The following is a 115,343-nucleotide window of genomic DNA, read 5'->3' on the forward strand; positions in this document are numbered from 1 at the left end:
TGAGGGCTGATGGTGTTGCCAATCGACTTGGACATCTTGCGGCCCTGACCGTCAACGGTGAAACCGTGAGTCAGCACTTCTTTGTAAGGCGCCTTGCCCTTCATCGCGGTGGAAATCATCAACGATGACATGAACCATCCACGGTGTTGGTCAGAACCTTCCAAATACATATCCGCGCCGTGGCCTTGGAACTCAGGGCGAACGTCAACCACCGAAGCGTGAGTTGAACCCGAGTCAAACCATACGTCCAGCGTATCAGGGACTTTCACGTAATCGGCGGCTTCAGCGCCCAAGATATCTGCTGGCTCCAGATCCCACCACGCTTGAATGCCGTCTAGCTCTACGCGCTTGGCGACCTCTTCGATCAGTTCAACGCTGCGTGGATGCAGTTGCTCAGTGTCTTTGTGCACGAACAGCGACATCGGCACACCCCAAGTACGCTGGCGTGAGATACACCAGTCCGGGCGATTCGCTACCATGGTTTCGATACGCGCCTGGCCCCAATCAGGGATCCACTGAACGCCTTTGATCTCTTCCAGCGACTGCTGACGCAAGCCTTTTTGATCCATGCTGATGAACCACTGCGGCGTGGCGCGGAAGATGATCGGCGTTTTGTGTCGCCAGCAGCACGGATAGCTGTGCAACAGCTTCTCAACGTGCAGCAATGCGCCTTGCTCACGCAACAGCTCAACAATCAGATCGTTAGCCTTAAAGACAAACTTACCGTCCAGCGACGGATAGGTGCCCGGCAGATAGCAGCCATTCGGGCCAACCGGGTTGGCGATCTCCAGACCGTATTTCTGGCTGATAACGAAGTCGTCCGGGCCGTGGCCACCGGCGGTATGCACCGCCCCCGTACCCGCATCCAGCGTGACGTGGTCGCCCATGATCGCCGGCACGTCGAAGCCCATAAACGGATGTTGGAAGCGCAACAGTTCCAGATCGGCACCTTTGCAGTCACTCAACACTTGCCAACTGGTGATACCCGCGCGCTTCATGACGCTTTCCACCAACTCAGCCGCCAGGATCAGACACTGGCCATCTACCTGTACCAGTTGATAACTAAACTCCGGGTGTAGCGAGATAGCGCGGTTAGCCGGTAGAGTCCACGGCGTCGTGGTCCAGATCACCAATGAGATTGGGCCCTCAACGCTGCTAACGCCAAACTTGGCGACAACGGCAGCCGGATCGACCGCATGGAACGCGACGTCGATCGACGGAGAGGTTTTGTCGTAATATTCCACTTCCGCTTCCGCCAGCGAAGAACCACAGTCGGTGCACCAGTGAACCGGCTTCGCGCCTTTCAACAGGTGGCCGTTGCTGATGATTTTGCCCAGCGCACGGATGATGTTGGCTTCGGTTTTAAAGTCCATGGTCAGGTATGGGTGATCCCAATCCCCCAGCACGCCCAAGCGGATGAAGTCTTTTTTCTGACCTTCAACCTGTTCAGCGGCATATTCCCGGCACTTTTGACGGAACTCGGCCGCCGTAAGCTTTTCGCCCGGCTTGCCGTACAGCTGTTCGACTTTCAGTTCGATAGGCAGACCGTGGCAGTCCCAGCCCGGCACATACGGCGAATCGAAACCCGACATCCCTTTCGACTTGATAATAATGTCTTTAAGAATCTTGTTAACCGAGTGACCAATGTGAATGTTGCCGTTCGCATACGGAGGGCCGTCATGCAAAATGAAGGATTTTTTGCCCTTTTTGGCAGCACGAATAATCCCGTACAGATCCTGTTCATACCAACGTTGCAGCATGCCAGGTTCGCGCTTGGCGAGATCGCCGCGCATCGGGAACCCTGTTTCCGGCAAGTTCAGGGTGTTCTTATAGTCACTCATGAGATTCTCGTTTCCGTTTCGGCTAGATACCCGTCATATTCCAAGCGTCGTCATAGCTGGCCGCACACCCCAACCTCACTTGCTCACGCAGGTTGGTCTGGATGCACACGCTTACCGCCGTCATACGCTTAAATTATTCAGGTCGAGCAATTAAACCGGTGTCTTGAGCCCAAAAAACGTTCGGGCCGCCACCACATCATTGGCGATTTGCTGCTTCAGCGCATCGAGCGAAGCAAAACGCTGTTCATTGCGCAATTTTGCGCGGAGCACCACGTCAATATGGCGTCCATAAAGATCTATTGTCACATCCAACAGATGCACTTCGAGCTGCTGACGCACGCCAGCAACGGTTGGGCGAGTGCCGATATTGGCCACGCCCGGCAGCGGTTGCGGCCCCAGGCCATACACATCCACTGCATACACCCCTTTTACCGGGGCAACTAGGCGCTTAAGCGGCACGTTCGCCGTTGGGAAACCAATAGTGCGCCCCAACGCGTCGCCGTGTACTACACGCCCGGAAATACTGTACGGATGCCCGAGCAGCTTTTCTGCCAACGCCAAGTTATCATCACGCAGCGCATTGCGAATCGCGGTACTGCTGATGCGCTTATCCCCTTCACGGAAGGTCGGCGTACTGATGATCTCAAAACCGTATTCTTCGCCCGCCTGTTGCAACAGCGAAAAATCGCCCAGGCGACTGGCGCCAAAGCGAAAATCATCCCCGACCATCAAGAACTTCACCCCCAGCTTTTCCACCAGCAGTTCGGCAACAAATACCTGTGCGGTGTGGGCGGCAAAGCGAGGATCAAACTTGACGCACAGTAGATAGTCAACGCCGGCCTGAGCCAGATACTTGGCCTTGTCACGTAAACGCGTGAGCCGAGCTGGCGCTTTATCCGCTGCAAACAGTTCCAGCGGTTGCGGCTCAAAGATCATGACGACCACCGGCAACCCAAGACGTTTGCCTTTTTGTTTCAACTGCTCCAACAGCGCCTTATGACCACGGTGTACGCCGTCAAAATTGCCGATGGTGAGCACACAACCATGGTGGCGTGCCCGGATATTGTGAATGCCGCGAATTAGCTCCATAGCTGGCTCAAAACAGTGGAAATCGGCGGATTATACCTTGTACAGCGATTAAGGTTAACCCGCGATTGCATCCTTGGATAGAATAGTCACACCATACCGGAGTAAAGTCGCGGGAGAAATGCCTAAACCACAGTTTCTCTGACGTAAAAGCCCGGAGAAACACCCCGCCGCACTGGCTTACTGCCATAGTCTGGCAACGTAGGGTGAATTTTCTCGCGAAATACTGTATTCCCACGGCCGAAGCTGGTAAAATCCTGCGCCATCACAACGTAGCAAGTGCCGCCCGTACAAACGGCGCTTATTTGCACAAATCCATTGACAAACGAAGGCTAAAAGGGCATATTCCTCGGCCTTTGAATTGTCCTCAATAGAATATATTTGGGAGTTGGACCTTGGCTAATATCAAATCAGCTAAGAAACGCGCCGTACAGTCTGAGAAACGCCGCAAGCATAACGCTAGCCGTCGCTCAATGGTGCGTACCTTCATTAAGAAGGTTGACGCGGCTATCGCAGCTGGCGACAAAGAAGCAGCACAAAACGCATTCACCGTAATGCAACCACTTGTGGATCGCCAGGCTGCTAAAGGCCTGATCCACAAAAACAAAGCAGCGCGTCATAAGTCAAACTTGTCTGCGCGTATCAACGCAATGCAATAAGCATTATGTTGTCTGCTTGTTAAAAAAACCGGCCTTGGCCGGTTTTTTTACGTCTGCGACTTAGGCTCAGAACGCAAACAGGTTGGAGAAATCCTTATTGCATACCCGCTGTACCGCCGGATGTTGAATCATACGCTCGGCAAAAATAATGTAATACTCTTCCTGTACGCTATCGATACGCCCAATCTCAACCACGTCATCATCGTTATAGGTATCTTGTGCATACAAGGTTGGCGCAACAAAGATTGCATTGTGATACATGCCAAAAGCTTTCATCAACGCGGCATCGTCAAACTCCCCGAGAATTTCAACCTGAATACCTTGCGTATTAAACCAGTTAAGCAATTGACGCCCCAGCATGGAACGCCGCCCTGGGATCAACAGTTTTCGCTGTTCCAAACACGCTGGGAACGGTAGCTCAGGTGCAGGTTGGCGACAGAAAAAACTGATTCCGCATTCGCCCAACTTTAACGAGAACAACCCCTCCTGCTGACTGGAGTCGACCGGGCAATCCGAGATAATCATATCCAGCTTGTGCTGGCTCAGTTGCTCCAGCAACATTTCATGCGTCGATTCAAAACAGCGCAGGTGAATTTGTTCATGATCGACCACCGCCGTCTCTAGCACCTGGCTAACCAGACGTTTAGACAGCGCATCAGCGACGCCAACGTCAAACAACAGATTCGATTCTTTGCGGTAGTTGACGATATCCAGCATTTCCTGGCTGAGCATAAACATCTTGTCTGCATAGCGGAACACCAGTTGCCCTAGCTCAGAAGGCACCAATCCACGCCCCTGACGTTTGAACAATTTGCCGTCCAACCGCTCTTCCAACGCTTTAATCTGGCCGGTAATGGTTTGTGGCGTCAGAAAGAGCGCCTCTGCCGCGCCGACGACTGACCCCTCTTTGCAGACCTGCCAAAAGTAATAGAGATGATTAAAGTTGATGTGCGACATTCTCACGCGGTGTTCTCCATACGTTCCGCTGTAGCAAACTGTCTGCCGTATTACACGACAAACTCCCTTTTTAGGCTCGGCAACAAGCAATAATGCCTATCGCAAACAAAGCGGCCGAAGCTGCCAGTGTATTCCCGCAACGCCGGCCAACCTTTGTCATAAATAGCCCTGAAAGGGGATAACTATACGGGTTACCTTACCCGTGGCAACGTTAGACGCAACAGGCAATATCCCGCCAACGCCGCCGCCGTCGACCCCAGCAAAATCCCCAAACGGGAATAGGTACTAAGAGCCACCATCGTCTCACTGAAGGCCAAAGAGGCAATAAAGATCGACATGGTAAAACCGATACCACACAGAACCGAAACGGCAAACACATGTTTAAAGTTGATGCCTTCCGGTAGGCGAGCAATGCCCATTTTTACGGCAACCCAGCTAAAGGTAAAGATACCCAGTGGTTTACCAATAAACAAACCGGCGGCGATACCCATCGGCAACAGAGAGATTAACCCATTGATCGACACACCTTCCAAGGATACACCGGCATTAGCAAAAGCAAACAGCGGCAGGATCAGGAATGCGACCCACGGATGCATCTCATGCTCTAATGTCTCCGAAGGCGATGGGCCTTTCTTGGCGTTAAGCGGGATCATAAAGCCAACAATGACCCCAGCTAAGGTCGCATGTACACCTGACTTTAAGACTGCTACCCACAACACCAAACCGACAATCATATAAAGAGATGTTTTGCCAACGCCGCGCCAGTTTAAGAATGCCAGCACCGCAACGGCTGCTGCCGCTACACCTAACGCCGCCATTGACACTTCGTGCGTGTAGAACAAGGCAATAATCACGATCACGCCCAAATCATCAATGATGGCGAGGGCCAGTAAAAATACTTTCAAACTGGTTGGTACACGGTTGCCCAACAGCGCCATCACACCGAGGGCAAAAGCGATATCCGTTGCGGCCGGGATCGCCCAACCTTGACGCGTCACTTCATCCGCACCGTTAAACAACAGATAGACTGCGGCAGGTATCAACATACCGCCCAATGCGGCAACCGCCGGGAAGATCGCTTTATCACGCCCAGCCAACGAGCCCTGCATCAGCTCACGTTTCACTTCTAGCCCAACGACTAAGAAGAAAATAGCCATCAACCCATCATTGATCCATAGCAGCAACGGTTTATCAATTTCCAGCGCTGAAATTTTCACCATCACAGGTAAATCAAGGAACGCTTGATAAACGCCCTGCGCGGGGGTATTAGCCATCACCAATGCAATAATGGCCGCCACGATAAGAATCACACCGCCAGCCGCTTCCTGACGTAAAAATTGGCGAATAATATTAGTCACTCAGTTCACTCCCGATCGTAACGTCGCGCTTCAACTGCGCTTTCCAGACAATAGATTGAGTATAGTCTGCCTAACAATTCGAGAAAATAAGTTTATAAGTGCACTATAAATCGTTATTAACGAATAATTTCAATTTAAAATCACATTTTCATACAAGAACTAGCGAATCATTGAAAAAAAACCCCGGGTTTTAAACCGGGGCTACGTTACTGTTGGTAAACGGACAATGCCAATTAGCGCGTCAGATCGTCAAAGAACTTTTTCACGCCGTCGAAGAAGCTTTTAGAACGTGGGCTGTTCTTGTCACCAGACGGGCCACCCAGGCTCTCTTCCAGCTCTTTCAGCAACTGTTTCTGCTTCTCGTTCAGCTTGACTGGGGTTTCAACGACTACGCGGCACAGCAGATCGCCTTGGCTACCACCACGTACGGATTTAACCCCTCTGCCACGCATACGGAACAATTTGCCCGTTTGGGTTTCAGCCGGAATCTTCAAATTCACGCGGCCATCCAACGTAGGGACTTCGATCTCCCCTCCCAGCGCTGCCATGGCAAAGTTGATCGGCACTTCACAGTACAGGTTATTGCCTTCACGCTCAAAAATTGGGTGGGCTTTGACCTCAACCTGAACATACAGATCGCCAGCAGGTGCACCGTGCTCACCTGCTTCACCTTCACCGGCGAGACGAATGCGGTCACCGGTATCCACGCCAGCGGGGATTTTCACCGACAGCGTTTTAGATTTTTCTACCCGACCGTGGCCATGGCACTTGTTGCAAGGATCTTTGATAATCTTGCCGCGGCCATGACAGTGCGGACATGCCTGCTGAACGGTGAAGAAACCTTGGCGCATTTGCACCTGGCCCTGGCCGTGACAGGTTGGACACGTCACCGGCGAACTTCCGGCTTTCGCACCGCTACCGTGGCAGCTGTCGCACTCTTCCAGCGTTGGGATACGGATTTCTTTAGTCACGCCACGAACTGCCTCTTCGAGGGTCAGCTCCATGTTGTAACGCAGATCCGATCCACGGCTAGCACGCTGACGACGGCCGCCCCCAAAGATATCGCCAAATACATCACCAAAGATGTCGCTGAAATCGGCACCGCCGCCGCCGAAGCCACCGCCGCCACCCATGCCGCCCTGCTCAAACGCGGCGTGACCATATTGATCATACGCGGCGCGTTTTTGATCGTCGGTGAGGATCTCGTAGGCTTCTTTAACCTCTTTGAATTTGGTTTCGGCGTCTTGTTCCTGATTTCGGTCCGGATGGTACTTCATCGCCAGGCGTTTGTAGGCCTTTTTGATTTCACGCTCATCCGCCGATTTGGAGACGCCAAGAACCTCGTAATAGTCTCTCTTCGCCATTATTTTGCTAACCCTTAACATGCGTGCACGGGCGTAGAGTTGCCTCGACGCCCGTGCTGGTTTCCGGTAGTACCACGATGGGCGTTACCGTGCCCGCTTAAGGGCGATTATTTTTTGTCTTTAACTTCTTCGAACTCAGCGTCTACAACGTCATCTTCTTTCTTAGCGGCGTTGTCTGCCCCTGCGTCAGCACCTTGTGCTTGCGCTTGAGCCTGTGCCATTTCCAACAGCTTGCCAGAAACCTGCACCAATGCCTGGGTTTTCGCTTCGATGTCGGCTTTATCTTCACCTTTCACCGCCGCTTCCAGATCTGTCAACGCGCTTTCGATAGCCGTTTTGTCTTCCGCAGGCAATTGCTCACCCGCTTCTTCCAATTGCTTACGCGTACCGTGGATCAGATGATCCGCTTGGTTACGGGTTTGCACCAGTTCTTCGAACTTACGGTCTGCTTCAGCATTCACTTCAGCATCACGCACCATTTTCTGGATTTCTTCTTCATTCAGACCTGAAGACGCCTTAATGGTGATTTTCTGTTCACGACCGGTGTTTTTGTCTTTCGCCGACACGTGCAGGATACCGTCAGCATCGATATCGAAGGTGACTTCGATCTGCGCCATGCCGCGTGGAGCTGCCTGAATACCGTCCAGGTTAAACTGACCCAGCGACTTGTTATCAGACGAACGCTTACGCTCACCTTGCAGCACATGGATGGTTACGGCGGATTGGTTATCTTCCGCAGTAGAGAACACCTGGCTGTGTTTGGTTGGGATGGTAGTGTTTTTGGTGATCAACGGTGTCATCACGCTACCCATGGTTTCGATACCCAGTGACAGCGGGGTAACGTCCAGCAGTAGAACGTCTTTAACATCACCGGCCAACACGCCACCCTGAACGGCCGCGCCCACGGCTACCGCTTCGTCTGGGTTAACGTCTTTACGCGGTTCTTTACCGAAGAAATCCGCCACTTTTTTCTGAACCATTGGCATACGCGTCTGACCACCTACCAGGATAACGTCCTGGATATCGGAGACAGACAGACCTGCATCTTTCAGTGCCACTTTCAGTGGTTCAATCGAACGCGCAACCAAATCTTCAACCAGTGACTCAAGTTTCGCACGCGTTACTTTGATGTTCATGTGTTTTGGACCGGTCGCATCTGCCGTGATGTAAGGCAGGTTCACGTCGGTCTGCTGAGCAGAAGACAGCTCGATTTTCGCTTTCTCAGCGGCTTCTTTCAAACGCTGCATTGCCAGCGGATCGTTACGCAGGTCAATGCCTTGCTCTTTTTTGAACTCTTCAACCAGGTAGTTGATCAGGCGGCTGTCGAAGTCTTCACCACCCAAATGGGTGTCACCATTGGTAGCCAGAACTTCGAAGGTTTTTTCGCCGTCAACATCATCAATTTCGATGATAGAGATATCGAAAGTACCCCCACCGAGGTCATACACGGCGATGGTGCGGTTGCCGACTTCTTTGTCCAGGCCGTAAGCCAGTGCCGCAGCCGTTGGTTCGTTGATAATACGTTTTACTTCCAGACCCGCGATACGGCCAGCATCTTTAGTCGCCTGACGCTGCGCATCGTTGAAGTAAGCCGGTACAGTGATAACCGCTTCAGTTACCGGTTCACCCAAGTAATCTTCAGCCGTTTTCTTCATTTTTTTCAACACTTCAGCAGAAATCTGCGGAGGCGCCATTTTCTGGCCTTTAACTTCCAGCCATGCGTCACCGTTATCAGCGCCGATGATTTTGTACGGCATGATGTCTTTATCACGCTGTGCTTCTTCGTCTTGGAAGCGACGGCCAATCAGGCGCTTAATCGCAAACAGCGTATTCTGTGGGTTAGTGACAGCCTGACGCTTAGCCGGCTGGCCAACCAGAGTTTCACCATCCTGGGTATATGCGATGATAGAAGGAGTTGTGCGGTCGCCCTCGGCGTTTTCCAGCACGCGTGCCTTGTTGCCATCCATAATTGCTACACAAGAGTTGGTAGTACCCAGATCGATACCAATAATTTTGCCCATCTAAACGTCTCCACTAATAAATTCATGTTCGGTCAGGTTGCTAACCTATATGCGGGCGTTTTTTTGCTTTTCAACTGCCCGAATATTCACGCCTCAGCGCGGTTGACAACTGCGGTTGAGAATAAGATGGGGCCATCCATTCCAGCATCAAGGGGCAAGGCAAAAAAAATTTCTTTTTTATCGCTCATCCGAGCATTGTTTCCTGCTCTGCGGATCATTATGATGCCGCGCGCGCTGATGGAAGTTCGCTATTTTTCCGCCACTCAGGCCAATTATGTATTTAATACGCTATTTTCGTTAATTTTCTGTTATCGCAGAGGACATATGCACACCAACAAGTTGGCGAATCCCGGCCCCCTGGGACTGATGGGTTTTGGGATGACTACCGTCTTGCTAAACCTGCACAACGCAGGCTTTTTTCCACTGACTTCCGTCATCATTAGCATGGGCATTTTCTTCGGTGGGCTGGCACAGATTTTTGCAGGCATACTCGAATATAAGAAAGGCAATACCTTTGGTTTGACCGCTTTCACGTCTTACGGGAGCTTCTGGCTCACTCTGATCGGTATTTTGCTGCTGCCACGTCTGGGTTTGGCCGAACCGACCGATGCAACCTTCCTGGGTGTTTATCTGGCGTTATGGGGGATCTTCACGCTGTTTATGTTCTTCGGTACGTTGCGCGCCAACCGAGCATTACAGTTCGTCTTCGCCAGTCTGACACTATTATTTGCCCTACTGGCTATCGGTAATATCACCGGTAATCAAGCCATATTGGTCTTTGCCGGCTATGAAGGGATTATTTGCGGTGCCAGCGCCATTTATCTGGCCATGGCAGAGGTGATCAATGAGCAATTAGGCCGCAACGTGCTGCCGATTGGCGACGCGAAAACCGCCTGATATCGCCAACCGAATGACATGTATTAGCAAAAGCCCTGCACCAGACGCAGGGCTTTGTTTAGTTCAGAGAATTGACGCGCCGCGCTTTGCTTGCACTATCAAGATCGCGATGCAGGTAAATCCCCAGCACCAACCCGATCATCGACAGCGCTAATACGTAATAGGCAGGAGCCAGCGGCGTTAATTTCATCAGCAGGGTAATAAATATCGGCGTCAAACCGCCAAAAATAGCGTACGACACGTTGTATGAGAACGAAATCCCGCTAAACCGGACTTCCGCCGGAAACGCCCGCACCATGACATACGGTACTGCCCCCACGACGCCAACGCTGAACCCCACCAGCGCATAACCGACGAACAACATTTCCGGCTGCACGCCCACCGTCTGATAAAACCACCAACTGCACCCCGCTAGCAGTAAACTGCCAGCAATAAACGTTTTACTGGCGCCGAAACGATCGGCCGCCAATCCGGCCAGAATACAGCCGAAAATCAACATTACGGTGGCAAGGCTGTTGGCTTGCAAAGCCAGCGCGGGCGCAATACCAAACTGTTTTTGCAGATAGGTTGGCGTCATTAGGATCACCACCACAATGCCCGCCGACAACAGCCAAGTAAGCAGCATCGATACCGCAATCTCTTTTCGGTGGTTAACCACCACCGATTTCAACGGCAACTCTTCTGCCAACGCTTTCCGTGCCTGCATCTCGATAAAAATGGGAGTTTCCTGCAACCAACGGCGCAGATACATAGCGATCAGACCAAATATGCCCCCCAGCAAGAACGGGATACGCCAGCCACCGTCAGCAATATTTTGCGCACTGAGGGTCGTATTAATGAGCGTCGCCATCAGCGAACCCAGCAAAATGCCGACGGTCAACCCCGCCGTCAGCGTTCCGCAGGCAAAACCAATGTGTTTATGTGGCACATGCTCAGCAACAAAGACCCAGGCACCGGGCACCTCACCACCGATCGCCGCACCTTGCAACACGCGCATCAACAGCAATAGCAACGGGGCAGCAATACCAATACTGGCGTAGGTCGGCAGCAGCCCCATCCCCAGCGTGGGCAACGCCATGAGCAAAATGCTCAGGCTGAACATTTTCTTACGGCCAACCCGATCGCCAAAATGTGCCATGACGATGCCGCCCAACGGCCTGGCCAGATAGCCCGCGGCAAAAATGCCAAAGGTCTGCATCAAACGCAGCCACTCGGGCATATCCGGCGGGAAGAACAATTCCCCCATCACCGCCGCGAAGAACACAAAGATGATGAAGTCGTAAAACTCCAAGGCTCCACCCAGTGCCGCCAGCGTTAACGTTTTGTAGTCTTGCCGATTCAGTCGGCGATGATTATCGTGATGCATAAGGCTCCGTCAGAATAAGCGGGAAAATCGCACATGTCGGCAGAAACAATGTAAACGAGTTGTTACCATAACGGCAACCTATTGGCGCACCACGATATCTTTCCTTGTTCAAGCGCTAGCAACGTTAACGCTATGCCCTTGATAGGATTTATTGCGTGGTTTCGCGGCGCGCATTTTTAGGGCGGAAAGCGGCGACTACTGATTCATGCGTCTCCACATAAGGGCCTTCCAGCAATTGAATGCAGTACGGTACGCTGGCGAAAATACCATGCACCACCACACCGCCCTGCACATCCTTTACCCCTTCCAACGTTTCCTTAATCGATTTCGGCTGGCCCGGCAGGTTGATGATCAGCGCCTGCTTACGGATCACCCCCACCTGACGTGAAAGAATTGCCGTTGGCACATAGTGTAGGCTGATTTGGCGCATTTGCTCGCCGAACCCCGGCATCACGCGATCGGCGATGGCTAGCGTCGCGTCAGGCGTCACATCGCGCCGCGCCGGGCCGGTGCCGCCGGTGGTCAACACCAGATGACATCCCATTTCATCCACCAGTTCACATAACGTATGTTCGATCATTGTCTGTTCGTCCGGGATCAAACGCGTTTCCAGTTTAAACGGCGTCGCCAAGGCATCGCTGAGCCATTCTGATAGCGCCGGAATACCTTTGTCTTGATACACACCGCCTGACGCACGGTCAGAAATTGAAACCAAACCAATACGTAATGTGTCCATGCTTAACCTCTACTGCCTAATGGGGGTCAGACGGGTGTATTTCCCGTCCTGTTTCTATGCGCAGAGTATATACGGCGTCGGTTCCGTGACGGGAGTAGCAGACATAAAAAAAGGCGGCCTAAGCCACCTTTTTCACCTGAACTGCCAACGTTATAGCAGATCGGCGATCATTTTTTCCAACTTGCCTTGGTCTACGGCAAATTTGCGGATACCGTCCGTCAGTTTTTCAACCGCCATTGGATCCTGGTTATGCTGCCAGTAGAACTCAGGTTCAGTCAGCGACGCAGGGCGCGCTTTGACTTCACCGGTATATGACAGTTTGCGCTCCAATGCGCCTTCGCTTTCTGCCAGCTCTTTCAACAGTGCCGGCGCAATGGTCAAACGATCGCAACCGGCCAGTTCGATAATTTCACCAACGTTACGGAAGCTTGCGCCCATCACCACGGTGTCATAGCCATGTTGCTTATAGTACTGATAGATTTCAGTCACGGAAACCACGCCAGGATCTTCGTTCGGCGCGAACTCTTTCTTATCGCCATTGGCTTTGTACCAATCGAGGATACGGCCAACAAACGGAGAAATCAGGTAAACCCCGGCTTCGGCACAGGCACGCGCCTGTGCAAAGGAGAACAGCAGCGTCAGGTTACAGTTGATGCCTTCTTTCTCCAGACGCTCCGCAGCACGGATACCTTGCCAGGTTGACGCCAGTTTGATCAGGATACGATCGTTGCTGATGCCCGCTTCGTTATACAGTTTAATCAGACGCTTGGCTTTGGCCACGCTCGCTTCGGTGTCATAAGACAGACGCGCGTCCACTTCGGTGGAGATACGCCCCGGAACCAGTTTCAAAATTTCCAAACCAATGTTGACCGCCAGCTTGTCAGCGGCGTCGGCAATTTGCTGCTCGCGATCGCTGCTCTGCTCACGCGCCCAAGCAATAGCGTCGTCAATCAGTTTGCGGTATTCAGGAATTTGGGCTGCATTGAGTATCAGCGAAGGGTTGGTCGTCGCATCTTGCGGTTGATACAGCTTCATTGCAGCGATATCACCCGTATCCGCAACCACCGTAGTGAGCTGGCGTAGGGAAGTTAATTTATCGGTCATGTTGGCATTATCTCATCGTTTGTGCATGAACTTTTGGCATCGTTCAACCATGCCCTTGCTTGATAATAACATGCGTAAGGCCCGGCGCAAGGCTGGAAAGTCGCGCCTCCACGCCGCTTGATTTATCCGTGGACTCGCAACCGATTACGCTGATATGTTTCACCCTTTCTTCTGGGGTAAAAATACAATTACGTGCGTTGGGTTAAAAAAATTATGTTAAATTTTAGAAATTGCATGCAATCATAAGAAAAATCTGCGAAAAGTCTCAATTCGCTGAAGCAGGTCGATTTTTGGCTAAGCTCTTGTAAAACTAGATCAATATATTTTCACCCTGGGTGAACGCGGCGCGGTGCGCTTAAGACGCTAACAAGGAGGGGTCCGTGACGGATCTGATTAACTTCATTAACAATATCTTGTGGGGTTCGGTGCTGATTTATTTGCTGTTAGGCACCGGCATTTATTTTACCCTACGCACTCGTTTCATTCAGATACGCCATTTCGGCCATATGTTCTCAGTGCTTAAGAACAGCAACAAAAGCGACAGCGCTGGCATCTCCTCTTTTCAGGCCTTATGTACCACACTGGCGGCACGCGTCGGTACCGGCAACCTCACCGGCGTCGCCATTGCCTTAACCGCAGGCGGCCCTGGCGCTATCTTCTGGATGTGGATGGTTGCGTTTATCGGGATGGGCACCTCATTCATTGAAAGTACCTTGGCTCAGTTATACAAAACCAAAGACGATCAAGGTAACTATCGCGGCGGCCCGGCCTACTACATGGAAAAAGGTCTGGGAATGCGCTGGATGGGCGTCTTGTTTTCCATTTTCCTGATCATCGCTTTTGGCCTGGTGTTTAACGCCGTACAAGCCAACTCGATTGCCCAAGCCAGCGCTGTAGCGTTCGGCTTCGATCCCTTATTCGTGGGTATTGGTCTGGTGCTGTTGAGCGGTATTGTTATCTTCGGTGGTATCCGTTCTATCGCCCGTGTCGCAGAATTAGTGGTGCCGATTATGGCCGCCGCTTATCTGCTGTTAGCCTTCTGGGTCATTGCGCAACACATTGAGCAATTACCCTCTATTCTGTCGCTGATCGTCAAAAGCGCATTCGGCCTGCAAGAAGCCGCCGCCGGGGTGGTAGGCTATGGCGTTGCGCAAGCCATGACCCACGGCGTGCAGCGCGGATTGTTCTCCAACGAAGCCGGTATGGGTTCGGCACCGAATGCGGCGGCGTCCGCCTCGCCCTATCCGCCGCATCCCGCTTCGCAAGGCTATGTGCAAATGCTCGGCGTATTCATCGATACCATCGTTATCTGTAGCGCCACCGCAGCGATTATTCTCGCTTCTGGCGCACTGGATAACCCAACCGGCACCATCAGCGGTATCGAGCTGACTCAGCGTGCGCTCGCCAGCGCAGTGGGTAGCTGGGGGGCGACGTTCGTTGCCATTGCCATTTTCTTCTTTGCCTTTACTTCGATTATTGCCAACTATGCCTACGCCGAGAACAATTTAATCTTCCTTGAGCACAATCATCCCGCGCGCCTAACGATATTCCGCTGCATCGCGTTAGGCATGGTGATGTTTGGCGCACTGGCAGAATTGCCAATGGTGTGGAAAATGGCAGATACCGCGATGGCATTGATGGCAATTACCAACCTGACGGCCATTTTGCTGTTGTCACGTGTCGCCTTGAAGTTAGCATACGATTACAACTTCCAGCGTTCACAAGGTAAGTTGCCGACCTTTAACGCCAATGATTATCCAGAACTGAAATCCCAGTTAGAACCTGGCGTATGGGATAATCAGAAACCGCAATAACTCGTCCAAGGGCGCATGCAAAGTGCGCCCTATCAGACCGATTGCCCCTTTTCCCTCTGGTTTTTGCTACAGTATCCGCACATTGTTAAACAGGATGTGTCCATGCTCGTTATTATTTCACCTGCTAAAACTCTTGATTATGAAAGCCCGCTGGCGACACAACGCTTCACGCAACCTGAACTGTTGGATAACTCAGAACGGCTTATCGACATTTGCCGTGAATTGACGCCCGTACAAATCGCCAGCCTGATGAGCATCAGCGATAAACTCGCCGGGTTAAACGCCGCACGATTCAGCGAATGGCAGCCACACTTCACCCCTGAAAATGCACGACAAGCGCTGCTGGCCTTCAAGGGGGATGTGTATACCGGTCTCCAAGCGCAAGATTTTAGCGAGCAGGATTTCGACTTTGCGCAACAGCATCTACGCATGCTTTCCGGTTTGTACGGCGTATTGCGCCCGCTCGATTTAATGATGCCTTATCGTTTAGAAATGGGGATTAAGTTAGCGAATCCTCACGGCAAAGATCTGTATAGTTTCTGGGGCGAGAAAATCACTCAAACATTGAATGCCGCACTGGAGCAGCAAGGCGACAACGTGGTGGTTAACCTGGCTTCCGATGAATACTTTAAATCGGTCAAAACCGCTAAGCTGAATGCCAATCTGATTAAACCGGTATTTTTGGATGAGAAGAATGGCAAATATAAAGTTATCAGCTTCTACGCCAAAAAAGCACGCGGTTTGATGAGCCGTTTTATTATTAAGAATCGGTTAACCAGCACGGAGCAGTTGGCCGATTTTAATTTGGAAGGCTACGCCTTTGATGAAGCGGCATCCAAAGGCAATGAACTGGTGTTCAAGCGCCCAGAGGCGTCATAAGCCACTGAAAAACAGTGCGCCATCTAAAGATATGTTAAATGGCGAAAAGAGCGGGCAGCAATGTAGTCAGTGGTTTGAAGCCGTCAAATGACGGCTTCAGCCTGCTGACAAAGACTGTTAGTAGGAAAAGAGCGTCTTGCCGCCGGAGCGTCTTTCGGTGTACCAGGCCCGAGTATCTCGGGCTCAACGCTTTTTAGATAATCACGGCCGTTGGGGAATCAGGCCGGTAATGCCATTAAATATTGACGTAACGTTGGCCAATCGGCTCCCAGCGTCTGCGATAATAATGGCAGGTTAGCCCGCACTGCCAACGCATTCGGCAGCGCTAATTCTTGGCCTAAAATTTCCTCGACGCTTTCCTTAAATTTAGCCGGATGCGCGGTGCCCAGGAACAGGCCAAACTCCCCTTCTTTCAGTTGGTCACGCAATAGACGATACGCGATCGCCGCATGCGGTTCAGAAACATAGCCCAATGCTAACAGCGCTTTCATGGTGTCTTTGGTAGTCTCATCACTCACGGCACCGTAGCCTAAGTTTTTTAACTGCCAAATCTTGCGACGGAACAACTCTTCCACCCGAGGCCAGTTATTTGGTTGGCTGACGTCCATGGCGTTAGACAAGGTCGCAACCGTAGCATGGGGCTGCCACTGACCATTTACCAAGAAACGCGGTACGGTGTCGTTGGCGTTGGTGGCCGCAATAAAACGCTTAACCGGCAAGCCGAGCGATTTAGCCAGCAGGCCCGCGGTCAGATCGCCAAAGTTACCGCTTGGTACGGAAATCACCAATTGATTCCGCGCCTCCTGCGGCAGTTGAGCAACCGCTTCGAAGTAATAGCAGATCTGCGCCAACAGGCGGCTGATATTGATCGAGTTTGCAGAGTTCAGATGCAGTGCATCTTTCAATTCTTGATCGTCGAACGCCTGTTTGACCAACGCCTGACAAGCGTCAAAATCACCGTCAATCGCCACGGTGTGAATATTCCCCCCCAGCGTACAAAACAGTTTTTCTTGCAGCGGGCTGATCTTCCCTTGGGGATACAGAATAACTACGCGCACATTTTTCAGGCCGTAAAAGGCATGGGCCACCGCAGCACCGGTATCACCGGAAGTTGCGGTAAGAATAGTTACCGGCTGATCGCCAGCAACCTCCGCCAGCATTTGTGCCATAAAGCGGCCGCCGAAATCCTTGAACGCCAACGTTGGGCCGTGGAACAGTTCAAGGCAAGCAATATCACTCTCTACCTGCGCAACCGGCGCTGGAAACTCGAAGGCGGCTTTCACGCGCTTATATAGCGCTTCTTCGCCAATTTCATCCCCGATAAACGCAGACAAAATACGCGTACTGCGGGTAACAAAATCTTCCGCCAGCAGTTGATCGATCTCTGTCAGTTCGAACTCAGGTAGCTCCAGCGGGAAGAATAATCCTTGCTGCTTGCCCAAACCCTGTTTGATCGCCTGCGCAAAGCTGACCTGTTCGTTATGATCCTTAAGATTGTACAGTTTCATGCGTTATCCCAATAGTCGTGCGCCTGCGGTATCCAGACGGCAAATATGAACAAAACCTTCGTCGTTTTGCAGATAGTGATTGTTTAGCCAGTCGGCCATTCGCTGGGCTGTCTCGCCGTTATCACACACGGCAAATAGCGTCGGCCCAGAACCTGAAATACCGCACGCTAACGCTCCCATGTCCTGCGCTGCTTTACGCGCTTCGGCAAAGCCTGGCAGTAAACGCGTGCGATACGGTTCGGCAATCACATCCTGCATCAGCTTCGCCGCCAACCTTGGCTGCTGGGTATGGCAGGCATGAATAAACCCGGCCAGATAACGCCCGTGGCTGATACAGTCCTGACGACGATATTGTGCGGGCAGAATGGCGCGCGCTTCGGCGGTGGAGACTTTAATCCCCGGGTAAGCCATCACCCATAGCCACTCTTTAAAGCATGGCACTTCCTGGCTGATGAAGCCTTCTTCCTCTAGCATTAATTGCAAGCCACCCAGATAGCACGGTGCAACGTTGTCATAATGCACGCTGCCGGAAATACGCCCTTCCAATTCCCCCATCAGCGCCAGCAACTGCATCTCATTGAGTGGACGATCGCAAAACTCGTTCATCGCCATCAGACCCGCTACCACCGAACAGGCACTGGAACCCAAGCCGGAGCCAATCGGCATGTTTTTTTCCAACCGCATCGCCACCGGCACATCGCGGCCAATTTCCTGGCAGAAACGCTGCCAACATTGATAAACGATATTGTCTTTTGGGTCGTCCGGTAGCTTACTGACAAAACGCCCGGCATTTTCCAAACTGAACGACTCCGCCGCCTCAACGCTGACGCAATCGCCTAACAATGTTCCGTCGATCGGTGAAACGGCCGCGCCAAGCACGTCAAAGCCGACGCTGACGTTGCCAATTGACGCCGGTGCATACACCTTAACCATATTAAACTCCCAACTTCCATGACAGCGTGCGCAACAGATCGGCAAACACCCCAGCAGCCGTCACATCGTTGCCAGCACCATAGCCGCGCAACACCAGCGGCAAGGGTTGATAATAACGGCTGTGGAAAGCCAGCGCATTTTCACCGTTTTTTACTTTATATAATGGATCGTTGCCATCAACCGCATCAATACGAACCTGACAACGCCCCTCTTCAATGACACCAACATAGCGTAGCACTTTGCCCTGCTTCGTGGCGTCCGCCACCCGACGACCAAATGCGTCATCCAACGCCGGTAAACGCGCGAGGAAACTATCAACGTCACCGTCAGCATCAAAACTTGGCGGCAGCACCGATTCGACCTCAATGTCACTCAGCTCTAATTTGTAACCGGCTTCGCGCGCCAAAATCAACAATTTGCGTGCAACGTCCATGCCGGAGAGATCGTCACGCGGGTCCGGTTCCGTGTAACCGTTGGCCTTGGCTTGCAATGTCGCTTCAGACAGTGACATCCCTTCATCAAGCTTACCGAAAATAAAGGATAACGAACCGGAAAGAACGCCAGAAAAACGCGTCAGCTCATCACCCGCATTCAGCAAATTCTGCAGGTTTTCGATTACCGGCAGCCCCGCCCCCACGTTAGTGTCATAGAGAAACTTACGTCGAGAACCGGCTGCCGCACTGCGCAACTGCTGATAATAGTGCATCGACGACGTGTTGGCCTTTTTGTTCGGCGTTACAACATGGAAACCGTCGGCCAAGAAGTCGACGTATTGTTCCGCCACCGCCTGACTGGAGGTACAATCGACGATCACCGGATTCAACAGGTGGTACTCCTTCACCAAACGAATCAAACGCCCCAGGTTGAATGGCTCCTGTGCGCCCCCCAGCTCATCACGCCAACTATCGAGAGAGATGCCGTGTACGTTAGTCAGCATCGCGCGGGAATTGGCAATGCCACACACGCGCAGATCGATATGCTTTTGTTTCAACCACGGTTGTTGGCGGTAAATTTGCTCGATCAATGCGCCCCCCACGCCGCCGACACCGATCACAAACACTTCAATCACCTGATCGGTGTTAAACAACATTTGGTGGCACACGCGCACCCCCGTAGTGGCATCTTCATTGTTGACCACCACCGAAATTGAACGTTCGGAAGACCCTTGCGCAATCGCCACGATATTGATGTTGGCGCTGGCCAGCGCAGAGAAGAAGCGTGCGGAGATGCCGCGTAGCGTACGCATCCCATCACCCACGACCGAAATAATCGCCAGATTCTCCATCACGTCCAGCGGCTCCAGCAGGCCATCTTTCAGTTCTAAGTAAAACTCATCACCCAATGCGCGACGCGCTCGTTGCAGCTCAGTTTGCGGCACACAGAAGCTGATGCTGTATTCGGAAGAGGACTGGGTAATCAGCACTACCGAGATACCCGCGCGCGACATCACGGCAAACACCCGCGCCGCCATGCCGACCATGCCTTTCATGCCGGGGCCAGACACGTTGATCATCGCCATGTTATTCAAGTTGGTAATCCCTTTTACCGGCGTATCGTCATCCACACTTTCGCGGCCAATTAACGTCCCCGGCGCTTGTGGGTTCGAGGTGTTTTTAATCAGGCAAGGAATTTGGAACTGGGCGATAGGAATGATGGTGCGGGGATGCAAAACTTTAGCGCCGAAATAAGAAAGCTCCATTGCCTCCTGATACGACATGGATTTCAATAATCTGGCATCCGGGACGGTGCGGGGATCGCAGGTATAAACGCCATCAACATCAGTCCAGATTTCACAGCAATCTGCGCGTAAACACGCGGCTAACACCGCAGCGGAATAATCAGAGCCATTGCGGCCTAACACCACCAGCTCGCCTTTGTCATTCCCAGCGGTAAAGCCCGCCATCAACACGATATGATCGGACGGAATACCCGACGCCGCAATGCGCAACGTAGACTCGGCAATATCCACCGTGGATTCTAAGTAATGCCCCTGCGCCAGCAGTTTTTCCACCGGGTTGATCACCGTAACCGGGAAACCTTTCGCTTTAAACACGCCTTCCATGATGGCGATAGAGAGTTTTTCACCTCGGCAAATGATCGAAGCATTCACGCTATCCGGGCACTGCCCAAGCAGTGCAACACCATGAAGTACCTGTTTCAATTGCGCAAACTCATGGCTGACAAACGCCTTCAGGCGATCGTGTTCAAAACCCGGCAACGCCTGTGCCAAGCCACTTAACAGATCGGCAAAAATTCGTTCCGCGTCGCTCATATTTGGCTGAATATCAAGACCGGACACGGTTTTCTCGATCATCGCCACCAAATGGTTGGTAATTTTTGCGGGTGCAGACAACACCGTGGCTACCTGTCCCTGACATGCATTACTTTCCATGATATCGGCCACGCGCAGAAAACGTTCCGCATTCGCTACCGAGGTTCCACCAAATTTCAGCACTCGCATTTCTGTTATCTCCCGAATTTAAGCCGAAAAAAAAGCCCGCACTGGTTAGGTGCGGGCTTTTTTTTCTTGTTTCCTGTGCGCGTCAGCCCGCCCCGTTACCTGTGGTATCGGTGGTGGTAATAATTGTGGTATTCAGGCTGATGAATCGCATTCTGTCTGTCTCATTAGAATCTCTGTCCCTCTATTGGTTAAAGCAATCGGGATCTCAAGTCAAATTATTTCTTGCCGTTGCTTATTTATTATCCAATCATAGCATTAGCTAATAAAACAGACAAAAAGTAAAACAACAGCATAAAAACACAGGGAAATTGCGAAATCTCAGTGTATATCACTAACTAAATACCACCCAGCACCATCATCCCTTTGTCAGTTTTTTTTCAATGTCATGCAACAAAGTATGCAACATCACGGTATCGCGCTGTTGCAGCAAACCTAGCCGTTGGTGTACCCAATCACGTAATTTTTGATCGTCGTCCACATCCAGATTCTGCAATAAACGATCGGCACGCTGACGTAAGGCACGCAATTGTCCGCCGTCGGCCAACGGCTCTTGTGGTGACGCCACATTCATTAAAGCGGAAAGCTGGTAGCAGTACACCATGACTGCCTGGCCGAGATTCAGTGAGGGATAATCCGCCTGCATCGGCACACCGGTTAGCAGATCAGCCAGCGCTAACTCTTCGTTCGTCAAACCGGAATCTTCACGCCCGAACACTAACGCGGCCTGCTGTATCCATTGTTGACGCTCGCCAAGCTGGTTCTGCAACTCCTGCGGCGTACAGTAATAATGGAAACGAGCGCGGCTGCGCGCCGTCGTGGCAACGGTAAAATCAACGTCGACCAACGCCTGTTCCAGCGTAGGGAATATCTGAACCGCATCGAGGATCTCTCCTGCACCATGAGCTACCCAACGTGCCGCTGGCTGCAAATGTGCTTCGCTATCGACAATACGTAACGAACTGAACCCCATCGTTTTCATCGCCCGCGCCGCCGCGCCGACGTTCTCCGGGCGAGCCGGTGCCACTAAAATAATATGTAACTGCATTGGTACTCCATAACGACTAACGTATGCTTTGACTGTTCAGCAACGTCTGATTATATTTACAAATGTGCAACAAAAAAGAGAAGGCTTAATGAAAACCAGTTAAAATGGTTCATTAAGTGATTAAACCAAGCATAACCCTTGTTTTTAGAAAAATTATTTTTTAAACAATATTGATCAAGATGTTAACTGGTACTTATTCTCCATTCTGAAAAAATTGCCATACTTTAAGCTTAACAATGCTGAATCGTTCACAGAGTTTGCGGTTCTTTGACTTAAACTGGCATTCCTGTAAGTGTTTTTCACAAAACTGTTAACGTGCTACAATTGAATTTGATATATGTCAACAAACCGTAGTTTTGTTGGGTGGTGAATTCGGCATGCACTGTTATATTGCTGTTAATAGGGTTAGGATATGCGCCGTTTTGGCACCTTTGGGGTTGTAGGGAATAGCATCCCCACCAAGCTAGCGATCTTGTTGACATGAGATGGAAAGTGCATCAAGAACGAGTTTACGTACTTTAGTCATGTGTAAGAGGGAACGTGAGCAGTATCTCTGCCCTCATCTAACATAACAAGGACTTCTGTACTCCCTATTTTCTATTTTGTTGGCAATTTTAGGTAGCAAATATGCAGACCCCGCACATTCTGATTGTCGAAGACGAGTTAGTCACTCGTAACACCCTGAAGAGCATTTTCGAGGCGGAAGGCTACATTGTTCATGAAGCCAATGATGGTGCAGAGATGCACACAATCCTGTCTGAAAATGATATCAATCTGGTCATTATGGATATCAACCTGCCGGGCAAAAATGGCCTGCTGCTGGCACGCGAACTGCGTGAACAAGCCAGCGTTGCACTGATGTTCCTCACGGGCCGCGATAACGAAGTTGATAAAATCCTTGGCCTGGAAATCGGCGCCGATGATTACATCACTAAGCCGTTCAATCCGCGTGAGTTGACTATTCGCGCTCGCAACCTGTTGTCACGTACCATGAATCTGGGCAGCCTCGGTGAAGAACGCAAGCTGGTTGAAAGCTATAAGTTCAACGGTTGGGAGCTGGACATCAACAGCCGTTCATTGATCGGCCCGGCTGGCGAGCAATACAAACTGCCACGCAGTGAATTCCGCGCCATGCTGCACTTCTGCGAAAACCCAGGGAAGATCCAAACCCGTGGTGAATTGCTGAAGAAAATGACCGGCCGTGAACTGAAGCCGCATGACCGCACCGTTGACGTGACCATCCGCCGTATTCGTAAACATTTCGAATCTACGCCGGATACGCCGGAAATCATCGCCACGATCCACGGTGAAGGTTACCGTTTCTGCGGCGATCTGGAAGAGTAAATCTTTCCCAAACCGGTAGCGAAAAGGGTTCAGTTTACTGAACCCTTTTGCATTATTTCGCCGAATTCCACGGAATGATCGGCACAGCGCTCAACGCGTTCTTAGGTGAACCGTCGACCACTTTATCGGAGTACGTTAGATAAACTAGCGCATTGCGCGTGGCATCGTAAAAACGTACGACCTGCAATTTTTTAAACACCAACGAGGTGCGTTTTTGGAACACCACGCTCCCTTTGTCCTTACGATTCTTAACCTTATCGCTCAGCGTTATCGGCCCAACCTGTGAGCATGAAATAGCCGCATCGGCGGTATCCTCCGCCAGCCCCAAACCGCCTTTAATACCGCCCGTTTTGGCACGACTGATATAACACGTTACATTTTTAACATCGGGATCATCGAAGGCTTCCACCACAATTTTATGATCCGGACCAAACAATTTAAATACGGTATCTACCGAACCAATTTGTTCCGCTTGCGCATTGCTTACCGTTGCGCAAACCAAGCCCAGAAAAAATAACCATCCTTTTTTCATTTACTTAACTCCAATAAACACTGCATGGTACTCGCTCATCTGATGCTTAACACTGTTAATGTTTTTGGTCACAATTCAGTGATATCCCTAACGTATTCTGCCATTTTTAGCACAGAGCGTGAAAAAAATCTTTGGGAGTCTCGAACGAAAAAAATTGCTATTATGCGGCATCGTTATTTCTTTACGCCTGAGAAGATGTGCTCAACCTCCGTGCTTGCGCACTTAAGAGGCCATGGCACGCAACGCAAAGCCACGTCGCTCACACGTTGGCAATAAGCATCCGCGTAATGAAAGACTGTTCGGGTCCCGACCCCAAAAGCTCTACGAGGAAGATCTATGGATCAAGCCGGTATCATTCGTGATCTGCTTAGCTGGCTGGAAAGCCATTTGGACCAACCTTTGTCACTGGATAACGTGGCGGCAAAAGCGGGCTACTCAAAATGGCATCTACAACGGATGTTCAAAGATATTACCGGTAACGCCATCGGCGCTTACATCCGGGCAAGGAGATTGTCCAAAGCGGCTGTCGCACTGCGTTTAACCAGCCGTCCGATTCTGGATATCGCCCTACAATACCGCTTTGACTCGCAGCAAACGTTCACTCGCGCATTCAAAAAACAGTTTGCACAAACGCCAGCGCTATATCGGCGCGCGGAAGACTGGAACGCATTTGGTATCTGTCCGCCAATTCGGCTGGGCGCGTTTACTCTGCCGCAACCGGAATTCATTACCTTACCGGAACAGCACCTGATAGGGTTGACGCAAAGCTATTCTTGCACACTGGAACAGATTTCCAATTTCCGTAGCGAGTTTCGCCTGCAATTCTGGCGTCAGTATTTAGGCGACGCCGATACGCTGCCCCCCGTACTGTACGGGTTGCACCACTCGCGTCCAAGCCAGGAAAAGGACGACGAGCAAGAAGTGCTTTATACCACGGCGGTCGATCAACGCCACGTGCCGGAAAAGGTATCGGAAGGCCAACCTATCGTACTGCAAGGCGGTGAGTACGCCCTGTTCCGCTACGAAGGGCCGGGCACCGGCCTACAGGATTTCATCTTGACACTGTACGGCACCTGTTTACCCGCGCTCAATCTGACGCGGCGCAAAGGCCACGATGTCGAAAGGTTCTACCCGAAAGGCAGCCGCCGCCCGGTGCAGCCACCTACCGAGATCAACTGCGAATACCTGATCCCGATTCGCCGTTAACGCTGTAATTCGTCCAACGCGGGCATGTCGAGATGCGTCACATCGCCCGCGGTTTCGACAATCCAGCCAGAGGCCAACCACGGACTCTGCTGGTAATCGACACGCGATAGTGAACAGTTGCGCAAACGCAAGCGGCGTTCGGCGTAAGGGGGGAGCCCCAATACGGTGCTGATCAAACACCCTAACGCAATCCCGTGGCTGACAATCAACGGTTTACTGCCCTCAGGTAACATCCGGCAGCTTTCCAGCGCACTGCGCATCCGTTCAGCCAGCTCGATCATGGATTCGCCTTGAGGGATACGACCGTCAGCAGTGCCATCGACCATCTGTTTACGCCACTGCTCTTCTTGCGGCGTCAGGCTGTCGATTAAGCGTTCTTCCAGAACGCCCATGTGCAACTCGCGCAAGCGCGGATCGACAATGACCTCACAACCACACGCGTCTGCGATAATCTGCGCGGTGCGGCGAGTGCGGCCTAAATCACTGGTAATCACATGTGTGATGCCTTCGCGGCTCACGCGTTTGGCAACCAAGTGGGCTTGATGTTCACCCGTGGCGGTTAATGGGCTATCAGATTGCCCCTGAATGCGACGCGCCGCATTCCAAGCCGTTTCGCCGTGGCGAACGAGATATACCTGTAACATTTTTCTTTTCCATTATACTGCGTGAAACTTGAGTTTATCTTCCGGGGTCAAGCGCATGCGCCGCTGCCCAGCGTGTAGAATAGGCTCTTAGCTTAAGGATGCTCAACCCGTTATGTACCATGTTGTCGCTGCAACTACCAACCCGGCAAAGATCAAGGCTATTCAATTGGCTTTTGAGGATACCTTTGGCGCCGACCAATACCGCATTGAATCTCTCGACGTCGCCAGCGGCGTTTCACTGCAACCTATCGGCAATGTCGAAACCCGCACTGGTGCACGTCAGCGCGTGATGGAAGCACGCCAAGTCCGGCCGGAAGCCGACTTTTGGGTCGGCGTCGAAGCGGGGATCGAAGACAATATGACCTTCGCCTGGATGACCATAGAAAGCCCACACACCCGTGGCGAATCACGTTCTGCCAGCCTGATGCTGCCAGAAACTATTTTACAGGGGATCCGTGCTGGCCGCGAACTGGGGAGTGAAATGGCGATGATTACCGGCAATGCCAATGTCAAACGCCAAGGCGGCGCAATTGGTTTCTTTACCGACGGACGCCTGAGTCGAACCAGTGTTTATCACCAGGCATTGATGCTAGCGCTGGTTCCCTTCCATAACGCGATTTACCAGAGCCACATTCATCCTAATCTGAATCAGTAAACCCGTTGGGCGCTGCGCTACTTCGCGTCGCCCAGCAACTGTTGCTCCAACCACTGTTTCAATGCCGGCGGCGCAGCCTTTAAACTATTGGAACCGCGGGTGATGGTCGCAATCCCGGCGCCTAGCTCATTTTTTAGCTCGCGCTGGCTCATTTCGCCGCGCATCAACTCCTGAATAATCCGCACGCGCGTGCCTAACGCGGTACGCTCATCCGGCGTCAACAACAGTTGCATCAGCGCCGGGTGCAAATCCTGCTCGAAAGCATTTTGCAGCAGCGTAACGAAACGCAGCCAATCTTCATTGCCTTGTTCTGAAAGAGCGGGATCGTTAAGTGATAATTGCGTCATGGCAGCCACCATACTATTTAACTAGTACAGCAGCATACCATAATGAAATTAAAATCAGTAACGTCTCTGCCATTCCGCATCGGTCAGCACGTTTGCCGGGCGATGCATGAAGTGACGATAAAACACATCGTAAGCCAACACATTTTTCACGTAGCCGCGTGTTTCCGAGAACGGGATGCTTTCGACAAATGCCACGGCATCGATGCGGCCAGCGCTATTGTTCAACCATCGGTTGACCCGTGACGGGCCGGCGTTGTACGCCGCCGAAGCCAGAATACGGTTACGGCCAAATTGCTGGTACACCGACTCCAGATAATAAGTGCCAATCGTAATATTGGTACGCGCTTCGAACAGTTGGCTCGGATCGGAATAACCTGGGATGCTAAACTTTTTCACCGTATGCTGCGCGGTGGCTGGCATCACCTGCATCAAGCCTGCTGCCCCTACCGGTGAGCGCGCTTTTGGGTTCCAAGCGCTTTCCTGACGTGCAATCGCCATCGCATAGCTTGGCGTAATACCTTTATCATCGGTAGCAAGGCGAAACTCTTCCGGCCAAGCCATTGGGAAGCGCTCTTCCAGATGATTCCACATTTTACCTACAATGGTCGCTTGCACGCTCAAGTTCGCCCATTTCTGATCAAAGGCATAGCGCGCCAGCGCCTCTTGTTCCGGGTGGCTACGGCTGGCTACAAAGGCGCTCCACTCGCTACGCGCCAGGTTATCCATATTCCAATACATCAATTCACGTACTCGCGCCACCTCTGGACCACTGACCAGCGACGTACGCGGCTTCGCAGCCACGGCAATCATGAGTGGATAAGTGACATTCAGCTTTTGCGCCGCAATCATCGGATAAAAACCGCGATCATTCATCAGGCTGCGCAGCATCACTTCGCCTTCACTGCGCTGGCCTTCATCGATCATCACGCTGGCACGCCAGTAGCGCCATTCATCTTTATTGCGTGATTCTTCCGGCAACCGCGCTAACCACGTTTTTAAACCGGACTGGTCGCCAGCGCCCAACGCCATGCGCACCCGGCGCTCTAACAAGGAAGGTGACTGGCTGCGTAAAATCACCCGATCGCGCCACTGTGCTTGTTCGCGGGTGGCGTCGTCACCCATAAAACGCCAAGCGACCGCTTCTTCGAGCGCCAATTGTTCGCTCTCGCTCATCTTTTGCAAACGAACGAGGGTGGGGATCATCGCGCGGGCGTTTTCCGCATCCTGACGCGCCAAACGCACAAAGGCGAGGCGAGTCGCCTCACGCGTGAAATCGGTCGGGCCCACCTTCCGCGCAAATGCCTCTACCGTCGCGGGATCGTTTTGCAAACTGAGCAACGCCTCTCCCATGGTTTGATACTCTGACGGCAACTGCCGCGACAGGTAGGTCACCAAGCTGCTACTGCCCTCTTCCATCGCCAGTTTTATGCGTTCAAGTATGGCAAAGGGTGTTTGCTTACCTGCATCCTGCCAAACGCTAAACAGTTTATCGCAAGCATTCGGCAACGATTTCCCGGTCAACCAAATCTCTTTCGCCCCCTCCCAGGCCACCTGTTGCTCACCCGTAGCCCATTTTGCATAGTAATAATTACAGCGCGCGGCCACCGGTTTAGGTGCCTGAGGGCTAAACACTAACAGCGTACGCCACGCTTCACGCCGCGCCAATTCATTCACAAAGCGGGCAGAAAGCGACTTGGCAGGTGGCAGCGTCGGATGCTGCTTAATGAATTCGCTCACTTGGGAATAGCCCACACCACTGAGATCCTGCGTCAGTTGGCGATACTCCAAGTACGGATAAAGCGGATAGTCACGCAGCGTTGGCATCAACTGTGCCACCACGTCCATTTGGTTATTATCCCAAGCCTGCTTGATTTGCTGATAGCGTTGCCGCTGAGCATCCAGCGAGTCTGCCAGTGCAGTACCTGAAAACGCGGTCAGGCAAAGGCTTACCGCCAGAATTCGCCACTTGTCCACCTTGGCCATACTGATTCTATCCTCGTTGATTGTGTTACCTGGAACGGCTTTCCCCGTTGGCTGCGAGCCAACCCAACGGAAAAGTCGCGCCTCGACTGTCTCATGCCCCGTTGAGTGATGCCACGCCAGAGTCAAGGCGTTACGCCGCTCTCACATAGACAGCACAAATGCGTATCCATTCATTATGATAGGTAAAGTTTGTCGCCTTACACGCAAGAACGCCAACACTCCACTCTCATTAGTCGCAGAGATACCATCGCCCCCCCACCGCTTTGCAACAAAAAATAGCCTCCGTTAGGGAAAACTGCTGGCAAAACATACCGCACGTTCTTATCATGATAAAAATAGATAGGAAAATTCTTATAAAATGACGCATTAAGCGCACAACCGAGGCCTCTTATACTACAATCCGCGCAAATTTTGAGTTATACCGACGCTATTATTGCGCTACCTGACCTCATTATTCGCTTCACTGGAACCGTCACGACGGTAACGTCGAATAGGTATGCATTATAAGTTTCATTAAATTGTGCAATTTCACTTTATAGCTGTTAGCACCACCTTATCCCCGTTACTTGGGCCAGATTTTTTCTTGTTCTATTGCCGAACCAGCACTGCGGAGAGGGGCAGGATTGACTGATGACGATGTCGAAACATGCCAACAAATTAGCCGATCGTATGCTGGGTTCATTAACGAGCTTGACGTTTGCTCGTTTCGGTATGCTCATGCTGTTGCTGACGTTTGGCATTCCCGCGCGCTCAGACATCGCCGATCCCATGCAAATACGCACTCACGCGGTCACCACCGTCGTTATCGGCATCATCAGTTACGCCCGTTGGCCAAATGAACCGAACCCGATTCGGCTATGTGTCACCGCACCAACCCGCTATGCCAACGGGTTGTTTAATCCACTGCTACGGAGTGCGCCGCGTCCGATAGAAACCCTTAGCCTGCCGTTCGATAGCCCGGCACTCAGCAGCCACTGCGACGTTATTTATCTTGGCCGCGTTAATCAGGCGCAAAAACAAGATTTTATCCGCCGAATTGCCGGCCACTCTATTCTCAGCATCAGCGAAAACGACGTTGAGTGTTCCGCTGGCAGCGCTTTTTGCCTACAAAAAAACGGTGACCAAGTCAGCTTTAAAGTCAATCTGGATGCGCTCGCACGCAGTGGCGTACGCGTACATCCCAATGTGTTGCAATTAGCGCGCAAACAGGAGCCGCAACCATGACTCTGTTTCGCCAAAAACGTCTAAACCAGCCGCGCCCCACCTTAGGCCGAGTGTTGCAGCGCATGAATCTGGGACTGGCACTGATCGCTGTCGGTGCCGCGGGGATCTCCCTCACGCTACTCGCGTTATTCGCCTTGCGCGCCTACGCCGATCACAATCTGCATCTGATCGCCCGTTCGATTAGCTATACCGTTGAAGCCGCCGTGGTGTTCGAAGATCGAACCGCTGCCCGTGAAGCGCTGACGCTGATTGCGTCGAACGAAGAGGTATCTGAAGCCCGCATTATGGATAGCGGCAACAATGTGCTGGCCCATTGGCAGCATCCCAAAGATGGCCCGCTGCATAATTTAGAGCAGTTCGTTGCCCTATGGGCACTGCCTGAACCGGTCACCTTGCCCATTACCCATGAAGGCAAGCAAGTTGGCACCGTCTGGTTAAGTGGGCACGGCGGTAGCCTGCTGCGTTTCTTACTCCATGGGCTGTTAGGCATGATGGCGTGCTTACTGCTCAGTACCCTGTGCGCGCTGGTTCTGTCACGCCGTATGCTACGCGGCATTGTTCGCTCACTGGATGACATCGCCAACGTCGCGCACGCCGTTCGCCGTGACCGCACGTTTGGGCTGCGCGTACCGTCTGCGCCCATTGCTGAACTGCACGAACTCAGCAGCGACTTCAACGGGTTGCTCGATGAACTGGAAGCCTGGCAGGCACATCTTAAACAGGAAAATGACTCGCTTACCCACCGGGCAACGCACGATAGCCTCACCGGGCTGCCAAACCGCGCCTTCTTTGAAGGCCGCCTGAGCCGCGTACTCGGTGACATTGATACCACAGAGAAACTGGCGGTGCTGTTTATTGATGGCGATCGCTTTAAGGAGGTGAATGATAACTACGGACATGCCGCGGGTGACGCGGTGTTGATCGCTATCGCCGGGCGCATTCGCGCGCAGCTACGCGACAGTGATTTGGTTGCGCGTCTGGGCGGTGATGAATTTGCCGTATTACTGGCGCCCATCCAGAAGATCGAGGATGTGATCCCAATTGCCGATAGTATTATCGACTGCATGTCACAGCCAATCGTATTACCTAATGACGAGTCGATCGAGGTTTCGCTTAGTATTGGCATCGCTTTTTATCCTGAACATGCCACGGCACCCCAGGATTTATTGCACCAAGCTGATGAAGCCATGTATCAAGCAAAACACCGTTATAACGGTGGCTGGCGGCTCGCTCCTCATAAATAAAACGCCGTATTAAAGAGTAAAATCAGGGAATAACTATGTTAAACCAGACCGTAAAACAGCCTTTTACCCTCCTCGCGATGATGTTCATTGCCTTGGTGATGCTCGTCGGTTGCCAAAGTAAACCGCAAGGACTGACAGCGGAACAAGTCGCCCTGCTGCAGTCACAAGGGTTCAAATTAACCCATAACGGTTGGGAATTTGGCCTGTCCGACAAAGTGCTATTTGGCAATAATGTCGGCAAGTTGAGCCCCGAAAGCGCGGCAACGGTAGAAAAGATGGGGCGTGCGCTACTCAGCGTGGACATCGTTAAATTCCGTCTGGATGGCCATACAGATAACTATGGCGAAGACAGCTATAACGACCAACTGTCATTACGCCGTGCCAATGCCGTGGCCGATCGGTTAGCCAGCGTGGGTATCCCGCGGGCCAACATTGAAACCCGCGGCAGAGGTAAACGCGATCCAGTAGCCGATAACCGCACTGCCAGCGGTCGTGCAGAAAACCGTCGCGTATCGATTATTGTTACACCGTAAACCACAGTAAAATGCGCCTGCTCAGGCGCATTTCCCGTTATACTTAGCGATCGTCATGCGATGGCTGGGATCGAATACAAAAACGGGCTACACTCCCGCCCCAGACATCCTAATAAACCCATATGGCTTTCATGTTGTAACCCGTGTTGTTACAGCGCGAAAGACCAAGGGAAATCTGACCATAGCGAGGCTCGAGCACCGTGGCTCAATACGTCTATACCATGCACCGCGTCGGCAAAATCGTTCCGCCGAAGCGTCATATTCTGAAAAACATCTCTCTGAGTTTCTTCCCTGGCGCCAAAATCGGCGTACTTGGCCTGAACGGCGCGGGTAAATCCACCCTGTTGCGCATCATGGCTGGCATCGATACCGATATCGAAGGTGAAGCACGTCCACAGCCTGGCACCAAGATCGGCTATCTGCCGCAGGAACCGCAGTTAAACCTGGAACATACCGTACGCGAATCGGTAGAAGAAGCCCTATCGGAAGTGGTCGGTGCGCTGAAACGCCTTGACGAAGTTTACGCCCTGTACGCTGAAGAAGGCGCTGACTTCGACAAGCTGGCCGCAGAGCAAGGCCGGTTGGAAGAGATCATTCAGGCCCACGATGGCCATAATCTTAACACCCAGCTGGAACGCGCCGCAGACGCACTTCGTCTACCTGAGTGGGATGCCAAAATTGCCAACCTGTCCGGGGGGGAGCGCCGTCGCGTTGCACTGTGCCGCCTGTTGTTGGAAAAACCGGATATGCTGTTGCTCGACGAACCGACTAACCACTTGGATGCGGAATCCGTGGCATGGTTGGAGCGCTTCCTGCATGACTTCGAAGGCACCGTCGTCGCCATTACCCACGACCGTTACTTCCTTGATAACGTTGCGGGCTGGATCCTCGAGCTGGATCGCGGCGAAGGCATTCCGTGGGAAGGCAACTACTCGTCTTGGCTGGAGCAAAAAGATGCGCGTCTGGCGCAGGAAGCCTCTGCCGAAGCTGCGCGCCGCAAGTCGATCGAGAAGGAGTTGGAGTGGGTGCGCCAAGGTGCTAAAGGCCGCCAGTCTAAAGGCAAGGCGCGTCTGGCTCGCTTTGAAGAGCTGAACAGCACCGAATACCAAAAACGAAACGAAACCAACGAACTGTTTATCCCACCTGGCGCACGCTTGGGTGATAAAGTCGTTGAAGTGAATAATCTGCGTAAATCTTATGGCGACCGTCTGCTGATTGAAGACCTGTCCTTCTCGGTACCCAAAGGGGCGATCGTCGGTATCATCGGGCCGAACGGTGCCGGTAAATCCACGCTGTTCCGCATGATGTCCGGCCAAGAACAGCCAGACTCTGGCAGTATCGTGCTCGGTGACACCGTGAAACTGGCATCGGTCGATCAGTTCCGCGACAGCATGGATAGTTCAAAAACCGTTTGGGAGGAAGTCTCCGGCGGTCAGGACATCATGCGTATTGGCAACACCGAAATGCCAAGCCGCGCCTATGTTGGCCGCTTTAACTTTAAAGGTGTCGATCAGGGTAAACGCGTCGGTGAGTTGTCCGGTGGTGAACGCGGCCGCCTGCATCTGGCCAAACTGTTACAGGTTGGCGGCAACGTGCTGCTGCTCGATGAACCGACAAACGATCTGGACATCGAAACCCTGCGCGCGCTCGAAAACGCCCTGCTGGAATTCCCAGGTTGCGCGATGGTTATCTCGCACGACCGTTGGTTCCTTGACCGTATTGCGACCCACATTCTGGACTACCAGGATGAAGGCCAGGTTGAATTCTTCGAAGGCAACTTCACCGAATACGAAGAATACAAGAAACGTACGCTGGGTGCAGAAGCGCTGGAGCCAAAGCGTATGAAATACAAGCGCATGACGAAGTAGTAGTAAATTATGCCCCTGGCAGCTGAATATAGCGCCAGGGGCGATTACGCAATCCCGGAAAACCGTCAGAACTGAAAACCTATCGTAATCCACCCCATTGCTTTATTTTGATGAGATATGAGTTCTGTTTCCCCTTTACGCCACGCATAGCTAGCGTTGATAAACGCCACAGAATTAAAGTTATAATTTAACCCTACCCCATAACCTGCCAGGCTGACCTTGGTAGATTGCGGTGAAAATTTCTGAATTTTCCCTTTCGCGTAATCGTAGAACAACTCGGTACTAAGCCCTTCAACGCCTGGAACGGAAAAGTTAATCGCCGGGGAAATAAGTACCGCATTATCTGCACTCGCAATAGAGTTACTGTAAGCGCGAACGGCGTAAGGCCCACCCAGTGAGATTTTCTCTGCGCCATCAAGGTTTTTGCTGGCCTGCTGAGCAACAACACGCACGCTGGCATACACCCCCGAGGTGACAGACTGTAGCAGCTTCATGTCTGCATTCAATTTAACAAAGTGGCCGCGCGTGTCTAACCCATTCCACTCGTCATTATTACTTAAGCGTCCCGCGCTTACCGACACATCGTGCTGCAAAATATTAGGTAAGCCAAGCAGGCTGCCTTGCTTATCACCAGTGATTTGAAGCGTCAGGACCGGTGCAGTCCGGGTGTTATTCATCCCCCAGAAAGTATCCTCGATACGCTTAAAATCAGCGGTAAACGCAAGATTGAGGTTCTGTTCATTGCCTCGTATCAGGGGGTGGCTGCCATACAGTGACGCCACTTCCGCATAACCATCCCCTAACCCACTGTATACCGGTCCGCCAAGCTTGTAACTGACGCGAGAAAAAGACGCCCCCAGACGCGTCCCTTGCCCATTAATGGGAAGATCATAAGACAACCTACCGATCAACGTATTACCATGTTCGCTATCATGATTGATTTGCAGAAAGTCCGGTGAGGCATAGGCCAGCGCCTGAAACCGATCGCCATAGCCGAGGGGGCTATTGACATTAACCTGTAGCCCCAAACGATTTCTGCCGCTGGAGACCGACCCCATATTGTCAAAAACGGCAACACCGCTCACGCGGGGCGAAGGCGCTAAATCCAAGTGTAATGCGCTGCCTCCCGGCTCTTTACCCGGAGAAAGAAATGAGGAAAGCGCCCCCACGCCAGGCAGATCGGATAAACGTGATAAATAGTTCTCCGAGGCGTTAACATCACCCTTAATTTCGCGCATTTTATCGATAAAACGGCCTACCACGGCATCATCAACCAATGAGGTATTACTGTTAACCGATACGGATTCGATGTGACCGCGAAAGATTTTAAACAGCACGGTGCCGTCTTTAATATTTTGATCGGGAATATAGGCAAAGACCAGCTTTTCACCGTGAGATTGCAATAATGCCGTCACCGTAACGGCAACATTGCGCAGCGCCGAGAGCGTCATCTCTTTACCACGATAGGCCGCCAAAAGCTGCTCTACGTCATCGCGTGATGACGGGGGAACATCAGAAATATTGATGCGCTTAACATACAGAACCGGACCTGATTCCTCTTCAACCTCAACATGTTGCCTGTCTACTCCCCCGATTTGCTCTTTTTGTTTTGAACGCGGAGCGGTTGGCGTATGCAGCATCGGGTTATTTTGCAGTAACTCGCCGCTGTGAGTGATCCCTGGCGCACTATTTTCGGCAAAGGAAAAAACTGGAAGGATAAAAAGAATTGCTCCTCCCAGCTTCATAGATATTTTTTTCAAAGACATGAGTAAACTCAACAATACCAAGGGAAAAAACCCCCATTCAACCCAGGCTGAATGGAGGCTAAGGCATTAATTTATAATAGTATTAACATCGCCGTAAGTTTCAATATTTAGTTTCCCACCTTTACTGTTCATAATCTTAGAGGTTTTACTCACATTGAAATCCACATCGCCTTCAGAGTAAAACTCCGGATTCATCCACCCCATACCTTGCACAATATTACCTTTGGTCGTCATTGATGTCGTACCAAAAGATCTGACAAATGAAGGCAGTAAAATTCCATTATTGGCAGTGATATTCATATCACCTATTGATTGAACTAGACCATCAGCCGAGAAATTTACTTTATCTAACGCTACAATATCGATGTTATTACCAATCAGTCGAGAAGCATTCAGTGATTTACCAGCATGAATATTGACGTCACTCCCTTGAATATCGGTTGCAGTGATATTATTACCATTCAGTGTGACATTCCCTTTGGTCAGGTAAGACCCTGCCTGAATAAGCCCAATATCAATATTATTTTTTGCCGTCAACACCGCATCTTTCTTTGAGGTTAGTTGACTTTTCTCATAGACATTTCCAACTGTTTTAATATTGTTTGCAGAGATATCTAGTTTCCCACCTGCATTTAACGACGTTTTATAAGTGACATCATTTTGGGCTGCGATTTTGAGATCGTTATCAATGTTAAATCTACCGCCAATGTTAACATTACCGTTGCCATGGCTAATCAGTGAGACGCTACCATCGCTATTTTTATTCATAGCGTGAGCCTCAACAATTCCGGAGCTGGCATTAATTACATCACGAGTCAATTGATCTTTCGCCCACGCAGTCAGTGCAACAGAGCCATTTCTGGTGATGATAACCCCATTGTTTTTAATCAATGCATCAAGACTGGCACTATTGACTTTAACATTCATTTTCCCCAAAGAAGGGAAAGAAAGCGTAACATCACTACCCGAAGCTAAATTAATATTACCATTGGTTGATTGAATCACCCCTGTATTAGTCACTCCGCGGGCACCAATCAACGCCACAGAATTAGCCGCCTGAATAGAGCCCTCGTTGGTAACTTTACCTTTAGTCGAACCCGTGAAATGTAAATTGCCTTTCTGGAAGTCACTGTCTTTAATATCCAATGAAGAAACCACCAAGCTACCGACGTTCACACGTGCGCTATTACCAATCAGTACACCATTAGGGTTAACAATAAAAACGTTACCGTTGGCTTTTAGTGCACCGCGGATCATCGTCGCCGTAGTAGAGTTAACTTTATTTAATACTGAGGATTGAGATGAAGCCTGATTGAACTGTAATGTCTCATTACCGTTCACGTTCATATTATTCCAGTGAATAACCATTTTATCACTATTTTGATTCACAACGGTGGTATTAGCATTCTTGCTAATATTACCCGCACCATTAACAATGGTGCCTGTACCAACGGCGAATGCAGAACCTGTAAATGCTAATGCAATAGATAATACCAGAGGATTAATTACCATATTTGTATTTTTCATAACTCTTCCTTAATTTATGTTAAAAAGCAAAAAAATGGTACGTTAAAGACGAAAATTTATCAAGCCAAATGCCGACACAATCAATACATAAATGAATCGGTAAATATAAATAAAAATAAAACAACTGCCAGCAAACATTATGAAAACGAATGTAAATATGCAAATAAAAATAAAAACCAGGAATAATCAAAAATATAGCAAGCCAAGGATAAGAATAAACTTAAAAAACAAAAAATAAATCTTTGATATATAATAAAGTAATTAAATACAAAAAAACAAGACAAATAATTAATTTCAAAAAAATCAATATTAGTCAGATGCCCTTGCCAGAATGACCAAGGGCTTAGCAGATCAAATAAATAACTTTTCTTTTACTATTTCAACACAGCGCAAGAAACGCAAATCATAGTTATCTTCCTCGATATGCACATAATCAATATTGTTCTTAGTGAGCATGGAGACCAAAAGTGACTGGAACGCTTTCCTGTCAGCCAAACTGCCAAGGCTGCGTAAACCATCCGCTACCCACGGCGTGTTATTCTCGAGTAAAATCACCAAGTCAAAACGGTATTCGTCAATCAACGCCTGCACAAAGGGGTGCTCACGCCCCTCGTATTTCTTACAGAAAGCCTGCGTGGTGACGAAATCGGTATCAATAAACGTCACCTTATTGGCATATTTAACAGCAAAATCAACGTACTGAGCCTGACCGAGTGCAATTTTGTCGTAATCAGAATACTGCAATGCCATTTCATCACCACCCAGGTGAGAAAACACATAATCGCGGCCATACTCCCAAGCGCTGGTAGTATTAAAAATATTGGCTAACTTATTTACCAAGGTAGATTTACCGCTGGATTCCCCACCCAGTACCGCCACGGTACGTACGAAGAAGGGTTTCACCTCCGTCGGGATGTATTCCCAATAGCGGAACGGATCCTGCCGTATTTGGCTACCACTAATGTTCATAAAGGAACGTTCCGGATCAATCAGGATAGTTTCAGTATCAAGGTGTTCACGGTAGCGCGGCGCATCCTGTGTTTCACTGGAATAGATAAAACTCGGCACGATACCCTGCCGCTCCATAAACTGCTTCATGCCATGGCTCCACACATCCCAACCATGCGGATACGGCTCAATACCCTGCTCATTGAACGCGTGAATATGAATATTTTTTTGGTATTTGAAGGTTTGCAGCAGCCAACGTAAACGATCGCTGACCGTCGGTTGTTGCGACATCGAACTGGTTTCAAACAGCTGACGGTCACGCGGCTCGTCATGGCATAAGATCACATGCAACTCATCCACTTGGCTACACGCACGCTGGATCAGATAAATATGGCCAGTGTGTAACGGGTAAAATTTACCAAACACCACGCCGACCGTTTTTTCGCGTCGCGGAAACTCCAGCCCCAAAAAACGGTGTAACGCTTCCAGCTTCTGCGCACTGGGGCTTTTAATTTTATCGTTGAGCAACTGGCTGAGATAGCCTTTAGTCATACTACTGGCATCAGCCACCTGTTGCAGCGTGCAGCCTTTTTGTTTTATTGCTGCCTTCAGGTAATCGAATTGCGGCATAGCACCTCCGTTTATTATGCTAAACAAAATAACATATAATGCCTGCCGCGTGATGATTAATAGAACTGCTCCAACACGTCCAACGCGTCCGCCAACTTCTTCACACCAAACACCTGCATATTCGGCGGCGTTTTTTTCGGTACGTTAGCATGCGGCACAATAGCCCGTTTGAAACCGTGCTTGGCCGCTTCGGAAATGCGCTCCTGACCACTCGGTACCGGGCGAATTTCCCCTGCCAACCCCACCTCACCAAACACCACCAAATCTTGCGGCAACGGCCGATCGCGCAGGCTAGAAACTAGCGACATCAGTAACGCCAAATCGGCACTGGTTTCCGTGACCTTTACGCCACCGACGACGTTAACGAATACGTCCTGATCCGACATCTGCAAGCCACCGTGACGATGCAGCACCGCCAGTAGGATTGCCAAGCGGTTTTGCTCCAGCCCGACCGCGACGCGACGTGGGTTAGCCATCATCGACTGATCGACCAATGCCTGAATCTCCACCAGCAGCGGTCGCGTTCCTTCCCAGACTACCATCACCGAACTGCCAGAGGTCACTTCGCCGCGACTGAGGAAGATCGCTGACGGGTTACTGACCTCACGCAGTCCCTGTTCCGTCATGGCAAACACGCCCAGTTCATTTACCGCGCCAAAGCGGTTTTTGTGGCTGCGCAACGTGCGGAAACGGGAATCAGCATCCCCATCAAGCAAAATTGAACAGTCGATACAGTGTTCCAATACCTTCGGTCCGGCCAACGAGCCGTCTTTAGTGACGTGACCGACCATCACGATCGCCACCCCACGCGTTTTGGCAAAGCGCGTCAGATAGGCTGCAGTTTCACGCACCTGCGCCACGCTACCCGGCGAAGATTGAATCTCCGCCATGTGCATCACCTGGATGGAGTCAATCACCATCAGCTTAGGTTGCTCCTGCTCGGCAATCAGGCAGATCTGCTCGATGCTGGTTTCCGACAGCATATTCAAATTAGCGGTCGGTAAGCCAAGACGGTGCGCACGCATCGCCACCTGTTGCAAGGATTCCTCACCGGTGACGTACAAGGTTTTCATCTGTTCGGAAAGTTTGCACAACGTTTGCAGTAACAGGGTACTTTTGCCCGCGCCGGGGCTACCGCCGATCAAGATGGCACTGCCCGGCACCACTCCGCCACCGAGCACACGATCAAACTCAAGGAAGCCGGTAGAGAAGCGCGGTAATGCCTCTAGGCTGATGTCTGACAGACGTTGCACCTTGCTGACGCCGGTTTCGCCCGCGTAGCCGCTAAAACGCTCGGTGCGCGACGACGCAGACGCAGCAGCCAGGCGAACTTCTGTAATGGTATTCCAGGCATGACACGCGCTGCACTGCCCCTGCCAACGCGGATAATCGGCACCGCATTCATTACATACAAACGCCCGTTTCGCTGCTTTCGCCACGTATTACCTCTTAAATAACGCTAAAGATAGGATGATATTGTGATGGGTCATCAACGCGTTCAGCACCAGTCTTGCCAAACGCGTCAACCTTATCGCACTTCGTGTTTCAAACTGCCACTGAGCACACATAATACGCCCATCAGATCGGCATGACGAATCGCCACCTGCGCTTTGTCGTACACTTTTGGCTTGGCGTGATAGGCAATACCCAACCCTGCAGCCTGCATCATTTTTACGTCATTGGCTCCGTCGCCGATGGCCACCGTTTGCTGTGGTGCCACACCCAGCTTCTCCGCCAGCTGCAGCAAGGTGTCAGCTTTGTACTGCGCGTCAACGATCGGGCCCAGCACTTCACCGGTCAGCTTGCCGTCACGGATCTCCAACTCGTTAGCCGCCACCGCCACCAGCTTCAATTTATCGCGTAAATATTCGGCGTAATACGTAAAGCCGCCCGATGCGATAGCGACGTGCCAGTCCAACGCTTGCAGCTTACGCACCAAGTTGGTCAACCCGGGCATCAGCGGCAGCGTTTCCAATACCTGCTTGAGGATATTGGCATCAGCCCCCTTCAGCGTACCAACCCGCTGACGCAGGCTGGCGGTGAAGTCCAACTCACCACGCATCGCCCGTTCGGTCACTTCCGACACCTGTTCGCCAACGCCCGCCAACTTGGCAATTTCATCAATGCATTCGATTTCTATCGCCGTGGAATCCATATCCATCACCAGCAGCCCCGGCGTGCGTAAATGTGGGATCTTGCCAAGCGGTGCGACATCCAGGCCATTGTCCGCCGCCAACATTTTAGCACGCGGTGTCATGCTGCCAGCCAGACGCACAACCTGATAATCCTCAACGCACCAAGCGGTGACAATCACCATCGCCACCCCCAACTTACGTTGGAACTGGGTAATGCGCTCTTTATCCAGTTTTCTGCCATATAATAGCCAACCGGTGTGGCCTGCCCGGTAATCCAGCGGCATCACTTCGTCACCGCTGAGGGAAAGAGGAAGACCCGGCCATTGAGAGATCTCGGCTGGCAGATCGCAATAGGTCAGACTATTCGACATTATTTACTCCTGAAGGGGCAGCGGTAGAAAAACGACGCATCAAGCTATCCTATCGTACTTGCTTCTGGCAACATAAACTGTCCCTGAGCTTAAGGAAGCCGCATGGCTAAAGTTAAACTAAAATTTCGCCTGCACCGCACGGCAATTATTCTGATTTGCCTGTCGCTGCTGGTTTTATTGATGCAGGGCGCCTCTTATTTTAGCCTGAACCATCAGTTGGCGCGCTCTGAACAGGTCGAGGAGCTGGCACAGACCCTGACGAAACAGGTCGCTTTCAGCCTGGTGCCGCTGCTTGATGACGATAGCGATATCGATACCCAACAGATCGATGCCATTCTCCAACGGTTAACCGATCACAGCCGCATTCTGGACGCTAGCGTTTACCAGTTAGACGGTACGCTGGTCGCCCATTCAGGTGAAAAAATCAGCGTGCGCGACCGGCTGGCGCTCGACGGTAAACGCGCTGGCAGCTATTTCAATCATCAATTGGTTGAAACGATTCTGAATAAAGATGGGCCGATCGGTTTTATCCGCATCACATTGGATACGCACGTGTTAGCCACCGAAGCCAAACAGGTAGACAACACCACTAATCTGCTTCGGCTGATGATCTTATTAGCGCTGGCAATTGGCATTATTCTGGCACGTACGCTCCTGCAAGGGCGCCGCAGCCGCTGGCAACAGTCGCCCTATTTGTTGACCGCAAATAGCCCATTGGCGGAAGGCAACAGTGTCGAAGATGACGACACGGAAGAAAAAACGCGTTTACCGGAAGAGAACGACGAAAAAAAACCGTAACCGCTAACGGGCGCGCCAAGACATCACCCACCGGCGCTATCCGCTTAACGCCACCTGCCGTCACTTCCAGCGTAGTGGCCGGGCATGCCCGGCCTTCATGCGGCAATATCCATCACCGCACCGGCACGGCGTGCCACGCCCCTACGATTTAACGCATGAGATAATTTGGCCGCTGGCGCATTGCGCTAAACGCCATCACCTCCTGCGTAGTGGCCGGGCATGCCCGGCCTGCATGCAGCAATATCCATCACCACACCGGCGCGGCATGCCACGCCCCTACGATTAACGCACGAGAAAACATTTGGCCGCTGGCGCGTTGCGCTAAACGCCATCACCTCCCACGTAGTGGCCGGGCATGCCCGGCCTTCATGCAGCAATATCCATCACCGCACCGGCGCGGCATGCCACGCCCCTACGATTTAACGCATGAGATAATTTGGCCGCTGGCGCTATCCGCCGTCACCTCCAGCGTAGTGGCCGGACATGCCCGGCCTTCATGCAGCAATATCCATCACCGCACCGGCGCGGCATGCCACGCCCCTACGATTTAACGCATGAGATAAAATTTGGCCGCTGGCGCTATCCACGAAACGCCACAACATCACCCGCCATCACCTCCCACGTAGTGGCCGGGCATGCCCGGCCTGCATGCGGCAATATCCGCCACCACACGGGTGCGGCATGCCACGCCCCTACGATTTAACGCATGAGATAAGCATGCCCAACCCGCATTAATAACCCCATGAATTACAGTCAAAAAAAAACGTCTGAGGGCTTCAGACTGCCCCCAGACGTTGAGATTGACCTGTTGTTAGCATCGCCGCATTCAGCCAACAACCTAGTGTGTTTAAGATGAAGGAATATTACGCTTTATCGCCCAGCAACACCGATTCCAGCGCGATCACGATCATTTCGTTAAAGGTCGTTTGACGCTCTTCCGCCGTCGTCGCTTCATGACGCAAAATGTGATCGGAAACGGTGCAAATGGTCAGCGCCTTACAGCCAAACTCTTCGTACAGCTCTGCCGCCACGCCGTAAATACCGGCCGCTTCCATTTCCACGCCGAGGATGCCGTACTTTTTCATTACCTGGAACATGTCAGCGTCTGGCGTGTAGAACAAATCAGCCGAGAAGATGTTACCAACGCGCGCCGGGATGCCCTGTGCCGCTGCGGCGTCAACCGCATTACGCACCATGTCGAAATCCGCGATCGCCGCATAGTCATGATCCTTGAAGCGCAGACGGTTAACTTTAGAGTCCGTGCACGCCCCCATACCGATCACTACATCACGCAGTTTGATATCATCACGCACCGCGCCACAAGAACCCACACGGATGATTTTTTTCACGCCGAACTCAGCGATCAACTCACGCGCGTAAATGGAGCAAGATGGAATACCCATACCGTGCCCCATTACCGAGATTTTACGGCCTTTATAAGTACCGGTGAAACCCAGCATGCCTCGCACGTTATTCACTTCAACCGCACCTTCCAGGAAGGTTTCAGCGATGTATTTAGCACGTAGCGGATCGCCCGGCATCAATACGACGTCAGCGAAATCACCCATCTCAGCGTTAATATGCGGCGTTGCCATAATTATTTTCCTTCAAATCATCGTAAATAAAAAACGTCAGGGCAGATAAGCCCTTGCGTCTCGCGTTGCAGCCCGGCGGTAAACCCGTAATGCTGCAACGTGAATACCGAGGCTTAGAACATCGGTTTGCCGTATTCCATCGGTGACACGCCAAAATAGTGGGCGATGGTCTGGCCGATGTCGGCGAAGGTTTCGCGGTGCCCCAGCGAACCGGCTTTAATTTTCGGGCCGTAGACCAACACCGGAATGTGTTCGCGCGTGTGATCGGTACCGCTCCAGGTTGGATCACAACCGTGATCCGCCGTGAAGATGATCATATCGTCATCTTTCACCTGTGCCAGCAACTCCGGCAGACGACGATCGAACAATTCTAGCGCAGCGGCATAGCCCGCGACGTCACGACGGTGGCCGTAAGACGAATCGAAGTCGACAAAGTTGGTGAACACGATGGTGTTATCACCGGCTTTTTCCATTTCGCTCACGGTCGCATCAAATAGCGCATCGATCCCGGTCGCTTTCACTTTTTTGGTGATGCCGACGTTAGCGTAAATATCGGCAATTTTACCGATCGATACGACTTCGCCACCCTTCTCATCCACCAGCTTTTTCAGCACGGTTGGTGCCGGTGGCTCGACGGCCAGATCGTGACGGTTGCCGGTGCGTTGGAAACTACCCGGTTTATCGCCCACGAAAGGTCGTGCGATAACGCGGCCAATATTGTACCCACCTTCGGTCAGTTCTTCACGGGCGATTTCACATAATTCGTACAGGCGGTCTAAGCCAAATGTTTCTTCATGGCAAGCAATCTGGAAGACTGAGTCGGCAGACGTGTAGAAAATCGGTTTACCGGTTTTCATGTGTTCTTCACCGAGCTGATCGAGGATCACCGTACCGGAAGAGTGGCAGTTACCGAGGTAGCCCGGCAGCTTGGCGCGCTCAACCAGTTTATCCAGCAGTTCCTGCGGGAAACTGTTGTGCTCATCGCTGAAATATCCCCAATCAAACAACACCGGTACGCCAGCAATTTCCCAGTGGCCTGACGGGGTATCTTTCCCAGAGGACAGCTCACTGGCATAGCCATAAGCACCGATGATTTCAGCATTTTCATCAAGCCCCTGCGGGAATGTACCGGTGGACTCCTGAGCCGCTTTACCCAAACCTAAACGGCTCAGGTTTGGCAACGTCAGTGGACCACTGCGCCCGGTGTTTGCTTCCCCGCGCGCGCAGGCTTCTGCAATGTGGCCGAGCGTGTCAGAACCCCGATCGCCAAAACGTTCAGCATCTTCACTCGCGCCAATGCCGAATGAGTCTAAGACCATAATAAATGTACGTTTCATATCAATCTCCCGCGTGTTCCCACGCTAATGCGCCTGCAATACTGCAACCACGTTACTGTTCTAGATTCGAAAGTAGCCAGGTGGCCAGAGCACAGCAAATCAGCCAAAGACCGATTTACATAACGTGTGCGTTGGTCCTCAGGGTGAACACTCAAAGAGGCTCATCATCCCCAGACACTAACACAAGTCAGCGTCTGGGGGGCGTGTGTATCACACACCACACGACGATTCAAAAAGCGAAAGAAATCGCTATTCAGTAATGCGCTGATACACCACCGGCGTCGCTTCCGGCGCGTTATCGCCCAACGACATCGCTTGACGAACTTCATCCGCCGCCAACTGCCAACTTTCCTCATCATTGGCGTGGATCACCGCTAGAGGCCGCTGGTTATCGACACGCTCACCCAGCCGCGCCATCTCAGTCAAACCAACGCTGTAATCGATGCTGTCGGTTGCCCGGCGACGTCCTCCCCCTAATGATACCACTGCCATGCCTAATGCACGGGTATCCATTGCGGTCACAATGCCCGAACGATCGGCATAAACCGGTTTGCTCAGGGTGGCGGCAGGTAAATAACTGTCATAACGTTCGATAAAATCGGTTGGCCCATGCTGTGCCGCGACCATACGACCAAAGATTTCAGCCGCTTTGCCGTTATCCAGCACCGCCTGCAGTTTGGCACGCGCATCAGCATCGTCTTTCGCCAAACCGCCTGACAACAGCATTTCCACACACAGTGCCATCGTCACTTCCAGCAGACGTGGGCTACGGTATTCACCCGTCAAGAAGCGCACTGCTTCACGCACTTCAACCGCATTACCAGCACTGGAGGCCAACACCTGATTCATATCGGTCAACAGCGCGGTCGTTTTACACCCGGCACCGTTGGCAACGCCAACAATCGCCTGCGCCAAACTTTCGGACTGTGCATACGTTGGCATAAATGCGCCAGAACCCACTTTCACATCCATCACCAACGCATCTAACCCTTCAGCCAGCTTCTTGCCTAGAATCGATGCGGTAATCAACGGAATAGAATCCACGGTCGCGGTAATATCACGCGTTGCGTAGAAACGTTTGTCCGCCGGTGCCAGCGAGCTGGTTTGCCCGATAATCGCTACGCCGACTTCTTTGATAATTTTACGGAATGCATTGTCATCTGGGAAAATATCAAAGCCTGGGATCGCTTCCAGTTTGTCCAGCGTACCGCCGGTATGGCCCAGACCGCGGCCGGAAATCATCGGAACATAACCGCCACAGGCTGCGACCATCGGGCCGAGCATCAGCGAGGTCACATCGCCCACACCACCGGTGGAGTGCTTATCTACGATGGGGCCATTCAACGACAAACTTTTCCAATCCAATACCGTACCGGAATCACGCATCGCCATGGTCAGAGCCACACGCTCAGGCAAAGTCATATCGTGAAAATAAATCGTCATTGCCAGCGCAGCGATTTGTCCTTCGGATACCACATTGTCGCGAACACCATTGATGAAGAAACGGATTTCCTCTTCGCTTAACGGCTGACCGTCACGTTTTTTACGAACTATTTCTTGAGCTAGGAACATACTATCCCCCCGCTTTGATGATATATGGGTAGTCAATACTGCCTGGGTTAAACCAAGGCAGTAACGGTTATCAGTAGCCGCTGCCGGAGGCTTGGCTGCTGTGCCCCAGCGTGTTCAGCAAACTGGCCAACAGGCTGGACGCACCAAAGCGGAAGTGGCGCGCATCGGCCCATCCTTCACCCATGATACGATCGGCCAATTGCAAATAATGCAATGCATCCTCTGCCGTACGAACGCCACCCGCAGGTTTGAACCCAACCTGCTGACCTACGCCCATATCACGAATAACGGACATCATCAGTTCCGCACTTTCCAACGTAGCGTTGACCGGCACTTTACCGGTTGAAGTTTTAATAAAATCGGCACCGGCGTTGATGGCGATTTCGGAAGCCTGACGGATAAGCGCAGCACTCTTCAGTTCACCGGTTTCAATAATCACCTTCAATAACACGTTAGCCTGCTCGCAGGCCTGCTTGCACTGTTTCACTAATTCAAAACCAATTTGGCTATCACCGGCCATCAGTGCGCGATACGGGAACACCACATCAACTTCATCTGCGCCATAGGCGATGGCCGCGCGCGTCTCCGCCAACGCGATGCTAATATCGGCATTGCCATGCGGAAAATTAGTCACCGTGGCAATGCGCACATCCGGCGTACCTTGCTCACGCAAGGTCTTACGTGCGATAGGGATGAAGCGTGGATAAATACAAATGGCGGCCGTCTTGCCTGCCGGAGTGTTGGCTTGATGACACAAGGCGATCACTTTCTCATCGGTGTCATCATCATTAAGCGTGGTTAAATCCATCAAACCCAGCGCACGTTGCGCTGCAGCGGTTAATTCGGTCATAAAACTCTCCAACTGAGTTACTGGCTGTTGGCGAGCGGACTTGGTTCCATGAAGATAGCGTGGGGCTATTTCCCCTCGTGGCAACTGAGATCCTTCTCACCGCATGTCATAACAGTTTGAACTCACGCCATCAGAGCACATTGAGTTCAAATCACATTATCCGAAACTTCATTGTAACAACGCAGAATTATATGTGAATATCGTCACAAAATAACGCGATATTGTTCACAGAATCACTAATGAGTTATGAGGTGAAACCAGCAAGCTGCCGCATACCTTATTGTACCATGCCAAATAAAAATATTATAAAACAAAGCACTAAACAGATAAAACCCCATTATTCAGGTAATCTAAATAACGGGGTTAAAATGTGAAAAAAACAACAAAATCACGATACGGCGTTTTACTTAAAGCGCCAAGAAGAACCCGGCAATGGTCGCGCTCATCAAGTTAGACAGCGTACCTGCAGCCACGGCTTTTAGGCCGAAACGGGCGATATCATGGCGACGATTTGGTGCCAGGCTGCCCAAACCACCGAGCAAAATTGCCACAGAAGACAGGTTCGCAAAGCCACACAACGCAAACGAAATAATCGCTTTGGTATGGGCAGACAGTACCTGCAAGCCTTCGGCCGCCACCACGTCATCCGGGCGCAGATAGGCACCGAAATTCATAAACGCAACGAATTCGTTAACAATGATCTTCTGGCCGATAAAGGAACCTGCGGTCATCGCTTCATTCCACGGCACCCCGATCATGAAAGCGATCGGTGAGAAGATCCAACCCAGCAGCAGTTCAAGTGATAATTGCGGATAGTTAAACCAACCGCCGATGCCGCCAAGCATGCCGTTCAACAAGGCGATAAGCGCAATGAAAGCCAGTAACATCGCCCCGACATTCAGCGCCAGTTGCATACCGGAAGCAGCCCCCGACGCCGCAGCGTCAATGACGTTTGCCGGGCGCTCTTCTGCCGCAATCAGCTTCATCGCGTCGTCCACCTCACGCGGCGTTTCCGTTTCCGGCACCATCAATTTAGCGAACAACAAACCGCCCGGCGCCGCCATAAACGAAGCAGCGATCAGATATTCCAGCGGCACCCCCATCTGGGCGTAACCTGCCAGCACCGAACCGGCAACCGAAGCCAACCCGCCGCACATCACAGCAAACAGTTCAGATTGGGTCATGGTCGCAATATACGGGCGCACAACCAAAGGTGCTTCTGTTTGCCCAACGAAGATATTCGCCGTTGCCGACAGAGACTCAGTGCGTGAAGTACCGAGCAGTTTTTGCAGGCCACCGCCCAGTACGCGAATGATCAACTGCATGATGCCTAAGTAATAAAGCACCGCTATCAGTGATGAGAAAAATACGATGACAGGCAATACGCGCAAGGCAAACACGAAACCGCCGCCGCCGAACACTTCAAACATTTTGTCGGAAACCAGACCGCCAAAAATGAATGAAATCCCTTCGTTACCGTAGGCAATAACATTGGCGACACCTTCAGACATGCCGCCAAGTATCTGGCGTCCGATAGGTACATACAGCACCAATGCACCAATCGCGACCTGAATGATGAAAGCCCCCAGCACTGTGCGTAGCTTAATCGCCCGCCGGTTACTGGAAAGCAGTACGGCGATTGCAATCAGCATCGCCATCCCGACCAGACTCATAATAAGTTGCATGATGAAAAGTATCCCTGTGTATATCCTTTATCTTTCACAATGCGGTGACGTTGGTTTTTTTGCCTTCCCGTGGCGTACTCAAGGTACGCACCGAGGTGGCGTTGCCACGTTCTCGCTTCATAAAATTTATTGGATAAGTAAAAAAGGCGTTCCACCCCTGCATTGCGGGAGGTCTGCTGATAGTAATGACGGAGCGCGATTATACTGAGCAACAATGCGCCAGACTCGATATATGTCACAAATATGTACAAGCGAAAGCAAACGAAAATCTTATAATGTGATCTAAGTCACAATTAACACGAAATGTGCGTGATTAAAGTCCAAATAATCGGTGGGTATTTTGCCGTAAATGCGCGGCGATTTCTTCCGGAGATTCCGAGCGAAGTTGGCACAACACCTCAAAAACCTCTGCTGCCCGTTCGGGTCGGTTTGGTTGGCCTTGATAGCCAGCCAAAGGCATATCCGGCGCATCGGTTTCCAATAACAGCGAGGTTAAAGGCAGCTGCGCCATCACACCACGCGTTTTCTGCGCCCGCGCATAACTGATAGTGCCACCCACACCGATGTAATATCCCAAGCGAATAAATGCCTGCGCCTGTGACAGGCTACCGGCAAAACCATGCACCACGCCACGGCGCGGCACATCGTTGCGGCGCAATGCGGCCGCCAGTTGATCGTGGCTACGGCGTGAATGCAAAATTACCGGCAGATCATGCTGCTTGGCCAGTTTAAGCTGTGCGCTGAGCAACGCTTGCTGGCGCGTGAACTGTGGATTCTCCATATACAAATCCAAACCAATCTCACCGACAGCCACCAGCTTGCCGGGTCTGCTAGCCAAAAAGTCGGCCAGTAACGCCAACTGCGCCTCATGATGCTGCGCAATGTATAACGGATGAAGCCCCAATGCGGCGTACAGCGGTGTGAAGTCTTTTGCCAGCCTCAGCACTCGGGCAAAACGATCGGCGGTCACTGTGGGCACAATGATGCGTTCAATTCCTGCTGCGGCGGCACGCTGCAGGCTTTCGGCCTCGCTCCCACTAAACGGCGGGAAATCAAAATGACAATGGGTGTCGGTTAAATAGGCTTCCATGTTCACTGACCACCGCGGTTTGTCTGCTCACTCGGCAGAATTAACGATGAGAGCGGCTCTGGCTGAGTGACCTCTAGGCTGCTGGTAGAATGAGCCACATCAGTAACAATCGGCGAAGGCATCGGCACAATGTCTGGCTGTATCAAACGCCGAGACAACGACTTCTTCACGTTCATCCCATCGGTTTGCTCTTGTTCCATTAACCAATGCCCCACCGTCGCTAAAAAGTAGCGCCCACAGCGGCGTCCTAGATGATAATCAAGATTCAGCGCACCGATTTTGCTGCCTAATGCATTACTGGTTAACGGTTTCGGTGGGAAAATCTCAAAAATACGCAGGTCGCCTGGCGGATTCTCAATAAACTGCTGAGTGCGGTGATAGCTCTGCTCATGGCGCTGCATCATCCGTACCATCTGTTGCAGGCTACTTTCACTTAGCCACTGCTCCATACGCTTTATCCACTGCGGCGTATAGTACATTTGCGACGGTACGGTACGAATGACCACAATGGTCTCTGCACCTCGTCGATAAGCCTCTTCGACGGGGATAGCATCGCTGATGCCGCCATCCTGATAACTGATACCGTCGAGTTCCACCCCCATGCGATAAAAACCGGGGATGGCGCTAGACGCCTTGATCGACGCAAGCCAGCTTTCACGCCGGGCGGGCAGATAGGTCGGCTCAAAATTATCGCTGCGGCAGGCGCACATCAGCAGTTCTCGGCCGCCAAGAAATTGCTTATCGGCCACATCCATCGCTAATGGCAACTGCTGTGAGGTAATGTCGACCAACCAGTCAAGATCGATCAGATGCCCGCCACGCACAAAGCGCAGCGGGTTAAAGAAATTGGGGGTGGTGGTGTAGCGTGTGATGACGCGACGCGCGTAGCCCATCTGACCACAAATATAGGCAGACAGGTTCTGCGCACCGGCAGACGTGCCGATCATCAAATCAAACGGATTAAAGCCGGCACGCTGAAACTCGTCCAGCACACCTGCGGTGAAAATGCCGCGCTGCCCGCCCCCTTCACATACCAGCGCCATTTTACCGGGCTGGTACGGTTTATACGCCAGCGGCTCGATATTGCCGAGCGTGATAGGTATTCGGTATCCCAACCCTGTATCCTTAGTGTGGTGTTTTTTTCGAGGATACCTCTTCTCGCCCTTTTCCGTAATCTTCTTGCAGTATGCCTGAAAGACAGTCATTGCTTCCCGTCAACCACGCACAATCGCTGCCAGTTAACTCTGCCAAAGCCTGCCAGACCTGGCCGCGGAGCTGTTTCCAGCGCCCGAGAATAATATCGCTGTTCATGGCATGTCTCTCTACTGCAAGAAAAAGGCTGATGATTTGTTACAGTTTTAACGCCCGCTAAGGACGTCTGCGGCCGGTAAACAGGCTCACCAGGAACAAAATAATCCCCACGACGAAGACAACTTTAGCGGCCCAAGCCGCGGTACCCGCCAAGGTTCCGAACCCCAATGCCGCGGCAATGAGCGCTATCACTAAAAAAATAATACCCCAACGAAACATACGCATCTCCTCACCGTACGGGCGCAACGTGCTGCGCCCGTCATGACCCAAAGAATCAATGGGTTCAGCAAGCTGAACCCCTACTTATTGCGCTTAGTATTCTGGTTATTACCTTAACGTTACGGCTTAACGACCAAATCGTTTTTGACGCTTTTCACGCCGTCGATCGCCTTGGCAATGCTTTCTGCACGATCAGACTGCGCTTGTGATTTCACTTCACCGGAAAGCTGTACTACGCCGTCAGTAGTTTCAACACTGACATGCCGCGAAGGCACGATGTCATCTGCCAACAGTTTCGCTTTCAGCTCGCTAGTGGTTGCCGTATCACCCGCATACGATTTAACAGACTGCGTCGCTTCATCTTTTACGTGCAGTTTATCGCTAACAGATTTTACGCCTTCAACTTTACCGGCGACGGCTACGGCCTGTTCGGCCTGTGCTTGAGTACTAACGAAACCACTCAGCGTCACGACGCCTTTTGCCGTTTTCACCGAAATATCGGTGCTTTTGATCGCGTCATTGTTGACCAGCGCACTTTTAACTTTAGCCGTTGTAGCGCTGTCATCCATGTAGTTGTCGACTTTTTTCATGGAGCTATCGATTTTGGCGCCAGTGCTATTAGCCATATCGGATGCTTTATTGAGCAACGTATCTTCAGCCAGAGCACTACCACTAACCAGAACGGAACCCAAAACGACAGCCATCAGCGAATGTGCAAACTTGGTGTTTTTCATCGATCTCTTCCTTTTATTGTGAATCCAAATGGATTGGGATTCTTTCGCCACCCTATCGGCGGCTGAGTCATGAATACTTCACGATTTCTACTCGATCAGACGTTCACGTTAAATATATTGCAACGCGTGTACCAACTTTAAAAATCAAATAAAAATCAAATAATTAACAATAATCCATCGAGAAACACGCGCTAATTTGTCACCTACAGGCGACAAATTTGTGACATTAGAATGACAATATCGCTAAGCCATTGATTTAAAACAGATCAAACCGTCTCTGATTGGCGACACAACCGAATAAGCATCTAACATTCTGGCGATTACCAGTTATTTTCGCTACTAATAGCGGGAATGCGCCCTGTTAAATATAGACCATTGGCGAAGATTTGCTGATAAAGATGGAAAAGGTCAGATGATTTATAATGCAGAAAGTGATGAGGAAGGTTAATCGATTGGCAATTGATGTGGAGTGAATCATCGCCTGACCCCTGCAAGGGGCCAGGCTAATGGGATTAATGCTCGCGCGTTTTACGGAACTTCACGTCTGGGTAACGTTCTTGCGTCAGGTTAAGGTTAACCATGGTTGGAGCGATATAAGACAGGTTATCTCCCCCGTCCAACGCCAGATTTTGTTCGTTCTTGCGTTTGAACTCTTCGAACTTCTTCACATCGCCGCATTCAACCCAGCGGGCGGTAGAAACGTTGACCGATTCATACAGCGCTTCAACGTTGTATTCTGCTTTCAGACGCGCGACCACCACGTCAAACTGCAACACCCCCACCGCGCCGACGATCAAATCGTTATTAGCGATAGGACGGAACACCTGCACCGCACCTTCTTCCGACAATTGCACCAGACCTTTCAGCAACTGTTTCTGCTTGAGAGGATCACGCAGACGGATGCGGCGGAACAATTCTGGCGCGAAGTTCGGAATACCGGTGAACTTCATATTTTCACCTTGAGTAAAGGTATCACCAATCTGAATCGTACCGTGGTTGTGCAGCCCAATGATGTCGCCCGGATAAGCCTCTTCGACGTGCGAACGATCGCCCGCCATAAAGGTCAACGCATCCGAAATGACCACATCTTTACCGGTACGCACTTGGCGCAGTTTCATACCCTTCTCATAGCGACCAGAAACCACACGCATGAACGCCACGCGGTCACGGTGTTTCGGATCCATATTCGCCTGAATCTTGAAGACAAAACCGGTGAATTTCTCTTCCGCTGCCACCACTTCACGCGCGTCTGTTTTACGCGGCATTGGCGCTGGCGCCCAGGCAACCAAGCCGTCGAGCATATGGTCAACGCCGAAGTTACCCAACGCCGTACCAAAGAATACCGGGGTCAATTCACCGGCCAAAAATGCGTCCTGCTCAAACTCGTGCGATGCGCCCTGCACTAACTCCAGCTCTTCACGCAGTTGCGCGGCCAGTTCTTCGCCTACGGCAACATCCAGATCTGGGTTATTGAGGCCTTTAATCGTCCGAACGTCCTGAATGGTGTGCCCTTTACCGCTCTGATAAAGATAAGTCTCATCTTTGTACAGATGATAAACCCCTTTAAACAGCTTACCGCAGCCAATCGGCCACGTAATCGGCGAACAGGCAATTTTCAGCTCTCGCTCGACTTCGTCCATCACTTCCATCGGGTCGCGAATGTCACGGTCCAGTTTGTTCATAAAGGTCAGAATGGGGGTATCACGTAAGCGCGTCACTTCCATCAGTTTACGGGTACGATCTTCAACGCCTTTTGCCGCGTCAATTACCATCAGGCAGCAGTCCACCGCCGTCAGCGTACGATAGGTATCTTCAGAAAAGTCCTCGTGCCCTGGGGTATCCAGCAGATTCACCAGGCTATCGCGATATGGGAATTGCATCACTGAGGTGGTGATCGAAATACCACGCTGTTTTTCCATCTCCATCCAGTCGGATTTGGCGTGCTGGCTCGAGCCACGGCCTTTTACCGTCCCGGCGGTCTGGATAGCCTGTCCGAACAGTAAAACCTTCTCAGTAATGGTGGTTTTACCGGCATCGGGGTGCGAGATGATGGCGAACGTTCTTCTTTTCGAGACTTCGCGGGCGAATTCACTAGGAGACATGTTTTCACACTTCTACGGTTAGTCCGCCCTGCATCATCAGAACGCGCCAATCTTGGCGCCAGGCAAAGCGGTAATAAAAAGATAATAGCCGGTTATTTTCGCTGATTTAGCCATCGGTGACAATCAATGGTTTCCCGGCGGAGAAGATAAGAGCGGCGGCGGATGCGCGTGGCTAACCTAATGGCAATGCCATCACGATCGCATCTTCGCGGCCGCTGACGCTGGGGTAATAGTTGCGGCGCACCGTGACCTCGTTGAATCCGAGTTGGTCGTATAGCGCGATAGCCGCATGGTTTGAGGCGCGAACCTCCAGCCACAGCGTCACCACGCCACGTGTTTCCAGTTCCGCAATCAGCGCATTCATCAACGCGCGGCCACAGCCCCGGCGCTGCCACTGTGGGCCAATCGCGATATTAAACAGCGTGGCTTCATCAAGCACGATCTGAGTAATGGCAAACCCCGCCAGTTGCCCTTCCTCTTCCAGTTTCAGGTTGAGGTAACGCTCCCCCTGATTGCTGGCGAGCGTCGCTTCGGTCCAGGGAAAAGCGTGGCTGGCCTGTTCAATCTGGTAAGCGGTGGCCAGATCGGCCGCCGTCAGGATAGAAATGTTGTTCATGATGACAAATCTGCTGCCAGAGTGCGCGTTTAGCACGCGCATCAAAAGAAAGCTCGGCCAACGCCGGGCTAGATAGCTGAGCACCGGCTACCGCGAGCGGCTCCGTAATACCCAGCCGCCAACTGTTGCACTCAACGTCATCAGGCAGCATCGCGACCTGATCCGGCGTCAGATAATAGGTCTGCGCCGGGGTTAACCCTAGGCTGCGTAACACGTCACAAAATAGCGAGTTGCCCGGCTCCGGCTGCGTTGCCGCCACCACCAGCAGACGCACGTCTGTCGGCAGGCTGACCGCCACCTCGCCTTGCAACACGCCCGGGCGGCGCAATGTCCACTGCGTAATACCCAGTTGTTGTAACAGCCAGTCGCGTTGAGATGCCATGCCGATTCCTGTAAAGAGCTACCGTGACTACGCGCCATGCGCAGCGCAATATCGTGACTATTTCGCATCACGCCAAGGCGACGCATGCCCGTAGAGCTGACTCACCTCCGTGAGTTGGGCAACTGCGTCTCCCCGACAAAGCGACAATGTGAAATATGACCGGGCTATGCTAACAAACCCACGCAGTCAGCGCACCTGCGGCTTGAAAGATGACGGGTATAAATTATCACCGCAACGCTCTATAATCCCCGGCTTAATCTTGAGGAGCCAAAACCTGATGTCTGCATTAACCCCCGCCAGCGAAGTGATGCTGCGCCACAGTGATGAATTTATCGAACGCCGCGTGCTGTTCGCCGGTGATCTGCAAGATACGCTGCCAGCCCAATTCGAGGCCACGGACGTACGGGTGCATACCCAGCAATATCATCATTGGCAGTTATTAAACCGCGCGATGGGCGACAACGTGCAGTTCGGCCTAACGGTTGATGCCGACTTCGTTGCCGAATGCGACACATTGGTTTACTACTGGCCAAAGAGCAAGCAAGAAGCGCAGTTCCAGCTCACCAACCTGCTGGCATTGCTGCCGGTTGGCGCAGAGATATTCGTCGTCGGTGAAAACCGTAGCGGCGTCCGCAGCGCGGAACAAACGGTTGATGGCTACGTGACCTTAGCGAAAATTGACAGTGCACGCCGCTGTGGCCTATATCACGGCCGCATTGATGCCCAAACCACATTCAACCTTGCCGACTGGTGGGAGAGTTACGCACTGCACGATCTGGAAGTGAAAACCCTGCCGGGCGTATTCAGCCGCGACGGTCTGGACGTGGGCAGTTCTCTGCTGTTGTCAACGCTCGAGAAACACATGAAGGGCAAGGTACTGGATATCGGCTGCGGTGCTGGCGTGATGGCCAGTGTAATGGCCCAATTGTCGCCGAAAGTGAAGCTGACACTGAGTGACGTTAACGCCGCAGCGGTGGAGTCCAGCCGCGCAACGCTGGCCGCCAACGGCATCGAAGGCGAGGTGATCGTCAGTAACGTTTATTCTGACATCACCGGTCGATTTGACATGATCATCTCAAACCCGCCGTTCCATGACGGGCTGGCAACCAGCCTGACAGCAGCGGAAACCCTGATTCGCGGTGCTGTCAAGCACCTGCCCATTGGCGGCAAACTGCGTATCGTCGCGAACGCCTTCCTGCCGTATCCCGACATTCTGGATGCCACCTTCGGCAGCCATGAAGTGCTGGCGCAAAATGGTCGTTTCAAGGTGTATCAAGCCACCGTTGGCCGCCCACCACGCGATCCAAAAAAGAAAAAGAAGTAACCCATTCCATCCAATACGCATTACCGTAATGGCCGGGTATACCCGGCCTATCTCAAGGCTAAACTCCCTCCGGTACGTATTACCGTAGTGGCCGGGCATGCCCGGCCTCCATGCCGCGCGTAGCAACCAACCCACACAGGCGCGGCATGCCACGCCACTACGGGTAACGGCCTGCCTCACAGCCAAATTTCATCCGGTACGCATTACCGTAGTGGCCGGGCATGCCCGGCCTGCATGCCGCGCGTAGCAACCAACCCACACAGGCGCGGTATGCCACGCCACTACGGTAACGGCCTGTATCGCAACCAAACTCCCTCCGGTACGCATTACCGTCGTGGCCGGGCATGCCCGGCCTCCATGCCCTCTCAGCAACCAACCCCATCAGGCACGGCATGCCACGCCACTACGGGTAACGGCCTGCCCCACAGCCAAATTTCATCCGATACGCATTACCGTAGTGGCCGGGCACGCGCGGCCTGCATTCCATCCGCAGCAATCAACCCCATCAGGCGCGGCATGCCACGCCCCTACCGATGCCGATTTACCTTATGTCTCCGCCCAGTCGTTTTCTCGCCCCGCGCGTTCGAATATTGATTGACTGGCTAATTGAAATGTTCGATGACTATAAAAAGCAATGATATGGTTCCGGATGATGCTTTTTCCAGCAAAGTTCCGGAAACCCCTAAATAACAGTTGACGTACTCAGCAAAATCTCTAGAATTCGCCCCCGTGGTGACATTACAACAGTAATGTTTCTGGTATGCGAAGGTGGCGGAATTGGTAGACGCGCTAGCTTCAGGTGTTAGTGTCCTTACGGACGTGAGGGTTCAAGTCCCTCTCTTCGCACCAAATAACCACATGATTTATATTGCACAGCATCTGTGCGAAGGTGGCGGAATTGGTAGACGCGCTAGCTTCAGGTGTTAGTGTTCTTACGGACGTGAGGGTTCAAGTCCCTCTCTTCGCACCACGCTGGTGATATAAATCGAATCAATGTAGCAACATCGACTGTGCGAAGGTGGCGGAATTGGTAGACGCGCTAGCTTCAGGTGTTAGTGTCCTTACGGACGTGAGGGTTCAAGTCCCTCTCTTCGCACCAATTGATGTCCCCTTATGAGTAATTCCATCTTATCACCTTACTTTTGACATCTTGCCAACACGTTTAAACGTGGCTTTGCCGTATTCAGTCAACGTTCAAATGCAGGCTGACCGCTGCCAAACCACCTGCCAGTGCAAGGCAGGAAGGTAACAATAGATAATGCCGCCAACGACTGTTAAACAACATTACCAGTGTTGCCAGCATGGCAATAATGATCATACTGCGCAGTTGCATCATGTCCAGGTTGATCAAAGCCAGCAATGGCATTAAGGCGCACGGCAACAACACACCCCAAGCGCTGGCCAACCGGTGGCCTAAACACCAACTCACTCCCCACAATCCGCACGCGGTAATCATGGCGGCAATCATGACAACACCCTCAAGTGATAATGATAACCAATATCATATAGTAATTTACCTATCCCTGCATCATTTTCACCGTCAACCGCATTCTCGCATGACAAAACGGCGAAAGAATGGTAGTTTTCTATCAGAAAATTCTCATATATATCGCAATGAAATAATTACAACCTATAACTATTAATATAGGTCGGATTTTAAACTGCACTCGCACAGAATTTTCTATATCTTTTATGTCAGCGAAAAAGAGTAAATTCTGTATGAATGCGCGTTCTTATCAGGAACTGCTGAACAGCAAACATCGATTGTCAGTATTCCTTTTTTTGCTGATGAATGCGGCATCGTCTTTATTCACTTTATTAGTTCCTTTCAAAAACACCCCGGCGGTTACGCTACCATTGCTCGGTATCCCATTGTTTTGCATGGTAACTATGCTCTTTACACTCCGCTATCCGCGTCATTATGTTCGCAATCTTAATATTTATGCGGGCGTAATTGGCTTGTTATGGGCGGCACATATTTATTTGAAAAGTCGTTATTGCCTACCCGACCAACAAAATTTTTTATTAATTAGCTTGTTCAGTATATTTTTTATCAGCGCCATTTCGCTCACTGATAATTTCATTGCGTTTTGTCTGCACGCTGTTCCTTCAGCTATCACCATTTTATTACTCGATGGCATGCATAATACCGTGCGTATTATTTTTACTACCGCGCTACCAATCATTGCGTTTTCGATTCATCATTTAATGCTCAAGCGCAGCGAAGCCTTTACCCAAGCGCTGGTCGCCAACCTGTATGACGAACGCGACAAGCTCAACAATCTCAGCATGCTGGACCCGCTCACCGGGCTATATAACCGTCGTGGGCTGGAAAACAAACTCAGCATGTTGCAGCCCCCAACCGCTGGCTGCCATTTCGTCCTGTTGCTCGATATCGATTGCTTCAAAGCCTACAATGATAACTATGGTCACACCATGGGCGATCAGACGTTAGCGCGCGTCGCCACAGCGATACGGGATGCAGTACGTTCGCGCGATGTCGTGGTGCGCTACGGCGGGGAGGAATTTCTGGTGCTCCTGACTAATGTCAGTGAAGACTATGCCACTCACTTAGCAGAGCATGTGCGTCAGCAGGTGCTTGAACTGCAAATTCCGCATTGTTTCAATCAATTATCTACCACCACCGTGACGCTCAGTGCCGGTATCTCACCGTTGGACAATCTCGATCTAAAATCAGCGATTCGTGCCGCCGATGCCGCGCTGTATCAGGCCAAAAATAACGGTCGTAATACTGTTCAATTGGCGGAGCACAGGTCGTAAAACCGCGCCCTATGCAGAAATTTGCGCCTTTTATGCGCCTATTCATACCTTGCCAATACCGCCATTTTACTGATGCATCTAGCCGACAAAAATTTACACTGGCAGGCGGTTTTTCCACATGCGGCGGAAACGCGAGCACATTACACTACGTTTAAATTTCCGCGCCCTTTGGCTGCATTGTTAAATGGATGAAGACCAGTGAAAAACCTATTCTCCGCCTCCTTAATTGCACTGAGTCTGTGCGTCACGTCAGGGATTGCGCAGGCCGCTGGCCCACAACTGACCTCACATATCGTCGACCAATACGCCGAGCATATTTTTTATAACAGCGGTGCCACCGGCATGGCACTGGTGGTCATCGACGGCGACCAAGTGGTCAATCGCAGTTTTGGCGACACCAAACCGGGTAACAATCTGCGTCCACGGCCAGACTCGCTGATCCGTATCGCCTCCATTACCAAACTGATGACCAGCGAAGTGATGGTCAAAATGGCGGAGGAAGGCCGAGTAAAACTCACCGATCCGCTGAAAAAATACGCGCCACGCGGGGCTCAGGTGCCAAGCTACAATGCGCGTCAACCGATTACGTTGTTAAACCTGGCTACGCACACCAGCAGCTTACCCCGCGAACAACCGGGGCAAAAACCGCCGAAAACGCCGGTGTTCACCTGGCCAACTCAGGCGCAGCGCTGGCAGTGGCTTGAACAGGCTAAAGTCACCGTGCCACCGGGCGTACATGCGTCCTATTCCAACCTGGCTTACGATCTGCTGGCCGATGCGCTATCACGCGCAGCAGGCAAGTCATACAACGCCCTGCTGCGGGAAAAGATCACCAGGCCACTGGGCATGGTCGACACGACACTGACGCCAAGCGCCGAACAGTGTTCACGCCTGATGGTGGCCGCTACAGGATCAAGCGCATGTCGCAATACCACGGCGGCGGCGGGTAGCGGCGGTATTTACTCAACCCCGCGCGATATTCAACGCTGGATGCAACAGTTCTTGTCGTCAAAAGCGAGCGGGCCTCGGAAAGCCACCGCCGCCAAAGAACAAACCATGTACTTCCAGCGCCGCGATTTGGTGTCGTTAAAAGGTATGGACGTGCCGGGTGATGCGGATGCCTTGGGATTGGGTTGGGTCTACATGGCACCGAAGGACGGCCTGCCCGGCATGATTCAGAAGACCGGCGGCGGTGGCGGGTTTATCACTTATATGGCGATGTCGCCGCAGAACAACGTGGGTGTATTCGTGGTCGTCACGCGTTCCGAGTTGACCCGCTTCACCAACATGAGCGATCCGGTCAATCGGCTAGTCGGTGATTTAGTCGCCAACAAAGGTTAATCATCAGGGCGCAGCAGCCTGCGCCCGTTTTATCTTACGCCAACGAGGCCATGGGGTGCATCACCGGATGAAAGTTGCGTTTGAAGTAAATCAAGCCGTGGCCTTGTTCACTGAGGATGATTTGCTTGATCTCAACCAGATAAACCTGATGCGTACCAATACTCTGAACCTGCACAATCTCCCCCTCCAGACTGGCGAGGGTATCACACAGGACGGGCTGGCCGAGTGGGCCTTGCTGCCAGCTTTCCAGACGAAACCGTGCCTCCATGCTGACATCGGTCATCCCTGCGAAGTGGCGCGCCATCTGCTCCTGTTGATGATTGAGCACATTGACGCACAGCGTGCCATTCTCTTGAAACACCGGGTTCATCGCGCTATTACGATTGATACACACCATCAAGGTCGGCGGGCTATCGGTCACCGAACACACCGCCGTTGCGGTAATACCGCAGCGCCCGGCGGGGCCATCGGTCGTCACGATGTTGACCGCCGCAGACAGACTGGCCATCGCGTCACGAAAACGCAGTCGATGTTCATTTTCCTGAGACATACACCACCCCACTCGAATTATTTCAATAAGTTATCTAACTGATTAATATCGGCGTTGTTATGCAAATGCGGCACCGTCCAGCCATGTTGATCGTAATCGGACAGGCACCGATCAACCATGTGCATCATGCTCTCCATGGCTCCGGAATTCTGCGCATGGCGTAGGCATTGCAAACGGATCTCATCCTGGCTGCCGGCATAATTAATTTCATAAAGTTCGTGGCGGCCACCAAACTCGCTGCCAATCGCATCCCACATCAGCTTTAGGATCTTGATGCGCTCAACGTGATCCATGCCGTTCGATCCGCGCACGTACTGGGCGAGATACTTGTCGATCGCGGGGTTATTGATATCGCGTACGCTGGAAGGCAAATAGATCAGCCCACTGGTGACGTTTTTCTCAATGATATTTTTTACTTTGGTGTAAGCCATTGGCGCCATCACCCGGTAGGTTTGCAGCGGGGTAGAATCCGGCAGATAAGCACCGTTTTCCCACGCGGTCGCCTCCGCGCACATCGCATCGCTCAGTGACCAGAACAGATTGCGCCAGGCGACCACCTCACCTAAATCGGCCTGTACGCCGCGGAACTCCAGCACGCCGGTACACGCGAGGCTTTTTTGCAGCAACGCAGTGATGAAATCCATCTTCACCGCCAGCCGTGTGCATGCCTGCAACGGGAACAGCCGCGCAAACCCGCCTTCAGTACTCCAACGGCGACAACGGTCAAAATCACGGTAGATCAGCACATTTTCCCAAGGGATCAGCACATGATCCATCACCAGAATCGCATCGTTTTCATCAAACCGGCTAGACAGCGGATAATCGAAGGGCGATCCCGTCGCGCCCGCCGCCAATTCATAGGATGCACGGGAAATCAACTTGATACCCTCGGCATCCATCGGTGCAACGAACATCAAGGCAAAATCTGGGTTATCACCCATCACCTGCGCCGAACCGAAGCCGATAAAATTGTAATGGGTGAGCGCCGAGTTGGTGGCAACCACTTTCGCACCGCTAACCACTATCCCGGCGTCGGTCTCTTTTTCGACCTGAATGTAAACGTCTTTCACCTCATTCATCGGCTTATGCCGGTCAATTGGCGGGTTGACGATGGCATGGTTAAAGTACAGCCCCGTTTCCTGAATTCGCTGATACCAGCGGCGCGCATTGTCGTCAAATTGCCCGTAAAATTCAGGATTAGCGCCTAATGCGCAGCCAAATGCGGCTTTATAGTCCGGCGTGCGCCCCATCCAGCCATAGCTTAGACGCGACCAGTCAGCGATAGCGTCTCGCTGCTGGCGCATCTCTTCTGGACTACGGGCGTAACGGAAGAATTTATGGGTATATCCCCCATTACCGGTATCGGTGCCCCAACACAAACGATCCTGGCTCGCCGGGTCGTGCAGCGCGTCATACAGTTGCCCCATTGACGCTGCCGCGTTGCGAAAGGCGGGATGTGTCGTGACATCTTTCACCCGCTCACCGTAGATGTAAATTTCACGGCCATCTTGCAGGCTCTGCAAATATTCAGCCCCGGTAAACGGGCGCTTGGCATCGGCACGAAAATCTTCAGGTTTCATTAAGTCATCCTCATAACCGGCTTGATAAAAGGCCGTTGGCTGGCCTTTTGTTAATACAATGTTTTATTTTGGTTTAGTAATTGAAGCTGTCAAACACGGTTTCGAGAAGTGACTTTCGCGGTAATCGCCGGTACTTTTCAGCGTTGTTGGCCGTTATGGTGGCAAAGTGTGATTGCGCTCAGCCAGAGAACGACAAGCCCGCTGCCAGTGACAAGTTAGAAAGGCGGTTGAGCGTTAGCGTGAACGATAACGGGATGGCGAGCACCCTTCCAACCGATTAAAGAAGCGGGCGAAGTAAGCAGGATCTTTAAAGCCTAAGTGATAAGCCGTTTCGTGCACCGTGCAGGCACTGAATAATAACAGCCGCTTCGCCTCGCGCAGTAACCGGTCGAAGATCAATCGTTTAGGTGAGCGGTTGGCAAAGCGCCGACACAGATCGTTCAAGCGAGATTCCGTTACCCCTAGCGCCTGCGCATAGTCAGGCACCGGCAAATGCTCGCGGAAACGCTCATCGACCAGCTTGTTGAAACGCTGGAATAATTGCAGCTCTCCGCGCATGCCGGTCGCTGCCGCCTCTTCCAGTTTGGTATTGCGTAACAACAGCGCAAACACCGCCTGTGCCAACAATGGCAGCGTTTGCTCACGGCTGGCAAAATCGCTGGCGCATTCATGGCGGATCAACGCCCAGTAATGGCTCAGCGCGGTTAATGCCTGCGGCGCATCGGCCAATGACAAACAGATTCCCGGTATATCCTGCGCCAAATGGCTGCCTGGGTATAACCGCGCCAGCAGCGGCCAAATCAACTCCTGACGCACCGTCAGCACATGACCATCGCTGTCCGGCTCGGTGAAAAAAGCATGTGGCACCGATGGCGGCGTCAGAATAAAGAGCGGTGCCTGCACCGAGTAGTGCTGATCGTCCAACTGCAGTTCAATTTTGCCGGTTTCCAGACAATGCAGTTGAAAGAAACGATCGTGCCAATGCACCTGCATATCACGGCCGAAAAACGCCGCCAGCCCGGCAAAAGTTTCATAATGCACGTCATCTGCGGCATAACGCGCATCGTATTCCTTACTGATATCGATGTTGGCGATAAAACCGGTCTGCTTCTGCACCCTATGATCTCCTGTGGTTTGAGCCCAGCGACTAGGCGGCCGCCCGCGGGCGTGACGCAGGCATCGGGATCCGCCACACCAGCAGTGCCCCGATAAGCAGCAACCCCGCGATAAAATACAATCCGGCGTTAAAACTGCCGGTAACATCCTTGAACCAGCCGATCAGTAACGGACTGACCGCCGATCCCATATTGCCCGTGGCATTGATCACCGCGATCCCAACCGCGCGCGCTTCTAGGCTGATCGATTGATCCGGCGTGGTCCAGAAGATCGCCATCGCGGTAAACGAACCGACCGACGCCATAATGATGCCCAACAGTTGCATCAAGCTGTGGTGGCTCACGGAAGCTAACAGCCAACCGGCGGCGGCAAACAGATAGGGCAGCGCGGTATGATGTTTACGCTCTTGCAACCGATCGGAACGTTTACTCCACCACACCATACCTGCAATAGTGCAGACCTGCGGGATCGCCGCCAACATGCCAATCACCACATTGCTGCTGCCCTGATTGAAGCTCTGCAAGATCTGCGGCGTCCAAATATTGATGGCGCTCAGGGTATTGGTCAGACAAAAGTAAGCCAGCGTATACATCAGCACGATCGGCGTGAAAATTTCGCGCCATAGGCTGCGCTGTTGCCCGGCTTGCTGGCTGCGCGGCCCCGACTGCACTAACGTCAGCTTATCCGCCTCCATCATCGCCCGCAGGCTGGTTTTTTCTTCTGTGGTGAGCCACTTGGCCTTCTCCGGTGTATCGTCGAGATAGAACCAGACCACCACCCCAAGCAGCACCGAAGGAATGCCCTCCAGCAAGAATAACCACTGCCACCCCTTGAGATTCAGCAAGCCATCCATCGCTAGAATGTAGCCGGAAACCAACGAACCGATTGCCATCGTCACCGGCATGGCGATCATAAACAGCGCATTGGCGCGGGCGCGGTAGAACGCCGGGAACCAATAGGTGAGATACACCAATATGCCGGGTAAAAAACCGGCTTCGGTGATGCCGACGATCATACGCAAAATGTACAGGCTGGTTGGCCCGGTGGCGAACAGCGTGCAGGTGGACGCGATGCCCCACAGGACCATGATGGTCGCGATCCAACGGCGCGCGCCGACGATGCTCAACATCATGTTACTGGGGATGCCAAAAATCACGTAGGTGACGTAAAACAGCGTCGCCGCCAACCCGAACAGGGTTGAGCTTAGTCCAAGATCTTGCCCCATGGTTAACCCGGCAAAACCAATGTTGATACGATCGAGGAAAGAAAATACAAACAGCACAAACAAAAAAACGATCAACCGCCGAAATAACTTTTTAATCACCGATTGCTCGGCGGCGGTTAACGCGTTGTGTTGCTGCGCCGGATTGGCCGACGCGATCGCATCAACGTGGTTCATATCAGTAAACCCCAGAGACGTTTGATGGCGGTGGGTTGCGCTTGAAGCGGCTGGCCAACGTTTCGGCGGCGCGCGCCAATAGCGTGGTATCCACACCCACGGCGACAAACAGCGCGCCAGCATCCAGATAATGCTGCGCCAGCTCAGGTTGAGCCATCAGGATACCCGGTGCTTTACCCGCAGCAACGATGCGCGCAATGGCATCATCAATGGTGCGTTGCACCTGCGGATGTTGTGGGTTACCGGCGAACCCCATGTCGGCACTGAGATCTGCCGGGCCGATAAACACTCCATCCACCCCGTCGACCTGCAAAATGGCATCCAGATTCTTTACCGCTTCACGGGTTTCTATCTGCACCAGCACGCACATTTGCGCATCGGCATCCTGTAAATAGTTCGGTACCCGGTTCCAGCGTGACGCTCGCGCCAGAGCGCTCCCTACGCCGCGTATACCTTGCGGTGGGTAGCGCGTCGCCCGCACCGCATCTTGCGCCTGTTTAGCATTCTGGATCATCGGGATCAGCAACGTTTGCGCTCCGACATCCAGCAATTGCTTGATCATCACCGCATCGTTCCACGCTGGGCGTACGATCGGCTGCACCGGGTACGCAGCCAACGCCTGTAACTGACTCAATACCGTCGGCACCGTGTTTGGCGCGTGCTCACCATCGATCAACAGCCAGTCAAAACCCGCGCCGGCCAACAGTTCAGCGCTATAACTGCTGCATAATCCGAGCCACAGACCGATCTGCGGGCGTTTTTCCTCTATCGCCTGCTTGAAGTGATTAATTAGCATGGTGTATTCCCCTCCCTGATTGGCGGTGGTGGCGAACAAACATTAGACAAAGCGACAACTGATGCAGCCCAGCGGACCATAATCTACATGAAAGGTGTCACCGCGCCGCGCGGGAACGGGTCGGGTGAACGAGCCGCCGAGAATGATTTGCCCGGCCTCCAACGCGACGTCATGAGGGAACAATTTATTGGCCAGCCAAGCGACACCGTTGGCCGGATGGTTGAGCACCGCCGCCGCCACGCCGGACTCTTCAATCACCCCGTTGCGATACAACAATGCGGCTACCCAGCGTAGATCCTCCCGATCGGGCTTGATCGGCCGCCCGCCTATCACCACACCGGCATTGGCGGCGTTGTCAGCAATGGTGTCGAACACTTTGCGCGGCCGCTGGGTGTGCGGATCCACGTTATGGCTGCGCGCATCGATAATCTCCAGCGCTGGGATCACATAGTCCGTCGCGTTGTAGACATCAAACAGGGTACAGTTTGGCCCGCGCAACGGTTTCGCCAGCACAAATGCCAGTTCCACCTCAACCCGTGGCACAATAAAACGCGCGATCGGTATATCACTGCCGTCGTTAAAGAACATATCGTCGAGCAAGGCGCCGTAATCTGGCTCGCTAATCTGCGAACTGACCTGCATCGCGCGTGACGTCAGGCCAATCTTGTGCCCTTTAAGCTGACGCCCCTCGGCAATCTTCAGCGCGACCCACTGCCGCTGTATCGCATAGGCATCTTCGAGGGTGATCTCCGGGTGATCGAGCGACAGCGCGCGGATCTGCTCGCGGCGTTGCTCCGCCTGATGTAAACGCTGGACGGCGCGACTTAATACCTCTTTATCTAGCATTGATCCCCCTTATGCTTTGCCAAACAGCGCGTGCACGTTGTTTTGTTTGTAATTCAGTTGCGGATCCAACTCTTCGATCGTGAAAGAGAGCGCTAAATAACGACTGGCCATCAGCGCTGCAAAATGCTGTTTGATCACAATAAACAGCCGCTCGCCAACCTGTTGACGGCTTTCCAAGCTCCGACCGTGACCAATTTTTAACGTCATATGAACAAAGGCGTAATCATGTTGCCCATCCGCCATTTGCCAGGTATCCAGCCAAATAGCGCGGCTGCGAACGCCTGCCAGCGGAAAGATGCCGGTTTCCGCTAGCGCCTGGTTCACCTTGGCGAACAGCGCAGGTAAATCGGCTTCGTGACGGAGGTTGTCAGTACATTCAGCGTAAAAATGGGGCATACGGCACCTCAGGAGTGAGCAGAGAGAGGAAATATCGCGTTTACCTGCCCGGTACCGGAACTGGCGAACAGCGGAGTAATAAACTCGACCCTGCCGTCGTAGTGGTCCCAGCCGAGCAAGCCCAGCAGCATCACGGTGTCATGCATGTTGCCTTCGCCGTAGCAGTAATCGGCATATTCCGGCAACATCGCGCAAAACTCACGGAAACGCCCCTCTTGCCACAGTTTCACTACCCGCTGATCCATCTGTTGGTCGAACTGGCGGGTATAGCTGTTCATGCCCTCTTCCGCGCGTTGATCGTCGATAAAACGGTGTGACAGCGAACCGCTGGCCAACACCGCCACGCAGCCATCATAGTGTTCGATAGCGGTTTTAATCGCTTCGCCAAGGCGGCGACTATCAGCGAAGTCGTGCACGGTGCAAAAGGCCGAGATCGAAATCACTTTAAAATGTCGATCGCTGTTCATGTAGCGCATCGGCACCAGCGTGCCGTACTCCAGCTTCAGGCTGGGGATCTTATGCGCCTTGGCGCGTACCCCCAGCTTGCAGGCTTCATCGGCAATCATCTGACCCAGTTGCGGGTTGCCGTCGTATTCGTAAGTCATGTCACGAATAAAATGCGGTAGCTCGTTGCTGGTATAGACTCCTTCAAAAAGCGCACTGCAATTAATGTGATAGGCGCTGTTCACCAACCAGTGAGTATCAAACACAATAATGGTATCGACGCCCTTTTCACGACAGCGGGCGCTGATCTCCTTGTGACCCTCGATCGCCGCCTGACGGCATCCGTGGTGTTTGCCCGGAAGCTCCGAGAGATACATCGATGGAACGTGCGTAATCTTGGCCGCTAAGGCTAATGTGCCCATAATTTCCCCCTTCCCAATATCGGAGCCATCGCCAGATTGCCGCGCCCGTTGGATGACGAATATTGCCTACAGGCTGGCCGCGCATGCCCGGCCACTACGCTGAATTTGAGCGGGGGTGGCGTTATGGTGCACTGCGTAACCACCTCGTCGGGGTGTGGCACGCCGCGCCCGTTGGGTGACGCATATTGCTCACAGACTGGCCGGGCATGCCCGGCCACTACGCTGAATTTGAGCGGGGGTGGCGTTATGGCGCACTGCGTAACCACCTCGTAGGGGCGTGGCATGCCGCGCCCGTTGAGTGACGCATATTGCCTACAGGCTGGCCGGGCATGCCCGGCCACTACGCTGAACCTGAACGCAGGTGGCGTTATGGTGCACTGCGTAACCACCTCGTCGAGGCGTGGCACGCCGCGCCCGTTGGATGATAAATACTGCTCACAGGCTGGCCGGGCATGCCCGGCCACTACGCTGAACCTGAACGCAGGTGGCGTTATGGTGCACTGCGTAACCACCTCGTAGGGGCGTGGCACGCCTCGCCCGTTGGATGACGAATATTGCCTACAGGCTGGCCGGGCATACCCGGCCACTACGCTGAACCTGAACGCAGGTGGCGTTATGGTGCACTGCGTAACCACCTCGTAGGGGCGTGGCATGCCGCGCCCGTTGGATGATAAATACTGCCTACAGGCTGGCCGGGCACGCCCGGCCACTGCGCGGGCGGTGTATGAGTCTAAAAACATCGCGCTATACCCCCCAGCGTGGGATCGGATGCTCACCCATCGAAATACAGACGTTCTTCATTTCGGCAAACACCTCGAAGCTGTACTCCCCCCCTTCCCGCCCGGTGCCCGACGCTTTTATGCCACCGAATGGCTGGCGCAGATCACGCACGTTTTGCGTATTGACGAACACCATACCGGCTTCGATATTGCGCGCCAGACGCATCACTTTGCTCACATCCTGGGTCCAGATATAAGACGCTAAACCGTACTCCACATCGTTAGCCATGCGCAGACCGTCGGCTTCTGACTTAAAGGGCAACAGGCAGGCTACGGGGCCGAAGATCTCTTCTTGCGCCACGCGCATGCGATTATCCACATCTGCCAGCACCGTTGGCCGCAGGAAGTTACCCTGCGTCAGCCCTTGTGGTTTCTCCGGGCCACCGGCCAATAGCGTCGCCCCTTCTTCCAGACCAAGACGAATATAACCAGACACTTTCTCCCAATGTTGCTGACTGATTAGCGCCCCCACCTGCGTAGTGGCATCGGTCGGATCGCCGACGCGCAGACGATTGGCGCGCTCGGCAAAACGCTTAACAAATTCCGGATAAATACTTTCCTGAATGAAAATACGTGACCCGGCAGTACAGCGTTCACCGTTGATCGAAAAGATGGTGAACAACGCCGCATCCAGCGCGCGCTCAATATCAGCATCCTCAAAAATCAGTACCGGTGATTTGCCGCCCAACTCCATCGAATACTTTTTCAGGCCGGCGTTCTGCATAATGCGCCGGCCAGTGGCCGTTCCGCCGGTAAACGATACGGCGCGCACATCGGCATGACGCACCAGTGCATCACCGGCGCTGGCACCGTAACCCTGCACCACGTTGAGTACCCCGGCAGGGATCCCCGCCTCCAGCGCCAGTTCACCCAGACGATCGGCGCTCATGGGCGACAGCTCAGACATTTTCAACACCGCCGTATTGCCCAGCGCCAGACACGGGGCGGTTTTCCACGTGGCGGTCATAAAGGGCACATTCCACGGTGACACCAACGCACATACCCCCACCGGTTGCACCAGCGTGTAGTTGAGCATTTTGTCGTCGACCGGGTAGGTGCGGCCATTCATCTGCTGACAAATTTCGGCAAAGAATTCAAAGTTGTGTGACGCGCGTGGAATCAGCACGTTTCTCGTCTGGTGGATGGGCAAACCGGTATCGGCGGTTTCCATTTCGGCAATCTGCGGCACGTTCTGGTCAATCAATTCGCCCAAACGACGCATCAGCCGTGCTCGCTCTTTCATCGGCGTATTGGCCCATTGGGGAAACGCCTGTTTCGCGGCGGCGACCGCCTGTTCAACTTCCGCCTGCCCACCGGACGCGACCTCAGCCAACACTTCGCCCGTTGCCGGGTTAGTGGTGGTGAAATACGCGGTACTCGGCACGTTTTTTCCGTTGATCCAATGGTTGATGGTTTTCATCGCAGGCTTTCCTCGTAATCTTGTTCACTGATAATGTGGTTAACCAAGCGGCCGATGCCTTCGATCTCCACCACCACTTCATCCCCCGGCTGGACATCCGCCAGCCCTTTCGGCGTACCGGTGGCGATCATATCGCCCGGCTGAAGCGTCATAAATTCGCTCAAATAACTGATGAGAAAAGGTATATCGAAGATCATGTCAGCCGTAGTACCACGCTGACGTAGCTCACCGTTAATGTAGGTGCAAAGGGATAAATTATGCGGATCGCTAACATCATCACGATCGACGATATATGGGCCAATCGGCGTCAGGCCGTCACGGCTTTTCACCCGCAGGTTTGGCCGATAATAGTTCTCCAGATAGTCGCGGATCGCGTAGTCATTGCACAGGGTATAGCCAGCAACGTATTCCATGGCGCGCTCACGGCTAACATGGCGCGCAGTCTGACCAATAACCACCACTAACTCGGCTTCATAGTGCATATACTCAACCTGCGCCGGACGCACGGACACTTGCCGGTGGCCGATCAGAGTATTGGGCGCTTTGAGGAACACCAATGGCTCCTCCGGCGCTTTAAATGCCAGTTCACTGGCGTGGTCGGCATAATTCAGCCCCAAGGCGAACACCGTACCTTGTGCCGGTGGCAGCCAGTCGACGTCGGTTTCATTCAGGGTGGTGCCGTCTGGCAGCGTCACGCGCAGTTGGTGATCGACGGTGACATTTAAGACCTGTCCGTGATGGCGAATGCGAGCGTATCTCATGGTTGGCTTCCTTCCTGCGCGGCGCGGTTACGGAGGGTTGGTAACCCGGCAGCTCGGACCGTGACCTCATCACCCGGTTTGAGGATGACCCGCTGGGACGGCGTGCCGATCAGCAGCGCATCGCTCGGTTGCAACGTGATGAAATCACTGATGGCCGCAACCAATTCACTCGCCGATCGCAAAAGATCGGCAGTGGACCAACGATCCTGCTCAACGCCATTGATCTCGGTAATAATGTGCAACTGACTGATTTCTGCCGGCCGCCCCCTCTCCCCTAGCGGGCAGAAGCCATCGCGACATTTGGCTTTGATCGCCGGGCGATAAAAACTCTCTTCCGCCAGACTGATATCATTGGCCAGCGCGTAACCGGCAATGTAATCCGTAGCCTGCGCGACCGGCACTTTGCGTGCGGTATGACCGATCATTACCGCCAGCGTCGCGCCGCTGTAGACGGTTTCCCCCATCGGCAGTGGGATCGTCCCACCGTGAGCGAGCAACGTGTTGCACGGCTTGATAAACCACACCGGCGTTTTCGGCGGGGTTTGATAAGGTGCCTCACCAAACGCCTGATGCCAGACATCAAGCTGGCTGCGATGATTGAGCGCAACCGCAAAAACGGTGCCTTTCATGCACACTCCTTAAGATCGCAAAATGGTAAAATCGCCACTCATTAATATATTAATGAATACTTCTAGCCGCCGTTTCCCATTCACGCAATTTCGTTAGCATGATCTGTGATCGAAACAACAAATAATTTACAAAAACACAACATTAATAGCGGTGTTTTGATCTTTGAATCACAGATGTGATGTTTGAATATCATCGTATGGGCGTGGCACGCCCTTTGCTGATTGTTATCGGATGAATACAGGCCGGGCATGCCCGGCCACGACGGGCGAGTGCGTGGCCGGCGAATTGAACAAATTTACCAATAATCCCCCCGCGTAGGGGCGTGGCACGCCGCGCCCTTTACTGGTGGTGACCGGATGAATACAGGCCGGGCATGCCCGGCCACTACGGGCGAGTGCGTGGCCGGCGAATTGAACAAATTCACCAATAATCCCCCGCGTAGGGGCGTGGCACGCCGCGCCCTTTGCCGATTGTGACCGAATGGATACAGGCCGGGCATGCCCGGCCACGACGGGCGAGTGCGTGACCGGCGGATTGAACAAATTCACCAACAATCCCCCGCGTAGGGGCGTGGCACGCCGCGCCCTTTGCTGGTGGTAACCGGATGAATACAGGCCGGGCATGCCCGGCCACGACGGGCGAGTGCGTGACCGGCGGATTGAACAAATTCACCAATGCCCCCCCGCGTAGGGGCGTGGCATGCCGCTGATGTTGTTAAAATTCTGCGCGCTTTTTGAAGCGGCAAGGCGTTTTTGCTTTCTTCATCCCGATAAACTTGGCTATTATTAAGCTATTAATAATCGGCCGCAAAGCGCGGGCGCAACACTTTGAAAAACAGGCCATCACTATGCATGAATCGTTAACCATTGCCCTGTTACAGGCACGTGAAACCGCCATGGGCTTTTTCCGCCCGATATTAAAGCGCCATAATCTCACCGAACAGCAGTGGCGTATCATTCGCGTGCTGGCAGATAACCGTTCGATCGAATTTCATAGCTTGGCGGAGCAAACCTGTATTCTGCGCCCAAGCCTGACCGGCATCCTGTCACGCATGGAGCGCGATAACCTGATCTTTCGCCTGAAGCCAGTCAACGATCAGCGTAAGCTGTACGTATCTCTGACCCAACAGGGCCAAGCGCTGTATGAACTGGCTCGCCATCAGGTCGAACAGGGCTATGGCAAAATTGAAGCGGCATTTTCCCCAGAGAAAATGCAGCAGTTAATGACCCTGCTGGATGAGCTGATCGCCTTGGGTGACGCCTCGCCAACTAACGTCATCGCCCACGCGGGCAAACAATGACACCCTGCGCCGTATCATAATCAAACGGGCACGGCCTATCGGCATGGCTCTCTGCCGTGATAGCCACAACTCGACGTGGTCGCCGCCTATGCGCCAGCACCGTTGGGCACAATAAATAGGCAGTGTGAGGTCGGGCAGGTATAATCGAATCAATAAAATAGCGGGAGATGATGTATGAGCATAATTGATTGGATCCTCACCGGCATCGCCGTGGGCCTGATCGTTGGCGCATTGATGAAAGTGTTCGGCAAGAAGAAGAAAGACCAATAAATCATGGGCGCTACTGCGCCCACAACGATCGCCTTATTGCTCCCCACCCGGTTTCGGCTGCGGGTAGTCATTATCAATCCGTAGCACCTCAGCGTAGTCACTTTCCCATAACTGGCGGAATAACCGATCCACGCGCGCAGCCATCGCACGATGGTGCAATACCAACTCCAGATTACGCGAATGATCTAAATAACCACCACGCCAGTTGCTGGTGCCAATCCAAGCGCATTCGCTATCGATCGTCATGATTTTGCTGTGGATTACCCGCGCATACGGAATGAATCCGCTTTGCGCTGCGGGGATCGTCACCACCTTTATCTGAATATTGGGCAACAGTGCCAGGCTTTTCAGGTAATCAATTTCGGGTTTGCTGGTGTTCCAGTGGGCAACCATCAATGCCACCTGTACGCCACGTGCCGCCGCGCTGCGTAGTGCATTGTCGATTAGCGCATAGTAAGGCCGACGCCCCTGCGAACCGTAAGACAGCGGCGCATACTCCATCACTTGCACCTGAATCCGCTGTTGGGCGGCGGCCAGCAAACGCGGCAGTTCACGTTGCGAATCGATCACCCCTGGCGGGTTATAAACGCGCGGGCTGGCGACCAGATAACACTCACCGCGTTGCGGCTCCGCGAGGGGGTGTTCGCTGAGCTTCGGCACCGGTTTACCCGTTGCTAATAAGGCCTGCGCCCGCCAATCTTGCTCGAAAATCGCCTGAATTTGACCAACCACGGGAGGATCGCTGATACGCAACCCGGTTTCCTGGATGTGCTCTAATGCCCGCCAGTCAAAATTCTGGCTACCCACAAACGCCAGTTCGCCATCCACCAGCAGATATTTGGCATGCAAAATGCCGCCGCTCAGTTGCTGAAATGGAATAATGCGCAGCTCAAGGTTAGGGATCGCTTTCAACTGCTCCAGCGTGGCGGCTGTTGCATTCCGCATGCCTTGCTGCTCAATCAGAAAGCGGATCGTAACCCCGCGTTCACCGGCCGCCTTTAATTTCGCCAATACGCCATCCAAACGCGTGCCAGGCTGATGGGCTACGTAAAACTGGGCAATATCGATGCGCCGTTTGGCATCGGCAAACATCTGCTGCCAAACCTCAGCGGTGTCGCGTAAATCATCATTTTGCAGGCAGGTGTCAGCCGGCGCGTTGTATACCAATTCGTAACCCGGGATGGTAAACGGTGCCGCAGCGGTGTGGCTCAACATCAGCAGATAATCCCCTATCATCGCCAGTGAAAGTGGTGCGGGCACCACCACGAGTGATGCCCATTAGGCATAGCATTGCGCTCGGCTGTCAACCGATAGCGCCGGGCCGTGTGTAAGCCACTGGGTTATCACCGAGCATTCTCGCAGTGGCGTGAAATCGAACAATATCCCTGCCGTTTTCGCACCTCAGTTTGAAAATGTTACCGACCGGCGGCAACAAAAAAGACGCCCGTAGGCGCCTGAGGTCACTCACTGAGAACGCGTTTGCTGATTTCTTGGGTAACGAGCGCAGCATGGCTACGCCCGAGGCAAGAAATAGCTTACGCAACCGCTGTCAGTTTATTTTCACCGGCATACCGGAACGCGCTTTGATAGCGGCATCGACGTGTTGCTGATTGACGCCCGCATCCATCAACACTTTACCCACTGCAGGTGTGAGCGTGATGGGCACCGGTTCTTTCGATTTCAGCTCTTCTTCGTTGGCTGAAAGCGGATTGTGCACTTCCAGATAACGGGCACCGTCTGGCTCTACCGATGCTTTCACCGGTTCATTGATAAACTGCACGCGAGTGCCGACTGGCACGCTGTCGAACAAATATTTAATATCATCGTCACGCAGACGCACACAGCCATGGCTCACGCGCAGACCAACACCAAAGTTGGCATTGGTACCGTGAATGGCATACAGACGCCCCACGTATAACGCATACAGACCCATTGGGTTATCCGGCCCGGCGGGGAATACCGCTGGCAGGATTTCGCCATCAGCCGCGTATTCTTCACGCATTTTGGCGGTTGGCGTCCAGGTTGGGCCATCCTTCTTGCGATGTACGCTGGTCACCCAGTCCAGTGGCGTATCTTTGCCCAACTGACCGATACCGATCGGTAACACCACCACGGTGTTGCTGTCCTTCGGATAGTAATACAGGCGCATTTCAGCACTATTGATGATGATCCCCTGACGCGGCGCGTCTGGCAGAATCAACCGTTGCGGAATGGTCAGCGTGCTGCCCGGCGTGGGCAGGAATGGATCAACGCCCGGGTTGGCTTCCAGCATATTGCTCAGCCCCATCTGGTACTGCGCGGCAAAGCTTTCCAACGGCAGCTTACTGTCTGCTGGGATCTGGATTTGAATATTTTCCCCGACCAGGCGGCTATCCTTGGCAGGCAGAGGGTAAACAACGGCAGCGGCAACATGGCTGAATGCCACCAGTGCCGTAAACAGGGTTAATAATGCGCGAATGCTCATGTTCATCTTCGTGTTAGTGTGTGGGCCGCACTGGCAGTAGGGTGTTTGTAACATTGATGGTCGAAATGACCGGATGCGCATTATATGTGCACTTGCACAAAAGTGTGAAATTTTCCCGGCTGAGAAATGTATTTTTTTGTCAATTGATAACGATGAGACACAAGAGAGCAAAAAATTGATTGCCGTGCTTGGCTGCTAGGTATTTTCAGTCGTGACGTTGTCTGGCTCCATCCCTCAAGAGCATGATGTAGGTCATTTCCCCCGCTCGCATACAAAATTGCTGCCCTTTCTGATGAATAATGATTATTATTCTCAAATAAAAACACCGATGCCCATGCCGCATTCGGCGATGTTTTACTTTGAATACAATGCTGAGCTGTTTTCGCCCTGGGCACATCCCCCTGCGGCAACAACACAATGACCCCTATGGAATGGAGATGTTATGAATACTGTGATGACTACGGGCCGCCGCTTTGGCGGACGCGCGGTTTTCCCTCTGATGCTGCTTACCACCCTGCTGTTTTCAACGACGTCGCAGGCGCAAACCGCAGCGGAACTGCTACGTAAACCGATCGCTAAAGGCGCTTACGAGATGGTTTACAGCCAAAGTGAAGATGCGTTGTATCTGGCAACCTCTCAGAGCCGTAAGCTGGATAAAGGCGGTGTCGTTTACCGTTTGGATCCCACCACGCTGGACGTCACCCAGATTATCCATAATGACCTGAAAACCTTTGGCGCGGCGATTAACAACAAAACCAATACGCTTTACTTCGGCAATACCGTCAACAGTACCGTCACCGCGATCGATGCGAAAACCGGTGAAATTAAAGGCCGCTTAGTGCTGGACGCGCGTAAACGTGCCGACGGTGTTAAGCCTTTAGCACCACGTGAATTGGTCGCTGATGCCACGACCAACACCCTGTATATCACCGGGCTGGGCGAATCCAGTGTGGTGTGGGTGGTCGATGGCAACGATCTGACGCTGCGCACCACCATCGCCGATACCGGTAAATACGGCACAGGTCTGGCGCTGGATGCCACAGCCAGCCGCCTTTACGTCACCAACGGTGATGGCGAGTTGGTGACTATCGACACCAAAACCAATACCGTGCTGTCACGCAAAAAACTGGATGAGTCCAAGGAACACTTCTTTTTGAATATCAGCCTGGATACGGACACTCATCGTGCATTTATTACCGACTCTAAGCAAGCACAGGTGCTGGTGGTGGATACCCGCAACGGCACTATTTTGCATAAAATTGACGTACCTGAATCCTTGGCAGTACTGTTCAACCCTGCGCGTAACGAAGTGTATGTTACCCACCGTAAAGCCGGTGAAGTCAGCATTATCGACGCCAAAAGTTACACGCTGCTACGTACCGTTAAAACGCCAACCTATCCAAACAGCCTGGCGCTGTCCACAGATGGTCAAACGCTGTATGTCAGCGTGAAGCAAGCCTCCACGCGTGATAAAGAAGCCACCGATCCCGATGATGTGATCCGTATTGCCTTGAAATAAGCCGCACCCATCGTCGGCATCGGCGTTAAATACAGGCCGGGCATGCCCGGCCACTACGGGATGGCAGTTATTCGAACCTGCCCGCATCACCACCAAATTTCAAACGTAGGGGCGTGGCATGCCGCGCCCGTTGGCAGCATCGGCGTTAAATACAGGCCCGGCGTGCCCGGCCACTACGGGATGGAAGTTATTCGAACCTGCCCGCATCACCACCAAATTTCAAACGTAGGGGCGTGGCATGCCGCGCCCGTTGGCAGCATCAGCGTTAAATATAGGCCGGGCATGCCCGGCCACTACGGGATGGCAGTTATTCGAACCTGCCCACATCACCACCGAGCTCCAACGTAGGGGCGTGGCATGCCGCGCCCGTCAACAGCATCGGCGGTTAAATACTGGCCGGGCATACCCGGCCACTACGGGATGGCAGTTATTCGAACCTGCCCGCATCACCACCAAATTTCAAACGTAGGGGCGTGGCATGCCGCGCCCGTCAACAGCATCGGCGGTTAAATGCAGGCCGGGCTGGCAGTTCCTTACGCCATCAGTTATTAGCCAATGCGCATTGATAATCCTGCAATTCTCCTGCGGAACCTAAGTTCAGATCGGTAATTTTCAGGCGATTCGCTAACAACACCCTTTCCCCCTCTGGCGCAACGACCAACGCAAGCCCATAGTTCGCCATGCTGTCTCCTCGCGCACTGACATATTGCTGCAACAGTTTAATCGGGTCTTCTTTCGTTAAATCCAAACCCGATAGTTTTCTGGCAATATATTGATGCCCTACCAGCTTTTCAGCTAAGGGTTTCCAAGTGTTGTCAATGTGTTGGGTTTGCTCTCTCAACGTGTCATAAACGTCTGGGCGTAGGCAGGCGATATGAATATGCAGCTGATTCTGGGAGCGGCCATATTTAGAGTTAATTGCCAATGATAACCACGTATCTTTTATCGGCTTAGCAAGCTCTTGTGTGATATGCCCTCTGTTTTCCCATGCGAGAGCAAAATAAGGAGGGGCGTTTGCATTCTCAAGCTCTGGGCTTTCTATCCCGCTAAGCTTATCGGTCGGCATGACCAAATCATGGTAAGGGCCTTTGCTATCCTTAAATAAGACATAGCGTTCCGCTAAATTAACCGTTAAACAAGGCGCCGGATCATTATGCTGTTGCTGGTTAGGCACACATTGTTGACTGACGATCTGCCATAACGCATTGGTATTACCGCGGCCAAAGAACCACCACAGGGCTACCGCCATGATCACCAACACCAGCAATACCAGTAATATCCTATAAAGACGCTTCATCATGATTCCTTAGTGACATCGTTATTGATAAAAATGCCCCTAAGAGTAAACCATTTCCATACACTTAAATAAGATTAATCATTCTAACTGTCCGGCCTAGCCACAATAGCCTGCGCAATGATCCTGCCGCTCACGCACGGTTTTCAACCGCTCAATCGGCGTATTAACCGCTCACTGAAATTCCTCTGACTTCATTCCCCCCGCGATCCATGATGCGCTGTTCCTGAACCTGCGCCTTACCACTGGGGACGCATACTTCACGATCCGTATACGGGCTGCTACCGGCTCAGAAAATCAATAAACGGGTTAACTCACGCATTTTTTGCAGATTGGAATAAGGATACCTCATGAAATCAGAGGGAATTTTAAAACACTTACCCTGGATGTTGCTGGGGGTGCTCGGTGCCTCCTGCCTCGGCGTGGTGGCATTACGCCGTGGCGAACACATCAGCGCTTTATGGATCATCGTTGCCTCCATCGCGGTATATCTGGTGGCTTATCGTTATTACAGCTTGTATATCGCTAGCAAGGTAATGAAGCTGGATGCCAGCCGGGCGACACCGGCGGTGGTTAATAACGATGGTCTGAACTACGTACCCACCAACAAAAACGTGTTGTTCGGCCACCATTTCGCCGCCATTGCCGGAGCCGGCCCACTGGTTGGCCCGGTGTTGGCCGCACAGGTCGGTTATCTGCCCGGCACGCTGTGGTTGCTGGCTGGCGTCGTATTAGCGGGGGCAGTACAGGACTTTATGGTTCTGTTCATCTCGTCACGCCGCAATGGCGCCTCGCTCGGTGAGATCATCAAGAAAGAGATGGGGCCGGTGCCCGGCACTATCGCGCTGTTCGGCTGCTTTATGATTATGATCATCATCCTGGCGGTGTTGGCGTTGATCGTGGTGAAGGCGCTGGCAGAAAGCCCGTGGGGGGTGTTCACCGTCTGTTCTACCGTACCGATCGCGCTGTTTATGGGTATCTATATGCGCTTCCTGCGCCCCGGTCGGGTGGGTGAAGTGTCGGTTATCGGCATCGTGCTGCTGGTGGCGTCGATCTGGTTCGGCGGCGTGATCGCACACGATCCCTATTGGGGGCCGGCGCTGACCTTTAAAGACACCACTATCACTTATACGCTGATTGGTTATGCCTTTATCTCCGCTCTGCTGCCGGTCTGGCTGATTTTGGCACCGCGCGATTATCTGGCAACCTTCCTGAAGATCGGCGTGATCGTCGGGCTGGCGGTCGGTATCGTGATCATCAACCCTGAACTGAAAATGCCCGCCGTGACTCAGTTTGTCGATGGCACCGGTCCGGTATGGAAAGGCTCACTGTTCCCGTTCCTGTTTATCACCATTGCCTGCGGCGCGGTTTCCGGTTTCCACGCGCTGATCGCCTCCGGCACCACGCCAAAACTGCTGGCCAGTGAAAGCGATGCGCGCTTTATCGGTTACGGCGCGATGTTGATGGAGTCTTTTGTGGCGATTATGGCGCTGGTGGCTGCCTCGATCATCGAACCGGGCCTGTATTTCGCCATGAATACCCCACCGGCCGCTCTGGGTATCACCATGCCGAACCTGCATCAGCTCGGGGGTGACAATGCACCACTGATTATGGCGCAGTTAAAAGACGTGACGGTGCACGCTGCCGCAACCGTCAGCTCTTGGGGCTTTGTCATTAGCCCAGAGCAGATCTTGCAAACCGCCAAAGATATCGGTGAACCTTCGGTCTTGAACCGGGCCGGTGGTGCGCCAACGCTGGCGGTCGGTATCGCCCATGTGTTCCACCAGATCATGCCGGCGGCAGATATGGGCTTCTGGTATCACTTCGGTATTCTGTTTGAGGCGCTGTTTATCCTAACCGCGCTGGATGCCGGTACCCGCTCTGGCCGCTTTATGCTGCAAGATTTGTTGGGGAACTTTGTGCCGTTCTTGAAAAAAACCGACTCTCTGGTAGCCGGGATCATCGGCACCGCAGGCTGCGTTGGTCTGTGGGGCTACTTACTGTATCAGGGCGTGGTCGATCCGCTCGGCGGCGTGAAAAGCCTGTGGCCGCTGTTCGGTATCTCTAACCAGATGTTGGCGGCAGTCGCATTGGTGCTCGCCAGCGTGGTGCTGATCAAAATGAAGCGCACTCAGTACATTTGGGTGACGGTGATCCCGGCCGTTTGGCTGCTGATCTGCACCACTTATGCGCTGGGCCTGAAACTGTTTAGCGATAACCCGCAACTGGAAGGTTTCTTCTTCCTGGCTAATCAGTATCAACAAAAAATTGCCGAAAGCGGCGCGGATTTGAGCGCACAGCAGATCGCCAACATGAACCATATTGTAGTGAACAACTACACCAACGCTGGCCTGAGCATTATGTTCTTACTGGTGGTGTACAGCATCATTTTCTATGGCATCAAAACCGCGATGGCGGCGCGTAAAAACCCGGATCGCACCGATCAGGAAACGCCTTACGTAGCGGTTCCTGAACCGACAAACGAGCCAACGGAGGAAGAGGCCCAAGTTTCCCCGCAGCACTAAGGCGGATTCCCGGTCTCTCCGCCAGACTTTACTTCGCATCATTGAGGATTAAAGTCAGCGACACACGGGCGCGGCGAGCTGCGCCCGTGATTATTGTTATCGACCAGGAGGTCAACGATGTTCGGCAATCTCGGCCAGGCAGGTAAATATCTGGGGCAGGCGGCGCGCATGCTGGTTGGCGTGCCTGACTACGATACCTACGTGCAACATATGCAGGACAACCACCCAGACCAACCGGTGATGACCTATAAAGAGTTTTTCCGTGAGCGCCAGCAAGCCCGCTACGGCGGCGACGGCAAAGGCGGCATGCGCTGTTGTTAAAAGGATCCATCATGACCCCCATCCCAGTCACTATTCTGACCGGCTTTTTAGGCGCCGGCAAAACCACCCTGCTGCGCTACATCCTCAATGCTAACCACGGCCACAAGATTGCCGTTATCGAAAATGAGTTCGGTGAAGTGCCGATCGATCACGCGCTGCTCGGCGACCGCGCCAGCCGCATTACCACCCTCAGCAACGGATGTATCTGCTGTAGCCGTGCCAACGAGCTGGCGGATGCACTGCTTGATTTGCTGGACGGCGTTGATCAAGGGGAGCTGGTATTTGACCGCTTGATCATTGAATGCACCGGCATGGCCGATCCCGGCCCGATCGTGCAAACCTTTTTCTCGCAGGCGGTGCTCAACGAACGCTTTCTGCTGGATGGCATCATCACGCTGGTGGATGCGGTACACGCCGATCAACAGTTGAACCAGTTCAGTATCGCGCAGGCGCAGGTAGGTTATGCCGATCGTATTCTGCTGACCAAAACCGATCTGGCAACAGACCACGCCCCACTGATCCAACGTTTGCAAATGATGAACGCCCGCGCCCCTATTTATCCCGTGACGCACGGCGCTATCGATCTCAGCGTGTTGTTTACTATTAACGGCTTTGTGCTGAACGATGAGCTCACCCTCAGCGCACCAACGCCGCTGTTCCGCCGTATTGCACAACCACAAAATAATATTCAATCGATCGTGGTCTATCACGCGCAGCCGCTGGCGCTGATGCAAATCTCTGCCATGATGGAAAACTTATTGCTTAAATTCGCCGACAATTTGTTACGTTATAAAGGCATCTTGTCGATCAAAGACGAACCGCGCCGATTGCTGTTTCAGGGCGTCCAACGGCTGTATAACGCCGACTGGGATCGCGAATGGCTGCCCGAAGAACCCCGGCAGAGCACGCTGGTATTTATCGGTATTGATTTGCCGGAAGAGGAGATTCGGGCCAGCTTTGCGGCTCTGGGTGACGGCAACTGAGCCTGCACCATAGGATTGTGACACTTCTCATTAACGTTATCGGCGCAGCTCAATTGAGCCTGGGTGCGATACCCCCTGCCTAAAATGACCAAACCCGATAACAATTCCGTGTACAATTAGGCCGTCAAAACACTTTGGTTCAGTTAAGGGATAAACGTGAAAAACTATAAAGTGATTACCCCCTTGTTTCCGACTTATGCGCAAGCAAGAGCCATGATGAAGGCGGCCGACGGTTACTCACTGAAGGCAGTGCGGAATATGATCAACGCCATTCATGAGCAAACGGGCACACCGCAAAAACCCGTTGACTGGTCTGAACCTGACAACTGGATCAAAGAAAGGCTACTGGGCGAAGACGCTGAAATCGCGGCAAGGATTTGGCAGACTGATGGACATATCTTAAACCCGAGACACAGCTACGGCTGCTACATGTTCATCAATAATTTTGCGTTGATGGCGAATGACAGTGAGCAGGTATGGCGTGCGACGGAAAGAGGCATGCACTTTCTCTCGCAAGATGCGTCAACGCTGCGCGATCTGGACGATCAAGAAGGCCTGCTACAACTGTTAGAGTTGCTTGCCAGCCGGGAACAATCCAAACGCGCCGATCTGCTGCCAGAATGGCAAGCATTTCTTCATCAAAGCTCTAAATTTGCGTCTTTGAGTTCGATTAAAACTACCCTGTATGCACGCCTGTATAACCTGGTTGAGCGTGACCTTGTTTCCCGCGAAGGCATGAGCTATCAAATCACTGAAAACGGCCGCCAATGGTTGAGTAAAGCGCTGCCGGAACGCCAGCAAGATCCGCGCAAAGCACTGCTGGAAGCCATTAAGCTCTACAATCTTCAGCAAAAAGAACTGCTGCGTGAACAATTGGCTAGCATGAACCCTTACAAGTTTGAGCATTTAGTCGCTCAACTGCTGGAAACCATGGGCTACGAGCAGGTTGAAGTCACCAAAGCATCCGGCGATAAAGGTGTTGACGTTATTGGCAAGGTTCAGGTCGGCATCACCACCATTACCGAAGTCGTTCAGGTAAAGCGCATGCAAAATACCCTAACCCGGCCTTATATCGATCAACTACGTGGTGCGCTCCCCTATCATAAAGCCATTCGAGGCACGCTGATCACCACCGGCAAATTCGCCGCCAGCTGCGCAGAAGCGGCACTGTTCCCTGGCGCTGCGCCGATCACGCTGATCGACGGCGATCGTCTGCTGGAACTGCTGATTGAAAATAACGTCGGTATTCGCCGCAGCAACGCCGTCGAATTACTGGATGTGGATTTGGAATTGTTTGATGAGTATGAGATGGAATAATTCGTTGAGGTTGTGAACAAGCAGGGAGAATCGCGTTCTCCCTGCTCTGGATCGCGCAACCTGGTGTCAATAACTCTATTTATTTCATAATAATGATGGTGCATATCAGATATTAAGGGGCATATAATAAATCATCGACTCGCATATAAAAATATATTACTCATTTTAGAGTAACGAAATATTTATTATTTGAAATTTACCATTCACAGACACGATCGTTTAGCGCGTATTTACTTATTTATTTTCTCATAAATTAAGACAGATAATGACAGCACTATCCACTGGAATGTTCAGACCGTGGCTAAAGCCGACAATCTCAATACTTCCCTCACGATCCTGAACATCTACAGATCCCCTGATGTCTGCGCCACCATCATCTTTAAGCCACATATAAGCCGGAATAGGCATGTTACAAACGCCTTTTGGTGGTAATTTTCTTCGTGATGAAGCCATAACAAGCTATCGTGAGTAATAGATTGAAAGCCACTACGGCCACGGTAGAGAACGCTGAATACGTTTTTTCGTCAGGAAAAACAGCCTGATAGGGTAGTAAGCGAAACATCCCCCAGAACAGAAAGGTGAAAGTGAATAACTTCGTCAATCGTCGCAGTATAGAGAAAGCCAATTCTTTCAGGAGGCGCATTGGCCTAACTTTTCGTGTTACGCCGTTGTATACGGTAATGATCGCGCTCATGGCTGGAATACTGATCAGGGTATTGATAACAATGCTAATGTAGAAACGAACGGAATCAAAGGGTTCAGGGTCGGGCTCGCCCAACACCCACTTCCCGATGTTATCAGCATTATTAGCGCTCATATGCTGGCTTAAGAAGCTACTGACTAAATCATCGTAATGTACCGTTTTCGCCACGATTAACATCACCACAGCAAACAACGTTATCTTGAGAAACAAACTAAGGGCATGTTTTGCCATTGGCGATCACCTCAATTATGCCGTATGCCTTTAGCTTCTTCATGCAAGGAATATTTACCTGCTGCGTTCTCAACAATGCATTACGTAGCATGGCAAAATCTGAATCATGCGGAAGGGTGATACACCCCTCTGATAATGTGCCTGGATGCAAACGGAAGTTACCGCGCTTAACACCTTCTACCCATGTGTAATCGCCAATTCCCCAGTCATCACGCCACAGGGCAAACCATTCGTTATGCCTGAACGTTGCCCGTTTTACTACCTGATTATAGATATCCCGTACACCTGCATTAATTTGCGATCTTAGCCCACCTTCTGGACGAGCGACAATCCAGTATTTACCCGCCGGAACTGGGCCTACCATTGGCTTCATGCCACAAGCGCCACAATTGCGATAAACACCATCACCAGAGAACGCTAAAAACGTGCCTACGCCAGGAAACGACAAAGGAGAGCAATACGCTTCGTTGATTACAAACTTTCCATACAAAGCCATAAACCACCCAATATCCATTATAGGTTTGTGGTTTATAGTACGGGTTATTTAGTGGTCAAACCAGATTTGACTGGGACTGTTTTTCGGGGAAAGGTCAATAGGTTGAGTGAAAATCGCGGAAAACCTTGCGGGGGCTGAATTCCAGACACAAAAAACCGCCTATCGGTGGCTTCTTGCTTCGCACTGACTAATGGTGCGAAGGCCGGACTCGTAATTGATTATATTTTATTGATTTTAATGCCATTTAAATTAATTTTTATTTTATTGACCACCATAATGACCCCCTTCATGTTTTATACAACACGGACATAGCCAGCCTTTTTCCTATGGACCGCTAAGAGCGATAAGCGGAAATTAGTATTTATCGGCCACCTAAAAAATGACCACCTTAGCTGTGGTAATTTAGCTAACAACAAAAAAGCCCCCTGCTGAAGAGAAATGCCAGTCATTTAAGCGTTTTAATGAATATAAATTCATAATAATACTTAGAAGGAAAACGAAGGAGCTAGAGCTTTAACCCTTTTTACTTCATTATAGGCTCGAATTTTCGGGCCTTATTTTCTTCGGTGAACAGCATTATCCGCTGAAGAGGAATCTTTTTGATACAGGCTCGTTATTGCCTCACTTAATTCCAAGTGAATCAAGCTGGCTTTTCAGACCTTCTAACTTAACCACACTTTGAATCAGCATATGTCTAGCACAAGAAATACAATAGTAAGATTCACCTTGCGTTGAGTTCTTTACACTCAACCTAAATTCACCTTTGGTAATTACGTGCTTTTTGTCGTGTTTACAGGCAGTTTTTCTAGAAGCAACCTCAAACTTAGCACCAACAATAAGAGACTTGAATTTAGCCATTAGACCATTCCTGCCTTATGTCTTCAGCTAAATTGGAAATTGCTGATTTAGCTTCTTCAACCTGTTCTAAACTTAAATTTTCTCTATCACCGCTATTACAACCTATGTACTCATTAACGCGATTATGGAGTTCTCTTACAGCCCAAGCATAATTATCTTGAGACTTATTGAAATTCCTACCTTTTGTCTTAAATCCAAGCTGATTAATGAGTAATCCCGCATGATGATTAACAAGATCGTTAATCGCCTGTCTTCCTGCTCTTCTCTGGTCCTGCTTACTCAACCTAGATTTGCGTAAAATCTCTATGGCTTCATTCGTTGTCATACCTAAAGCCGCAAGTTCATTTTTGAGTTCCTGGAAATCCCCGATAGGATCTAACTCGGAAGCTATTACACCATCAGTGCTAGTAATCTCTACAGGAATAAGCCTGTTGTATCCTCCCGTTTCATCAGGATCGCTGTCACTTGTTCCATCAGAATCAAAAGCTACATCTTCAACTTCTGGTAGCAAGTCAGCGAAGAAATCTTGGTCAGCCTGGCTGAAATTCCTAAAGTCACTCCATCTATTGGCAATATTTGCACCAACATGAAAAACAACCACGCCTCTATTAACCAAATCTCCAGGGGCATTCTGTTTTACGACACGCATGACTCTACCAACAAACTGAACAAATGGGCTTAAATTAGAAAAAATACTACCGACCATAGCCACAGATAAGAATTTATGGTCGAAACCTTCACCAAGCATTTTGGATTGAATTATTACATCCAATTCATGATTTTCTAGTTTAGAGAAAACCCTATCATTAACCGAGCCATCTTCATTAGAGTGTACGTAATCAGCACGTAAATTTCTGGCAAGGAATGCTTCTTTTATCTGGATGCAATGCCCATAATTAATAGCAGATGCAATTATTTTTAACCGTTTCTCTCCAGACTCTTGACGCAGTCTATTTAGCTCCTTGATAGAAAGATCAACCAACGTACTAAGAGTCTCATCAGACATGAGAACACCACGTCTGAAAGATGCTTCTTCTTCACCTAAACGCTTAATTTCATCAGGACTTGCTAAGGTTATCTCAGTACCATCGCTATTAATATAGGCTAACTTTGATGGACTAATCATTTTTGCATGAAGCCTTTTTATATAACCCTCTCTAATTGCTTCAACAACAGGAAAGCTATATATAACCTCACCGCTCATCAACTGACCATCACTCCTCATGGGCGTAGCGCTGTAGTTTACTACCTTAGCGCTTGGGAATTTTTCCTTAACCTTAACCCATGTATTTGCTTTATTATGATGGGCTTCATCAACAATAATCAAATCAAAGAAATCGGCATCTAGCTGCTCTAACCATTTATTATCATCACCAGCTATTTGTTGAATGTTTGAAACAACAATATCACTAGATCTTATGTCATGAATATTAGTTTTACCGCCAGATTCAATTATACAGACCTCTGGATAACCTTCCACCGAATCAAAAAAATCACATTTATTATAAAAGTTATCAGGCTCACTAAATTTCATATCTTTAGCCAGCTGATCTCTTATCTTTTTTCCAGGAGCAATTATAAGAACTCGACTAGAGTCTGTTGCGTATGGTGTGATTGATATCAAACCAGACTTTCCACAACCAACAGGAAGTATTATTCCAACCTCATTCAAACCTTTATTTTCGTAGTGCTCTCTTATCTTACCGAAAGCCTCAACTTGTGGCCTTCTTAATTTACTTTTTTCTGTAATATCTTTTTTTCCAAATGGCACTTTACTATTCCTTCTGCATTGGTAGATTGACTATTACCCATGTATATCATTCCAAATGACCAGCCCGATAAATCAAACCAACACCTTCAACCCATGCTTCTGCACCACGGTAAGCAGTTTCAGCGATAATCCACTCGGGCGCTTTACGCCACTTTCCCATTTCTGCACCGTTGACACACTGGTGTTCAGGTAGCTGGCAAAAACGGGCTGGCTGACGTTTAGCTTCTCGCGCAATGCTTTAATCTCAACAGGTTGCAGATCGTCCACGTTATTAAGGCACGCTTTATCAAAGTTGCGCATCGTTTCCTGTGGGATGGCATCAACGCTAAATAATCCAGAAGCCGCGCTGTGGATGGCCTCAAATGCAGGACTCTTGAATTTACTTTTTGCAGTCATGGCAAATCTCCACCAGTTCTTTACTCTTAATCAGTGCCGTAAGCTTTACATCAGCAAGAGCAGCGTAATGCTTCGCTAACTCACGAAATCCGGTCAGTTCGCGATTATCAATGTTTGCCATATCCTGTTTGGCATAAAGGAACGTGTAAAACCAGTGCTCCCCACCTTTCGCCAGAATAATGGCGCGATCGCGATTCTGGTTCAGGCGTTTCTTGTAAACTCCCCCGCCGAGGTCGTCAGCCTTACCTTGCATCGCCGCCTCAATAGCCTGGCATAACTCACTATCTTTAATTGCGTGCGATTTAGCCGCCTTGCTGAACCATTTAGTTTTGAATACGCGCATTAGGCTGACTTCCTGTTACCTTAACTATAGCACCTGGTGCTAGGTTACTCCTTTTACTCACTGATGCAAAGTGCTTGAAGCCAACAAAATTTTGCCGTATTTTTAACCGTGCATATCTGCTGTCAACGGACAGCCACCAATGTTTCCAGTATCAGGATGATACGAGTGACCTGTGAGAAACGCCTTTGGGTGGTCACGAGCCAAAGTCATAAGGAATGGAGTGTGGTCTGAGACTGACGCCTTCGGGCGACCACAAAGAAAGTTGTCGAAGCCTGAAAGACAACGCTGGATTAGCGGTAAATCTGCTCACCTTTGAAAACAGGTATCGTCAATAAAAAACGCGCCTATGACGTGACGATGAAGGTCCCTTAAACTTAAGAGACGGCTAATAACGAGCGTTTCCATACCGATCGGCATTATTTGTAAAGAATGCTGTATTCGGTCTTCTCCTCAGTGCATGAGTTGCTGCAAGCAAGGCTATAACTTTTGCCTTCGATGACAGTAGTATCATCACCCGCTTAACGACAGGTACATCCCGTACTGAAGGGTTCTCTGTACCCCAATTCTGGCACGTATTAAACGCCGCTGACTGCGCCTTGCTATGCCGTCAGGCATCTGCATGCGCCTGCCCTGCTGCGCGCTAATACGTGGCGTCACTTTTTGCGTGTTAACACATGAAAGTGACGCCACAGCACAAAGCTGCCTCAACCGTGATGGCAAGCAATCTCACTTAACGACTCATGAATCTGACACACCAGTTCGGATGCCGAACTGTTCACTTTTACAGGAGATTTGAACCGATACCGAGGCAGGCCAATGGTCTGAGGGGATAACCTGCAATCGCAGGAGGCTGCACAGAGTGCATTACCGACGCCCCGCAATACCTCAACAACTGCCCGCTCTGGCGCACAGGTATCCGTTCAAGGCAGGTCAATATGATTGTTTCTGCCATTAAGGCCACGCGCCAGAGAAATGCAGCTCGTTGAAATTGTGAGAGGTTTGCTATGAGTAAATTAAGTCGTGAAATGAAAACGCTGGCTAAGCACGTCGGCGGCAGCTTTAAAACCGTTCACGATCGTACCCGTATCATTGACCGATTTTGTCGCCATCTGATGGCACTTAATATCCAGGTCCGGGATGTTCAGCATCTGAAAACTAAACATATCGAAAGTTATATTGCCAACCGCCAGTCAACAGGTATTGCTGTTCGAACGCTCCATAATGACATGTCGGCACTGCGCGCAGTGTTTCGGCTGGCAGGCAGGGAAAAGCTTGTTACATCAACACGTTTAACGAATAGAGCATTGGGATTAAGCGGAGCAAGTCGTGCAGGTACGAAATTCGCCATCCCGGATGAGCGATTTCAGGCCGTATTGTGCAGCGCACAGCAGCATGACCAGGGACTTACCTGCGCCCTTCAACTTTCCCGGTTGCTGGGACTACGTTCACAGGAAGCCGTGCAATGTGCCAGTTCGCTAAAAACATGGGAAAAACAACTTGAACGCAATCAATCAACGCTCACCATTGTTTTTGGCACCAAAGGCGGCAGGCCACGTGAAACACGGATCCTCAACCGTAACGCTGTACAGCAGGCGGTAAAAGAGGCTCTGCTGGTTGCTAAAACACGTAATGGCAAGCTAATCGACAAGCCCGATTTAAAAACTGCCATGAACTTCTGGCGCTCTCATACCACACGGTTAGGACTAACCGGCCACTATTCCCCACACAGCCTGCGCTACGCATGGGCGCAGGATGCCATTCGTTATTACCTGTCACAAGGATTTTCCCGCAGTGAAGCCAGGGCGCTGACGTCAATGGATCTCGGCCACGGTGATGGTCGGGGCCGTTACGTTGAGCGCGTTTACACCAGGAAGGAGGACTAATGATGACAAATTTCAAGCTGTTGCGCTTATCAGAAGTAATGGAAAGAACCGGCTTCAGGAAATCATGGATTTATCTTCTGATTAGCCAAGGCGATTTTCCTCCGGCAGTCAAAATTGGTTCCCGCTCGGTGGCATGGCTGGAAAGCGAAGTGAATGACTGGATTGCTGAACGTATCAGCAAACGCGAGGGAATACAGCAAGCGGGGAAGCGAAACGATGAGTAAATCCGTAACCGATACCGAAGCAGAATTTAAAACCTCTCTTCCTCTGCGTAAAGGTTCTGACGGCTTTGACACCCAACAGGACTATCTGATTAAGGGATATTTGCCAGCCTCATCCGTTGCCAGCGCCTACGGTGCCAGCGGCTCTTACAAATCCTTCCTGGCAGTATCATGGGGATGCCATATCGCTACCGGTAAGCCGTGGGCAGGTAAACCAGTCACACAGGGAGCCGTTATTTATGTTGTTGGTGAAGGTGGGATCGGCGTCCCCCGCCGTATCCGGGCATGGGAACAAATACTTAACGGCAGCAGCCCGATTGATGCGCTTTATCGCATCGATTGCCCGGTCTTTCCTGCCAGCCCGGAGAGCGTACTACAGGTGATACAGGCCGCCAAAGATGTTAAGGCCGCAACCGGTATGCCGATCCGCCTGATCATTCTGGATACCCTCGCCCGCTGCTTCGGCGGCTCAGATGAGAACGCCGCTAAAGACATGGGTGCATTTATTCAGGGATGCGACTATATCAAAGCGGCCACACAGGCTACGGTGCTGATCATTCACCATTCCGGCAAAGATCAGGATAAAGGCGCGCGTGGCTCCAGCGCATTTCGGGCCGCACTGGACGTGGAGTGTAACGTGCGCCGTGAAGGTGACGGTGGCGCGTTGATTCTCAGGTGCACCAAAATGAAGGACGCCGAAGAGCCGCCACGTCGTGCCTATGATCTGCATTCCGTCGATTTATACGTGGATGATGATGGCGATCGGATCACTTCGCTGGTACTGAACGATGAAGGCCGTGAAGTCATAGATAATAATATCGCTGGCGACCCTGATTTGTCGGGTATTTCACGACTCACGAATAACCACATTGCCTTATGGCAGGCTATTCGTTCTCGTACAGGTAATGGCGATAGTTGTACCCGCTCGCAGGTTCGGGACGATATGAGGCCGATGGGATTTGACGTAGCCAAAAAATTTACCCGCTGGCTGGATAAACTGGAAAAAGATGGTCTGATTGCTTTAGATGGGGAACGTATTACGCCGTTGCCACAAAGAGATAAAATGAGGGATTAACCGGGGGAAAGTGGGGGAACCTGGCTCTGATAATGACAAAACCCAACATATTCCCCCACTTCCTCCATGTATATATACGCTAGGTGGGGGAATAACTTAACCATGTAATAAATATCATTTTTTCATCAACATCAAAAATCAGGTGGGGGAATAAAAAACTTATCATCAAGTGGGAATAAAATGGGGGACTATCTGAGAATCACACACCTTATTTTCGCGTCAATTTCTCCAAAGAGATCTATCCTCCTTAGCTTTGGTTCTCTTACCACCAACCAGTAACGCTTTTTAGACCTGACTGAGGCGGAGCGCAACGAAGTGAGCACCGAACAGTCAAGTCTAAAAAGTGGAAAAACGGCACTGGCTTTACCACTCCATCCTACTGGAAAGTCACTTTTTTGCAGCAACAGCTTTTCTTTCTTTTTGATCTCAAACCAACCCAAATAACTAAGAATTACTTAGTATATTTTCATCAAGCACAGATGAGAATTGAGCTAGGACAAGTTAGTCATCTGGGACCCTCATGCTACCTCATCGTTTAAAAGCTGCACGCTTAAAGGCTGGTTTGTCACAGGAACGGCTGGGGATTCTTGCCGGGATTGATGAAGCGACAGCCAGCGCCCGGATGAATCAATATGAGCGCGGTATACATACACCTGATTTTGCACTGGCCTGCCGGTTAGCATCGGTCATGGGGATTCCTGCCTGCTATTTTTATGCGGTGGAGGACGATCTGGCGGAGATCATACTGGAATATCCGAATAGTCGTCAGTCCGGGATCTAACCGATATCTGTACCCATACCGCATATCGTCATTTATGATTAGTCATATCTCTGATTGCTCCCGCATAAAGCGCCTCAATATTGATATCCTCATCAATTTCCTCCCAATGGATTCCCCCGCCTGCGTTAAGGGTGAAGCGCGCTCTCTGTTCTGCTGTCGCACGTTCAAGGCGCGGAAAGTTTTGGAGTGGAATATTTAACAGCGCTTTCCCTTTAGCCTGAACGTGTAGGCATTTATCTGAGAAATAAACAACAACTGACGATCGATCAAATAGCAGGCTGTTTACCTTCTTCATTCAATTTTTTCCTTATGCGCATTTTTCTGTCCAGAAGCGTACCAGAACTATCAAAATAACGGCTGGGCCAGATTTCCGCAGGATGAACGTCCAGCGCCGTGGCCACAAGCCATTCCCCTTTTGGCCAGGGACGAGAAAGCACATTGGCAAGCGTTGAAGAACTGAGTCCCGCAGAGCGCGATAACGCAGCCAGAGTCGTGCCTTTCTTGCGCAAGGCGGCGATGATATCTGCCGGATGCCAGTCATGATGTGATGCCATATCTATCTCCATTAAAACTTTGGGTAACAGTATGCATCAAACACTAAGGATTACTTAGTATATTTTCAAGACGCACAGATGAGAATCGCGACAAGCCACACAAGAAATCAGGATTCTCATGCTACCCCATCGCTTAAAAGCCGCACGTTTAAAGGCTGGCCTGTCGCAGGAACGGTTAGGGATTCTTGCCGGAATCGATGAAGCGACGGCCAGTGCCCGTATGAATCAATATGAGCGCGGTATACACACGCCAGACTTTGAGCTGGCCTGTCGGTTGGCATTGGTACTACACGTTCCGGCTTGCTATTTTTATGCGGTGGAAGACGATCTGGCGGAAATAATTCTTGGATATTCAGACTCGCAGGAAAAATCGACTCTATAAGTCGTATTAGCTCCAGCCCCCCTGAAAAGGGGCTGGAGCGTTATAAAATTAGATGCGCAGATAATGGATGGATAGTATTCCTTAACTATCTGTAAAAACCCTTATTCTTTAAACCACTTAGGCATTTTTGATTGACTTACAAGAACACGTTTTAATGAGTCTTGGTTTTTATCATCTTTAATACAATTAATTTCTTCAAACCCCCACTTCCCATCACGATTAGAGAAATAGACTGTGTATTTATCTGTATTAAATCCAAAATAGTGCTCTGTTGAATCACTTATATTTAAGGTTCCACATGTTGCAGAAGTATGCCATTCACTGCTAGTAGCCCAATCAAGCACGACTACTATAAAATTCTCCGCCCAGCGAGGCATAGCAAAAAGCAAAAATGTTGCTAACATAAGAACTCCCAAAACAGCTATTAACTGGTGCCCTTTTAATTTATTTGCTATCCATAGAAAAAAACCATACGAGACTGGTTGTAATATCATGAAAAAATAAATAGCGAAAAAAGCAATTTTCCATCCAACTTCTAGCAATGGGGAATTGTTTATCCCCATATTGCTCATTTGGAAAAAATAACTTTCTGCATATGCGCTCGTAATGAAATATAATACATATGCACCGCTAACAAAAACAAACCTTAGTTTGCGAAAAGTAATATTACCTGCACGTTCAAGATCATAGAAGGCAAACACGCCACTAATAATGACACAGACAACGAAGGCCAAAATAAGCCATCGCGCAAACAACACAAAACCGATGTTCAATAAAAATAAAACCGCCAAAAAACACACCCAGGACAATAGCGATATGCCGCCCGATATTTTTTTAACAACATCTCCATCGTTCAAACAGACAAAATAAAAAATTATTCTTTTGAATATATCCTTTTGAAAAAAACAGGTAATCACAACGATAGAAAAAAGCAATATAATAAATATTTTCTTGAAAGTAAAATCATATCCAATAAGAAAAATATTGCCAACTAAAAAAACAAATAAAACTATATAGAGAAAATATTTTTTTATCTTTTCAAAGAACATAGTATTTCATCCATAAAATAACTTCAGACTAAATTTCAGGCACATAACGCTTATGCCCTTCTAAACTCATACGGCACCACATACCCTTCCCGATTCGCATCCAGATAATCCGCCCACCATTGCAGCATTAATCGCCGTTCTTCGATATGTTCGGCTTTATGGATATAAGCCGTCCGCACGCTATTGCGCTCCTGGTGGCTCATTTGCCGCTCGACAGCATCCCGCGACCACTGCCCGGATTCAACCAAGGCGCTACAGGCCATTGTGCGGAAACCATGTCCGCACAGTTCGGTCGTGGTGTCATATCCCATAACCCGCAGCGCATTATTGACGGTGTTTTCACTCATCGGTTTAGTCGGGCGACGATCGCCCGGGAATATCAGTTCGTGACCGCCGCTGATGGCCTTAATTTCTTTCAGCAGCGCCAAAGCCTGGCGGGATAACGGTACTAAGTGCTCAGTGCGCATTTTCGCCCCACGCTGAGAGTGCTTTACACCGGGGATCGCTTCACGTTCAGCCGGTATCGTCCACATAGCGCGTTTAAAGTCGATCTCGGTCCAGCGGGCAAAACGTAGTTCACTGGAACGGATAAAGACGCACAGCGTAAACTTTAAGGCTAAGGTGGTTAATGCACGCCCTTTATAGTGTTCAATCCTTGCCAGAAAATCCGGCAGCTTATCCAGCTTCAACGCCGGGCGATGGGTTGCCTTCGGCGGCGCAATCGCACCAGAGAGATCCTGAGCAGGATTACGTTCTATCAGATCGTTCTGCACCGCATAGCGCATAATATCGGTCACCCGCTGACGCAATCGTGACGCCAAATCGAGGTGGCCGTTTTGCTCTACGGCTTTCAGCGGCTCAAGCAAGTCTTTAGTCTTCAGGTCCGCTATGTGGCGATGCCCGATAGCAGGCAAAATATTACGCTCCATATCGCGCCATACCCGTCCGGCATGGGTTTCTGACCAGCGATTCTGACTAATGTACCGATGCCAGTCTCTTGCCACTTTCTCAAAAGTTATCAGGGCAACCTGAGATGCTTCTTTTTCCTCAACCCGTTTTTCCGCCGGGTTGATACCATCAGCGAGTAACAACCGCATCTCATCACGCTTCTCACGGGCCTTTGCTAGCGAGATAAGAGGATAAGCGCCAAAAGCAACACGGCTTTCCTTACCTTCGAAACGGTACTTGAGATACCAACGCTTAGAACCGCCAGGGCTTATCAACAGGTAGAGTCCATGTGCATCCGCGAGTTTGTAAGCTTTCTCGCGAGGCTTGGCGGTGCGGGCAACAACGTCTGTCAGGGCCATAATTGGGGGTCAACTCCTAATCGAAGTGAATTGACCCTCATCTTGACCCCCAAATAATCTGGATGTCAATGGACAAAAAAAGACCAACGTGGATCAAATGAACAGATTAGGAGGAAAAGAGATAATATTTAATCTTTTAATAAACAATAAGATATGGACATCAGTGGAAGATTATGGACACAAAAAAACCACCTCTCGGTGGCTTCTTGTTTCGCGTTTACTAATGGTGCCGAAGGCCGGACTCGAACCGGCACGTATCTCTACGGTTGATTTTGAATCAACTGCGTCTACCGATTTCGCCACTTCGGCACTGAAGTAGTATTGCGGAAAACGAGTGCATTATACCTAGCAGCGATCGTCATGCAACACTTATCATCACTTCAATGAGTTAAGTGCTGAAAAAAACGCCGCAGCAAGTGTAAGTGCCTATCTTTTCGTCAAAACTCGCTGCCGTATCTGCCGCCAACACTCACAAAATTGGCGATATGTCACATTAATCATCACAGGATCCCCAGCGTAATTCGGAGGTTGGCATAAAAGTGACAGACCTTACAAAATCCATCACGTCATAGTTAACTTGCATACTGGTAAGAATAGCGCGGCCTTTACCATCTGAGTCGATGGGTAGGAAGAAACGTTACCGCTTCAGCCATTTCATTCATGTCGTAATAAACACACATCGTCAGCGGTATATGAAAATCCTCGATCGTAAATCTCTCTCGTCCGCCCATTTGAGAATTTAATACAACCCGAGGAGGGATATATTTATCAGGTTCACCAAAGGATTCATGCACCCACTGACGGGACATATCTTGTTGTAACGGTAAAGGGAGACTGTTCGGATATACCCCCTTTTTCTTCCCTGATGCCAGCTCTAACGAAACTTCGATAAGGGGTTTACTACTAGAGTCATTATCAAACGTTAAGGAAATCCCTTCACTTCTCATCTTAAGCGTCAGAACAGGATCGCTTTGCGTCCCCTGAGGCGGGATTTTATACGTAATAACCCCTGCATCACGGATCGCCTGATAGGGCTTATCCAGACTGCGTATCAGCGCTTCAATATTCACCGTAATTTGTATAACCCCAGCTCCGTATTAATGTTGTGCATTTCTGCCCGTTTAGCCTCCAGTTCAGCCTCTGCCATGCCGCGCTTCATCACTCATTTCCGCCAGCTGTTCTGGGGTGAAAGGGGATTGATTCATTCCGTTCAGAATCTCCGGGGTCAGATCGTTGGTGTATTGCTGCGACATATAAAATCCTTTTAGTTTGTCTGGTTAAATACCAGCCCATCATACACTTGGCAAAATTTAACCCAAACGTCCTGTTTCTGATTGTCGATACAGCGCATGGATCCGGCATATCTGGGAGGGGCTGTATCCTGCTGTCGGTAATACCGTTTTTTTGGTGACGCTTCCGGTTACTTTCGTCACCTGAGGCTAGCTAAAGTCGATACCGGCACGCTGTTAGCGCGGCACGTTGCCAGCTTGCCGCTCTTGATTCCTTTCGTGATCTCGACATTGGTTCGCTTGATTCAAGGTTCCGGCACCGTAGCGATGATCACTGCCACCTCCATTTCTGCGCCGATCGTCAGCCAGTTACCAGAGAGCGACATGTTAGCCGCCGCGCAGGCAGCAACGATGGGCGCGCTGTTTTTCAGCAACTTCAATAGCAGTATGTTCTGGGTGGCGAACCGTATGATGGGGATTAATGATGTCAAACAGCAGATGAGGGTCTGGTCCGTGCCGACTACAATCGCATGGGCCATCAGCCTGATTGGCGTGTTGATATTGGATTGGTTGATGTAACGAGGCCGCGTTTGCCTTAATCCGTGCGGCCCTTTCCCGATGAAAAGGGCCGCCACGGTAAAACTTATTTACGCTTCAACAGCATATACACGCTGATCAACAGGAACAACAGGCTCGGCAGCAAGGCACCCAGCGCCGGGGGCATGCTGTAAACCAGGCTCAACGGGCCGAAAATCTGGTCCATGACGTAAAACAGGAAACCGAAGCTGATGCCGGTCACCACGCGCATCCCCATCGGTACGCTGCGCAGCGGGCCAAAGATGAACGATAACGCCATCAACATCATCACCGCGACCGACAACGGCGAGAAAATCTTGCTCCACATGTTTAGCTGGTAACGGCTGGCTTCCTGGCCGCTCTGCTTTAAATAATTCACGTAGTTACGCAAGCCGCTGATCGATAAAGAATCGGGATCTAACGCTACCACACCGAGTTTATCCGGCGTCAGATTGGTTTTCCAAACCCCGGTCAAGGTCTGAGAGCCCACCACCCGTTTAGGGTTGGTCAGATCCGACGTATCGACCTGTGAAAGCTGCCATACGCCATCTTCAAAACTCGCAACCGCCGCGTAGCGCACCGTTTCCAGCCGACGCTGATCGTTAAAGTGGTAAATATTGACGCCAGACAGCTCTTTCTCACCCGCCACGCGCTCAATGTAGATAAAGTCGTTACCGTCTTTCGCCCACAGGCCATTTTTAGTGGAAAGCAGCGAACCGCCGTACATCTGCTGCGCACGGTAATTGCGCGCCATCTGCTCGCCCTCCGGCGCGACCCATTCGCCGATCGCCATGGTCAGCAACACGAGCGGGATGGCGGTTTTCATCACCGAACCGGCAATTTGCAAACGGGTGAAGCCCGAAGCCTGCATCACCACCAGTTCACTGCGCGTCGCCAACTGCCCCAGACCGAGCAATGCTCCCAGCAGCGCCGCCATCGGGAAGAAGATCTCGATATCTTTTGGCACGCTGAGCAACGTATAGACACCCGCGCCCAGTGCGCTATATTCGCCCTGGCCAACCTTACGCAACTGATCGACAAACTTGATGATGCCAGACAGCGACACCAGCATGAACAGCGTCATAATGATGGTGTTGAAGATAGTCTTACCGATATAACGGTCTAATACACCAAACATCAGGCGGCTCCTCTCAGGCGGACACGCAACTTACGCATTGGCACGGTATCCCACAGGTTCAACGCCAGCGCGATGAGGAAGTACACCGCGTTGACCAGCCAAATCCACAGCATCGGATCCAGCTTGCCTTTGCCCGCGTTGGAGCGCAGTGATGTCTGCAACAAGAAGAAAATCAGATACAGCAGGATCGCCGGCAGCATGCTCAATACCCGCCCTTGGCGCGGGTTCACCACACTCAGCGGCACCACCAATAACGCCATCAACACCACAGACATCACCAGCGTCAAACGCCAGTGGAATTCGGCACGGGCTTCTTGATCGTCAGAATTCCACAGCGAACTCATCGACATCTGCTCAACCTCGGTGTTAGCCATCGTCACCGCCCGATGGCCGACGACCGCTTTATAATCGAGGAAATCGGTAATACGAAAATCACGCAGCAACGCCGTGCCTTCAAAGCGGGTGCCTTTATCCAGCGTCACCACCTGCGAACCGTCTTTTAACTGGTTGATCTGGCCATGCTCTGCCACCACCACCGAAGGGCGTTGATTGCCGTTCGGCCGTAACTGTGCCAGGAACACGTCGTTGAAGGTATTCCCCTTGACGTTGCCGACAAACAGCACCGCGTTACCGTCTTGCGAGGGCTGGAACTGCCCTTCCGCCAAGCCGGCAATACTGGGGTTGGCCTTGGCCTCTGCAATCACCGCATCCTGGTGCGAAGACGCCCATGGCCCAACCCAGAAAACGTTCGCCGCAGCAAGCAGTGCCGTCATTAACGCCAGCACCATGGCAGCGATGATCAGGGTACGTTTACCCAAGCCACACGCATGCATGACGGTGATTTCACTTTCGGTATACAACCGCCCAAGCGTCATCAACAAGCCAAGAAACAGGCTCAAGGGAAGGATCAGCTGCGCCATCTTCGGCACACCCAATGCGAGCAGAGATAATACTAAATTTGTCGGGACATCGCCGTCCACCGCGTTCCCCAACACCTTGACCAAATTCTGACAAAAGAAGATCAGGAGCAGGATGAACAGGATCGCGATTTGGCTCTTGAGCGTTTCCCGTACTAGATATCTAATGATGATCACGCTTATTACGCCTGTGAAAACTTGTCTTTTTGCAGGAAAATCGATAGTTTCTTCGCTAATCCGCCATTTATTCTCATCATATGGCAACCTTCACAGCTAAAATAGTATTAGAACATCAAGCCGTTTGGGTGCCCTATAGGAACAAACCTATAGTCGCCAAAACATATAATTACGCCGTTCAGGTTAACATAAGTTAGTTAACTCATTGGCGGGAGATCGTTACGGAGTTGGTTATTCTAGCCGTAGCGTCCGCCTTTGTCTTTAAGATTCAGGAGAGTGCATGGAGTTCAGTGTAAAAAGCGGTAGCCCGGAAAAACAGCGCAGTGCCTGTATTGTAGTCGGCGTTTTCGAACCTCGCCGCTTATCCCCTATCGCAGAACAACTCGACAAAATCAGTGATGGTTATATCAGTGCTTTGTTGCGCCGTGGTGAACTGGAGGGCAAAGTCGGCCAAACGCTGCTGCTGCACCATGTGCCTAACATTCTCTCCGAACGCATCTTGTTGATCGGCTGTGGCAAAGAGCGCGAGCTCGATGAGCGCCAGTACAAACAAGTGATTCAAAAAACCATCAACACCCTCAATGATACCGGTTCGATGGAAGCGGTATGCTTCTTGACCGAGCTGCACGTCAAAGGCCGCAATACCTATTGGAAGGTGCGTCAGGCGGTGGAAACCGCCAAAGAAACGCTCTACACCTTCGATCAGTTGAAAAGCAACAAGGTGGAGCCGCGCCGTCCATTACGTAAGATGGTATTCAACGTGCCGACCCGCCGCGAACTGACCAGCGGTGAGCGCGCCATCCAACACGGTTTGGCGATCGCATCCGGTATCAAAGCCGCGAAAGATCTCGGCAATATGCCGCCTAATATCTGTAACGCCGGTTATCTGGCGTCGCAGGCGCGTCAACTGGCGGATGCCTTCAGCACCAATATCACCACCCGCGTCATCGGCGAACAGCAGATGAAAGAGCTGGGCATGAACGCCTATTTGGCCGTCGGTGCCGGTTCGCAAAACGAATCATTGATGTCGGTGATGGAATATAAAGGCAATCCTAACCCGGACGCTAAGCCTATCGTGCTGGTAGGTAAAGGCCTGACCTTCGACTCCGGCGGTATTTCGATCAAACCGGCCGACGGCATGGATGAGATGAAGTACGACATGTGCGGTGCCGCGACGGTCTACGGGGTGATGCGCGTGGTGGCAGAACTGAATCTGCCCCTCAACGTCATCGGCGTGCTGGCAGGGTGTGAAAATATGCCGGGTGGGCGCGCCTATCGCCCAGGCGACGTGTTGACCACCATGTCCGGCCAAACGGTGGAAGTGCTCAATACCGACGCCGAAGGCCGTCTGGTGCTGTGCGATACCCTAACCTACGTCGAACGCTTCGAGCCCGAGTTGGTGATTGATATCGCTACGCTGACCGGAGCATGCGTTATTGCGCTGGGCCATCACCTCACCGGGCTGATGTCCAACCACAATCCGTTAGCCCACGAGCTGATTGGCGCGTCTGAACAGGCGGGTGACCGCGCGTGGCGGCTGCCGATAGCGGACGAATTCTACGAGCAGTTGGACAGCAACTTCGCCGATATGGCCAATGTGGGCGGCCGTCCGGGCGGCGCGATTACCGCCGCATGCTTCCTGTCACGCTTTACCCGCAAGTACAGCTGGGCGCACCTGGATATTGCCGGCACCGCATGGCGTTCAGGCAAAGCCAAAGGCGCAACTGGCCGTCCGGTGGCCTTGCTGTCGCAGTTCTTGCTGAACCGTGCGGGGCTAAACGGCGACGATTAAGCTACCCTTCATCGTTCAAGCCGCAGCGCTGGCTGCAACTTGCAACCTATTGGGTATATAATCCTCACAGCAGCGAAGGGGTAGCGTTAACTACTCCGTCCCAAAAGGGCGCAACCAACACGTTGTGCCCTGTTTTTTTATCGGCCGCGGTGAATCAGATGACTAAACAGGCAACGTTCTATCTTCTCGACCACGCAGAACCGGCGGGCGCACTCAGCGCGCATGAGGCCGTTGCCTGCGCCGTTGCTGCCGAGCGTTGGCGCGCCGGCAAGCGGGTGTTGATTGCCTGTGAAAATCAGGAGCAAGCACAGCGGCTAGATGAAGCGCTGTGGCAACGTGAACCGCATCAGTTTGTACCGCATAACCTAGCGGGCGAAGGGCCACACTATGGCTCACCGGTCGAACTGTGTTGGCCCGGTAAACGCGGAAACTCACCGCGCGATCTGCTGATCGCCCTGCTGCCACAGTTTGCAGATTTTGCTACTGCTTTCCATGAAGTGGTAGACTTCGTCCCTTATGAAGAAACCTTAAAACAGTTGGCGCGCGACCGCTATAAAGCCTATCGCAGCGTCGGCTTCCACTTGACCACGGCAACGCCGCCAACTAACTGAATTGCAAAATAAAATGGAAAAGACAAACAGTCAGCTCGACACCGCTTATGATCCAACCCAGATCGAACAGAAGCTGTACGACCATTGGGAAAGCCAGGGTTACTTCAAACCGAACGGCGATACCAGCCAGGAAAGCTTCTGCATCATGATCCCGCCGCCGAACGTTACCGGCAGCCTGCATATGGGTCACGCTTTCCAGCAAACCATCATGGATACCATGATCCGCTATCAGCGTATGCAGGGTAAAAACACCCTGTGGCAAGCGGGCACCGATCACGCGGGTATCGCGACGCAAATGGTGGTTGAGCGTAAAATCGCCGCGGAAGAAGGCAAAACGCGCCACGACTACGGCCGCGATGCGTTCATCGATAAAATCTGGCAGTGGAAGGCCGAATCCGGCGGGACGATCACCCGTCAGATGCGCCGTCTGGGCAACTCCGTAGACTGGGAGCGTGAGCGCTTCACGATGGACGATGGCCTGTCCAACGCGGTGAAAGAAGTGTTTGTGCGCCTATACAACGAAGATCTGATCTATCGCGGCAAACGTCTGGTGAACTGGGATCCGAAACTGCGCACTGCTATTTCCGATCTGGAAGTGGAAAACCGCGAGTCCAAAGGTTCCATGTGGCACCTGCGCTATCCGCTGGCCGATGGGGCGAAAACGGCAGAAGGTAAAGACCACCTGATCGTGGCCACCACCCGCCCGGAAACCGTGCTGGGTGACACCGGCGTGGCGGTTAACCCGGAAGATCCGCGTTACAAAGATCTGATTGGCAAAGAGATCATTCTGCCGCTGGTCGGCCGCCGTATCCGCATCGTCGGCGATGAACACGCCGACATGGAAAAAGGCACCGGCTGCGTGAAGATCACGCCAGCGCATGACTTCAATGACTATGAAGTGGGCAAACGCCATGGCCTGCCGATGATCAACATTCTGACTTTCGACGGCGATATTCGTCAGGAAGCCGAAGTGTTCGATACGCTGGGTGAAGCCAGCACCGCATACAGCAACGACATCCCCGCCCAGTTCCGTGGCCTGGAGCGCTTCGCCGCACGTAAAGCGGTGGTTGCCGCCTTCGACGAACTCGGCCTGCTGGACGAAATCAAACCGCACGACCTGACCGTCCCTTATGGCGATCGCGGCGGCGTGGTCATCGAGCCGATGTTAACCGACCAATGGTACGTGCGCACTGCACCGCTGGCTAAAGTAGCGGTAGAAGCGGTTGAGCAAGGCGACATTCAGTTCGTGCCAAAACAGTACGAAAATATGTACTTCAGCTGGATGCGTGACATTCAGGATTGGTGTATCTCTCGCCAACTGTGGTGGGGCCATCGCATTCCCGCTTGGTATGACGCCAACGGTAAAGTGTACGTCGGCCGTACCGAAGAAGAAGTGCGTCGCGAAAATAACCTGGGTGCAGACGTTGCGCTGAGCCAAGACGAAGACGTGTTGGATACCTGGTTCTCATCCGGCCTGTGGACCTTCTCGACCCTGGGCTGGCCAGAACAGACCGACGCGCTCAAAACCTTCCACCCAACCAGCGTGATGGTCAGTGGCTTCGACATCATTTTCTTCTGGATTGCGCGCATGATCATGCTGACCATGCACTTTATCAAAGATGAAAATGGCAAACCGCAGGTGCCGTTCCACACCGTCTACATGACCGGTTTGATCCGTGACGACGAAGGGCAGAAGATGTCCAAATCCAAGGGTAACGTGATTGACCCGCTGGATATGGTCGACGGTATCTCGCTGGAAGACCTGCTGGAAAAACGCACCGGCAACATGATGCAGCCGCAACTGGCGGAAAAAATCCGCAAGCGTACCGAGAAACAATTCCCGAACGGCATCGAACCGCACGGTACCGACGCCCTGCGCTTTACCTTGGCGGCGCTGGCCTCGACCGGCCGCGACATCAACTGGGATATGAAGCGCTTGGAAGGTTACCGCAACTTCTGTAACAAGCTGTGGAACGCCAGCCGTTTCGTGCTGATGAACGCCGAAACGCAAGATTGCGGCTTTAACGGCGGCGAAAAACAGTTGTCGCTGGCAGACCGTTGGATCTTGGCTGAATTTAACCGCACGGTGAAAGCCTACCGCGAAGCGCTGGACACCTATCGCTTCGACATTGCGGCGAATATTCTGTACGAATTCACCTGGAACCAGTTCTGCGACTGGTATCTGGAACTGACCAAACCGATCGTCAGCAACGGCAGCGAAGCGGAACAGCGTGGCACTCGTCATACGCTGATCACCGTGCTGGAAGCGCTGCTGCGTCTGGCACACCCGATCATTCCGTTTATCACCGAAACCATTTGGCAGCGTGTTAAGCAGATTAAAGGCATCACTGACGATACCATCATGCTGCAACCGTTCCCGGCTTACGACGCCGCGTTGGAAGATACGCAGGCATTGGCGGACCTGGAATGGATCAAGCAGGCGATCACCGCGGTGCGTAATATTCGTGCCGAAATGAACATTGCGCCGAGCAAGCAGTTGGACGTGTTACTGCGTAACGCGAATGGTGACGCACAGCGCCGCGTGCAGGAAAACCAAAGCTTTATCCAAAAGCTGGCACGTCTGCAATCCCTCACGCTGCTGCCCGCGGGCGAGAAAGGCCCGGTATCCGTCACCAAGTTGGTGGACGGCGCCGAGTTGCTGATCCCGATGGCCGGCTTTATCGATAAAGACGCTGAGCTTGCACGTCTGGCGAAGGAGATGGCTAAACTGGACGGTGAAATCGCCGCGATCGAAGGCAAGCTGGCTAACGAAGGCTTTGTGGCACGTGCACCGGAAGCGGTAGTTGCCAAAGAGCGCGATCGTCTGGCCGCCTGCCAAGAAGGCAAAGTGAAACTGCAAGAACAGCAGGCGACCATCGCCGCGCTGTGATGTGGTGGGCGCGGCATGCCGCGCCCCTACGTTGAACGTATGGTGTAACCACCCGCCCCCGCCGCTGGCTGCAGCGGCGTCATTATGTTGACCACACCCGCCGCCAAAAATCACGCAACCCGTAGCAACAACGTCATTATATTAACGACACCTACCCCCAACATGTAGGGGCGTAGCATGCTGCGCCCACGGTAAGCGATAGCCTGCGTCCTGAACCATTCACAAAAGCCGGAAATGCAACGTCAGTATACTGGCCGCACCCGCTGCTAACCTGTAGGGGCGTAGCATGCTGCGCCCATTAAATATAATTGGTGTCACTGCATACCCTTTTTCTTTCCCCCGCGTATCCAACATGAATTATCAATAAGTTACGACAAGCGTTAAAAAAAGGGTGAATCAGATATAAAGAGATTAAACGAGGTTTCAGGCGGGTACGCCGCTGTGAAAACGCAACTCGCTGTCCGGTGACTGGATCAGCGCGGCTTCGATACGGCCGAAATGCGCCACACGATCGCTGATGTCCCCCCCCGCGATCTGTTCCGCCAGCGACAGATAATCTTGATAGTGCCGCGCTTCCGAACGCAGCAGCGACACGTAAAAGCGGTTCAACTCATCATCTAAATGCGGTGCCAATTTGGCAAAACGTTCACACGAGCGCGCTTCGATATAGGCTCCACAGATCAGTTTGTCGACCAACGTGACCGGATCGTGGGTGCGCACCTCGCGGATCATCCCTTTGGCATAACGGCTCGCGGTGATCTTTTTATACGCGATACCCCGCGACTGCATGATCTCAAGCACCTGCGAGAAGTGGTGCAATTCCTCTTTGATCAACAGCACCATTTTATCCAACAGCTCCTGCCCATAAGCCGAACCGTTTTTCGGTAAAATTTTCTTGGTGAATTGGCTCTGCTGAAACAGCGCTTCCGGCATCGCCTGCGACTCATGCACGAACGCCTCGTAAGGCCTGAGCAGCGCAAGTAATGCATCGCCACTCTCTTTATCTGCCACATAGCGTCGAATCAGCCACATACCGGTCTGGGCGGCTTTCAGCTCGCACACCAAGTGATCGGTCAGTAGCAACGGCAGGTTTTCCTGCCGCCGTGCGGTCGCGATCCAAGCATCGGGGGTTTCACAATGTAGGAAACGTAAAATGGGGGATAATAGTGATTGGTAAGTCATGTCAGCTTATCAAGGCCGGCTGGCACCGGCCCAAAGAATGGGGTTAGCAATAAGAATTAGTGGCGTTTACCGTCGTCGTCTTCGTCGATGAATTCGCCATCTTCGTCGTCTTCGTCGTCACCGTCTTCGCCGTTCGGATCTTCGTAGTAGGTGCCCCAACCGTCGTAGTTCACACCACATTTTTCCGCTAAGGCCACCAGTTGCTCTACCTGCGTGTCGATCACCTCTGCGTTCAGCCCCACTTCACTGATCACATCACAACACATCAGCAGCGAGCCATCTTCCACTTCCAGCTCTTCCGCATCGGTCACTTCGTAGCCCAATTTGAAAGCTTCAACCGCCGCCTGCTCCAAGACTTCGAACTTTTCGGCAGAGAAATGGTGCTCAATAGTGTAGAGCGCATCCGGATCGCTGCCGTCTTCCAGCAGTTCTTCGATGATCAGACGGGTTTCTTCACGTTGTTCTTCCAGCAATTCGCGATTTGCCATGTCTCTATCCTCAATAAATGGCTTTCATTACTTCTATTTTCACACACCGCCGTCGCCACTGCTACGTTAAACAGCAAAGATTTCTACCTTGGGGTTGAATTTGAATATTCATACATATAAAGTGAATTTAAATTCAAATAAAGAACATCAAGGATACCCGACAATGAGCACGATGAATCCGTTCTATAAACGTCATTTCCTGAAGTTATCGGATTTCACGCCAGCGGAGATCCATGCCCTGCTGGCATTAGCCGCCAGCTTGAAACAAGCGAAGCAATGCGGCACAGAAACCCGCCATTTACAGGGTAAAAACATCGCGCTCATCTTCGAAAAAGATTCGACCCGCACCCGGTGCTCTTTCGAAGTTGCCGCTTTCGACCAAGGCGCGCAGGTCACTTACCTTGGCCCAAGCGGCAGCCAAATCGGCCATAAAGAATCAATGAAAGATACCGCGCGGGTGCTTGGCCGGATGTATGACGGCATTCAATACCGTGGTTACGGCCAGTCGTTGGTCGAAACTTTGGCAGAGTATGCAGGTGTGCCGGTGTGGAACGGTTTGACCGACGAGTTCCACCCAACGCAACTGCTCGCCGACTTACTGACCGTGCAGGAACACTTGCCAGACACGCCGCTGTCGGCGGTGAAATTTGCCTATATCGGTGATGCGCGCAATAACATGGGTAACACCTTGCTGGAAGCGGCAGCGTTAGTGGGGATGGATCTGCGCCTGGTAGCGCCAAAAGCCTGCTGGCCGCAGCCGGAGCTGGTCGCGCAATGCCAACAGCTCGCTCAGCAGACCGGGGGGAAAATTACCCTGACCGAAGACATCGCCGAAGGCGTACAGGATGCCGATTTCCTCTATACCGACGTATGGGTGTCTATGGGCGAGCCGAAAGCGGTATGGCAAGAACGGATCGCCTTGCTAAAACCGTATCAGGTCAACATGGCGATGCTGCAACAAACCGGCAATCCAAACGTTAAGTTCCTACACTGTCTGCCCGCCTTTCATGACGATCAAACCGTGCTGGGTAAACAGATGGCGGAGCAATACGGCCTGCATGGTGGGATGGAAGTTACCGACGAGGTGTTCGAATCGGCGCACAGCGTGGTGTTCGATCAGGCCGAAAACCGCCTGCATACCATCAAGGCGGTGATGGTCGCAACGCTGAGCCGCACACTTTAACCCCGTCAGGCGACCGTTTATCCATCTGGCTTATCGCCCCCTCGCGGGGAAGCGGCCAAACCTATCACGCGCAGAGGCGCAAAAAACATTGCCGGGGCGCGTCACGCACAGGCAATGGGGGGCGGAGTTCAGCCCGCTCCCCACCTCATCTTCCCAACGTTATCCCGGCGGTTTCACGTTATCGGCCTTCACGTTGCTCTCAGGGATAATTACCGTGAAGGGACACCAGCCAATCGGTTGCTTACTGACAAAAATCTGCGTTTTAGCGCTTGCAGTAGCGAAAAGCACGCGTATAATTCGCGGCAATTTGCCAGGAGAAAGCATGAAAAACGCCGTTAGTTTTGTTCATCACATGCGACAACACGCACTGCCTAATGGCAGCCAAATGCCGTTGTTTCTCCTGTTGCTAAACCGATCGTATTAAGCCCCTCATTGAGGGGCTTTTTTTTGCCTAAACAACATGTCCCGCGTCACGGGCATGCGTCGTGGAGAGTGAAAAATGGCCAACCCGCTGTATCACAAACATATCATCTCTATTAACGATCTCGGCCGCGAGGAGTTGGAATTGGTGCTGCGTACCGCCGCGAGCCTGAAAGCCCATCCTCAACCAGAATTGTTGAAGCATAAAGTGATCGCCAGTTGCTTCTTTGAGGCCTCAACGCGCACGCGCCTGTCGTTTGAAACCGCCATTCAGCGCCTCGGCGCATCCGTGGTCGGCTTCTCAGACAGCAGTAACACCTCTCTCGGTAAAAAAGGCGAAACGCTGGCCGATACCATCTCGGTGATCGGCACCTATGTGGATGCCATCGTGATGCGTCATCCGCAAGAAGGCGCGTCGCGTCTAGCTTCTGAGTTCTCTGGCGGAATACCGGTGCTCAACGCGGGCGACGGTGCCAACCAACACCCCACCCAAACGCTGCTGGATTTGTTCACCATTCAGGAAACCCAAGGCCGTTTGAGCAATATCAACATCGCGATGGTCGGCGATCTGAAATATGGCCGCACCGTGCACTCGCTGACCCAGGCGCTGGCTAAATTTGACGGTAATCGATTCTTCTTCATCGCGCCGGACGCGCTAGCTATGCCAGCCTACATTTTGCAAATGCTGGAAGAAAAAGGCATTCAGTACAGCCTGCATAACAGCATTGAAGAGGTGGTGCCGGAGCTGGATATTCTCTACATGACCCGGGTACAGAAAGAGCGCCTCGATCCTTCCGAATACGCCAATGTTAAAGCGCAATTTGTGCTGCGCGCGGCGGATCTGCATCACGCACGTGACAACCTGAAGGTGCTGCACCCGCTACCGCGCATCGATGAGATCACCATTGATGTTGATAAAACGCCTTACGCGTACTACTTCCAACAGGCGGGGAATGGCATCTTCGCCCGTCAGGCGCTGCTGGCGCTGGTATTGAACGCAGAATTGGATCTTTAAGGGGGAATGACGATGACGCACGATAACAAACTCCAGGTTGAAGCTATTAAATGCGGCACGGTGATTGACCATATCCCGGCGCAAATCGGTTTTAAATTGCTGACGCTGTTCAAACTGACCGCGACCGATCAGCGCATCACCATCGGCCTGAATTTGCCTTCCAAGGCGCTTGGCCACAAAGATTTGATTAAGATTGAGAACACCTTTCTGACTGAGCAACAGGCTAACCAACTGGCCATGTACGCGCCGAATGCCACCGTCAACCGTATCGACAATTACGACGTGGTGCGCAAACTGACGCTCAGCCTGCCAGATCAAATTGATGGCGTGCTCACCTGCCCGAACGGGAACTGTATCAGCCGCAGCGAACCGGTATCCTCTCGCTTTAGCGTGAAAGCGCGCGCCGATGAGGTACACCTGAAATGCCACTACTGCGAGAAAGAGTTCGATCATCGGGTGGTATTACAGGCAGACTAGCCTGCCAGCACGCTCGGTAACCTGGAGTCAAAACAGACATACCGCTGGGGGAAACGGCGTGAAGTGCCGCCCCCACGCTGCGCCGCCTTGTATTCAATGCGCACACGCAATTTTACATTTTGCCAAGTATGGCGCTGTTCATCTGCGTGTGACCCCCTATAATGGATTGTTTGAAAATAATTACCCACGTTGCTACCCGGTGAATTTTACGCCGCAGCCCTTTATACCGCGGCCTGAAAGGCGCAGGGTCTATCAGGAGGAAACATGTCACGTACTATCAGCACTGAACTCGCCCCGGCAGCCATTGGTCCTTACGTGCAGGGCGTTGACTTGGGCAGCATGATCATCACCTCGGGTCAAATTCCGGTTAACCCTAAAACGGGTGCCGTTGCCGACGATATTTCCGCACAGGCGCGCCAATCATTGGAAAACGTTAAAGCGATTGTCGAAGCCGCTGGCCTGAAAGTCGCCGACATCGTTAAGACCACGGTTTTCGTTAAGGATTTGGGCGATTTCGCTACCGTCAACGCCGTTTATGAAACCTTCTTCAGCGAGCATAGCGCTCCCTTCCCGGCGCGTTCTTGCGTTGAAGTCGCACGTCTGCCAAAAGACGTGAAAATCGAAATCGAAGCCATCGCCGTGCGCCGTTAATCTTCGCGCATGACAGGAACGGTCAGCCACGGCTGGCCGTTTTCCTTTTAAGAATATTATTATTTGATTAAATTCAATCAGTAATGAGAACACGTTTTTATTTTTAAACCCATAATTAAATTACGTCTATAATTATTGTCGTCCGGCCGGGCTTTATTCTCTTCGCATTTTCTTATGCAAAAAATTCAGTTAGGAGAAAACCATGGCTAATAACGTATTGGATGCTTTTATCCAACAGGTGTCCTATTCCCCGCATCACCCCGCAATCGTTGATAAACATAATACTATCAACTACCAACAAGTCGATCGGGACAGCGATCGGTTATGTGCCTTACTACAGCAAAAAGGTATTGGCCCAGGCTGTTATGTTCCACTGATCGCCCAGCGCACCCCCCAGTATATTATTGGCCTGCTCGCGATCGTCAAAACGGGTGCCAGTTATATTCCTATTGATGCAGGTTATCCTGAAAAAAGAATAAGCGATATTGTTGCGCAAAGTCATTCGCCATTAATATTATTTAGCAATAAATCTATTAACAAGAACATTAATAATCATTCAGAAGAAATTATTAGCGTTGATGAGATTTCATCTATTGAAACCGCCGACAGGCAACCCATTCATCTTTCAGCCAATGCGGTCGCATATGTTATTTTCACCTCTGGCACCACCGGTAAGCCTAAAGGCGTAGAGATTGAGCATCATTCGCTGTGGAATATTATTGATTGGCATAATCGACAATTCGCCATGCAGGCGGATTGCCGCTCAAGTTTGATTGCCGGTATCGGCTTTGACGTCGCGCAATGGGAAATTTGGTCGGTGCTAACCAGCGGCGCAACGCTGTATTTGCCCGAAGAAGAGCAGCGCTTACAACCTGCTGCCTTGCTGGATTTCTTTGCCGCCAAGCAGCTTACGCATGCTTTTGTGCCGACGGTGCTGGTGCCTGATATTGTCAGCTTGCCACAGCCCAGCAACCTGGCGCTGCGTTACCTGTTTACCGCCGGTGAAAAGCTGGCACCGGTGGATTTAACGGCGCTGCGCTGCCCGCTGATCGATTATTACGGCCCAACCGAAGCGACCATTTTTGCCACCTGGAACCGGGTGAGCAGTGCCACACCCGCATCGGAGGCAACGATTGGTCATCCGGTGGCTGACACGGAAATATTTATTCTGGACGAACAACTGCAACCGGTGCGTGGCGATCAGCCGGGCGAACTGTTCATCAGCGGGCGCTGTTTGGCACGCGGTTATCTGCATAATCCGCAGCTTAGCGCAGAAAAATTCCTGCAACCGCCTCAGTTTGATGGCAAACGGCTCTACCGCAGCGGCGACCGCGCACGTTGGCTGCCTGACGGGCGCATCCAATTTCTTGGCCGGTTGGACGATCAAATCAAGATCCGCGGTAATCGCGTCGAACTGGGGGAAATAGACAGTGTGATCCGGCAAGTCGCGGGGGTAAAAAATGCAGTGACGGTTATCACCGAACCTGAAAATGCCATCGATAAAAAGATCGTTGCTTTCCTGGTCGCCGCAGATGGCGATCCCACTTTACTCAATCGCGTAAAATCACAGTTAAAAAACACGCTGCCCGCTTACTTTCTCCCCTCAGACTATTCACTCCTCTCGCGGCTCCCCATCAATGCGAACGGTAAAACGGATAAAGCGGCACTATTGGCCGATTATGTCGTCACTCAGCCGAGCACCGATGGCGTACCGCTTGATGAACCGCAAGAAAAACTCGCCGCGATATGGCGCGATCTGCTGGGGCTGCAACAGATCGGCGCTGATGACAACTTCTTTGATATTGGCGGTCATTCCCTGTTAGCCGCAAAATTAGCCACCGCCATCGCCGAACAGCTTGGGCTAAAAGCCTATGTGCGCGATATTTATGACTACCCCACCGTCGCCGCGCTAACGCAGGCGCTGGCGGAACGCGCCGGCCATGCGCAACCCAAGGTGGACAGCGAACCGGTGCGTGCCTTGCAAGACGATGTTTACCTTCCTGCCGACGTACACATCAACCCACAGTTCGATCCGCGCCAGCTCAGCCATCCGCGCGCAATCCTGCTGACCGGTGCCTCCGGTTTTGTCGGTTCCCATCTGTTAGCAGAACTGCTATCCACCGGTCAGGCGGCTATTTACTGCCTGGTGCGCAGCCCGACCGCTGAGCTTGCCCAATCACGCCTGGATGATGTTTTACAGCGTTACCACATCCCCCTGAGCGCCGAGCAACGCAGCAGAGTGCATCTGGTGCCCGGTAACCTGGCAGAACATCACTTCGGTTTGAACGAGGCGCAATATCAGGCGCTCAGCCAGCAGATTGATTGCATTTATCACTCAGCCAGCGCGGTGAACTTCATCCAGCCGTATTCGTATATGAAGCGCGATAACGTGCAGGGCTTGAGCGAAGTCATTCGTTTTGCTGCCCACCAACGAACCAAACCGTTACTGTTGCTCTCTACGATCTCCGTCTACAGCTGGGGGCATTTACATACCGGTAAAGAAGTGATGTTAGAGAGCGATGACATCGATCAGAACCTGCCCGCAGTCATTACTGATATTGGTTACGTACGCAGCAAATGGGTCATGGAGAAAATTGCCGATCTGGCCGCGCAACAAGGGCTGCCGCTGATGACATTTCGCTTAGGCTATGCCACCAGCCACAGCCAAACCGGCGTCAGCGCCAGTTATCAATGGTGGGGGCGATTAGTCTCAACCTGTCTGCGTAGTGGCACCGTACCTGACCTGCGCAATTTACGCGAAGGGTTGACGACCGTGGACTACATGACGCGCGCGATTGCTCACATCAGCCGCAACCCACAGGCACTCGGGCAAAAATTTAATCTGATCCATGAGCGGCACAACAACCTGACGCTGAAGCAGTTTTTCCAACGGCTTGAGCAATATTTTGGCTATCAGTTCCAATGGATGCCGTTCCATGAATGGCGCGCCCAATGGGAACACGACAAAGACGCGCCCTTGTATCCGTTACTCAGCCTGTTCCGCGATAACATGGTCAATGGCCAATCGACGGTAGAGCTGTATCAAGATACCTATCAGTGGGATTGTCGCAACGTGAAGCAGTTTCTGGCCGGTAGCGGTATTGAGGAACCCCGTTTCACCCAGCAGGAATTGGTGAATTATCTAACAAATTCAATAGGGCATGTTCCGTCCTCAGTGCCTGCATAATAGTTTTAGGGGCCGCGTAAGGCTCACCATACAGGCAACTCGTCCGTTTTATCTTGGGGCGAAAACGCTCGCCCCAAGCTGGCTTACTGCACCGTCAACGCCTGCAGTAAACTTTCCAACGGGTATACCGCCGCAATCACCAGCTCATCACGCACCTGCGCCGCGGCATCCAATTGCGCTTGCGCGTGCGCCGCTTCGGCTTTGCTGAGCGGTGTATTCTGCTGCCAACGCTCCAATAGCGTCAGCCCCAGCGTAGACAGTGCGCCAATATCCTGCGCCACAGGCGCTAACGCTTTCATCTGCGCATGACCGGCAATCAACGCATTCACCGACGTACCGTTACGTTGCCAACGCAGCAGAGGTGCGCGCAACGCCTCCGCCGCCGCACGGTTATGTCGATCGTTGAGCAACGTCGCTACCTGTGATGCCATATCGCGCACCACGCCGCTTTCTGGCGGCAGCGCATCGACAAAGCGGTTAAGGGGTTCAAACTGATGATAATTCCCGGCTTTAAACTTCAGATGTTGGCGAGTGTAGTAGTGCCCCGGCTCCAGCGCCTCCGCCAAAATTTGTAGCGGCATGATATTGACGCTATTAGCAAGGCGGGTGAACTCGCGCGCGGTTTGCGCATGCTGTTGTAACCCCACCGACACCACCGACCAGGCATCCACCGCCGCCAAGCGCCGGTACATGTTGTTCTCATCCGTCACGTCCTGCGCTGACCATAGACGCTCCGCCACGGCAAAAGTACGCGGCCACAGCTTGAGATCGAGCAATGGCGCACGCACGTTTTCCGCCCACAGCGCCGCTTCCCCCCCGCGAATATTGGCACGCTGCTTGGCATCCGGCACCACCGGCAAGGTACCCGCCGGTATCGACGCCAGTTTCTGGCCGTGGGTCGGATAACGTACATTGCCCACCCGCGTATAACCGCTCAAGCTCTCCTTTTGCAGCGTCAGCACCGGGCGCGTTTCCCCCATCCAACTGTCGACGCGGAAGGTCACGCGATCCGGCGCCAGCCAAACAATCTCCTGCACCGCCCGCCGCGATTTACCGTTAAAATCGATAAAGCCGCGCCATCCTTGCTGGCCTTCGATCAACGTGAAACTGCCCTCAACCGGGCTGCCCTTCAACCGCGGCATGCTAAATTGCCAACTCTGCGCCTGTTCACCCTCGCTCACCGTGCTATCGACGCTGAGCGGCTGCGGCAGGATCTCATTGCGGTAGTGATAAGCCGTGCTTTGCGGTTGATCGAGGTAGAAACCGGTAGAGAGTATGCCCTGATACCCTTCCTGAGCGCTGGCGCCCAGCGAGTCAGGCCCTTGCCATGACTGGATCACAATGGATCGCGGCAGTGATGGATGATAAATTTCATCCCAGCCGACCATCCGCCGCTGGTGTTTTTCGAGGATCTGCTCAACCCGCTGGTTGAACCAAGCTTGCAGCGCTTGGGTATCCGCCAACTGATGCCGCTGCATCAACGCCTGTACCGCTTTAGACTGTTT

General features: G+C 52.0%; 103 protein-coding genes, 4 tRNA genes, 3 pseudogenes and 1 other annotated feature (2 of these 111 running past the window's edge). Of the genes and pseudogenes, 40 read left to right on the forward strand and 70 right to left on the reverse strand.

From position 1 onward, the window contains the following. Both ileS and ribF read right to left on the reverse strand, forming a co-directional pair. On the reverse strand, positions 1-1,841 hold the 5' portion of the coding sequence (gene ileS, locus ACQKDS_RS00795; protein ID WP_399664723.1) for an isoleucine--tRNA ligase. 976 nt of this gene lie to the left of the window's left edge; the window shows 1,841 of its 2,817 coding nt (coding positions 1-1,841); its start codon is at positions 1,839-1,841; the stop codon falls past the left edge of the window. A 150-nt stretch (positions 1,842-1,991) separates the two neighbouring features. Next, a complete protein-coding gene (gene ribF, locus ACQKDS_RS00800; RefSeq protein ID WP_399664720.1) occupies positions 1,992-2,930 on the reverse strand; it encodes a bifunctional riboflavin kinase/FAD synthetase in 939 nt (312 codons plus the stop codon). A gap of 392 nt (positions 2,931-3,322) precedes the next feature. Between ribF and rpsT the strand changes: the two genes are divergently transcribed. Further along, on the forward strand, positions 3,323-3,586 hold the full coding sequence (gene rpsT, locus ACQKDS_RS00805) for a 30S ribosomal protein S20 (RefSeq protein ID WP_039991180.1): 264 nt from the start codon (positions 3,323-3,325) through the stop codon (positions 3,584-3,586). A gap of 66 nt (positions 3,587-3,652) precedes the next feature. On the opposite strand, the gene nhaR is transcribed toward rpsT, so the two are convergent. The 4 genes from nhaR to dnaK form a co-directional block, all read right to left on the reverse strand. After that, positions 3,653-4,549, reverse strand: a complete 897-nt coding sequence (gene nhaR / locus ACQKDS_RS00810) for a transcriptional activator NhaR (RefSeq protein ID WP_399664716.1) — start codon at positions 4,547-4,549, stop codon at positions 3,653-3,655. Between the two features lie 185 nt (positions 4,550-4,734). Beyond that, the gene (nhaA, locus tag ACQKDS_RS00815) at positions 4,735-5,901 is read right to left on the reverse strand and encodes a Na+/H+ antiporter NhaA (RefSeq protein ID WP_399664713.1); all 1,167 of its coding nucleotides are present in this window, start codon (positions 5,899-5,901) and stop codon (positions 4,735-4,737) included. A 233-nt stretch (positions 5,902-6,134) separates the two neighbouring features. Continuing rightward, on the reverse strand, positions 6,135-7,265 hold the full coding sequence (gene dnaJ / locus ACQKDS_RS00820) for a molecular chaperone DnaJ (RefSeq protein ID WP_399664709.1): 1,131 nt from the start codon (positions 7,263-7,265) through the stop codon (positions 6,135-6,137). Positions 7,266-7,372: 107 nt separating this feature from the next. Then, positions 7,373-9,286 carry a molecular chaperone DnaK gene (gene dnaK, locus ACQKDS_RS00825; protein WP_399664707.1) on the reverse strand — a complete coding sequence of 638 codons (1,914 nt, stop codon included), beginning with the start codon at positions 9,284-9,286 and terminating at the stop codon, positions 7,373-7,375. 324 nt (positions 9,287-9,610) lie between these two features. Here dnaK and satP point away from each other — a divergent pair, with 324 nt between their 5' ends. Next, complete coding sequence (gene satP, locus ACQKDS_RS00830) at positions 9,611-10,183, forward strand: acetate uptake transporter (RefSeq protein WP_399665159.1); 573 nt, start codon at positions 9,611-9,613, stop codon at positions 10,181-10,183. 58 nt (positions 10,184-10,241) lie between these two features. Here the strand turns inward: satP and ACQKDS_RS00835 are convergent, their stop codons facing one another. The 3 genes from ACQKDS_RS00835 to tal form a co-directional block, all read right to left on the reverse strand. Next, positions 10,242-11,549, reverse strand: a complete 1,308-nt coding sequence (locus ACQKDS_RS00835; protein WP_399664705.1) for an MFS transporter — start codon at positions 11,547-11,549, stop codon at positions 10,242-10,244. Between the two features lie 148 nt (positions 11,550-11,697). Next, positions 11,698-12,285 (reverse strand): molybdopterin adenylyltransferase, encoded by a 588-nt coding sequence (gene mog / locus ACQKDS_RS00840; RefSeq protein WP_399664702.1) that lies wholly within the window; start codon positions 12,283-12,285, stop codon positions 11,698-11,700. Between the two features lie 150 nt (positions 12,286-12,435). Further along, positions 12,436-13,389 (reverse strand): transaldolase, encoded by a 954-nt coding sequence (gene tal / locus ACQKDS_RS00845; protein WP_399664699.1) that lies wholly within the window; start codon positions 13,387-13,389, stop codon positions 12,436-12,438. 380 nt (positions 13,390-13,769) lie between these two features. Here tal and ACQKDS_RS00850 point away from each other — a divergent pair, with 380 nt between their 5' ends. Beyond that, the gene (locus ACQKDS_RS00850) at positions 13,770-15,203 is read left to right on the forward strand and encodes an alanine/glycine:cation symporter family protein (protein ID WP_399664696.1); all 1,434 of its coding nucleotides are present in this window, start codon (positions 13,770-13,772) and stop codon (positions 15,201-15,203) included. A gap of 102 nt (positions 15,204-15,305) precedes the next feature. After that, positions 15,306-16,082: a peroxide stress protein YaaA gene (yaaA, locus tag ACQKDS_RS00855; RefSeq protein ID WP_399664693.1), complete on the forward strand. Its 777-nt coding sequence runs from the start codon at positions 15,306-15,308 to the stop codon at positions 16,080-16,082. Positions 16,083-16,300: 218 nt separating this feature from the next. Here the strand turns inward: yaaA and thrC are convergent, their stop codons facing one another. The 5 genes from thrC to ACQKDS_RS00880 form a co-directional block, all read right to left on the reverse strand. Further along, positions 16,301-17,590, reverse strand: a complete 1,290-nt coding sequence (gene thrC / locus ACQKDS_RS00860; protein WP_399664689.1) for a threonine synthase — start codon at positions 17,588-17,590, stop codon at positions 16,301-16,303. 3 nt (positions 17,591-17,593) lie between these two features. Next, the gene (thrB, locus tag ACQKDS_RS00865) at positions 17,594-18,523 is read right to left on the reverse strand and encodes a homoserine kinase (RefSeq protein ID WP_399664686.1); all 930 of its coding nucleotides are present in this window, start codon (positions 18,521-18,523) and stop codon (positions 17,594-17,596) included. A 1-nt stretch (position 18,524) separates the two neighbouring features. Further along, positions 18,525-20,984: a bifunctional aspartate kinase/homoserine dehydrogenase I gene (gene thrA, locus ACQKDS_RS00870; protein WP_399664683.1), complete on the reverse strand. Its 2,460-nt coding sequence runs from the start codon at positions 20,982-20,984 to the stop codon at positions 18,525-18,527. A gap of 25 nt (positions 20,985-21,009) precedes the next feature. Continuing rightward, positions 21,010-21,128 (reverse strand) — a sequence feature (Thr leader region). After that, positions 21,067-21,135, reverse strand: a complete 69-nt coding sequence (gene thrL, locus ACQKDS_RS00875; RefSeq protein WP_071882886.1) for a thr operon leader peptide — start codon at positions 21,133-21,135, stop codon at positions 21,067-21,069. Its footprint overlaps the feature before it by 62 nt. Before the next feature lie 204 nt (positions 21,136-21,339). Beyond that, entirely contained in the window at positions 21,340-22,029 is a 690-nt protein-coding gene (locus ACQKDS_RS00880) for a tRNA/rRNA methyltransferase (protein ID WP_399664680.1), read from the reverse strand. Between the two features lie 627 nt (positions 22,030-22,656). On the opposite strand from ACQKDS_RS00880, the gene arcA reads away from it, so the two are divergent. Continuing rightward, complete coding sequence (gene arcA / locus ACQKDS_RS00885; RefSeq protein WP_399664677.1) at positions 22,657-23,373, forward strand: two-component system response regulator ArcA; 717 nt, start codon at positions 22,657-22,659, stop codon at positions 23,371-23,373. A 52-nt stretch (positions 23,374-23,425) separates the two neighbouring features. Here arcA and creA read toward each other — a convergent pair whose 3' ends face one another. Then, positions 23,426-23,905: a protein CreA gene (gene creA / locus ACQKDS_RS00890; RefSeq protein ID WP_399664675.1), complete on the reverse strand. Its 480-nt coding sequence runs from the start codon at positions 23,903-23,905 to the stop codon at positions 23,426-23,428. Between the two features lie 336 nt (positions 23,906-24,241). Between creA and robA the strand changes: the two genes are divergently transcribed. After that, positions 24,242-25,111, forward strand: a complete 870-nt coding sequence (gene robA / locus ACQKDS_RS00895) for an MDR efflux pump AcrAB transcriptional activator RobA (protein WP_399664672.1) — start codon at positions 24,242-24,244, stop codon at positions 25,109-25,111. Here robA and gpmB read toward each other — a convergent pair. Beyond that, positions 25,108-25,755 (reverse strand): 2,3-diphosphoglycerate-dependent phosphoglycerate mutase GpmB, encoded by a 648-nt coding sequence (gpmB, locus tag ACQKDS_RS00900; RefSeq protein WP_399664669.1) that lies wholly within the window; start codon positions 25,753-25,755, stop codon positions 25,108-25,110. The genes robA and gpmB overlap by 4 nt on opposite strands. Before the next feature lie 112 nt (positions 25,756-25,867). Here gpmB and yjjX point away from each other — a divergent pair, with 112 nt between their 5' ends. After that, on the forward strand, positions 25,868-26,410 hold the full coding sequence (yjjX, locus tag ACQKDS_RS00905) for an inosine/xanthosine triphosphatase (RefSeq protein WP_399664666.1): 543 nt from the start codon (positions 25,868-25,870) through the stop codon (positions 26,408-26,410). Positions 26,411-26,427: 17 nt separating this feature from the next. Here the strand turns inward: yjjX and trpR are convergent, their stop codons facing one another. Both trpR and sltY read right to left on the reverse strand, forming a co-directional pair. Next, entirely contained in the window at positions 26,428-26,757 is a 330-nt protein-coding gene (trpR, locus tag ACQKDS_RS00910; RefSeq protein WP_399664663.1) for a trp operon repressor, read from the reverse strand. A gap of 54 nt (positions 26,758-26,811) precedes the next feature. Then, entirely contained in the window at positions 26,812-28,731 is a 1,920-nt protein-coding gene (gene sltY / locus ACQKDS_RS00915) for a murein transglycosylase (RefSeq protein WP_399665155.1), read from the reverse strand. 639 nt (positions 28,732-29,370) lie between these two features. Between sltY and ACQKDS_RS00920 the strand changes: the two genes are divergently transcribed. From ACQKDS_RS00920 to ettA, 4 genes are all read left to right on the forward strand, one after another. Continuing rightward, positions 29,371-29,964: a YfiR family protein gene (locus ACQKDS_RS00920; protein WP_399664661.1), complete on the forward strand. Its 594-nt coding sequence runs from the start codon at positions 29,371-29,373 to the stop codon at positions 29,962-29,964. Further along, on the forward strand, positions 29,961-31,208 hold the full coding sequence (locus ACQKDS_RS00925; RefSeq protein WP_399664659.1) for a diguanylate cyclase domain-containing protein: 1,248 nt from the start codon (positions 29,961-29,963) through the stop codon (positions 31,206-31,208). The genes ACQKDS_RS00920 and ACQKDS_RS00925 overlap by 4 nt, the downstream gene beginning before the upstream one ends. 77 nt (positions 31,209-31,285) lie before the next feature. Beyond that, positions 31,286-31,741, forward strand: coding sequence for an OmpA family protein (locus ACQKDS_RS00930; protein WP_399665151.1), 456 nt, complete (start codon positions 31,286-31,288; stop codon positions 31,739-31,741). 200 nt (positions 31,742-31,941) lie between these two features. Continuing rightward, positions 31,942-33,609 carry an energy-dependent translational throttle protein EttA gene (ettA, locus tag ACQKDS_RS00935; RefSeq protein WP_399664656.1) on the forward strand — a complete coding sequence of 556 codons (1,668 nt, stop codon included), beginning with the start codon at positions 31,942-31,944 and terminating at the stop codon, positions 33,607-33,609. A gap of 65 nt (positions 33,610-33,674) precedes the next feature. Here ettA and ACQKDS_RS00940 read toward each other — a convergent pair whose 3' ends face one another. The 5 genes from ACQKDS_RS00940 to serB all read right to left on the reverse strand — a co-directional run bounded on the left by ACQKDS_RS00940 (position 33,675) and on the right by serB (position 40,986). After that, positions 33,675-35,354 carry a ShlB/FhaC/HecB family hemolysin secretion/activation protein gene (locus ACQKDS_RS00940; protein WP_399664653.1) on the reverse strand — a complete coding sequence of 560 codons (1,680 nt, stop codon included), beginning with the start codon at positions 35,352-35,354 and terminating at the stop codon, positions 33,675-33,677. An 87-nt stretch (positions 35,355-35,441) separates the two neighbouring features. Further along, positions 35,442-36,902, reverse strand: a complete 1,461-nt coding sequence (locus ACQKDS_RS00945) for a filamentous hemagglutinin N-terminal domain-containing protein (protein ID WP_399664650.1) — start codon at positions 36,900-36,902, stop codon at positions 35,442-35,444. A gap of 351 nt (positions 36,903-37,253) precedes the next feature. Further along, complete coding sequence (nadR, locus tag ACQKDS_RS00950) at positions 37,254-38,480, reverse strand: multifunctional transcriptional regulator/nicotinamide-nucleotide adenylyltransferase/ribosylnicotinamide kinase NadR (RefSeq protein ID WP_399664647.1); 1,227 nt, start codon at positions 38,478-38,480, stop codon at positions 37,254-37,256. Between the two features lie 56 nt (positions 38,481-38,536). Continuing rightward, positions 38,537-39,919 (reverse strand): DNA repair protein RadA, encoded by a 1,383-nt coding sequence (gene radA / locus ACQKDS_RS00955; protein ID WP_399664644.1) that lies wholly within the window; start codon positions 39,917-39,919, stop codon positions 38,537-38,539. A gap of 89 nt (positions 39,920-40,008) precedes the next feature. Beyond that, a complete protein-coding gene (gene serB / locus ACQKDS_RS00960; RefSeq protein WP_399664641.1) occupies positions 40,009-40,986 on the reverse strand; it encodes a phosphoserine phosphatase in 978 nt (325 codons plus the stop codon). Between the two features lie 102 nt (positions 40,987-41,088). Here serB and ACQKDS_RS00965 point away from each other — a divergent pair, with 102 nt between their 5' ends. Next, positions 41,089-41,784, forward strand: coding sequence for a YtjB family periplasmic protein (locus ACQKDS_RS00965; RefSeq protein WP_399664638.1), 696 nt, complete (start codon positions 41,089-41,091; stop codon positions 41,782-41,784). 863 nt (positions 41,785-42,647) lie between these two features. On the opposite strand, the gene deoD is transcribed toward ACQKDS_RS00965, so the two are convergent. From deoD to ACQKDS_RS01030, 13 genes are all read right to left on the reverse strand, one after another. Then, complete coding sequence (gene deoD, locus ACQKDS_RS00970; RefSeq protein ID WP_399664635.1) at positions 42,648-43,379, reverse strand: purine-nucleoside phosphorylase; 732 nt, start codon at positions 43,377-43,379, stop codon at positions 42,648-42,650. A 113-nt stretch (positions 43,380-43,492) separates the two neighbouring features. Beyond that, complete coding sequence (gene deoB, locus ACQKDS_RS00975) at positions 43,493-44,716, reverse strand: phosphopentomutase (RefSeq protein WP_399664632.1); 1,224 nt, start codon at positions 44,714-44,716, stop codon at positions 43,493-43,495. 249 nt (positions 44,717-44,965) lie between these two features. Further along, complete coding sequence (deoA, locus tag ACQKDS_RS00980; protein WP_399664629.1) at positions 44,966-46,288, reverse strand: thymidine phosphorylase; 1,323 nt, start codon at positions 46,286-46,288, stop codon at positions 44,966-44,968. A gap of 70 nt (positions 46,289-46,358) precedes the next feature. Then, positions 46,359-47,138, reverse strand: a complete 780-nt coding sequence (gene deoC, locus ACQKDS_RS00985) for a deoxyribose-phosphate aldolase (protein ID WP_399664626.1) — start codon at positions 47,136-47,138, stop codon at positions 46,359-46,361. A 407-nt stretch (positions 47,139-47,545) separates the two neighbouring features. Continuing rightward, positions 47,546-48,811: a NupC/NupG family nucleoside CNT transporter gene (locus ACQKDS_RS00990; protein ID WP_399665148.1), complete on the reverse strand. Its 1,266-nt coding sequence runs from the start codon at positions 48,809-48,811 to the stop codon at positions 47,546-47,548. Positions 48,812-49,136: 325 nt separating this feature from the next. After that, positions 49,137-49,913 (reverse strand): TatD family hydrolase, encoded by a 777-nt coding sequence (locus tag ACQKDS_RS00995; protein ID WP_399664623.1) that lies wholly within the window; start codon positions 49,911-49,913, stop codon positions 49,137-49,139. Positions 49,914-49,915: 2 nt separating this feature from the next. After that, positions 49,916-51,028 carry a patatin family protein gene (locus ACQKDS_RS01000; protein ID WP_399664620.1) on the reverse strand — a complete coding sequence of 371 codons (1,113 nt, stop codon included), beginning with the start codon at positions 51,026-51,028 and terminating at the stop codon, positions 49,916-49,918. 10 nt (positions 51,029-51,038) lie between these two features. Next, on the reverse strand, positions 51,039-51,224 hold the full coding sequence (locus ACQKDS_RS01005) for a CsbD family protein (RefSeq protein WP_399664616.1): 186 nt from the start codon (positions 51,222-51,224) through the stop codon (positions 51,039-51,041). 57 nt (positions 51,225-51,281) lie between these two features. Continuing rightward, a complete protein-coding gene (locus tag ACQKDS_RS01010) occupies positions 51,282-51,443 on the reverse strand; it encodes a DUF1328 domain-containing protein (protein ID WP_142009676.1) in 162 nt (53 codons plus the stop codon). Positions 51,444-51,562: 119 nt separating this feature from the next. Next, positions 51,563-52,177, reverse strand: coding sequence for a molecular chaperone OsmY (osmY, locus tag ACQKDS_RS01015; protein ID WP_399664612.1), 615 nt, complete (start codon positions 52,175-52,177; stop codon positions 51,563-51,565). Positions 52,178-52,689: 512 nt separating this feature from the next. Next, positions 52,690-54,279, reverse strand: coding sequence for a peptide chain release factor 3 (gene prfC / locus ACQKDS_RS01020; protein WP_399664609.1), 1,590 nt, complete (start codon positions 54,277-54,279; stop codon positions 52,690-52,692). Between the two features lie 172 nt (positions 54,280-54,451). After that, positions 54,452-54,895 carry a ribosomal protein S18-alanine N-acetyltransferase gene (gene rimI / locus ACQKDS_RS01025; RefSeq protein WP_399664607.1) on the reverse strand — a complete coding sequence of 148 codons (444 nt, stop codon included), beginning with the start codon at positions 54,893-54,895 and terminating at the stop codon, positions 54,452-54,454. Further along, complete coding sequence (locus ACQKDS_RS01030; RefSeq protein ID WP_399664604.1) at positions 54,840-55,277, reverse strand: DNA polymerase III subunit psi; 438 nt, start codon at positions 55,275-55,277, stop codon at positions 54,840-54,842. Before ACQKDS_RS01030 ends, rimI begins: the two co-directional genes overlap by 56 nt. Before the next feature lie 277 nt (positions 55,278-55,554). Here ACQKDS_RS01030 and rsmC point away from each other — a divergent pair, with 277 nt between their 5' ends. The 5 genes and pseudogenes from rsmC to ACQKDS_RS01055 all read left to right on the forward strand — a co-directional run bounded on the left by rsmC (position 55,555) and on the right by ACQKDS_RS01055 (position 57,700). Next, positions 55,555-56,601: a 16S rRNA (guanine(1207)-N(2))-methyltransferase RsmC gene (gene rsmC, locus ACQKDS_RS01035; RefSeq protein WP_399664601.1), complete on the forward strand. Its 1,047-nt coding sequence runs from the start codon at positions 55,555-55,557 to the stop codon at positions 56,599-56,601. Positions 56,602-57,125: 524 nt separating this feature from the next. Continuing rightward, positions 57,126-57,239 (forward strand): annotated as a pseudogene (locus tag ACQKDS_RS01040) (LysR family transcriptional regulator); the annotation flags it as partial. A 124-nt stretch (positions 57,240-57,363) separates the two neighbouring features. Then, positions 57,364-57,450, forward strand: a tRNA-Leu gene (locus tag ACQKDS_RS01045). Positions 57,451-57,484: 34 nt separating this feature from the next. After that, positions 57,485-57,571: transfer RNA gene (locus ACQKDS_RS01050), tRNA-Leu, on the forward strand. A 42-nt stretch (positions 57,572-57,613) separates the two neighbouring features. Continuing rightward, positions 57,614-57,700 (forward strand) — tRNA-Leu (locus ACQKDS_RS01055). Positions 57,701-57,784: 84 nt separating this feature from the next. On the opposite strand, the gene ACQKDS_RS01060 is transcribed toward ACQKDS_RS01055, so the two are convergent. Next, positions 57,785-58,069: a DUF1435 domain-containing protein gene (locus ACQKDS_RS01060; protein WP_399664598.1), complete on the reverse strand. Its 285-nt coding sequence runs from the start codon at positions 58,067-58,069 to the stop codon at positions 57,785-57,787. A gap of 251 nt (positions 58,070-58,320) precedes the next feature. Between ACQKDS_RS01060 and ACQKDS_RS01065 the strand changes: the two genes are divergently transcribed. Further along, on the forward strand, positions 58,321-59,382 hold the full coding sequence (locus ACQKDS_RS01065) for a GGDEF domain-containing protein (RefSeq protein WP_399664595.1): 1,062 nt from the start codon (positions 58,321-58,323) through the stop codon (positions 59,380-59,382). Between the two features lie 198 nt (positions 59,383-59,580). Further along, positions 59,581-60,723 (forward strand): D-alanyl-D-alanine-carboxypeptidase/endopeptidase AmpH, encoded by a 1,143-nt coding sequence (ampH, locus tag ACQKDS_RS01070; protein WP_399664592.1) that lies wholly within the window; start codon positions 59,581-59,583, stop codon positions 60,721-60,723. A gap of 34 nt (positions 60,724-60,757) precedes the next feature. Here the strand turns inward: ampH and hpaC are convergent, their stop codons facing one another. The 8 genes from hpaC to hpaD all read right to left on the reverse strand — a co-directional run bounded on the left by hpaC (position 60,758) and on the right by hpaD (position 68,272). Next, positions 60,758-61,273 (reverse strand): 4-hydroxyphenylacetate 3-monooxygenase, reductase component, encoded by a 516-nt coding sequence (gene hpaC / locus ACQKDS_RS01075; protein WP_399664589.1) that lies wholly within the window; start codon positions 61,271-61,273, stop codon positions 60,758-60,760. A gap of 17 nt (positions 61,274-61,290) precedes the next feature. Continuing rightward, positions 61,291-62,853 (reverse strand): 4-hydroxyphenylacetate 3-monooxygenase, oxygenase component, encoded by a 1,563-nt coding sequence (gene hpaB / locus ACQKDS_RS01080; protein WP_399664587.1) that lies wholly within the window; start codon positions 62,851-62,853, stop codon positions 61,291-61,293. 234 nt (positions 62,854-63,087) lie between these two features. After that, entirely contained in the window at positions 63,088-63,969 is an 882-nt protein-coding gene (gene hpaA, locus ACQKDS_RS01085) for a 4-hydroxyphenylacetate catabolism regulatory protein HpaA (protein WP_399664585.1), read from the reverse strand. Positions 63,970-64,000: 31 nt separating this feature from the next. Then, positions 64,001-65,368 carry a 4-hydroxyphenylacetate permease gene (hpaX, locus tag ACQKDS_RS01090; protein ID WP_399664582.1) on the reverse strand — a complete coding sequence of 456 codons (1,368 nt, stop codon included), beginning with the start codon at positions 65,366-65,368 and terminating at the stop codon, positions 64,001-64,003. Between the two features lies 1 nt (position 65,369). After that, positions 65,370-66,164: a 4-hydroxy-2-oxoheptanedioate aldolase gene (gene hpaI / locus ACQKDS_RS01095; protein ID WP_399664580.1), complete on the reverse strand. Its 795-nt coding sequence runs from the start codon at positions 66,162-66,164 to the stop codon at positions 65,370-65,372. Between the two features lie 42 nt (positions 66,165-66,206). After that, a complete protein-coding gene (gene hpaH, locus ACQKDS_RS01100) occupies positions 66,207-67,010 on the reverse strand; it encodes a 2-oxo-hept-4-ene-1,7-dioate hydratase (protein WP_399664577.1) in 804 nt (267 codons plus the stop codon). A gap of 9 nt (positions 67,011-67,019) precedes the next feature. After that, positions 67,020-67,406, reverse strand: coding sequence for a 5-carboxymethyl-2-hydroxymuconate Delta-isomerase (locus ACQKDS_RS01105; protein WP_399664574.1), 387 nt, complete (start codon positions 67,404-67,406; stop codon positions 67,020-67,022). 8 nt (positions 67,407-67,414) lie between these two features. Beyond that, positions 67,415-68,272, reverse strand: a complete 858-nt coding sequence (hpaD, locus tag ACQKDS_RS01110) for a 3,4-dihydroxyphenylacetate 2,3-dioxygenase (protein WP_399664571.1) — start codon at positions 68,270-68,272, stop codon at positions 67,415-67,417. A gap of 282 nt (positions 68,273-68,554) precedes the next feature. On the opposite strand from hpaD, the gene ACQKDS_RS01115 reads away from it, so the two are divergent. Next, positions 68,555-68,791: a hypothetical protein gene (locus ACQKDS_RS01115; RefSeq protein WP_399664569.1), complete on the forward strand. Its 237-nt coding sequence runs from the start codon at positions 68,555-68,557 to the stop codon at positions 68,789-68,791. 225 nt (positions 68,792-69,016) lie between these two features. Here ACQKDS_RS01115 and hpaE read toward each other — a convergent pair whose 3' ends face one another. Genes hpaE through ACQKDS_RS01130 form a run of 3 tightly spaced genes read right to left on the reverse strand, consistent with a single transcriptional unit; the run spans position 69,017 to position 71,861 of the window. Further along, positions 69,017-70,471 carry a 5-carboxymethyl-2-hydroxymuconate semialdehyde dehydrogenase gene (gene hpaE, locus ACQKDS_RS01120; protein WP_399664567.1) on the reverse strand — a complete coding sequence of 485 codons (1,455 nt, stop codon included), beginning with the start codon at positions 70,469-70,471 and terminating at the stop codon, positions 69,017-69,019. Next, positions 70,468-71,232 (reverse strand): fumarylacetoacetate hydrolase family protein, encoded by a 765-nt coding sequence (locus tag ACQKDS_RS01125; RefSeq protein ID WP_399664564.1) that lies wholly within the window; start codon positions 71,230-71,232, stop codon positions 70,468-70,470. Before ACQKDS_RS01125 ends, hpaE begins: the two co-directional genes overlap by 4 nt. Then, the gene (locus ACQKDS_RS01130; RefSeq protein WP_399664561.1) at positions 71,229-71,861 is read right to left on the reverse strand and encodes a fumarylacetoacetate hydrolase family protein; all 633 of its coding nucleotides are present in this window, start codon (positions 71,859-71,861) and stop codon (positions 71,229-71,231) included. The genes ACQKDS_RS01125 and ACQKDS_RS01130 overlap by 4 nt, the downstream gene beginning before the upstream one ends. 848 nt (positions 71,862-72,709) lie before the next feature. On the opposite strand from ACQKDS_RS01130, the gene hpaR reads away from it, so the two are divergent. After that, positions 72,710-73,162 carry a homoprotocatechuate degradation operon regulator HpaR gene (gene hpaR, locus ACQKDS_RS01135; RefSeq protein ID WP_399664558.1) on the forward strand — a complete coding sequence of 151 codons (453 nt, stop codon included), beginning with the start codon at positions 72,710-72,712 and terminating at the stop codon, positions 73,160-73,162. Between the two features lie 303 nt (positions 73,163-73,465). Here hpaR and ACQKDS_RS01140 read toward each other — a convergent pair whose 3' ends face one another. Both ACQKDS_RS01140 and ACQKDS_RS01145 read right to left on the reverse strand, forming a co-directional pair. Then, entirely contained in the window at positions 73,466-74,647 is a 1,182-nt protein-coding gene (locus ACQKDS_RS01140; protein ID WP_399665145.1) for a phospholipase D-like domain-containing protein, read from the reverse strand. A 334-nt stretch (positions 74,648-74,981) separates the two neighbouring features. Beyond that, positions 74,982-75,902, reverse strand: a complete 921-nt coding sequence (locus tag ACQKDS_RS01145) for a L,D-transpeptidase family protein (RefSeq protein WP_399664555.1) — start codon at positions 75,900-75,902, stop codon at positions 74,982-74,984. Between the two features lie 436 nt (positions 75,903-76,338). On the opposite strand from ACQKDS_RS01145, the gene ACQKDS_RS01150 reads away from it, so the two are divergent. Next, the gene (locus tag ACQKDS_RS01150) at positions 76,339-77,415 is read left to right on the forward strand and encodes a YncE family protein (protein ID WP_399664553.1); all 1,077 of its coding nucleotides are present in this window, start codon (positions 76,339-76,341) and stop codon (positions 77,413-77,415) included. 541 nt (positions 77,416-77,956) lie between these two features. On the opposite strand, the gene ACQKDS_RS01155 is transcribed toward ACQKDS_RS01150, so the two are convergent. Next, positions 77,957-78,712 (reverse strand): CDP-diacylglycerol diphosphatase, encoded by a 756-nt coding sequence (locus ACQKDS_RS01155; protein ID WP_399665142.1) that lies wholly within the window; start codon positions 78,710-78,712, stop codon positions 77,957-77,959. A 347-nt stretch (positions 78,713-79,059) separates the two neighbouring features. On the opposite strand from ACQKDS_RS01155, the gene ACQKDS_RS01160 reads away from it, so the two are divergent. The 4 genes from ACQKDS_RS01160 to ACQKDS_RS01175 all read left to right on the forward strand — a co-directional run bounded on the left by ACQKDS_RS01160 (position 79,060) and on the right by ACQKDS_RS01175 (position 83,855). After that, positions 79,060-81,234: a carbon starvation CstA family protein gene (locus ACQKDS_RS01160; RefSeq protein WP_399664550.1), complete on the forward strand. Its 2,175-nt coding sequence runs from the start codon at positions 79,060-79,062 to the stop codon at positions 81,232-81,234. A 117-nt stretch (positions 81,235-81,351) separates the two neighbouring features. Then, the gene (locus tag ACQKDS_RS01165; RefSeq protein ID WP_399664547.1) at positions 81,352-81,555 is read left to right on the forward strand and encodes a YbdD/YjiX family protein; all 204 of its coding nucleotides are present in this window, start codon (positions 81,352-81,354) and stop codon (positions 81,553-81,555) included. Between the two features lie 11 nt (positions 81,556-81,566). Then, positions 81,567-82,538 (forward strand): GTPase, encoded by a 972-nt coding sequence (gene yjiA, locus ACQKDS_RS01170; protein WP_399664545.1) that lies wholly within the window; start codon positions 81,567-81,569, stop codon positions 82,536-82,538. Between the two features lie 156 nt (positions 82,539-82,694). After that, positions 82,695-83,855, forward strand: coding sequence for a restriction endonuclease (locus ACQKDS_RS01175; protein ID WP_399664542.1), 1,161 nt, complete (start codon positions 82,695-82,697; stop codon positions 83,853-83,855). 270 nt (positions 83,856-84,125) lie between these two features. Here ACQKDS_RS01175 and ACQKDS_RS01180 read toward each other — a convergent pair. From ACQKDS_RS01180 to ACQKDS_RS01210, 7 genes and pseudogenes are all read right to left on the reverse strand, one after another. Beyond that, positions 84,126-84,263 (reverse strand): annotated as a pseudogene (locus ACQKDS_RS01180) (type VI secretion system tube protein Hcp); the annotation flags it as partial. 1 nt (position 84,264) lies between these two features. Next, positions 84,265-84,789: a hypothetical protein gene (locus ACQKDS_RS01185; protein ID WP_399664541.1), complete on the reverse strand. Its 525-nt coding sequence runs from the start codon at positions 84,787-84,789 to the stop codon at positions 84,265-84,267. Then, positions 84,770-85,285 carry a DUF2778 domain-containing protein gene (locus tag ACQKDS_RS01190; protein WP_399664538.1) on the reverse strand — a complete coding sequence of 172 codons (516 nt, stop codon included), beginning with the start codon at positions 85,283-85,285 and terminating at the stop codon, positions 84,770-84,772. Before ACQKDS_RS01190 ends, ACQKDS_RS01185 begins: the two co-directional genes overlap by 20 nt. Positions 85,286-85,906: 621 nt before the next feature. Continuing rightward, positions 85,907-86,143, reverse strand: coding sequence for a hypothetical protein (locus ACQKDS_RS01195; protein WP_399664535.1), 237 nt, complete (start codon positions 86,141-86,143; stop codon positions 85,907-85,909). Next, positions 86,136-87,914 carry a DEAD/DEAH box helicase gene (locus ACQKDS_RS01200; RefSeq protein WP_399664533.1) on the reverse strand — a complete coding sequence of 593 codons (1,779 nt, stop codon included), beginning with the start codon at positions 87,912-87,914 and terminating at the stop codon, positions 86,136-86,138. The genes ACQKDS_RS01195 and ACQKDS_RS01200 overlap by 8 nt, the downstream gene beginning before the upstream one ends. A 72-nt stretch (positions 87,915-87,986) precedes the next feature. Then, entirely contained in the window at positions 87,987-88,310 is a 324-nt protein-coding gene (locus ACQKDS_RS01205) for a helix-turn-helix domain-containing protein (protein ID WP_095104210.1), read from the reverse strand. Further along, the gene (locus ACQKDS_RS01210; protein WP_399664530.1) at positions 88,294-88,653 is read right to left on the reverse strand and encodes a type II toxin-antitoxin system RelE/ParE family toxin; all 360 of its coding nucleotides are present in this window, start codon (positions 88,651-88,653) and stop codon (positions 88,294-88,296) included. Before ACQKDS_RS01210 ends, ACQKDS_RS01205 begins: the two co-directional genes overlap by 17 nt. Before the next feature lie 1,004 nt (positions 88,654-89,657). On the opposite strand from ACQKDS_RS01210, the gene ACQKDS_RS01215 reads away from it, so the two are divergent. From ACQKDS_RS01215 to ACQKDS_RS01230, 4 genes are all read left to right on the forward strand, one after another. Beyond that, the gene (locus ACQKDS_RS01215; RefSeq protein ID WP_399664527.1) at positions 89,658-90,536 is read left to right on the forward strand and encodes an integrase domain-containing protein; all 879 of its coding nucleotides are present in this window, start codon (positions 89,658-89,660) and stop codon (positions 90,534-90,536) included. Continuing rightward, the gene (locus tag ACQKDS_RS01220) at positions 90,536-90,760 is read left to right on the forward strand and encodes a helix-turn-helix transcriptional regulator (protein WP_399664524.1); all 225 of its coding nucleotides are present in this window, start codon (positions 90,536-90,538) and stop codon (positions 90,758-90,760) included. Before ACQKDS_RS01215 ends, ACQKDS_RS01220 begins: the two co-directional genes overlap by 1 nt. Further along, positions 90,753-91,832, forward strand: a complete 1,080-nt coding sequence (locus tag ACQKDS_RS01225) for a helicase RepA family protein (RefSeq protein WP_399664521.1) — start codon at positions 90,753-90,755, stop codon at positions 91,830-91,832. The genes ACQKDS_RS01220 and ACQKDS_RS01225 overlap by 8 nt, the downstream gene beginning before the upstream one ends. A gap of 520 nt (positions 91,833-92,352) precedes the next feature. After that, positions 92,353-92,613: a helix-turn-helix transcriptional regulator gene (locus ACQKDS_RS01230; protein WP_399664518.1), complete on the forward strand. Its 261-nt coding sequence runs from the start codon at positions 92,353-92,355 to the stop codon at positions 92,611-92,613. Between the two features lie 28 nt (positions 92,614-92,641). On the opposite strand, the gene ACQKDS_RS01235 is transcribed toward ACQKDS_RS01230, so the two are convergent. Together ACQKDS_RS01235 and ACQKDS_RS01240 are read right to left on the reverse strand one after the other, a co-directional pair. Then, complete coding sequence (locus tag ACQKDS_RS01235) at positions 92,642-92,908, reverse strand: DUF2442 domain-containing protein (protein WP_399664515.1); 267 nt, start codon at positions 92,906-92,908, stop codon at positions 92,642-92,644. Beyond that, complete coding sequence (locus ACQKDS_RS01240) at positions 92,880-93,167, reverse strand: helix-turn-helix domain-containing protein (RefSeq protein WP_154777801.1); 288 nt, start codon at positions 93,165-93,167, stop codon at positions 92,880-92,882. Before ACQKDS_RS01240 ends, ACQKDS_RS01235 begins: the two co-directional genes overlap by 29 nt. 118 nt (positions 93,168-93,285) lie before the next feature. Between ACQKDS_RS01240 and ACQKDS_RS01245 the strand changes: the two genes are divergently transcribed. Further along, on the forward strand, positions 93,286-93,549 hold the full coding sequence (locus ACQKDS_RS01245; protein ID WP_399664512.1) for a helix-turn-helix transcriptional regulator: 264 nt from the start codon (positions 93,286-93,288) through the stop codon (positions 93,547-93,549). 101 nt (positions 93,550-93,650) lie between these two features. Here the strand turns inward: ACQKDS_RS01245 and ACQKDS_RS01250 are convergent, their stop codons facing one another. The 5 genes from ACQKDS_RS01250 to ACQKDS_RS01270 form a co-directional block, all read right to left on the reverse strand. Continuing rightward, positions 93,651-94,598: a hypothetical protein gene (locus ACQKDS_RS01250; RefSeq protein ID WP_399664509.1), complete on the reverse strand. Its 948-nt coding sequence runs from the start codon at positions 94,596-94,598 to the stop codon at positions 93,651-93,653. A 50-nt stretch (positions 94,599-94,648) separates the two neighbouring features. Beyond that, positions 94,649-95,905 (reverse strand): tyrosine-type recombinase/integrase, encoded by a 1,257-nt coding sequence (locus tag ACQKDS_RS01255; protein WP_399664507.1) that lies wholly within the window; start codon positions 95,903-95,905, stop codon positions 94,649-94,651. A gap of 224 nt (positions 95,906-96,129) precedes the next feature. Continuing rightward, positions 96,130-96,214: transfer RNA gene (locus ACQKDS_RS01260), tRNA-Leu, on the reverse strand. Between the two features lie 184 nt (positions 96,215-96,398). Further along, entirely contained in the window at positions 96,399-96,527 is a 129-nt protein-coding gene (locus ACQKDS_RS01265; RefSeq protein WP_427673870.1) for a DUF6392 family protein, read from the reverse strand. Further along, the gene (locus ACQKDS_RS01270; RefSeq protein ID WP_399664504.1) at positions 96,511-96,975 is read right to left on the reverse strand and encodes a DUF6392 family protein; all 465 of its coding nucleotides are present in this window, start codon (positions 96,973-96,975) and stop codon (positions 96,511-96,513) included. Before ACQKDS_RS01270 ends, ACQKDS_RS01265 begins: the two co-directional genes overlap by 17 nt. 387 nt (positions 96,976-97,362) lie before the next feature. Between ACQKDS_RS01270 and ACQKDS_RS01275 the strand changes: the two are divergent. After that, positions 97,363-97,713, forward strand: a pseudogene (locus ACQKDS_RS01275) (GntP family permease); the annotation flags it as partial. 64 nt (positions 97,714-97,777) lie between these two features. On the opposite strand, the gene lptG reads toward ACQKDS_RS01275, so the two are convergent. After that, positions 97,778-98,848, reverse strand: a complete 1,071-nt coding sequence (lptG, locus tag ACQKDS_RS01280) for an LPS export ABC transporter permease LptG (RefSeq protein WP_399664501.1) — start codon at positions 98,846-98,848, stop codon at positions 97,778-97,780. Further along, the gene (gene lptF, locus ACQKDS_RS01285; RefSeq protein ID WP_399664498.1) at positions 98,848-99,942 is read right to left on the reverse strand and encodes an LPS export ABC transporter permease LptF; all 1,095 of its coding nucleotides are present in this window, start codon (positions 99,940-99,942) and stop codon (positions 98,848-98,850) included. The genes lptG and lptF overlap by 1 nt, the downstream gene beginning before the upstream one ends. 280 nt (positions 99,943-100,222) lie before the next feature. Between lptF and pepA the strand changes: the two genes are divergently transcribed. The 3 genes from pepA (at position 100,223) to ACQKDS_RS01300 (ending at position 105,235) form a co-directional block, all read left to right on the forward strand. Then, complete coding sequence (gene pepA / locus ACQKDS_RS01290; RefSeq protein WP_399664496.1) at positions 100,223-101,734, forward strand: leucyl aminopeptidase; 1,512 nt, start codon at positions 100,223-100,225, stop codon at positions 101,732-101,734. 158 nt (positions 101,735-101,892) lie between these two features. Further along, complete coding sequence (locus tag ACQKDS_RS01295) at positions 101,893-102,345, forward strand: DNA polymerase III subunit chi (protein WP_399664493.1); 453 nt, start codon at positions 101,893-101,895, stop codon at positions 102,343-102,345. Between the two features lie 13 nt (positions 102,346-102,358). Next, the gene (locus ACQKDS_RS01300; RefSeq protein WP_399664490.1) at positions 102,359-105,235 is read left to right on the forward strand and encodes a valine--tRNA ligase; all 2,877 of its coding nucleotides are present in this window, start codon (positions 102,359-102,361) and stop codon (positions 105,233-105,235) included. A gap of 423 nt (positions 105,236-105,658) precedes the next feature. Here ACQKDS_RS01300 and miaE read toward each other — a convergent pair whose 3' ends face one another. Together miaE and rraB are read right to left on the reverse strand one after the other, a co-directional pair. Further along, complete coding sequence (gene miaE / locus ACQKDS_RS01305) at positions 105,659-106,417, reverse strand: tRNA isopentenyl-2-thiomethyl-A-37 hydroxylase MiaE (protein WP_399664487.1); 759 nt, start codon at positions 106,415-106,417, stop codon at positions 105,659-105,661. A 56-nt stretch (positions 106,418-106,473) separates the two neighbouring features. After that, positions 106,474-106,905 (reverse strand): ribonuclease E inhibitor RraB, encoded by a 432-nt coding sequence (gene rraB, locus ACQKDS_RS01310; RefSeq protein WP_259002633.1) that lies wholly within the window; start codon positions 106,903-106,905, stop codon positions 106,474-106,476. Between the two features lie 163 nt (positions 106,906-107,068). On the opposite strand from rraB, the gene argF reads away from it, so the two are divergent. The 5 genes from argF to ACQKDS_RS01335 all read left to right on the forward strand — a co-directional run bounded on the left by argF (position 107,069) and on the right by ACQKDS_RS01335 (position 113,838). After that, a complete protein-coding gene (argF, locus tag ACQKDS_RS01315; RefSeq protein ID WP_399664484.1) occupies positions 107,069-108,088 on the forward strand; it encodes an ornithine carbamoyltransferase in 1,020 nt (339 codons plus the stop codon). Between the two features lie 499 nt (positions 108,089-108,587). Continuing rightward, positions 108,588-109,523, forward strand: a complete 936-nt coding sequence (gene pyrB, locus ACQKDS_RS01320; protein WP_399664481.1) for an aspartate carbamoyltransferase — start codon at positions 108,588-108,590, stop codon at positions 109,521-109,523. Positions 109,524-109,535: 12 nt separating this feature from the next. Further along, a complete protein-coding gene (gene pyrI / locus ACQKDS_RS01325; protein WP_399664478.1) occupies positions 109,536-110,000 on the forward strand; it encodes an aspartate carbamoyltransferase regulatory subunit in 465 nt (154 codons plus the stop codon). A 264-nt stretch (positions 110,001-110,264) separates the two neighbouring features. Beyond that, a complete protein-coding gene (ridA, locus tag ACQKDS_RS01330) occupies positions 110,265-110,651 on the forward strand; it encodes a 2-iminobutanoate/2-iminopropanoate deaminase (protein ID WP_399664475.1) in 387 nt (128 codons plus the stop codon). A 202-nt stretch (positions 110,652-110,853) separates the two neighbouring features. Beyond that, positions 110,854-113,838: an amino acid adenylation domain-containing protein gene (locus ACQKDS_RS01335; protein WP_399664472.1), complete on the forward strand. Its 2,985-nt coding sequence runs from the start codon at positions 110,854-110,856 to the stop codon at positions 113,836-113,838. A gap of 83 nt (positions 113,839-113,921) precedes the next feature. Here ACQKDS_RS01335 and ACQKDS_RS01340 read toward each other — a convergent pair whose 3' ends face one another. After that, positions 113,922-115,343: the 3' portion of a beta-N-acetylhexosaminidase gene (locus ACQKDS_RS01340; RefSeq protein WP_399664469.1), read on the reverse strand. Its footprint extends 969 nt past the window's final position; only the last 1,422 of its 2,391 coding nucleotides appear in the window; the start codon falls outside the window, past its right edge; the stop codon is at positions 113,922-113,924.

The organism is Serratia sp. NPDC078593 (assembly GCF_050268245.1).
GTDB lineage: Bacteria > Pseudomonadota > Gammaproteobacteria > Enterobacterales > Enterobacteriaceae > JBNNGK01.

What these genes read in the sequence shown, in the direction of transcription:
- ribF (WP_399664720.1), bottom strand. Translation starts at nt 2,930, where the DNA reads ATGGAGCTAATTCGCGGCATTCACAATATCCGGGCACGCCACCATGGT.
- dnaJ (WP_399664709.1), bottom strand. Translation starts at nt 7,265, where the DNA reads ATGGCGAAGAGAGACTATTACGAGGTTCTTGGCGTCTCCAAATCGGCG.
- dnaK (WP_399664707.1), bottom strand. Translation starts at nt 9,286, where the DNA reads ATGGGCAAAATTATTGGTATCGATCTGGGTACTACCAACTCTTGTGTA.
- satP (WP_399665159.1), top strand. Translation starts at nt 9,611, where the DNA reads ATGCACACCAACAAGTTGGCGAATCCCGGCCCCCTGGGACTGATGGGT.
- ACQKDS_RS00835 (WP_399664705.1), bottom strand. Translation starts at nt 11,549, where the DNA reads ATGCATCACGATAATCATCGCCGACTGAATCGGCAAGACTACAAAACG.
- mog (WP_399664702.1), bottom strand. Translation starts at nt 12,285, where the DNA reads ATGGACACATTACGTATTGGTTTGGTTTCAATTTCTGACCGTGCGTCA.
- tal (WP_399664699.1), bottom strand. Translation starts at nt 13,389, where the DNA reads ATGACCGATAAATTAACTTCCCTACGCCAGCTCACTACGGTGGTTGCG.
- yaaA (WP_399664693.1), top strand. Translation starts at nt 15,306, where the DNA reads ATGCTCGTTATTATTTCACCTGCTAAAACTCTTGATTATGAAAGCCCG.
- thrC (WP_399664689.1), bottom strand. Translation starts at nt 17,590, where the DNA reads ATGAAACTGTACAATCTTAAGGATCATAACGAACAGGTCAGCTTTGCG.
- thrB (WP_399664686.1), bottom strand. Translation starts at nt 18,523, where the DNA reads ATGGTTAAGGTGTATGCACCGGCGTCAATTGGCAACGTCAGCGTCGGC.
- thrA (WP_399664683.1), bottom strand. Translation starts at nt 20,984, where the DNA reads ATGCGAGTGCTGAAATTTGGTGGAACCTCGGTAGCGAATGCGGAACGT.
- ACQKDS_RS00880 (WP_399664680.1), bottom strand. Translation starts at nt 22,029, where the DNA reads ATGCAGTTACATATTATTTTAGTGGCACCGGCTCGCCCGGAGAACGTC.
- arcA (WP_399664677.1), top strand. Translation starts at nt 22,657, where the DNA reads ATGCAGACCCCGCACATTCTGATTGTCGAAGACGAGTTAGTCACTCGT.
- creA (WP_399664675.1), bottom strand. Translation starts at nt 23,905, where the DNA reads ATGAAAAAAGGATGGTTATTTTTTCTGGGCTTGGTTTGCGCAACGGTA.
- robA (WP_399664672.1), top strand. Translation starts at nt 24,242, where the DNA reads ATGGATCAAGCCGGTATCATTCGTGATCTGCTTAGCTGGCTGGAAAGC.
- gpmB (WP_399664669.1), bottom strand. Translation starts at nt 25,755, where the DNA reads ATGTTACAGGTATATCTCGTTCGCCACGGCGAAACGGCTTGGAATGCG.
- yjjX (WP_399664666.1), top strand. Translation starts at nt 25,868, where the DNA reads ATGTACCATGTTGTCGCTGCAACTACCAACCCGGCAAAGATCAAGGCT.
- trpR (WP_399664663.1), bottom strand. Translation starts at nt 26,757, where the DNA reads ATGACGCAATTATCACTTAACGATCCCGCTCTTTCAGAACAAGGCAAT.
- ACQKDS_RS00920 (WP_399664661.1), top strand. Translation starts at nt 29,371, where the DNA reads ATGACGATGTCGAAACATGCCAACAAATTAGCCGATCGTATGCTGGGT.
- ACQKDS_RS00925 (WP_399664659.1), top strand. Translation starts at nt 29,961, where the DNA reads ATGACTCTGTTTCGCCAAAAACGTCTAAACCAGCCGCGCCCCACCTTA.
- ACQKDS_RS00930 (WP_399665151.1), top strand. Translation starts at nt 31,286, where the DNA reads ATGATGTTCATTGCCTTGGTGATGCTCGTCGGTTGCCAAAGTAAACCG.
- ACQKDS_RS00940 (WP_399664653.1), bottom strand. Translation starts at nt 35,354, where the DNA reads ATGAAGCTGGGAGGAGCAATTCTTTTTATCCTTCCAGTTTTTTCCTTT.
- ACQKDS_RS00945 (WP_399664650.1), bottom strand. Translation starts at nt 36,902, where the DNA reads ATGAAAAATACAAATATGGTAATTAATCCTCTGGTATTATCTATTGCA.
- nadR (WP_399664647.1), bottom strand. Translation starts at nt 38,480, where the DNA reads ATGCCGCAATTCGATTACCTGAAGGCAGCAATAAAACAAAAAGGCTGC.
- serB (WP_399664641.1), bottom strand. Translation starts at nt 40,986, where the DNA reads ATGTCGAATAGTCTGACCTATTGCGATCTGCCAGCCGAGATCTCTCAA.
- ACQKDS_RS00965 (WP_399664638.1), top strand. Translation starts at nt 41,089, where the DNA reads ATGGCTAAAGTTAAACTAAAATTTCGCCTGCACCGCACGGCAATTATT.
- deoD (WP_399664635.1), bottom strand. Translation starts at nt 43,379, where the DNA reads ATGGCAACGCCGCATATTAACGCTGAGATGGGTGATTTCGCTGACGTC.
- deoB (WP_399664632.1), bottom strand. Translation starts at nt 44,716, where the DNA reads ATGAAACGTACATTTATTATGGTCTTAGACTCATTCGGCATTGGCGCG.
- deoA (WP_399664629.1), bottom strand. Translation starts at nt 46,288, where the DNA reads ATGTTCCTAGCTCAAGAAATAGTTCGTAAAAAACGTGACGGTCAGCCG.
- deoC (WP_399664626.1), bottom strand. Translation starts at nt 47,138, where the DNA reads ATGACCGAATTAACCGCTGCAGCGCAACGTGCGCTGGGTTTGATGGAT.
- ACQKDS_RS00990 (WP_399665148.1), bottom strand. Translation starts at nt 48,811, where the DNA reads ATGAGTCTGGTCGGGATGGCGATGCTGATTGCAATCGCCGTACTGCTT.
- ACQKDS_RS00995 (WP_399664623.1), bottom strand. Translation starts at nt 49,913, where the DNA reads ATGGAAGCCTATTTAACCGACACCCATTGTCATTTTGATTTCCCGCCG.
- ACQKDS_RS01005 (WP_399664616.1), bottom strand. Translation starts at nt 51,224, where the DNA reads ATGAACAGCGATATTATTCTCGGGCGCTGGAAACAGCTCCGCGGCCAG.
- ACQKDS_RS01010 (WP_142009676.1), bottom strand. Translation starts at nt 51,443, where the DNA reads ATGTTTCGTTGGGGTATTATTTTTTTAGTGATAGCGCTCATTGCCGCG.
- osmY (WP_399664612.1), bottom strand. Translation starts at nt 52,177, where the DNA reads ATGAAAAACACCAAGTTTGCACATTCGCTGATGGCTGTCGTTTTGGGT.
- prfC (WP_399664609.1), bottom strand. Translation starts at nt 54,279, where the DNA reads ATGTCTCCTAGTGAATTCGCCCGCGAAGTCTCGAAAAGAAGAACGTTC.
- rimI (WP_399664607.1), bottom strand. Translation starts at nt 54,895, where the DNA reads ATGAACAACATTTCTATCCTGACGGCGGCCGATCTGGCCACCGCTTAC.
- ACQKDS_RS01030 (WP_399664604.1), bottom strand. Translation starts at nt 55,277, where the DNA reads ATGGCATCTCAACGCGACTGGCTGTTACAACAACTGGGTATTACGCAG.
- rsmC (WP_399664601.1), top strand. Translation starts at nt 55,555, where the DNA reads ATGTCTGCATTAACCCCCGCCAGCGAAGTGATGCTGCGCCACAGTGAT.
- ACQKDS_RS01060 (WP_399664598.1), bottom strand. Translation starts at nt 58,069, where the DNA reads ATGATTGCCGCCATGATTACCGCGTGCGGATTGTGGGGAGTGAGTTGG.
- ACQKDS_RS01065 (WP_399664595.1), top strand. Translation starts at nt 58,321, where the DNA reads ATGAATGCGCGTTCTTATCAGGAACTGCTGAACAGCAAACATCGATTG.
- hpaC (WP_399664589.1), bottom strand. Translation starts at nt 61,273, where the DNA reads ATGTCTCAGGAAAATGAACATCGACTGCGTTTTCGTGACGCGATGGCC.
- hpaB (WP_399664587.1), bottom strand. Translation starts at nt 62,853, where the DNA reads ATGAAACCTGAAGATTTTCGTGCCGATGCCAAGCGCCCGTTTACCGGG.
- hpaX (WP_399664582.1), bottom strand. Translation starts at nt 65,368, where the DNA reads ATGAACCACGTTGATGCGATCGCGTCGGCCAATCCGGCGCAGCAACAC.
- hpaI (WP_399664580.1), bottom strand. Translation starts at nt 66,164, where the DNA reads ATGCTAATTAATCACTTCAAGCAGGCGATAGAGGAAAAACGCCCGCAG.
- hpaH (WP_399664577.1), bottom strand. Translation starts at nt 67,010, where the DNA reads ATGCTAGATAAAGAGGTATTAAGTCGCGCCGTCCAGCGTTTACATCAG.
- ACQKDS_RS01105 (WP_399664574.1), bottom strand. Translation starts at nt 67,406, where the DNA reads ATGCCCCATTTTTACGCTGAATGTACTGACAACCTCCGTCACGAAGCC.
- hpaD (WP_399664571.1), bottom strand. Translation starts at nt 68,272, where the DNA reads ATGGGCACATTAGCCTTAGCGGCCAAGATTACGCACGTTCCATCGATG.
- ACQKDS_RS01115 (WP_399664569.1), top strand. Translation starts at nt 68,555, where the DNA reads ATGCCGCGCCCGTTGAGTGACGCATATTGCCTACAGGCTGGCCGGGCA.
- hpaE (WP_399664567.1), bottom strand. Translation starts at nt 70,471, where the DNA reads ATGAAAACCATCAACCATTGGATCAACGGAAAAAACGTGCCGAGTACC.
- ACQKDS_RS01125 (WP_399664564.1), bottom strand. Translation starts at nt 71,232, where the DNA reads ATGAGATACGCTCGCATTCGCCATCACGGACAGGTCTTAAATGTCACC.
- ACQKDS_RS01130 (WP_399664561.1), bottom strand. Translation starts at nt 71,861, where the DNA reads ATGAAAGGCACCGTTTTTGCGGTTGCGCTCAATCATCGCAGCCAGCTT.
- hpaR (WP_399664558.1), top strand. Translation starts at nt 72,710, where the DNA reads ATGCATGAATCGTTAACCATTGCCCTGTTACAGGCACGTGAAACCGCC.
- ACQKDS_RS01140 (WP_399665145.1), bottom strand. Translation starts at nt 74,647, where the DNA reads ATGTTGAGCCACACCGCTGCGGCACCGTTTACCATCCCGGGTTACGAA.
- ACQKDS_RS01145 (WP_399664555.1), bottom strand. Translation starts at nt 75,902, where the DNA reads ATGAACATGAGCATTCGCGCATTATTAACCCTGTTTACGGCACTGGTG.
- ACQKDS_RS01150 (WP_399664553.1), top strand. Translation starts at nt 76,339, where the DNA reads ATGAATACTGTGATGACTACGGGCCGCCGCTTTGGCGGACGCGCGGTT.
- ACQKDS_RS01155 (WP_399665142.1), bottom strand. Translation starts at nt 78,712, where the DNA reads ATGAAGCGTCTTTATAGGATATTACTGGTATTGCTGGTGTTGGTGATC.
- ACQKDS_RS01160 (WP_399664550.1), top strand. Translation starts at nt 79,060, where the DNA reads ATGAAATCAGAGGGAATTTTAAAACACTTACCCTGGATGTTGCTGGGG.
- ACQKDS_RS01165 (WP_399664547.1), top strand. Translation starts at nt 81,352, where the DNA reads ATGTTCGGCAATCTCGGCCAGGCAGGTAAATATCTGGGGCAGGCGGCG.
- yjiA (WP_399664545.1), top strand. Translation starts at nt 81,567, where the DNA reads ATGACCCCCATCCCAGTCACTATTCTGACCGGCTTTTTAGGCGCCGGC.
- ACQKDS_RS01185 (WP_399664541.1), bottom strand. Translation starts at nt 84,789, where the DNA reads ATGGCAAAACATGCCCTTAGTTTGTTTCTCAAGATAACGTTGTTTGCT.
- ACQKDS_RS01190 (WP_399664538.1), bottom strand. Translation starts at nt 85,285, where the DNA reads ATGGCTTTGTATGGAAAGTTTGTAATCAACGAAGCGTATTGCTCTCCT.
- ACQKDS_RS01195 (WP_399664535.1), bottom strand. Translation starts at nt 86,143, where the DNA reads ATGGCTAAATTCAAGTCTCTTATTGTTGGTGCTAAGTTTGAGGTTGCT.
- ACQKDS_RS01205 (WP_095104210.1), bottom strand. Translation starts at nt 88,310, where the DNA reads ATGACTGCAAAAAGTAAATTCAAGAGTCCTGCATTTGAGGCCATCCAC.
- ACQKDS_RS01210 (WP_399664530.1), bottom strand. Translation starts at nt 88,653, where the DNA reads ATGCGCGTATTCAAAACTAAATGGTTCAGCAAGGCGGCTAAATCGCAC.
- ACQKDS_RS01215 (WP_399664527.1), top strand. Translation starts at nt 89,658, where the DNA reads ATGAGTAAATTAAGTCGTGAAATGAAAACGCTGGCTAAGCACGTCGGC.
- ACQKDS_RS01220 (WP_399664524.1), top strand. Translation starts at nt 90,536, where the DNA reads ATGATGACAAATTTCAAGCTGTTGCGCTTATCAGAAGTAATGGAAAGA.
- ACQKDS_RS01225 (WP_399664521.1), top strand. Translation starts at nt 90,753, where the DNA reads ATGAGTAAATCCGTAACCGATACCGAAGCAGAATTTAAAACCTCTCTT.
- ACQKDS_RS01230 (WP_399664518.1), top strand. Translation starts at nt 92,353, where the DNA reads ATGCTACCTCATCGTTTAAAAGCTGCACGCTTAAAGGCTGGTTTGTCA.
- ACQKDS_RS01235 (WP_399664515.1), bottom strand. Translation starts at nt 92,908, where the DNA reads ATGAAGAAGGTAAACAGCCTGCTATTTGATCGATCGTCAGTTGTTGTT.
- ACQKDS_RS01240 (WP_154777801.1), bottom strand. Translation starts at nt 93,167, where the DNA reads ATGGCATCACATCATGACTGGCATCCGGCAGATATCATCGCCGCCTTG.
- ACQKDS_RS01245 (WP_399664512.1), top strand. Translation starts at nt 93,286, where the DNA reads ATGCTACCCCATCGCTTAAAAGCCGCACGTTTAAAGGCTGGCCTGTCG.
- ACQKDS_RS01250 (WP_399664509.1), bottom strand. Translation starts at nt 94,598, where the DNA reads ATGTTCTTTGAAAAGATAAAAAAATATTTTCTCTATATAGTTTTATTT.
- ACQKDS_RS01255 (WP_399664507.1), bottom strand. Translation starts at nt 95,905, where the DNA reads ATGGCCCTGACAGACGTTGTTGCCCGCACCGCCAAGCCTCGCGAGAAA.
- lptG (WP_399664501.1), bottom strand. Translation starts at nt 98,848, where the DNA reads ATGTTTGGTGTATTAGACCGTTATATCGGTAAGACTATCTTCAACACC.
- pepA (WP_399664496.1), top strand. Translation starts at nt 100,223, where the DNA reads ATGGAGTTCAGTGTAAAAAGCGGTAGCCCGGAAAAACAGCGCAGTGCC.
- ACQKDS_RS01295 (WP_399664493.1), top strand. Translation starts at nt 101,893, where the DNA reads ATGACTAAACAGGCAACGTTCTATCTTCTCGACCACGCAGAACCGGCG.
- ACQKDS_RS01300 (WP_399664490.1), top strand. Translation starts at nt 102,359, where the DNA reads ATGGAAAAGACAAACAGTCAGCTCGACACCGCTTATGATCCAACCCAG.
- miaE (WP_399664487.1), bottom strand. Translation starts at nt 106,417, where the DNA reads ATGACTTACCAATCACTATTATCCCCCATTTTACGTTTCCTACATTGT.
- rraB (WP_259002633.1), bottom strand. Translation starts at nt 106,905, where the DNA reads ATGGCAAATCGCGAATTGCTGGAAGAACAACGTGAAGAAACCCGTCTG.
- argF (WP_399664484.1), top strand. Translation starts at nt 107,069, where the DNA reads ATGAGCACGATGAATCCGTTCTATAAACGTCATTTCCTGAAGTTATCG.
- pyrB (WP_399664481.1), top strand. Translation starts at nt 108,588, where the DNA reads ATGGCCAACCCGCTGTATCACAAACATATCATCTCTATTAACGATCTC.
- pyrI (WP_399664478.1), top strand. Translation starts at nt 109,536, where the DNA reads ATGACGCACGATAACAAACTCCAGGTTGAAGCTATTAAATGCGGCACG.
- ridA (WP_399664475.1), top strand. Translation starts at nt 110,265, where the DNA reads ATGTCACGTACTATCAGCACTGAACTCGCCCCGGCAGCCATTGGTCCT.
- ACQKDS_RS01335 (WP_399664472.1), top strand. Translation starts at nt 110,854, where the DNA reads ATGGCTAATAACGTATTGGATGCTTTTATCCAACAGGTGTCCTATTCC.